At 60.4% G+C, this 114,603-nt stretch carries 101 protein-coding genes, 1 tRNA gene, 2 pseudogenes and 1 riboswitch (1 of these 105 only partly in view); of the genes and pseudogenes, 54 read left to right on the top strand and 50 right to left on the bottom strand.

Translation table 11 applies throughout. From position 1 onward, the window contains the following. From Q1A32_RS19450 to Q1A32_RS19350, 21 genes and pseudogenes are all read left to right on the top strand, one after another. Positions 1–605 carry the 3' portion of a lytic transglycosylase domain-containing protein gene (locus Q1A32_RS19450; protein WP_299657012.1) on the top strand. It extends 100 nt beyond the left edge of the window, so 605 of the gene's 705 nt are visible here — the last part of the coding sequence; its start codon lies beyond the left edge, outside the window; it ends in the stop codon at positions 603–605. A 454-nt stretch (positions 606–1,059) separates the two neighbouring features. Beyond that, entirely contained in the window at positions 1,060–2,610 is a 1,551-nt protein-coding gene (locus Q1A32_RS19445) for a DUF3363 domain-containing protein (protein ID WP_366141244.1), read from the top strand. 17 nt (positions 2,611–2,627) lie between these two features. Then, positions 2,628–4,619 (top strand): conjugal transfer protein TraG, encoded by a 1,992-nt coding sequence (locus tag Q1A32_RS19440; RefSeq protein ID WP_299657006.1) that lies wholly within the window; start codon positions 2,628–2,630, stop codon positions 4,617–4,619. Positions 4,620–4,628: 9 nt separating this feature from the next. Further along, positions 4,629–5,066: a CopG family transcriptional regulator gene (locus Q1A32_RS19435; RefSeq protein WP_299657001.1), complete on the top strand. Its 438-nt coding sequence runs from the start codon at positions 4,629–4,631 to the stop codon at positions 5,064–5,066. A gap of 126 nt (positions 5,067–5,192) precedes the next feature. After that, positions 5,193–7,943: a DEAD/DEAH box helicase family protein gene (locus Q1A32_RS19430; protein WP_299656997.1), complete on the top strand. Its 2,751-nt coding sequence runs from the start codon at positions 5,193–5,195 to the stop codon at positions 7,941–7,943. Next, entirely contained in the window at positions 7,940–9,496 is a 1,557-nt protein-coding gene (locus Q1A32_RS19425; RefSeq protein ID WP_299656994.1) for a restriction endonuclease subunit S, read from the top strand. Before Q1A32_RS19430 ends, Q1A32_RS19425 begins: the two co-directional genes overlap by 4 nt. Continuing rightward, positions 9,489–10,481, top strand: a complete 993-nt coding sequence (locus tag Q1A32_RS19420) for a DUF4917 family protein (protein ID WP_299656991.1) — start codon at positions 9,489–9,491, stop codon at positions 10,479–10,481. Before Q1A32_RS19425 ends, Q1A32_RS19420 begins: the two co-directional genes overlap by 8 nt. After that, complete coding sequence (locus Q1A32_RS19415; protein ID WP_299656988.1) at positions 10,462–10,926, top strand: hypothetical protein; 465 nt, start codon at positions 10,462–10,464, stop codon at positions 10,924–10,926. The genes Q1A32_RS19420 and Q1A32_RS19415 overlap by 20 nt, the downstream gene beginning before the upstream one ends. 1 nt (position 10,927) lies before the next feature. After that, complete coding sequence (locus tag Q1A32_RS19410; protein ID WP_299656985.1) at positions 10,928–12,778, top strand: DUF262 domain-containing protein; 1,851 nt, start codon at positions 10,928–10,930, stop codon at positions 12,776–12,778. Continuing rightward, positions 12,775–14,247 carry a class I SAM-dependent DNA methyltransferase gene (locus Q1A32_RS19405; RefSeq protein ID WP_299656982.1) on the top strand — a complete coding sequence of 491 codons (1,473 nt, stop codon included), beginning with the start codon at positions 12,775–12,777 and terminating at the stop codon, positions 14,245–14,247. Before Q1A32_RS19410 ends, Q1A32_RS19405 begins: the two co-directional genes overlap by 4 nt. A 180-nt stretch (positions 14,248–14,427) precedes the next feature. Beyond that, a complete protein-coding gene (gene trbB / locus Q1A32_RS19400; RefSeq protein WP_299656979.1) occupies positions 14,428–15,411 on the top strand; it encodes a P-type conjugative transfer ATPase TrbB in 984 nt (327 codons plus the stop codon). A gap of 71 nt (positions 15,412–15,482) precedes the next feature. Continuing rightward, positions 15,483–15,734, top strand: a pseudogene (locus tag Q1A32_RS19395) (TrbC/VirB2 family protein); the annotation flags it as partial. Next, positions 15,734–16,003, top strand: a complete 270-nt coding sequence (locus Q1A32_RS19390) for a VirB3 family type IV secretion system protein (protein WP_299656976.1) — start codon at positions 15,734–15,736, stop codon at positions 16,001–16,003. The pseudogene Q1A32_RS19395 and the gene Q1A32_RS19390, both read left to right, overlap by 1 nt. Before the next feature lie 4 nt (positions 16,004–16,007). Then, complete coding sequence (trbE, locus tag Q1A32_RS19385) at positions 16,008–18,488, top strand: conjugal transfer protein TrbE (protein ID WP_299656973.1); 2,481 nt, start codon at positions 16,008–16,010, stop codon at positions 18,486–18,488. Beyond that, positions 18,472–19,254: a P-type conjugative transfer protein TrbJ gene (gene trbJ, locus Q1A32_RS19380; RefSeq protein ID WP_299656970.1), complete on the top strand. Its 783-nt coding sequence runs from the start codon at positions 18,472–18,474 to the stop codon at positions 19,252–19,254. Before trbE ends, trbJ begins: the two co-directional genes overlap by 17 nt. A gap of 4 nt (positions 19,255–19,258) precedes the next feature. Then, on the top strand, positions 19,259–19,528 hold the full coding sequence (gene trbK-alt / locus Q1A32_RS19375) for a putative entry exclusion protein TrbK-alt (protein WP_299656967.1): 270 nt from the start codon (positions 19,259–19,261) through the stop codon (positions 19,526–19,528). A gap of 4 nt (positions 19,529–19,532) precedes the next feature. Then, positions 19,533–20,819, top strand: a complete 1,287-nt coding sequence (gene trbL, locus Q1A32_RS19370; protein WP_299656964.1) for a P-type conjugative transfer protein TrbL — start codon at positions 19,533–19,535, stop codon at positions 20,817–20,819. Then, the gene (gene trbF / locus Q1A32_RS19365; protein WP_299656961.1) at positions 20,819–21,502 is read left to right on the top strand and encodes a conjugal transfer protein TrbF; all 684 of its coding nucleotides are present in this window, start codon (positions 20,819–20,821) and stop codon (positions 21,500–21,502) included. The genes trbL and trbF overlap by 1 nt, the downstream gene beginning before the upstream one ends. Next, positions 21,499–22,479, top strand: a complete 981-nt coding sequence (gene trbG / locus Q1A32_RS19360) for a P-type conjugative transfer protein TrbG (RefSeq protein WP_299656958.1) — start codon at positions 21,499–21,501, stop codon at positions 22,477–22,479. The genes trbF and trbG overlap by 4 nt, the downstream gene beginning before the upstream one ends. Beyond that, positions 22,476–23,675: a TrbI/VirB10 family protein gene (locus Q1A32_RS19355; RefSeq protein ID WP_299656955.1), complete on the top strand. Its 1,200-nt coding sequence runs from the start codon at positions 22,476–22,478 to the stop codon at positions 23,673–23,675. The genes trbG and Q1A32_RS19355 overlap by 4 nt, the downstream gene beginning before the upstream one ends. After that, positions 23,672–23,944, top strand: a complete 273-nt coding sequence (locus Q1A32_RS19350; protein ID WP_149884418.1) for a DUF2274 domain-containing protein — start codon at positions 23,672–23,674, stop codon at positions 23,942–23,944. Before Q1A32_RS19355 ends, Q1A32_RS19350 begins: the two co-directional genes overlap by 4 nt. Positions 23,945–24,240: 296 nt before the next feature. On the opposite strand, the gene Q1A32_RS19345 is transcribed toward Q1A32_RS19350, so the two are convergent. The 3 genes from Q1A32_RS19345 to Q1A32_RS19335 are packed head-to-tail and all read right to left on the bottom strand — an operon-like array spanning position 24,241 to position 26,915. Beyond that, a complete protein-coding gene (locus Q1A32_RS19345) occupies positions 24,241–25,428 on the bottom strand; it encodes a HAMP domain-containing sensor histidine kinase (protein WP_299656949.1) in 1,188 nt (395 codons plus the stop codon). Next, positions 25,409–25,867 (bottom strand): response regulator, encoded by a 459-nt coding sequence (locus Q1A32_RS19340; RefSeq protein ID WP_299656946.1) that lies wholly within the window; start codon positions 25,865–25,867, stop codon positions 25,409–25,411. Before Q1A32_RS19340 ends, Q1A32_RS19345 begins: the two co-directional genes overlap by 20 nt. Before the next feature lies 1 nt (position 25,868). Beyond that, complete coding sequence (locus tag Q1A32_RS19335) at positions 25,869–26,915, bottom strand: ATP-binding protein (RefSeq protein WP_299656943.1); 1,047 nt, start codon at positions 26,913–26,915, stop codon at positions 25,869–25,871. Between the two features lie 66 nt (positions 26,916–26,981). Here Q1A32_RS19335 and Q1A32_RS19330 point away from each other — a divergent pair, with 66 nt between their 5' ends. Further along, positions 26,982–29,174, top strand: a complete 2,193-nt coding sequence (locus tag Q1A32_RS19330) for a beta-eliminating lyase-related protein (RefSeq protein ID WP_299656940.1) — start codon at positions 26,982–26,984, stop codon at positions 29,172–29,174. Between the two features lie 376 nt (positions 29,175–29,550). Here Q1A32_RS19330 and Q1A32_RS19325 read toward each other — a convergent pair whose 3' ends face one another. Both Q1A32_RS19325 and Q1A32_RS19320 read right to left on the bottom strand, forming a co-directional pair. Continuing rightward, positions 29,551–30,522, bottom strand: a complete 972-nt coding sequence (locus Q1A32_RS19325) for a phosphatase PAP2 family protein (protein WP_299656937.1) — start codon at positions 30,520–30,522, stop codon at positions 29,551–29,553. 16 nt (positions 30,523–30,538) lie between these two features. Continuing rightward, positions 30,539–32,140: a hypothetical protein gene (locus tag Q1A32_RS19320; protein ID WP_299656934.1), complete on the bottom strand. Its 1,602-nt coding sequence runs from the start codon at positions 32,138–32,140 to the stop codon at positions 30,539–30,541. A 289-nt stretch (positions 32,141–32,429) separates the two neighbouring features. On the opposite strand from Q1A32_RS19320, the gene Q1A32_RS19315 reads away from it, so the two are divergent. Then, positions 32,430–33,902, top strand: a complete 1,473-nt coding sequence (locus Q1A32_RS19315) for a hypothetical protein (protein ID WP_299656931.1) — start codon at positions 32,430–32,432, stop codon at positions 33,900–33,902. A 1,143-nt stretch (positions 33,903–35,045) separates the two neighbouring features. On the opposite strand, the gene Q1A32_RS19310 is transcribed toward Q1A32_RS19315, so the two are convergent. From Q1A32_RS19310 to Q1A32_RS19300, 3 genes are all read right to left on the bottom strand, one after another. Next, a complete protein-coding gene (locus tag Q1A32_RS19310) occupies positions 35,046–36,443 on the bottom strand; it encodes a TRAP transporter large permease (RefSeq protein WP_299656928.1) in 1,398 nt (465 codons plus the stop codon). Then, a complete protein-coding gene (locus tag Q1A32_RS19305; RefSeq protein ID WP_299613935.1) occupies positions 36,443–37,072 on the bottom strand; it encodes a TRAP transporter small permease subunit in 630 nt (209 codons plus the stop codon). Before Q1A32_RS19305 ends, Q1A32_RS19310 begins: the two co-directional genes overlap by 1 nt. A 62-nt stretch (positions 37,073–37,134) precedes the next feature. Beyond that, positions 37,135–38,151 carry a C4-dicarboxylate TRAP transporter substrate-binding protein gene (locus Q1A32_RS19300; RefSeq protein WP_299613934.1) on the bottom strand — a complete coding sequence of 339 codons (1,017 nt, stop codon included), beginning with the start codon at positions 38,149–38,151 and terminating at the stop codon, positions 37,135–37,137. Positions 38,152–38,467: 316 nt separating this feature from the next. Here Q1A32_RS19300 and acs point away from each other — a divergent pair, with 316 nt between their 5' ends. Both acs and Q1A32_RS19290 read left to right on the top strand, forming a co-directional pair. Then, the gene (acs, locus tag Q1A32_RS19295; RefSeq protein WP_299656925.1) at positions 38,468–40,420 is read left to right on the top strand and encodes an acetate--CoA ligase; all 1,953 of its coding nucleotides are present in this window, start codon (positions 38,468–38,470) and stop codon (positions 40,418–40,420) included. Positions 40,421–40,502: 82 nt separating this feature from the next. Continuing rightward, complete coding sequence (locus tag Q1A32_RS19290) at positions 40,503–41,510, top strand: AraC family transcriptional regulator (RefSeq protein ID WP_299656922.1); 1,008 nt, start codon at positions 40,503–40,505, stop codon at positions 41,508–41,510. Here Q1A32_RS19290 and Q1A32_RS19285 read toward each other — a convergent pair. The 4 genes from Q1A32_RS19285 to Q1A32_RS19270 form a co-directional block, all read right to left on the bottom strand. Then, positions 41,507–42,682 (bottom strand): FAD-dependent monooxygenase, encoded by a 1,176-nt coding sequence (locus Q1A32_RS19285; RefSeq protein WP_299656919.1) that lies wholly within the window; start codon positions 42,680–42,682, stop codon positions 41,507–41,509. The two genes, Q1A32_RS19290 and Q1A32_RS19285, sit on opposite strands and share 4 nt — an antisense overlap. Continuing rightward, positions 42,679–43,797, bottom strand: coding sequence for a CaiB/BaiF CoA-transferase family protein (locus tag Q1A32_RS19280; RefSeq protein ID WP_299656916.1), 1,119 nt, complete (start codon positions 43,795–43,797; stop codon positions 42,679–42,681). The genes Q1A32_RS19285 and Q1A32_RS19280 overlap by 4 nt, the downstream gene beginning before the upstream one ends. A gap of 172 nt (positions 43,798–43,969) precedes the next feature. Further along, positions 43,970–44,056, bottom strand: a tRNA-Leu gene (locus Q1A32_RS19275). A 122-nt stretch (positions 44,057–44,178) separates the two neighbouring features. Beyond that, positions 44,179–45,513, bottom strand: a complete 1,335-nt coding sequence (locus Q1A32_RS19270) for a peptidoglycan-binding domain-containing protein (protein WP_299656913.1) — start codon at positions 45,511–45,513, stop codon at positions 44,179–44,181. A 194-nt stretch (positions 45,514–45,707) separates the two neighbouring features. Here Q1A32_RS19270 and Q1A32_RS19265 point away from each other — a divergent pair, with 194 nt between their 5' ends. Together Q1A32_RS19265 and lipB are read left to right on the top strand one after the other, a co-directional pair. Next, positions 45,708–46,367 (top strand): DsbA family oxidoreductase, encoded by a 660-nt coding sequence (locus tag Q1A32_RS19265; protein WP_299656910.1) that lies wholly within the window; start codon positions 45,708–45,710, stop codon positions 46,365–46,367. 3 nt (positions 46,368–46,370) lie between these two features. Beyond that, positions 46,371–47,027 carry a lipoyl(octanoyl) transferase LipB gene (gene lipB / locus Q1A32_RS19260; RefSeq protein WP_299656907.1) on the top strand — a complete coding sequence of 219 codons (657 nt, stop codon included), beginning with the start codon at positions 46,371–46,373 and terminating at the stop codon, positions 47,025–47,027. 92 nt (positions 47,028–47,119) lie between these two features. On the opposite strand, the gene Q1A32_RS19255 is transcribed toward lipB, so the two are convergent. After that, positions 47,120–49,600: a Hint domain-containing protein gene (locus tag Q1A32_RS19255; RefSeq protein ID WP_299656904.1), complete on the bottom strand. Its 2,481-nt coding sequence runs from the start codon at positions 49,598–49,600 to the stop codon at positions 47,120–47,122. 377 nt (positions 49,601–49,977) lie between these two features. On the opposite strand from Q1A32_RS19255, the gene ctaD reads away from it, so the two are divergent. The 4 genes from ctaD to Q1A32_RS19235 all read left to right on the top strand — a co-directional run bounded on the left by ctaD (position 49,978) and on the right by Q1A32_RS19235 (position 53,909). Beyond that, a complete protein-coding gene (gene ctaD / locus Q1A32_RS19250; protein ID WP_299613914.1) occupies positions 49,978–51,651 on the top strand; it encodes a cytochrome c oxidase subunit I in 1,674 nt (557 codons plus the stop codon). A gap of 73 nt (positions 51,652–51,724) precedes the next feature. Continuing rightward, positions 51,725–52,309: a hypothetical protein gene (locus Q1A32_RS19245; protein ID WP_299656902.1), complete on the top strand. Its 585-nt coding sequence runs from the start codon at positions 51,725–51,727 to the stop codon at positions 52,307–52,309. 414 nt (positions 52,310–52,723) lie between these two features. Further along, positions 52,724–53,344 carry a peptidoglycan-binding domain-containing protein gene (locus tag Q1A32_RS19240; protein WP_299656899.1) on the top strand — a complete coding sequence of 207 codons (621 nt, stop codon included), beginning with the start codon at positions 52,724–52,726 and terminating at the stop codon, positions 53,342–53,344. A gap of 82 nt (positions 53,345–53,426) precedes the next feature. Continuing rightward, positions 53,427–53,909 carry a DUF2244 domain-containing protein gene (locus tag Q1A32_RS19235; RefSeq protein ID WP_299656896.1) on the top strand — a complete coding sequence of 161 codons (483 nt, stop codon included), beginning with the start codon at positions 53,427–53,429 and terminating at the stop codon, positions 53,907–53,909. Between the two features lie 119 nt (positions 53,910–54,028). Here Q1A32_RS19235 and Q1A32_RS19230 read toward each other — a convergent pair whose 3' ends face one another. Continuing rightward, complete coding sequence (locus Q1A32_RS19230) at positions 54,029–54,496, bottom strand: GatB/YqeY domain-containing protein (protein WP_299656893.1); 468 nt, start codon at positions 54,494–54,496, stop codon at positions 54,029–54,031. A 207-nt stretch (positions 54,497–54,703) separates the two neighbouring features. Here Q1A32_RS19230 and carA point away from each other — a divergent pair, with 207 nt between their 5' ends. Together carA and Q1A32_RS19220 are read left to right on the top strand one after the other, a co-directional pair. Further along, positions 54,704–55,852, top strand: coding sequence for a glutamine-hydrolyzing carbamoyl-phosphate synthase small subunit (gene carA, locus Q1A32_RS19225; protein ID WP_299656890.1), 1,149 nt, complete (start codon positions 54,704–54,706; stop codon positions 55,850–55,852). Between the two features lie 82 nt (positions 55,853–55,934). Then, positions 55,935–57,836, top strand: coding sequence for a glycosyltransferase (locus Q1A32_RS19220; protein WP_299656887.1), 1,902 nt, complete (start codon positions 55,935–55,937; stop codon positions 57,834–57,836). Here the strand turns inward: Q1A32_RS19220 and Q1A32_RS19215 are convergent. After that, a complete protein-coding gene (locus tag Q1A32_RS19215) occupies positions 57,833–58,504 on the bottom strand; it encodes a GntR family transcriptional regulator (protein WP_299613907.1) in 672 nt (223 codons plus the stop codon). The genes Q1A32_RS19220 and Q1A32_RS19215 overlap by 4 nt on opposite strands. Positions 58,505–58,590: 86 nt before the next feature. On the opposite strand from Q1A32_RS19215, the gene Q1A32_RS19210 reads away from it, so the two are divergent. Together Q1A32_RS19210 and Q1A32_RS19205 are read left to right on the top strand one after the other, a co-directional pair. Further along, positions 58,591–59,238, top strand: a complete 648-nt coding sequence (locus Q1A32_RS19210) for a pyrimidine 5'-nucleotidase (protein ID WP_299656884.1) — start codon at positions 58,591–58,593, stop codon at positions 59,236–59,238. Positions 59,239–59,300: 62 nt separating this feature from the next. Next, positions 59,301–60,506, top strand: a complete 1,206-nt coding sequence (locus Q1A32_RS19205) for a UbiH/UbiF family hydroxylase (protein ID WP_299656881.1) — start codon at positions 59,301–59,303, stop codon at positions 60,504–60,506. 19 nt (positions 60,507–60,525) lie between these two features. On the opposite strand, the gene Q1A32_RS19200 is transcribed toward Q1A32_RS19205, so the two are convergent. Continuing rightward, positions 60,526–61,653 (bottom strand): aminotransferase class V-fold PLP-dependent enzyme, encoded by a 1,128-nt coding sequence (locus Q1A32_RS19200; RefSeq protein WP_299656878.1) that lies wholly within the window; start codon positions 61,651–61,653, stop codon positions 60,526–60,528. Positions 61,654–62,007: 354 nt separating this feature from the next. Between Q1A32_RS19200 and Q1A32_RS19195 the strand changes: the two genes are divergently transcribed. Beyond that, positions 62,008–62,805, top strand: coding sequence for an AraC family transcriptional regulator (locus tag Q1A32_RS19195; protein ID WP_299656874.1), 798 nt, complete (start codon positions 62,008–62,010; stop codon positions 62,803–62,805). Here the strand turns inward: Q1A32_RS19195 and Q1A32_RS19190 are convergent. Together Q1A32_RS19190 and Q1A32_RS19185 are read right to left on the bottom strand one after the other, a co-directional pair. Then, positions 62,770–63,261, bottom strand: coding sequence for an Lrp/AsnC family transcriptional regulator (locus Q1A32_RS19190; protein WP_299656872.1), 492 nt, complete (start codon positions 63,259–63,261; stop codon positions 62,770–62,772). The genes Q1A32_RS19195 and Q1A32_RS19190 overlap by 36 nt on opposite strands. Then, the gene (locus Q1A32_RS19185; protein WP_299656869.1) at positions 63,258–63,713 is read right to left on the bottom strand and encodes an Lrp/AsnC family transcriptional regulator; all 456 of its coding nucleotides are present in this window, start codon (positions 63,711–63,713) and stop codon (positions 63,258–63,260) included. Before Q1A32_RS19185 ends, Q1A32_RS19190 begins: the two co-directional genes overlap by 4 nt. A 131-nt stretch (positions 63,714–63,844) precedes the next feature. Here Q1A32_RS19185 and ilvC point away from each other — a divergent pair, with 131 nt between their 5' ends. After that, on the top strand, positions 63,845–64,867 hold the full coding sequence (ilvC, locus tag Q1A32_RS19180; RefSeq protein WP_299613894.1) for a ketol-acid reductoisomerase: 1,023 nt from the start codon (positions 63,845–63,847) through the stop codon (positions 64,865–64,867). A 10-nt stretch (positions 64,868–64,877) separates the two neighbouring features. On the opposite strand, the gene Q1A32_RS19175 is transcribed toward ilvC, so the two are convergent. Continuing rightward, on the bottom strand, positions 64,878–65,561 hold the full coding sequence (locus Q1A32_RS19175; protein ID WP_299656866.1) for a helix-turn-helix transcriptional regulator: 684 nt from the start codon (positions 65,559–65,561) through the stop codon (positions 64,878–64,880). Between the two features lie 71 nt (positions 65,562–65,632). Between Q1A32_RS19175 and Q1A32_RS19170 the strand changes: the two genes are divergently transcribed. Genes Q1A32_RS19170 through Q1A32_RS19160 form a run of 3 tightly spaced genes read left to right on the top strand, consistent with a single transcriptional unit; the run spans position 65,633 to position 67,207 of the window. Next, entirely contained in the window at positions 65,633–65,956 is a 324-nt protein-coding gene (locus tag Q1A32_RS19170) for an NIPSNAP family protein (RefSeq protein WP_299656863.1), read from the top strand. Then, positions 65,953–66,300 (top strand): antibiotic biosynthesis monooxygenase, encoded by a 348-nt coding sequence (locus Q1A32_RS19165; protein ID WP_299656860.1) that lies wholly within the window; start codon positions 65,953–65,955, stop codon positions 66,298–66,300. Before Q1A32_RS19170 ends, Q1A32_RS19165 begins: the two co-directional genes overlap by 4 nt. Further along, the gene (locus Q1A32_RS19160; RefSeq protein WP_299656857.1) at positions 66,290–67,207 is read left to right on the top strand and encodes a DMT family transporter; all 918 of its coding nucleotides are present in this window, start codon (positions 66,290–66,292) and stop codon (positions 67,205–67,207) included. The genes Q1A32_RS19165 and Q1A32_RS19160 overlap by 11 nt, the downstream gene beginning before the upstream one ends. Before the next feature lie 49 nt (positions 67,208–67,256). On the opposite strand, the gene glmM is transcribed toward Q1A32_RS19160, so the two are convergent. From glmM to Q1A32_RS19110, 10 genes are all read right to left on the bottom strand, one after another. Then, entirely contained in the window at positions 67,257–68,603 is a 1,347-nt protein-coding gene (gene glmM, locus Q1A32_RS19155) for a phosphoglucosamine mutase (RefSeq protein ID WP_299656853.1), read from the bottom strand. 1 nt (position 68,604) lies between these two features. Further along, positions 68,605–69,582 carry a dihydropteroate synthase gene (folP, locus tag Q1A32_RS19150; RefSeq protein WP_299656850.1) on the bottom strand — a complete coding sequence of 326 codons (978 nt, stop codon included), beginning with the start codon at positions 69,580–69,582 and terminating at the stop codon, positions 68,605–68,607. Beyond that, positions 69,582–70,511 carry a dihydroneopterin aldolase gene (locus tag Q1A32_RS19145; RefSeq protein ID WP_299656847.1) on the bottom strand — a complete coding sequence of 310 codons (930 nt, stop codon included), beginning with the start codon at positions 70,509–70,511 and terminating at the stop codon, positions 69,582–69,584. Before Q1A32_RS19145 ends, folP begins: the two co-directional genes overlap by 1 nt. A gap of 94 nt (positions 70,512–70,605) precedes the next feature. Continuing rightward, positions 70,606–71,247, bottom strand: a complete 642-nt coding sequence (locus Q1A32_RS19140) for a cell wall hydrolase (RefSeq protein WP_299656845.1) — start codon at positions 71,245–71,247, stop codon at positions 70,606–70,608. Positions 71,248–71,401: 154 nt separating this feature from the next. Beyond that, positions 71,402–73,966 carry a putative PEP-binding protein gene (locus Q1A32_RS19135; RefSeq protein ID WP_299656842.1) on the bottom strand — a complete coding sequence of 855 codons (2,565 nt, stop codon included), beginning with the start codon at positions 73,964–73,966 and terminating at the stop codon, positions 71,402–71,404. Between the two features lie 391 nt (positions 73,967–74,357). Further along, positions 74,358–76,559, bottom strand: a complete 2,202-nt coding sequence (gene glyS / locus Q1A32_RS19130) for a glycine--tRNA ligase subunit beta (protein ID WP_299656839.1) — start codon at positions 76,557–76,559, stop codon at positions 74,358–74,360. 91 nt (positions 76,560–76,650) lie between these two features. Beyond that, positions 76,651–77,475 (bottom strand): DUF1206 domain-containing protein, encoded by an 825-nt coding sequence (locus tag Q1A32_RS19125; protein ID WP_299656836.1) that lies wholly within the window; start codon positions 77,473–77,475, stop codon positions 76,651–76,653. Between the two features lie 57 nt (positions 77,476–77,532). Further along, positions 77,533–78,051, bottom strand: a complete 519-nt coding sequence (locus tag Q1A32_RS19120) for a DUF6446 family protein (protein ID WP_299656833.1) — start codon at positions 78,049–78,051, stop codon at positions 77,533–77,535. Continuing rightward, entirely contained in the window at positions 78,048–78,410 is a 363-nt protein-coding gene (locus tag Q1A32_RS19115) for a glyoxalase superfamily protein (protein ID WP_299656830.1), read from the bottom strand. Before Q1A32_RS19115 ends, Q1A32_RS19120 begins: the two co-directional genes overlap by 4 nt. Continuing rightward, positions 78,407–79,348, bottom strand: coding sequence for a glycine--tRNA ligase subunit alpha (locus Q1A32_RS19110; protein ID WP_299656827.1), 942 nt, complete (start codon positions 79,346–79,348; stop codon positions 78,407–78,409). The genes Q1A32_RS19115 and Q1A32_RS19110 overlap by 4 nt, the downstream gene beginning before the upstream one ends. A gap of 176 nt (positions 79,349–79,524) precedes the next feature. Between Q1A32_RS19110 and Q1A32_RS19105 the strand changes: the two genes are divergently transcribed. Together Q1A32_RS19105 and Q1A32_RS19100 are read left to right on the top strand one after the other, a co-directional pair. Further along, the gene (locus Q1A32_RS19105) at positions 79,525–81,255 is read left to right on the top strand and encodes a serine protease (protein WP_299656824.1); all 1,731 of its coding nucleotides are present in this window, start codon (positions 79,525–79,527) and stop codon (positions 81,253–81,255) included. Positions 81,256–81,378: 123 nt separating this feature from the next. Beyond that, positions 81,379–81,651 carry a hypothetical protein gene (locus Q1A32_RS19100; RefSeq protein WP_299613867.1) on the top strand — a complete coding sequence of 91 codons (273 nt, stop codon included), beginning with the start codon at positions 81,379–81,381 and terminating at the stop codon, positions 81,649–81,651. Positions 81,652–81,736: 85 nt separating this feature from the next. Here Q1A32_RS19100 and Q1A32_RS19095 read toward each other — a convergent pair whose 3' ends face one another. From Q1A32_RS19095 to metZ, 5 genes are all read right to left on the bottom strand, one after another. Continuing rightward, positions 81,737–83,323, bottom strand: coding sequence for a 5-guanidino-2-oxopentanoate decarboxylase (locus Q1A32_RS19095; RefSeq protein ID WP_299656821.1), 1,587 nt, complete (start codon positions 83,321–83,323; stop codon positions 81,737–81,739). Then, positions 83,323–84,771, bottom strand: a complete 1,449-nt coding sequence (locus Q1A32_RS19090; RefSeq protein ID WP_299613864.1) for a TrkH family potassium uptake protein — start codon at positions 84,769–84,771, stop codon at positions 83,323–83,325. Before Q1A32_RS19090 ends, Q1A32_RS19095 begins: the two co-directional genes overlap by 1 nt. Positions 84,772–84,869: 98 nt before the next feature. After that, positions 84,870–85,097, bottom strand: a complete 228-nt coding sequence (locus Q1A32_RS19085) for a hypothetical protein (RefSeq protein ID WP_299656818.1) — start codon at positions 85,095–85,097, stop codon at positions 84,870–84,872. 140 nt (positions 85,098–85,237) lie between these two features. Continuing rightward, the gene (gene folE2, locus Q1A32_RS19080; RefSeq protein WP_299656815.1) at positions 85,238–86,341 is read right to left on the bottom strand and encodes a GTP cyclohydrolase FolE2; all 1,104 of its coding nucleotides are present in this window, start codon (positions 86,339–86,341) and stop codon (positions 85,238–85,240) included. Positions 86,342–86,493: 152 nt separating this feature from the next. Further along, entirely contained in the window at positions 86,494–87,681 is a 1,188-nt protein-coding gene (gene metZ, locus Q1A32_RS19075; protein ID WP_299656812.1) for an O-succinylhomoserine sulfhydrylase, read from the bottom strand. A gap of 71 nt (positions 87,682–87,752) precedes the next feature. Beyond that, a riboswitch (SAM riboswitch) is annotated at positions 87,753–87,830 on the bottom strand. Positions 87,831–87,944: 114 nt separating this feature from the next. Here metZ and Q1A32_RS19070 point away from each other — a divergent pair. Genes Q1A32_RS19070 through Q1A32_RS19060 form a run of 3 tightly spaced genes read left to right on the top strand, consistent with a single transcriptional unit; the run spans position 87,945 to position 90,338 of the window. Further along, positions 87,945–88,880: an alpha/beta hydrolase gene (locus tag Q1A32_RS19070; protein ID WP_299656809.1), complete on the top strand. Its 936-nt coding sequence runs from the start codon at positions 87,945–87,947 to the stop codon at positions 88,878–88,880. Positions 88,881–88,904: 24 nt separating this feature from the next. After that, positions 88,905–89,591 carry a glutathione S-transferase N-terminal domain-containing protein gene (locus tag Q1A32_RS19065; protein ID WP_299656806.1) on the top strand — a complete coding sequence of 229 codons (687 nt, stop codon included), beginning with the start codon at positions 88,905–88,907 and terminating at the stop codon, positions 89,589–89,591. A gap of 30 nt (positions 89,592–89,621) precedes the next feature. Then, positions 89,622–90,338, top strand: coding sequence for a cyclic nucleotide-binding domain-containing protein (locus tag Q1A32_RS19060; protein ID WP_299613855.1), 717 nt, complete (start codon positions 89,622–89,624; stop codon positions 90,336–90,338). Here Q1A32_RS19060 and Q1A32_RS19055 read toward each other — a convergent pair. The 4 genes from Q1A32_RS19055 to Q1A32_RS19040 all read right to left on the bottom strand — a co-directional run bounded on the left by Q1A32_RS19055 (position 90,335) and on the right by Q1A32_RS19040 (position 95,142). After that, entirely contained in the window at positions 90,335–90,949 is a 615-nt protein-coding gene (locus Q1A32_RS19055; RefSeq protein ID WP_299613853.1) for an inner membrane-spanning protein YciB, read from the bottom strand. The genes Q1A32_RS19060 and Q1A32_RS19055 overlap by 4 nt on opposite strands. Before the next feature lie 12 nt (positions 90,950–90,961). Further along, positions 90,962–91,864, bottom strand: a complete 903-nt coding sequence (locus tag Q1A32_RS19050) for an EamA family transporter (RefSeq protein ID WP_299656803.1) — start codon at positions 91,862–91,864, stop codon at positions 90,962–90,964. A 51-nt stretch (positions 91,865–91,915) separates the two neighbouring features. Next, positions 91,916–93,337: a signal recognition particle-docking protein FtsY gene (gene ftsY, locus Q1A32_RS19045; protein ID WP_299656800.1), complete on the bottom strand. Its 1,422-nt coding sequence runs from the start codon at positions 93,335–93,337 to the stop codon at positions 91,916–91,918. Positions 93,338–93,447: 110 nt separating this feature from the next. Next, the gene (locus Q1A32_RS19040) at positions 93,448–95,142 is read right to left on the bottom strand and encodes an NAD(P)H-dependent oxidoreductase subunit E (protein ID WP_299656797.1); all 1,695 of its coding nucleotides are present in this window, start codon (positions 95,140–95,142) and stop codon (positions 93,448–93,450) included. Between the two features lie 212 nt (positions 95,143–95,354). Between Q1A32_RS19040 and Q1A32_RS19035 the strand changes: the two genes are divergently transcribed. Both Q1A32_RS19035 and Q1A32_RS19030 read left to right on the top strand, forming a co-directional pair. Beyond that, the gene (locus Q1A32_RS19035; RefSeq protein ID WP_299656794.1) at positions 95,355–96,386 is read left to right on the top strand and encodes an alkane 1-monooxygenase; all 1,032 of its coding nucleotides are present in this window, start codon (positions 95,355–95,357) and stop codon (positions 96,384–96,386) included. 49 nt (positions 96,387–96,435) lie between these two features. Beyond that, positions 96,436–96,831: a hypothetical protein gene (locus tag Q1A32_RS19030; RefSeq protein ID WP_299656791.1), complete on the top strand. Its 396-nt coding sequence runs from the start codon at positions 96,436–96,438 to the stop codon at positions 96,829–96,831. A 194-nt stretch (positions 96,832–97,025) separates the two neighbouring features. Here the strand turns inward: Q1A32_RS19030 and xseA are convergent, their stop codons facing one another. After that, a complete protein-coding gene (gene xseA, locus Q1A32_RS19025) occupies positions 97,026–98,570 on the bottom strand; it encodes an exodeoxyribonuclease VII large subunit (RefSeq protein WP_299656788.1) in 1,545 nt (514 codons plus the stop codon). Positions 98,571–98,637: 67 nt separating this feature from the next. On the opposite strand from xseA, the gene purD reads away from it, so the two are divergent. Then, on the top strand, positions 98,638–99,909 hold the full coding sequence (gene purD, locus Q1A32_RS19020; RefSeq protein ID WP_299656785.1) for a phosphoribosylamine--glycine ligase: 1,272 nt from the start codon (positions 98,638–98,640) through the stop codon (positions 99,907–99,909). 251 nt (positions 99,910–100,160) lie between these two features. Here the strand turns inward: purD and Q1A32_RS19015 are convergent, their stop codons facing one another. From Q1A32_RS19015 to Q1A32_RS19005, 3 genes are read right to left on the bottom strand one after another with little or no spacing between them, the layout of a single operon-like run. Beyond that, positions 100,161–100,565 (bottom strand): hypothetical protein, encoded by a 405-nt coding sequence (locus Q1A32_RS19015; protein WP_299656783.1) that lies wholly within the window; start codon positions 100,563–100,565, stop codon positions 100,161–100,163. Continuing rightward, the gene (locus Q1A32_RS19010; RefSeq protein ID WP_299656781.1) at positions 100,556–101,320 is read right to left on the bottom strand and encodes a VCBS repeat-containing protein; all 765 of its coding nucleotides are present in this window, start codon (positions 101,318–101,320) and stop codon (positions 100,556–100,558) included. Before Q1A32_RS19010 ends, Q1A32_RS19015 begins: the two co-directional genes overlap by 10 nt. A gap of 2 nt (positions 101,321–101,322) precedes the next feature. Beyond that, the gene (locus Q1A32_RS19005) at positions 101,323–101,646 is read right to left on the bottom strand and encodes a 2Fe-2S iron-sulfur cluster-binding protein (RefSeq protein WP_299656779.1); all 324 of its coding nucleotides are present in this window, start codon (positions 101,644–101,646) and stop codon (positions 101,323–101,325) included. Positions 101,647–101,813: 167 nt separating this feature from the next. On the opposite strand from Q1A32_RS19005, the gene Q1A32_RS19000 reads away from it, so the two are divergent. Continuing rightward, a complete protein-coding gene (locus Q1A32_RS19000; protein ID WP_299656777.1) occupies positions 101,814–102,209 on the top strand; it encodes an OB-fold nucleic acid binding domain-containing protein in 396 nt (131 codons plus the stop codon). Between the two features lie 123 nt (positions 102,210–102,332). After that, positions 102,333–102,857 (top strand): peptidoglycan-binding domain-containing protein, encoded by a 525-nt coding sequence (locus tag Q1A32_RS18995; protein WP_299656775.1) that lies wholly within the window; start codon positions 102,333–102,335, stop codon positions 102,855–102,857. Between the two features lie 119 nt (positions 102,858–102,976). On the opposite strand, the gene Q1A32_RS18990 is transcribed toward Q1A32_RS18995, so the two are convergent. From Q1A32_RS18990 to Q1A32_RS18960, 7 genes are all read right to left on the bottom strand, one after another. Continuing rightward, positions 102,977–104,449 carry a Do family serine endopeptidase gene (locus Q1A32_RS18990; protein WP_299656773.1) on the bottom strand — a complete coding sequence of 491 codons (1,473 nt, stop codon included), beginning with the start codon at positions 104,447–104,449 and terminating at the stop codon, positions 102,977–102,979. A 172-nt stretch (positions 104,450–104,621) separates the two neighbouring features. After that, positions 104,622–104,816 carry a DUF2065 domain-containing protein gene (locus Q1A32_RS18985; protein WP_299613825.1) on the bottom strand — a complete coding sequence of 65 codons (195 nt, stop codon included), beginning with the start codon at positions 104,814–104,816 and terminating at the stop codon, positions 104,622–104,624. Next, the gene (gene hflC / locus Q1A32_RS18980; RefSeq protein ID WP_299656770.1) at positions 104,816–105,727 is read right to left on the bottom strand and encodes a protease modulator HflC; all 912 of its coding nucleotides are present in this window, start codon (positions 105,725–105,727) and stop codon (positions 104,816–104,818) included. Before hflC ends, Q1A32_RS18985 begins: the two co-directional genes overlap by 1 nt. Then, positions 105,727–106,902: an FtsH protease activity modulator HflK gene (gene hflK, locus Q1A32_RS18975; protein WP_299613821.1), complete on the bottom strand. Its 1,176-nt coding sequence runs from the start codon at positions 106,900–106,902 to the stop codon at positions 105,727–105,729. Before hflK ends, hflC begins: the two co-directional genes overlap by 1 nt. A 73-nt stretch (positions 106,903–106,975) precedes the next feature. After that, complete coding sequence (locus Q1A32_RS18970) at positions 106,976–108,454, bottom strand: FAD-dependent oxidoreductase (protein ID WP_299656767.1); 1,479 nt, start codon at positions 108,452–108,454, stop codon at positions 106,976–106,978. Positions 108,455–108,465: 11 nt separating this feature from the next. Further along, positions 108,466–109,254: a ribose-5-phosphate isomerase RpiA gene (gene rpiA, locus Q1A32_RS18965; RefSeq protein ID WP_299656764.1), complete on the bottom strand. Its 789-nt coding sequence runs from the start codon at positions 109,252–109,254 to the stop codon at positions 108,466–108,468. 105 nt (positions 109,255–109,359) lie between these two features. Next, positions 109,360–109,947 (bottom strand): hypothetical protein, encoded by a 588-nt coding sequence (locus Q1A32_RS18960; protein WP_299656761.1) that lies wholly within the window; start codon positions 109,945–109,947, stop codon positions 109,360–109,362. A 124-nt stretch (positions 109,948–110,071) separates the two neighbouring features. Here Q1A32_RS18960 and Q1A32_RS18955 point away from each other — a divergent pair, with 124 nt between their 5' ends. The 3 genes from Q1A32_RS18955 (at position 110,072) to Q1A32_RS18945 (ending at position 113,241) form a co-directional block, all read left to right on the top strand. Continuing rightward, positions 110,072–110,761, top strand: a complete 690-nt coding sequence (locus Q1A32_RS18955) for a glutathione S-transferase family protein (protein ID WP_299656758.1) — start codon at positions 110,072–110,074, stop codon at positions 110,759–110,761. Further along, the gene (locus Q1A32_RS18950; protein ID WP_299656756.1) at positions 110,762–112,135 is read left to right on the top strand and encodes an L-serine ammonia-lyase; all 1,374 of its coding nucleotides are present in this window, start codon (positions 110,762–110,764) and stop codon (positions 112,133–112,135) included. A 188-nt stretch (positions 112,136–112,323) separates the two neighbouring features. After that, positions 112,324–113,241: a DMT family transporter gene (locus tag Q1A32_RS18945; protein WP_299656753.1), complete on the top strand. Its 918-nt coding sequence runs from the start codon at positions 112,324–112,326 to the stop codon at positions 113,239–113,241. Here the strand turns inward: Q1A32_RS18945 and Q1A32_RS18940 are convergent. Beyond that, positions 113,159–113,878, bottom strand: coding sequence for a thiamine diphosphokinase (locus Q1A32_RS18940; protein ID WP_299656750.1), 720 nt, complete (start codon positions 113,876–113,878; stop codon positions 113,159–113,161). The genes Q1A32_RS18945 and Q1A32_RS18940 overlap by 83 nt on opposite strands. Before the next feature lie 138 nt (positions 113,879–114,016). Between Q1A32_RS18940 and Q1A32_RS18935 the strand changes: the two are divergent. Continuing rightward, positions 114,017–114,603, top strand: a pseudogene (locus tag Q1A32_RS18935) (hypothetical protein); the annotation flags it as partial.

Below are 114,603 nucleotides of genomic sequence, written 5' to 3'. Positions count from 1 at the left end.
TGATCGCTCAGGACCGCAGTGTTCCAGCATCTGAGCAGCAACCCATCGACATCCATATCGTTGACGCCGCGCGCAGGTTCGGCATCCCACAGCCGTGGATCCGTGCCGTCATTGAGGTTGAAAGTGCGGGCAATCCACGCGCTGTCAGCCACGCGGGCGCTATGGGGCTTATGCAGATCATGCCCGGCACTTGGGCCGAGTTGCGCGCAGCTTATGGGCTTGGCGAAGATCCCTTCGATCCACGCGACAACATCCTAGCCGGTACAGCCTATCTGCGACAGATGTACGACCGCTTCGGGTCGCCCGGCTTTCTCGCTGCCTACAATGCCGGGCCTACGCGCTACCAAGAGCACGTTGATACCGGGCGCGCCCTACCGCTTGAAACCCGCAATTACCTCGCCATCCTCGCGCCACTCATCGCCAATGGAACTGACGTCGCGCGGGCAGTCAGCCGCCCGCACAGGACACAGGACTGGCGCGACGCCCCGCTGTTCGCGGCAACGGCTGAGGCAGGTAACCCCCTCGGCGATGACACCCAAGGGATTGCGTCTGACACGTCTCGAAACGGCATCTTCGTGCCTCACAGCCGAGGGCAAACGCCATGATCCGCGAAATCGCACCATGGCGAGATCTGGAATACCCGGTCGCAGGAATGTGCCGGAGAGAGCCGACGCACAGGGTCTCAACAGAAAGAGCGCAAGATAAAAGAGGTGCCGCAAGCGGACCTCAAGCTGTTGTTTTTCTGCGAGGGTTTGCGCCGCACATCCAAACTGCGTGCCTCAGGACTTCACCTAGAGAGCTGATTTTAAGATATTATTTGTGCGGCATCTTGTTCTGCGAGCGTGCACGACCATGACCAGGCGCAACGACGACCTTCGTATCCGACCCGGGCGTATCCGCGACGGCGGCAGGACCTCGAAGCAAACGACACGCTTTGTCAGTGAGGTAATGCGCGCTGCCCGCAAGTCTGGTCACACAGGCTATCGTTTCGGAGCGAAGCAATCTCAATCGACTTCCAGTTCATTCGGACGTGGGCGCTTTCGGAGAGCAGCGCTGAACATGTCCCGCACATCTCGGCGCGTCGTAGTCAATGCCCGCATCGTGCGCCACCAGGGCAAGCGCTTTCGCTCCGCCCCCATGGCCAAGCACCTCGGCTACCTACAGCGAGACGGCGTCGGCCAAGACGCGCGCGACGCAGACATGTTCGGGTCTGAACGCGACGATCTCGACCGGGACGGGTTTGCGGCGCGCTGCGAAGGCGACCGGCATCATTTCCGGTTCATCGTCTCGCCGGAAGACGCGGGCGACCTCGAGGATCTGCGCGCCTTCACCCGGGATCTGATGACCCGTGCCGAACGGGACCTCGGGACCAGACTGGACTGGGTAGCTGTCGATCACTGGAACACCGACAATCCGCATGTACACATCCTGCTGCGCGGAAAGGCCGACGATGGGCGGGACCTTGTGATCTCGCGCGATTACATCAGCCAGGGGTTTCGGGCGCGCGCGGAGGAGCTCGTACAACTGGAACTGGGACCCCGCAGCGCGCGCGAGATTTCCCAAGCGCTGGAAACGCAGGTCACGGCAGAGCGCTGGACCGATCTCGACCGCGGCCTGCGATTCCTGGCGGACGACCATGCCGGCATCGCCGACCTGCGGCGCGGCACGCCGGAGCCCCGCGATCCGGAATTGCGTCGCTTGATGATCGGGCGTGCCCAGGCACTGGAGAGGCTTGGGCTGGCCGAACAAATCGCCCCTGCCGTCTGGGAGTTGAAACCGAATGCCGAGGACACTCTGCGCGAGCTTGGGATGCGCGGCGACATCATCAAACAGATGCACCGCGCCGTGGGCGCCGACCGCAACCGCGCAGCGGCTGATTTCGCCATCGAAGGCACGCCCACCGCACCGATCCTCGGGCGGCTCGTGAAACGCGGCTTTCATGACGATCACGCCGGGACCGGTTACGCGATCATCGATGGTGTGGACGGTCGCGTGCATCACCTGCGTTTCCGGGATCTCGATGCGACCGGCGACACGTCGCAAGGTGGCATTGTCGAAACCCGTCTATGGAAGGGCAAGACGGACGGGACACCGCAATTGTCTCTTGTCGGTCGTTCCGATCTGTCGCTGGCCGCCCAGATCGAGGCCGATGGCGCGACCTGGCTCGACCGCCTGCATCTTGCCCGTGACCGCGCACCGCTGAGCGGTGCTGGATTTGGCGCAGAGGTTCGCCAAGCCTTGGAGCGGCGCGCAGATCATCTTGTCGCCGCAGGCCTCGCCCGACGGCAAGGTCAGCGGGTCACCTTTGCCCGCGATCTGCTGGCCACTCTGCGCAACCGCGAACTAGACACCATCGCTAAAGATCTCAGCACACAAACCGGCCTCCCCCGTTACAAGCCGACCGAGGGAGAGCCAGTCGCAGGGACGTTTCGCCAACGCCTCGATCTCGCATCTGGCCGCTTCGCCATGATCGACGATGGTCTTGGCTTCTCGCTTGTCCCCTGGACCCCGCAACTCGAACGCCATCTCGGCCAGACTGTCACGGGCACGTTGACGCCCAGCGGCGGGATCGACTGGAGCCTCGGACGCAAGCGCGGGCTAAGCCTCTGAGCAGAAAGGACATCAACATGAGCCGTCAGGACACGTCATCGGCCACCAAGATCCTCTGGGGCCAGATCCTCATTGTCAGCATCGTGGCGCTGCTCTTCGTCTGGGCAGCGACGCAATGGGTCGCGTTTCGTCTGGGGTACCAACCCCAGCTTGGCGCGCCCTTCACCGCCCTGTTCGGCCTGCCGATCTATCGCCCGTGGCAGGTCTTCACCTGGTGGTATTGGTATGATGCCTACGCGCCCCGCGTCTTTATGGAAGGAGCTGCAATCGCCGGCGCAGGTGGGATAGCCGCGATTGCCGTCGCCATCTTGCTGTCCGTCTTGCGGGCGCGCGAGGCGAGCGACGTGACAACCTATGGCTCTGCCAGATGGGCAGGCCCCAAGGATATCACCGCCGCCGGGCTGTTCGCAGACGATGGGGTCGTGCTGGGCCGTCTCGACAAGCGCTACCTCAGGCATGATGGTCCGGAACACGTGCTTTGCTTCGCGCCCACCCGCTCCGGCAAGGGCGTCGGCCTGGTGATCCCAAGCCTGCTGACCTGGCCCGGCTCCGCGATTGTCCACGACATCAAGGGCGAGAACTGGCAGCTCACGTCCGGATGGCGGGCGCGGTTCGGGCGCGTCCTGCTATTCGATCCGACCAACGCAGCCAGCGCCGCCTACAATCCGCTGCTCGAGGTTCGTCGCGGGGAGCGCGAGGTGCGGGACGTGCAAAACATCGCAGACATCCTCGTCGATCCCGAAGGCCAGCTCGAGCGACGGAACCATTGGGAGAAGACCAGCCATTCCCTTCTGGTCGGCGCGATCCTTCATGTTCTCTATGCCGAGAAGAACAAGACCCTGGCAGGCGTCGCCGCCTTCCTGTCAGATCCTCGGCGTCCCATCGCTGCCACACTGACTGCAATGATGCAGACGGCCCATCTCGGAGATCGCCCGCATCCAGTTGTCGCTCAGGCCGCCCGCGAGCTGCTGAACAAATCCGAGAACGAACGCTCCGGCGTCCTGTCCACGGCAATGTCCTTTCTCAGCCTCTACCGTGACCCGGTCGTCGCTGCCGTCACCTCCCGCTGCGAATGGCGCATCGGCGATCTGGTTTCCGGCGAACAACCATACACGCTCTACCTCGTGGTGCCGCCATCGGACATTTCCCGCACAAAACCACTGGTCCGCTTGATCCTGAACCAAATCGGTCGTCGTCTGACCGAAGAACTGCACAACACCGACCGCAAGCACCGCCTGCTGTTCATGCTCGACGAGTTCCCTGCCCTCGGCCGTCTCGACTTCTTCGAAAGCCAATTGGCCTTCATGGCCGGCTACGGCCTCAAGGCGTTCCTGATCGCGCAGTCGCTGAACCAGATCGAAAAGGTCTATGGCCAGAACAATGCCATCCTCGACAACTGCCATGTCCGCGTCGCCTTCGCCACCAATGACGAGCGAACGGCGAAGCGCCTGTCCGACGCCCTCGGCACCACCACCGAACTGCGCGCGATGAAGAACTATGCCGGGCACCGCATGTCGCCCTGGCTCGGACATCTGATGGTCTCGCGCCAGGAAACCGCCCGCGCCCTGCTCACCCCCGGCGAGATCATGCAGCTCCCGCCCGACGACGAAATCGTCCTCGTATCAGGCGCGCCACCGATCCGAGCGCGGAAGGTGCGGTACTTCCGGGACGCGCAACTGAAGGAAAGGATACAGTTGCCTCCAGAAGAAGTGCGGCGCGTGCCTTCATCGGCCTTGACGGACGACTGGAGCAGCCTTCGGCCGATCTTACCGTCTCCTCAAACCAACAAGGAGAAATCCAGCGACGACACCAACGGCGGAATCCGCCGCGAACCCGAGGTCCCACATCATGAAGACGTCGCCCCCGAGCTCCCGTTCGCGCGCGAGGAGTTCGCAGATCTCGACGACGAAGCTGACGATGAGGCTCAACGCGCCCGCGCCATGCGAACGCAGTTCCGAACGGTCGCAAGACAGGCGGCGCTTGACCCCGACGACGGCATCGAGCTGTGAGGTGAACTCGTGAAGAAGGCCAAGATCACCGCCTATGTGGACGCCACGCTCTTCGATGAACTCGACGGACTGTCGGTGCGGCGGCGCGTTCCGAAGACACAGATCATCGAAGCGGCACTTGCGTCGTTCCTCTCCCCCGACGGCGCCGAGCAGAGCGAAGCCGCGATCGTCCGCCGGCTGGACCGCCTGACTCGGTCGCTTGAGAGGCTGGAACGTGACCAGGAAATCACTACCGAGGCACTGGCGCTGTTCGTCCGCTTCTGGCTGACGACGACGCCCCCGCTGCCCGATGACACCTACGCGGCCGCCAAGGCGAAGGGCAAGGAGCGGTATGGCGGCTTTATTCAAACGCTCTCGCGTCGATTGGCGAAGGGCTCAACGCTGACCAAAGAGATCATCCAAGATTCTCCGGCAGAACGAACAGGCTCAACCGACAGCATCGACTGAACGTCTTGCTCCGGCGCATCTCGGTCCAACAGCGGGAATTAGGCACCCTACCCGTACGCTCGCCAATTGCATTTTCGCTCACTGAGCACCATGATTGAAAAAGTATAGCAATTTCAGGCGTTATGCGTGTCACCTGATGTCAACCAAACCCCCGAGCAGCTCGCCCGGGACCGGATCGATGAACGCCTGCAGGCGTCCGGTTGGCTTGTGCAGGACAAGGACGCGCTTGATTTCAACGCCGGGCTTGGCGTGGCCGTGCGTGAGTACCAGACGGACATTGGTCCCGCTGACTACGTTCTCTTCGCCGACAGGCACGCGGTCGGCGTGGTCGAAGCCAAGCCCGACAACTGGGGTGTCCGCCTGACTTCGGTCGAGGAGCAATCCGAGGGTTACGCCAACGCCAAGCTGAAATGGGTCAACAACGCACAACCGCTCCCTTTCCTCTACGAGAGTACTGGCCAAGTGACGCGTTTCACCAACGCCCGCGACCCCAATCCTCGCTCGCGTGAGGTTTTCAACTTTCACCGCCCAGAAACCCTGAAATCATGGGCAGAAGCGCCAAAGAGCCTTCGCGCGGGTATCGCAGCCCTGCCGGACCTAAACCCAGACGGCCTGCGCGACTGCCAGATCAAAGCGATCACGAACCTCGAGACCTCACTCAAATCCGACAAGCCCCGAGCCCTCGTCCAGATGGCCACCGGCTCGGGCAAGACCTTCACGGCGATCACGCAGGTTTACCGCTTGCTGAAACACGCTGGCGCGCGACGCATCCTGTTCCTCGTCGATACCAAGAACCTCGGCGAGCAGGCAGAACAGGAGTTCATGGCCTTCATCCCGAACGACGACAACCGCAAGTTCACCGAACTCTACAATGTCCAGCGCCTCACCTCGCCCTCCATCGCGAACGACAGCCAGGTCGTCATCTCCACGATCCAGCGCATGTACGCCACACTCAAGGGCGAGGAACTGAACGAAGGCGCGGAGGACGAAAACCCCGCAGAGCAGAAATGGCGCCGCAAGGAACCCTTACCGGTCGTCTACAACGCCAAGCTGCCGCCGGAATATTTCGACGTAGTGGTCATCGATGAATGCCATCGCTCCATCTACAACCTCTGGCGCCAGGTCATCGAATACTTTGACGCCTACCTGATCGGCCTGACCGCCACGCCCGACAACCGCACCTACGGCTTCTTCCAGAAGAACGTCGTCAGCGAATACACCCATGAGAAGGCCGTTGCCGACAAGGTCAACGTGGGCAACGAAATCTACCTGATCGAGACCCAGATCACCCAAGGCGGCGAGACGCTCAAAGCCGAGCAGCTGATCGAGAAACGCGAACGGGAAACCCGGGCCCGACGTTGGGAGACGCAGGACGAGGACGAGGCCTATGCCGCCACCCAGCTCGACCGGTCTGTCGTGAACCCCGACCAGATCCGAACCGTCATCCGCACCTTCCACGACAAGTGGCCCGAGATCTTCCCCGGCCGCAAGGAACTGCCGAAAACGTTGATCTTCGCGAAGACCGACAGCCACGCCGACGACATCATCCAGACCGTCCGGCAGGAGTTCGGCGAGGGCAACGACTTCTGCCGCAAAATCACCAATGGCGCGAAGAACCCCAAATCCTCACTCTCCGCCTTCCGCAACGACTATTACCCGCGCATCGCCGTCACCGTGGACATGATCGCCACCGGCACCGACGTGAAACCGCTCGAATGCCTGATCTTCATGCGCGACGTGAAGTCGAAGAACTACTTCGAGCAGATGAAGGGCCGCGGCACCCGTGTCCTCAAACCCGACGACCTGAAAAAGGTCTCCCCGTCGGCCCAGGCCAAGACGCATTACGTCATCGTCGATGCCGTCGGCGTCACCAAGTCGCTCAAGACGGCCAGCCAGCCGCTCGACACCAAGCCCTCGATCCCCTTCAAAGACCTCGCCATGGGCCTTATGATGGGCGACCGGTCCGAGGAAACCGTCAGTTCGCTTGCCGCCCGTCTGTCGCGGCTCGACAACAAGCTTGGGGCCGAGGATCAGGAGAAGATCACGACCGAGGCCGGCACCTCCCTCACCGCCATCGTGCGCGACCTCTTCGACGCCATCGACCCAGACAAGGTGGAGGCCGACGCCAAGGCCGCCGGCCACCCCGAGCCCGACGATGCAGCTATGCAGGCCGCGCGCGAGGAACGGATCAAACACGCCGCCAACGTCTTCACCGGCCCGCTCATCAACCTGATGGATACGATCCGCCGCGACAACGAACAGACCATCGACCATGACAACCTCGACACGCTTCTGCGCGCCGAATGGGCGGGCGACGTGGCCGAGAACGCCAAACAGATCACGCAGGAGTTCGAGGCGTACCTGACCGAGAACCGGGATGAGATCGAGGCGCTGGCCATCTACTTCAACACCCCCGCCCGCCGGGCACAGGTCACCTACGCCATGGTCAAGGACGTGCTGAAGAAACTGACCGAGGATCGCCCGCGCCTCGCCCCGCTCACCGTCTGGCGCGCCTATGCGCATCTCGACGACTACAAGGGCAGCAACCCGGCCAGCGACCTGACTGCGCTGGTGGCGCTGATCCGCCGCGTCTCCGGGCTGGATGAAACCCTCACCCGCCATTCCGAACGGGTGCGGCGCAACTTCCAGAACTGGGTGCTGAACCGCCACTCGGGCGCGGGCGAGAAATTCACCGAGGAACAGATGGACTGGCTGCGCATGATCCGCGACCACCTCGCCACCTCCTTCACCATCGAGCGCGACGATCTGGAAATGGCTCCCTTCGACGGCAAGGGCGGGATGGGGCAGATGTATGCGCTGTTCGGCGACGGCATGGACGAGGTCATGACCGAGATGAATGAGGCGCTTTCGGCATGACGGAATTGCCTGCCACATGGGCTAACGCGAAGTTCTCAGATTTCGGAACATGGATCGGGGGTGGCACACCCTCCAAAGCCAACCCTCGTTTCTGGAATGGTCCCATTCCATGGGTTTCCCCAAAGGACATGAAAACGAAGGTCATTCGCAAGGCCATTGACGGCATCACAGAGGAAGCGGTCGAAAACTCTGCGGCGAAGCTGGTGCCTGCGGGATCGGTCCTGATCGTGACCCGCTCGGGAATCCTTGCGCACACTCTCCCCATTGCGGTCACCGCTGTTGAGAGCACGCTCAACCAAGACCTCAAGGCGCTCGCTCTCCCGGATGGCATTGGTTCGGAATATATCGCATGGGGAATGCGAGCTTTCGAGCAAAGCATCCTCGACAAGTGTCGAAAGGGCGGAACAACAGTTCACAGCATCGAGATGCCGCGCCTTGCATCATTCGAGTTGCCGATCGCCCCCACCAACGAACAACGTCGCATCGTGGAGAAGATCGAGGCGATGTTCGACGAGATCGACAAGGGGGTCGAGAGCCTGCACACGGCGCGCACCACCCTCGGCCTCTACCGACAGTCCCTGCTGAAATCGGCCTTCGAAGGCCGTCTCACCGCCGACTGGCGCGCCAAGAACGCAGACAAACTGAAAGACCCCAAAACCCTCCTCGCCCGCATCCAGCGCGAACGCGACACCCGCTACAAAACCGCCCTCGACGCCTGGCAAGATGCCCTCGCCACATGGCACGCCGGTGGCGAGAAGGGCAAGAAACCCGCGAAACCGAAGCGCTTAGCGGAAATTGATCCACCAACGGTTTCGGTCAAGGACGAGGGGTGGGCAGAGTTGCCGCTTGGAGCACTCATCGGTAAAGTGCAACAAGGCTGGAGCCCAAAGTGTGATGACGGTCGACCAATTGCGCCTGACGACTGGACAATTGTTACAACCACCGCGGTCCAACATCACAGGTATTCGGATAAGGAAATCAAGCTTCTACCAGCCCGCTTTGAACCCCGGCCAGAAATTGAAATAAAGGCTGGAGATTTCCTGATGACCCGAAAGGGACCGAGAGCACGAACCGGCGTGGTGTGTCTCGTGCCAGCGACACGTCACCGGATCATGCTTTGCGACACGGTTTACCGCTTTCGTTGCGACGAAACCGCCATCTTACCGCGTCTATTAGAGTTTGCTCTGAACTCTCCTCTGACGTTGCGCGAGATCGACGAATTGAAATCAGGAATTTCAGACAGCGGCATCTCCCTCAATCATGGAAAGATCAAATCTGTTTTGGTGAAGTTTCCATTGAACAAGGCTGAACAAGCCGAAATCGTCCGCATCCTCGACGAAAAACTCGAAGCCGCCGACGCGCTGGAAGCCGAGATTGACGCCGCCCTCGCCCGCGCCGACGCCCTCCGCCAATCCATCTTGAAAAAAGCCTTCTCCGGCCAGCTCGTCCCCCAGGACGCCAAGGACGAACCCGCCTCGGCCCTGCTCGAGCGGATCAAGGCCGACCGCGCCATGACTCCCAGGACCAAGAAACGGAAGACCGCCCATGCCTGACGTCATCAGCTTTCAGGATGCCATCAAGGCGACGGAGGGCGACGACAAGGCGCTCCTGATCGGCAACGGCTTCTCAGCACAGTACTTCAACTACGCCAACCTTCTGGCGGAGGCCCAGCTGGAAGAGGGCAGCCCGATCAAAGCGCTGTTTGACCAACTTGGCACTGTCGATTTCGAGGCCGTCATTCGCGCCATGGAAGATGCCGCCGTGGTAGAACGCGCATACGGCAACGACGGTCATGCAGATCAACTGATTGCGGATGCTCAAATTGTCCGAGAAGCCTTGGTTGCTGCGGTCAACGCGACCCACCCGGCGCATCGAGAAGACCTCGATTTTCAATACGAGAGTGCCGCCGCCTTCCTGAAGCATTTTGCAAAGGGTCAGGTCTTTACCCTGAACTATGACCTTTTGCTCTATTGGGTGAACCTCGAAAAAGGCCTTCTTACCGATGGGTTTGGCCTTGGTGAATATACCGAAGACGGCCGGTTCAAAGGTCCGTTTGTGGAAGGCGCCTATTGCCGAACCTTTAATCTACACGGTGGACTTCACCTTTTCCAGAACGAGATTGGCGAAGTCTACAAGGCGTTGAACGATGGCGATGGAGTCATTGCCAATATCACCCATGAAATAGCGAACAAGGGTCGCCTCCCTCTCTATGTCGCAGAAGGAACCTCGACGTCAAAACTGCGAAAGATCAACTCCGTCGAGTATCTCCGCCATTGCTACCGTACATTGCAGGAAACCACCGGCGCAGTCTTTGTGTTCGGACACAGCGCCGACCCAAACGATGCCCACATTTATCATGCGATTTTCGGCTCTAAGGCCAAGCACGTCTATTTCGGCGTCTTCCAGCCGGATGCAGAAAAGGTCACGGCGTTGGATGCAGAACTCGCAAAGTACAAGAAGCTCGGAGGGGATGACGTCAACTACACTTTCTTTGACTCGGAGACAGCACACGTCTGGGATGGACCGCCGGTTGAATAACTTTCAGAGAGAGGGATCGATCAGCAACGCCCACGTCGGGCGCGCTTTCGAATTGCGCGCGCAGCGTGTCTTGGCGGAACACGGGCTAGCACTGACGTTGAACCACAAGGTGCCCTGTGGTTTGGGAAGAGTTAGCAAGCGCCACGCCTTCGATCTTGGGTCAGAGACACCCAAGGTGATTGTGGAGTGCAAATCACAAACATGGACCGCCGGCGGCAACGTACCGAGCGCCAAGATGAAGAATTGGGCGGAAGCCATGTTTTATTTCCACATGGCACCTCCCGATTACCGGAAGATATTTTTCGTCGAGCAGAGCCTTCGGCCGGGGCGTGAAGAAACCCTACTGGGGTATTTTCGGCGGACCCAGGCGCACATGATCCCCCATGACGTGGAATTCTGGGAGATTGCGCGTGATAGCGACGAACTCGTAGTGCACAAGGATTGATATGAGTACATTCGACAGCACCAAACTCCCTCTGCCTCAAGTTCTGTCCGATGTGACGAGCGGCATGATCCAGCTCCCTGATTTTCAGCGCGGCTGGGTCTGGGACGATGAGCATGTCAAATCCCTGCTGGTAAGCATAGCCCGTTCCTTTCCCGTCGGCGCGGTCATGATGCTCGATACAGGCGGCGACGTGCGTTTTCAGGTCCGACCGGTCGAGAATGTTGATTTCAAGGGCCCGATACCAGAGCCTGAAAAGTTGATCCTCGACGGGCAACAGCGTCTGACGTCGCTGACTCAAGTGCTCTCGCTCGAAAAGCCCGTCAAGACGTTCAACGAAAAGGGCAAGGCGATAAGCCGCCATTATTACATCGATATCGCCATGGCACTAGAAGATGATCGGCTTGAAGAGGCATTCATCTCAGTCCCCGAAGACAAGAAGATCAAGACGAATTTCGACCGCGATGTGGTCCTCGATCTTTCGACACGCGAGTTGGAGATCAAGAATTTCCATTTTCCATGCTCGCAAATCCTGAGTTCGGATGCATGGGAAGAGGCTTTGCACGAATTCGCACCTGAGAAATTCGGTGACTTCATGGCGTTCCGAAAGAAAGTGCTGACCGCATTCCGAAGCTATCAGCTGCCCGCGATCACACTGGGCAAGGCCACATCGAAAGAAGCGGTTTGCCTGGTTTTCGAAAAGGTGAACACCGGCGGCGTGCCGCTATCGGTATTCGAGTTGATGACGGCGACCTTCGCTGCAGATGGTTTTAACCTACGGGATGATTGGTATGGGAGTACATTGCGAAATGTCGAAGGGCGCTACCAACGGCTGAGCGAAGAGCCGATCCTGAAGGGGACCGAAGCTGCAGACTTCCTGCAAGCAATCTCGATCCTGCAAAGTTCGGAAAGGCGTAAAGCCGATATCGAGGCGGGAAAGAAGGGCAAGATGATTTCTGCGGTAAGCGCCAAGCGCGTGACCGTGCTTTCGCTTACGCTTGAAGACTACGAAAAATGGGCCCCTCTCGTTGAAGAGGGCTTCAAGCTGGCCGCGAAGTTCATGCGCAAGGAATGTTTCTTTGACGGACGCGAGCTGCCGTACCGTACGCAGCTTGTGCCCCTCGCTGCCGTTCTGTCTCAGATCAAGGAGCGGTGGCTGGAACCGAAAGTCCATGATCGTCTCTCCCGTTGGTTCTGGTGCGGCGTCTTGGGTGAGCTGTATGGCGGGGCCGTCGAAACGCGGATCGCCAACGATTTTGAAGAGCTGATGCCTTGGCTCTTAAGTGATCTAGATGACGAGGCTTATGAACTGATTGACGGCCTTCCAAGGACAATCAGCGAAGCCGCATTCCAGGAAAGCCGCCTAGATACGCTTCGCTCTCGAAACAGCGCCGCCTACAAGGGACTGAATATCCTTGTCCTCAGGGAAGGTGCCCGCGACTTCTTCTGGAAAGCGACGATCAAGGAGCTGGATGACGAAGATATTGCACTGGATATTCATCACATATTTCCCAGGGCGTGGTGTGAAGACAATGGGATCAAGGCGAACACTTACAATGCCATCGTCAACAAGACCCCCATTTCCTACAAGGCAAACCGGATGATTGGGCGTAAAGCGCCATCCGAATACCTGACCGCTCTTCAAAAGCACAAACAGGTTACGCTAGACGATCCGGCAATGAACGCTCTCCTCGCATCGCACCGTATCCCTGCTGATCTGCTTCGTGCTGACGATTTCGATGCGTTCTATTCTGGTCGAAAAGCCGAACTTCTCAGGTTGGTCGAAAGAGCGATGGGCAAAGCTGCACAACTGGATCAAACAGGAGTTGTATCGAACGCAGGTGAGGAACAATGAACACCGTCCCTATTGTGTCCAAGGTCTGGAGCTTCTGCACCACGCTGCGCGACGACGGCGTCGGCTATGGCGACTACCTGGAGCAGCTCACCTACCTCATCTTCCTCAAGATGGCGGACGAATACGCCAAGCCCCCCTACAGCCGCGATGTGGGGATCCCGGCGGGGTATGACTGGACCAGTCTGACCTCGCGGCGGGGAGCGGAACTGGAAGCGCATTACGTTATGCTGTTGCGCAAGCTAGGCGAGCAAAAGGGTATGCTCGGCCAGATTTTCACCAAGGCGCAGAACAAGATCACCGATCCGGCCAAGCTGTTCCGCCTGATTGACATGGTGGACAGCACGAAATGGGTGATGCTGGGCGCCGACGTGAAGGGCGACATCTACGAAGGGCTGCTGGAACGCAACGCCGAGGATACGAAGTCAGGAGCGGGCCAGTATTTCACCCCGCGCGCCCTGATCCGAGCAATGGTTGACTGTGTCCGTCCCGAGCCAGGCAGAACAATTGCAGATCCGGCATGTGGGACAGGCGGTTTCTTCCTCGCCGCTCACGATTTCCTGACAGACCCGGACAACCATGCTCTCGACAAGGACCAGAAGTCTTTCCTCAAGCATTCGACTTTCTTCGGTAACGAGATCGTCGCCGGGACCCGGCGCCTTTGCCTGATGAATATGTTCCTGCACGGGATCGGAGAAATGACCGGGGACACTCTTGTGTCCCCCGCGGACGCACTGATCTCCCCACCATCGGAAACCTTCGACTACGTTCTTGCGAACCCGCCTTTCGGCAAAAAGAGTTCGATGAGCTTCACCAATGCGGAGGGCGAGCAGGAGACGGACGACCTGACCTACAACAGGCAGGATTTCTGGGCGACCACATCGAACAAACAGCTGAACTTCGTCCAACATATCCGGACCATGCTGAAAACAACCGGCCAAGCCGCCGTGGTCGTGCCTGACAATGTTCTGTTCGAAGGCGGCGCGGGAGAGACCATCCGGCGCAAACTGCTTCAAACGACCGATCTGCACACCATTCTTCGCCTGCCCACGGGCATCTTCTATGCGCAGGGCGTAAAAGCGAACGTGGTTTTCTTCGACAACCGCGCGGCCAGCCCCGATCCGCAGACCTCCAAGGTCTGGTACTACGATTACAGGACGAACGTGCATCATACCTTGAAGCAGAAGCCCCTGACGTACGTGCACCTCCAAGAATTTGTCTCGTGCTACAAACCCGAAAATCGATATGAACGCAGCCCGACCTGGAGCGAAGAAAGCCCAGATGGGCGCTGGCGCTCATTTGACCGGGAAGAATTACTGGCACGTGACAAGGCAAGCCTCGATCTTTTCTGGCTTCGTGATGCGTCAATGACTGATCACGAAAATCTTCCCGAGCCCGAAGTTCTGGCAGAAGAGATCATGGAGAACCTTCGATCCGCCCTCGCGAGCTTTGAAGCCGTGAGTGTGGATTAGGATTCGTATTCGTTCCGATGATCGCGGTTCAAGTCGCTCCGGAACGCCCTGGTTTGGAGGACTTGATTTCGCCGAAGCCCTTTCGTTCTAACCGATGACGCTACTACGCCTGCAGAGCTGTTGCCCGTAACCAAATAACGGTCTTCTTGATCGGTCCCGTGAACCATTACGGGGCCGATTATGACCGTTACGCCTTTCAAATCAGAAACGTCTTCCCGCGGCGCACGCATGTTGCGCACGGCCCTTGGGCCTGGCATCGCTGCATGGCTCGAAGATGCGGGCGTCGTCGAGGTGATGCTGAACCCTGACGGGCGGCTCTGGGTTGACCGTCTTGCCGATGGACTGAGCGACACAGGCGCGTTCCTGTCCCCTGCCGATGGCGAGCGCATCATCCGTCTTGTCTCGCATCACGTCGGTGCGGAGGTGCATCCCGCGGCCCCGCGTGTTTCGGCTGAATTGCCAGACACGGGCGAGCGCTTCGAGGGTTTGCTGCCACCAGTTGTTTCTGCACCCACATTTGCCATTCGCAAGCCCGCCGTCGCGGTGTTCACCCTCGACGACTACGTTTCCGGCAGAATTCTCTCGGCTGACGCCGCGGGTCACCTGCGCGAGGGGATCATCGGCCGGGCCAATATTCTTGTCGCGGGTGGGACCTCAACCGGCAAGACGACCCTCACCAATGCGCTGTTGGCGGAGATCGCCAAGACCTCGGACCGCGTGGTGCTGATCGAGGACACGCGCGAGCTGCAATGCCTGACCCCCAACCTCGTGGCTCTCCGCACCAAGGACGGGGTCGCGACCTTGTCCGATCTCGTGCGCGCGTCGCTGCGGCTGAGGCCTGATCGCATCCCCATCGGAGAGGTGCGCGGCCCCGAAGCGCTCGACCTGCTGAAAGCCTGGGGCACCGGCCATCCGGGCGGGATCGGCACGATCCACGCCGGGTCCGCCATCGGCGCGTTGCGGCGGCTCGAACAGCTGATCCAAGAGGCGGTGGTGACAGTTCCGCGCGCGCTGATCGCAGAAACCATCGATCTGATCGCTGTTCTGTCCGGACGGGGCGCCGAACGTCGCCTCTCTGAATTGGCGCGTGTCACCGGCCTGACCACCACGGGCGATTACGCCCTCACCCCTGTTTTCCCACCAATACAAGGAAGCCATCCATGACCCTTCTGCCATCATTTCGCACAGCCCTTGGCGCAACCGCCCTCGGCCTCCTCGCTTTTGCCCTGCCCGAGCCAGCGCTCGCCGCCGGGTCCGGCATGCCATGGGAAGCCCCCTTGCAAACCATCCTCGAGTCGATCGAAGGCCCGGTCGCCAAGATCGTCGCAGTGATCATCATCATCGTCACGGGCCTGACACTGGCCTTTGGCGACAGTTCAGGCGGGTTCCGGCGGCTGGTGCAGATTGTCTTCGGGCTGTCCATCGCCTTCGCGGCCTCGAGCTTCTTTCTGTCCTTCTTCTCCTTTGGCGGCGGAGCGCTCATCTGATGGAGAACCCCAACGACATTCCCGGCTATTTCGCGCCGGTGCACCGCGCCTTGATCGATCCGATCCTGCTGGCCGGTGCGCCGCGCACCATCGCCATTGCCAATGGCACCCTGGCGGCCGCCATCGGGCTCGGCTTGCGGCTCTGGCTCGTTGGCCTCGCATTCTGGCTAGTGGGCCACCTTCTCGCGGTCTGGGCCGCGAAGCGGGACGCACAGATCGCCGAGGTGGCGCGCAGACATCTGCGCTACCCCTCCTGGTTCGGAGTCTGAGCCGATGATGCGTCTGGCCGAATACCGCTCCAAATCCGCCCTACTGACCGACTTCCTGCCCTGGGCCGCGCTTGTCGCGCCCGGCGTCATCCTGAACAAGGACGGCAGCCTGCAACGCACCGCGCGGTTTCGGGGGCCTGATCTGGACTCCGCCACGCCCGCCGAACTGGTTGCAACATCGGCCCGGCTCAACAGCGCGCTGCGTCGGCTTGGGTCCGGCTGGGCCGTCTTCGTGGAAGCACAACGGATCCCGGCACAGGACTATCCCGTCTCCGAGTTTCCCGATCCGGTCTCGGCCCTTGTCGATGCCGAACGGCGCGCGCAGTTCGAAGAAGCGGGGGCACATTTCGAGAGCGCGTATTTCCTGACCCTGGTCTGGATGCCGCCCGCTGACGACGCGAGCCGCGCCGAAGGCTGGCTGCTTGAGAACGCACCGGATCGCAGCACCAAGCCTCAGGACCTGATCTCCGCCTTTGTCAGCCGCGCCGACCGGCTGACCGATCTGCTCGACAGGTTCATGCCGGAAATCGCCTGGCTCGCCGATGAAGAGACCCTGACCTATCTGCATTCAACCGTTTCGACCCGGCGCCAGCGCGTCCGCGTCCCGGAGGTCCCTATGCATCTGGACGCGGTGCTGACCGATGACCCTCTTGTGGGTGGGCTGACACCCCGCCTCGGGGCCGCACATCTCAAGACCCTGAGCATCATTGGGCTGCCAAGCGCTACCTGGCCCGGACTGCTCGACGAGTTGAACGGGCAAGGGTTCGAGTATCGCTGGTGCACGCGCGCGATCTGCCTCGACAAGACGGATGCCGCCCGGGTGTTCACCCGCATTCGGCGACAGTGGTTCGCCAAGCGCAAGTCGGTCGCCGCGATCCTGAAGGAGGTGATGACCAACGAGGCCTCGACCTTGCTCGACAGCGACGCGGCCAACAAGGCGGCAGATGCGGACGAGGCGCTGCAGGAACTCGGTGCCGATGTGGCGGGTGCGGCCTATGTCACCGCCACGATCACCGTCTGGGACGAAGACCCGCGGGCGGCCGAAGCGAAGCTCAAGGCGGTAGAGAAGATCGTGCAGGGGCGCGATTTTACCTGCATCCCGGAAACTCTGAACGCGCTCGAGGCCTGGCTCGGCTCCCTGCCCGGCCATCTCTACGCCAATGTCCGCCAACCTCCCATCTCGACGCTGAACCTCGCCCAAATGATCCCGATCTCGGCGGTCTGGGCGGGGCCGGACCGGAACGACCATCTGGACGGCCCGCCGCTGTTCCACGCCGAAACCGACGGCACGACCCCGTTTCGCTTCTCCACCCATGTGGGCGATGTCGGCCATACCTTGATCGTTGGCCCGACCGGGGCGGGCAAATCGGTTCTGCTGGCCCTCATGGCGCTGCAATTCCGCCGATACCCGGGCGCGCAGGTCTTCGCCTTCGACTTCGGCGGCTCGATCCGTTGCGCCACGCTCGCTATGGGCGGGGATTGGGAGAACCTGGGCGATGCACTGGCCGACGAGGACCCGGCGGTTCAACTGCAGCCACTGGCGCGGATCGAAGACGCGTCCGAACGCGCCTGGGCGCAGGACTGGCTCGCGGGAATCCTCGGACGGGAAGGCGCGACGATCGACCCAGGCGCGCGGGACCATCTCTGGTCGGCTTTGAGCTCGCTCGCCTCGGCCCCGCGCGAGGAGCGCACACTGACCGGCCTCTCGGTCCTGCTGCAATCGACCGAGTTGAAACGCGCGCTCAAGCCCTTCTGCCTCGGCGGGCCTTTCGGACGGCTTCTCGATGCTGAGGCCGAAGACCTGGGCAGCGCCGAGGTGCTCGCCTTTGAGACCGAAGGGTTGATCGGATCAGCGGCCGCCCCCGCCGTGCTGGCCTATCTCTTCCACCGGATCGAGGCGCGGCTCGACGGGCGGCCCACGATGATCCTGATCGACGAGGGCTGGCTGGCGCTGGACGATGCCAATTTCGGCGGGCAGCTGCGTGAATGGCTGAAGACGCTGAGAAAGAAGAACGCCTCCGTGATCTTCGCCACCCAATCGCTGGCCGATATCGACGGGTCCCTCATCGCGCCTGCCATCATCGAGAGCTGCCCCACGCGCGTCTTCCTGCCCAACGAGCGCGCCTTCGAACCCCAGATCGCCCGAATCTACCAGAATTTCGGGCTAAACGACCGCCAGATCGACATCGTCGCCCGCGCGACGCCGAAGCGCGACTACTACTGCCAGTCTCGCCGCGGAAACCGGCTCTTTTCCCTGGGCCTCGGCGAGGTGGCGCTGGCCTTCACCGCCGCCTCTTCCAAGGCCGATCAGGCCGCAATCAGCAATCTTATCGCCACCCATGGCCAGAATGACTTTGCCGCCGCCTGGCTGCGTCATCGCGGTCTTGATTGGGCCGTCGACCTGCTCGGGCCCGACATCGCACCAGCAGCTCCGACACCCCCTCACCCTGACCAAAAGGAGACAGAACATGACCCGCAATCCTGAGCGCCCTGCCCGGCCCCGCAAACTCGCCGCCGCATTGATGGCCAGCGCCCTCGTCCTAACACCGGTTCTATCGACACCGGCCCAGGCCTTCTTCTTCGGCGGTGGTGGCCGGATCGTCTACGATCCGCGGAACCACGCCGAAAACATCCTCTCGGCTGCCCGCGCGCTGGAGCAGATCAACAACCAGATCGCGCAGATCCAGAACCAGGCGCAAATGCTGATGAACGATGCGCTGAACCTCGCGAACCTGCCGCATTCGTCACTGGCGCAGCTGCAGGACGCCATCGGCGAGACGCAGCGCCTCTTGGCCGATGCCCAGAGCCTCGCCTTCGACGTGGCCACTATCGAACAGGCCTTCACGCAGGACTACGGTGCTGCCGCAGCGCAGGGCGATTTCGACGCGATGATAGCAGGCGCGCGCGAGCGGTGGGAGACCTCCGTCGCGGGCTTCGAAGACGCGTTGCGCGTGCAGGCCGGGGTCGTGGGCAATATCGACGGCGCGCGAACTCACATGGAAGCGCTCATCCGCGAAAGCCAAGGAGCCGTTGGGGCCCTGCAGGTCGCGCAGGCTGGCAACCAACTGCTCGCATTGCAATCGACACAGATCGCCGATCTGACGGCAGCCATCGCCGCGCAGAACCGTGCCGAAGCGCTGGAAGCCGCCCGCATCGCCTCCGCCGAGGCGCAGGGCCGCGAGAACCTCGCGCGGTTCCTCGATTACGGCGGCGGCTACTCCCCCGGCACAGTACGGCTGTTCGGGGAGTAAGCGTATGGCCCTCGACACCCCGCGAACTCTGCGCCTTGTCGCCTTCGGTATCGGCGGCCTTGCCGCCCTCGCCGCCGCCGTCGAACTGACACGCACGGTCCTGCCCACCGACACCGGGAATGTGGTCAGGGATGACGCCTTGCGCGGCATCCTCGCGCGTTGCCGTGACCTGACGCCCGAAGACTACGCAGCCGACACCGAATGCCGCGCCGCCTGGGAGGCGGCCCGGCAGCGCTTCTTCGATCTGGCGCCAGAGCCGGCCGGAACGGAGTGAGGCGATGGGCGGCGTCAGTGTCATCGACCGGTTTCTCGAGGTTTTCGCCTCCTACATCGATTCCGGCTTCGGCCTTCTCGGCGGCGACGTCGCCTTTCTCGCCACCACGCTGATCGTCATCGACATCACGCTGGCCGCCCTGTTCTGGGCCTGGGGCGCGGATGACGACATCATCGCCCGGCTGGTGAAAAAGACCCTCTTCGTCGGGGTCTTCGCCTATATCATCGGCAACTGGAACACGCTGGCCCGGATCGTTTTCGACAGTTTCGCGGGCCTTGGCCTGGTCGCCACCGGCGGCACGATCTCCGCTAGTGAACTGCTTCAGCCCGGCCGCATCGCGCAGGTGGGGCTCGAGGCCGGCCAGCCGATCCTTGCCTCCATCGCCGAACTCTCCGGGTTCGTCGCCGTCTTCGAGAACTTCATCCAGATCGGGATCCTGTTCTTCGCCTGGCTGGTGGTCCTGCTTTCGTTCTTCATCCTCGCGATCCAGCTCTTCGTCACCCTGATCGAATTCAAATTGGCCACGCTGGCGGGTTTCATCCTCGTGCCCTTCGGCCTCTTCAACAAGACCGCGTTCATGGCCGAACGCGTGCTGGGCCTCGTCATTTCCTCCGGCGTCAAGGTTCTGGTCCTGGCCGTGATCGTCGGCATCGGGTCGACCATCTTCAGCGAGTTCACCGCCGGGTTTGCGGGTGAACCCACAATCAACGACGCGATGTCCGTGGTCCTCGGCGCGCTGGCGCTTCTCGCACTCGGTATCTTCGGCCCCGGCATCGCCAATGGCATTGTCTCGGGCGGGCCACAGCTTGGCGCAGGCGCAGCTGTCGGCACCGGTATCGCCGTGGGCGGGGCCGCGGTCGCCGGTGTCGCCGGGACCCGGATGGCACTTGGCACCGGTGGCGCGGCCTTGCGTGGTGCCAGTGCGGTTGGCAGCGGAACCGCGACCGCTTACCAACTTGGTGCCGCGTCCCGCAGCACAGCGTTGGGCAAGTCCGTCGGTGGCGTGGCCGCTGTCGGCAAGACCGGTGCCGTCGCCGCGTTCAGCCCGCTCCGGCGCGCGATCTCGGACGGCGCGCAGTCCGGCGCCCGCGCAGCCTATGCCGCCACCGGCGGGCGCATTGCGGGTGGCGCCCTGCCCGCCCCGGCCAATGACGGCCCACCCGATTGGGCGCGCCGGATGAAGCGCCAGCAATCCCTTCAACACGGCCTCTCGACCGCCGCCCATGTCATCCGCTCCGGAGACCATGGCGGCGGCGGCACGGTCGTCAGCCTCTCCGAAAGGTCCTCCTGATGTTCCGACGCCCCAGTGTCCGCTATGGCACCACGCCCGAGCCTGTCACCCCCTACCAGAAGGCCGCCCAGGTCTGGGACGAGCGCATCGGCTCGGCCCGCGTCCAGGCCCGCAACTGGCGCCTTATGGCGCTCGGATGCCTCGCCCTGTCCGCCGGGCTCAGCGCGGCGCTCGCCTGGCAATCGACACGCAGCAGCGTCGTCCCCTACGTGGTCGAGGTCGACAATCTTGGTGCGGCACAGGCCGTCGCCCCGGCGCTGGCCGAGTATCGCCCGACCGATCCGCAGATCGCGTGGCATCTCGCCCGCTTCGTTGAGCATGTCCGGCAGGTCCCTGCCGATCCGATCGTGCTGCGCCAGAACTGGCTTCGTGCCTACGATTTCGCCACGGACCGCGGCGCTGTCGCGCTGAATGACCATGCCCGGGTGAACGATCCCTTCGCGCAGGTCGGCGACACGCAGGTCTCCGTCGAAGTCTCGAGCGTCATCCGCGCCTCGGATACGAGCTTCCGCGTCGCCTGGATCGAGCGGCGATACGAAAACGGTCAACTCGCCAGCACCGATCGCTGGACCGCCATCCTGACCGTCGTGATCCAACCGCCGCGCGATGCGGAGCGCCTGCGGGCCAACCCCCTCGGCGTCTATGTCCATGCCATCAACTGGTCGAGGGAGAATGCCCAATGACCCGACTTCGCCCCATCCCCGTTCTTCTCATCGCGGCCACGGCGCTGACCGCCTGCACGGGGCAACGCCCGCCCGAAATCGCCTACGATGATCACATCCCGGCACTCGCTCCGCCGCCGGCACCACCCCCGGCCGAGGGGCCGCCCCGCCCGGTTCACACGCCCCCCGCCTGGACGCCCTCCCGCGGCGGCGATCCGGAAGCGGATACGCCCGAGGCGCGCATCATCGCCGCAAATGCCGCCGCCCGGGTCGAACCCCGCCAGCAGGGCTATTACAACGCCATGCAGGTTTTTCCGTGGAGCGAAGGCGCGCTCTACCAGATCTATGCAGCACCCGGCCAGATCACGAATATCGCGCTCGAACCCGGCGAACGCCTGACCGGCCCCGGCCCGATCGCGGCGGGCGACACCGCGCGCTGGATCATCGGTGATACCACCAGCGGTGCGGGTCGCACCGAGCGCGTCCATATCCTCGTGAAACCCACCCGCCCCGACATCTCCACCAATCTCGTCGTCAACACCAACCGGCGCACCTATCACATCGAGTTGCACGCCGACGAAGAGACTTGGATGCCCAGCGTTGCATGGGCCTATCCAGAGGTGCGAACCACGCCCCGCACCCCAACAATTCGCCGCCCGGCGATCCCGCACGAGGCCGAACGGCACTACCGCTATGGCTTGCAGGGCGACGCCCCACCCTGGCGGCCGGTCTCGGTCTTCGACGATGGACGGCGTGTCTATGTCGTCTTTCCACCCGGTATCGCCCAGGGCGAAATGCCCCCGCTCTTCGTGATCGGCGCGGATGGGCGCAGCCAGATCGTCAACACCCGCGTGCGCGGCAATGTGCTGATCGTGGACAGGCTCTTCGGAGCCGCGGAATTGCGTCTCGGCGAAAGACAACAGCAGGTCGTGCGGATCGTACGGACGGATGGCGATCAGCGCCCGCCGCGCGCGCCCCAGCCGGAGGCGGAGCGATGACACAAACCCCTGATATGCCGGAGCCACCACGGACCGAGCAAGACATCGCCCAGGAACTCCGCCTCAGGCCCGATCCGCCCCGTGTCATGCGCCTGTCCCGCCGGGCCATCGCCCTTGCCACCGCAATCGGCGGTCTGGGTCTGGGCGCAATCCTGATCGTGGCCCTGCAGAACAACCGGCAGGAGGGCACCCAGACCGAGCTCTTTTCCACCGAACGCATTCAGGCGGCTGAAGGGCTGTCCACACTGCCTCGGGATTACGCAGATGTCCCGCGTCTCGGCCCACCCTTGCCCGGTGAGCTGGGCCGCGCCATCCTTGGGGCGCAAGATCGCGGCCAGCCGGTCCCGGCACCGCCCCTTTCCGGTCCTTTGGCCCCCACAGTCGATCCCGAGGAACAACGCCGCCTTCAGGAACTCGACGCCGCCAGGCTGAGCGCCCTTTTCGCCGAGGCGCAAACCGTGCAACGCGGCGGAGCACAGCCCACATCGACGCCCCCCGCGACCGGCGTGCTCTTCCCCTCCACATTGGGCAGCCCGACGGCAAGCGATCCGGTCTCAAACCGAGAGGCGTTCCTCACCCGACCCGGAAACACGGAAACCGTGAGTGCACAACGCATCACGGCACCGCCCAGCCCCTACATCCTGCAGGCCGGAACGGTGATCCCGGCCGCCCTGATCACCGGCCTGCACTCCGATCTACCGGGCCAGATCTCGGCCCAGGTGACGTCGAATGTCTTTGATAGCCCCTCAGGGCGGTACTTGCTGATCCCGCAAGGCGCTCGGCTTCTGGGAGAATACGACAGCCGCATCGCCTCCGGGCAAAGCCGTCTGCTTCTGGTCTGGACCCGCCTAATCCTTCCGGATGGTCGCTCCATTGTGCTGGAGCGCGCGCCCGGTACTGACGGAACAGGCGCGTCCGGCCTGCAGGACCGGGTCAACTATCATTGGGGTCGCGTCTTCCTTGCTGCTGGCCTCGCCACGATCCTGAACCTCGGCCTGGAAAGTGGCGCAGAAACCGAAGACGATGTCGCCCGCGCCATCCGCGAGGCCGCGCAGGACACGATCGGACGGACCGGGGACGAGATCGTCCGCCAGCAGCTCGCCGTCCCGCCGACACTGACCATACGCCCGGGCTTCCCGGTCCGCGTCATGGTCACCCGCGACCTGATCCTCGAGCCCTTGGGAGAAGTCCGATGACGAAACTGAAGCTTGGCCCGATCCATGACGACAAGCCGGTCAAGCTGACCGTCGAACTTCCCGCTGATGTACACCGTGACCTTTGCGACTACGCGGCTGTCCTCGGCCAACAGACCGGACAGGATCTTGAGCCCGCCCGCCTCGTCGCCCCCATGCTCGACCGCTTCATGGCCACGGACCGCGGGTTCGCTGCAGCGCGCAAGGCGGGATCGAGGGCCAACCGCAAGAAGCCAGACCCACCGAAGCCACTGGATTCCGATCAGGGCTAAGTATCTGTGAAATCGTAAGTCTCTTGGCGGATCGCATTGCACATGGATCGCACATAGGCACCCCCTACCTGCCTCAGGTTACTAGGGAGTCGGTCCGATCCTCCATTAGCGCACCAAGCGGAAGGGGTTAAGAAAGACCCGCATCAAATATCATACAATCATGCCAACCCCAAAACAGTGCACTCAAACAAAAACGACAAACGCTTAATCGAGATTTCCGCAATTTGATCTAAGATAAATGTCAGATGGCCCTTACATCAAATAAAACCATGTGAGTTGACTTTTCCGGACTTTGGTCAAGATACCAAGGGGGCCAACTCTCTATCTGCTCTCAAGGGAACAATAAAAGTAGCGCGGCATCCAATTCCTTCAGGACCTCTGTCAAGACGCAGACTACCCGACATATCGCGATTCCAGTGAAGCCTCGCTATTTTTGCAGCTTCCGCACAGCCAATCCCAAAACTAACACCTCTATCAGCCAAGTTTTCCCCCGAATAATTCGGCTTAAGGGCCATTTTCTCTTCGCCCGGACTTAGTCCAACCCCATTGTCCAAGACTTCTACCTTCAAATACTCCACGCCAGATCTGAAAACGCCAAGAGTGGCATTAAACTCAACCCATCCTTGCTCACCAAGATGGCTTATTGCCTTATTTGCATTCTCCAAGAGGTTCTCCAATGCAATCGACAATAGCTGCCGGTCAAAGCTGCCAATCTCGAGTTCTACGTCAATCGAAGGGCGCAAATTCTGCACCGTATTGATGCGTCCTAAGAATTCTTCAAGAAAGTTCGAAATCACTACATCTTCTGGCGTGATTTGATCTCGAGTATAAAACTGAAGCACACGCTCCAGCTTCGCCTCAAGATAATCATTCTCGCGAATTGCTTTGTCAATCGTGCCGACTTGAACAACGGAGAAAGGTGCGCCACTCTCCTCCTTGATCATCTTCAAATCATTTCTCCACTTGCGCAACTCTCGACGAAGGGTATGAGCAATCGCGTTGGAAAAGTTAAGGCGTGCCTCACTCTGAAATCGCAAGAAATTTTTGCTATATAGGCAAGCGTACTCCAATTGCTCTATCACTTGAACGGCCGCTGTATCTGTCAACTTCCTTTTTTGAAGAATGCCAAAACATCCAACCTCGGCTGCGCGCTTTTTGGTGAAGGGCCCAACACGATGCGACAATACGATAAAATTTGTACTCGGGCTCAGTATTTTGCCTAGGGTAACAAACGCAAAACCATCCCAAACAGTATCGTTGAAATCAGAAGCATCTTGGTCGTCGAGCTCTAGATCGACAATGCATAAGCTGATATTGTTCTTCTCTGCCAAGCGGGCGAGCGCTAAGGTTGGGCGAGCTTCGCTAATAAGCTGATATTTACTACTACCTGTTGACTCGAGAAACTCAGAGAACTCCAGAAGATCCGCAGCATCGTCGTCTACATGAAGTAGAAGAAAATCATCCTCAGGCAACGCGTTTCTCATGCAAATCAACCCAATAGACAAGTATATCTGAGAGCGATTGTACTAGTCGATCGCGGTTGATCGGTTTCTTCACATAAGAAGTCGCGCCGGCAGTGTACGCACGTTCCCTAGCGTGTTTATTCGAAGTCTTTGAGAAAACAACGATCGGGAAGTCTTCATACTCGCGTGACTTCCGGAGGGCTTCGACTGCTCTCACACCTTCCCAATCGTCCTCATCAATCTGTAAATCAACCACTGCTATGTACGCATCATCGACGCCACCAGACGACAGCCAACCATCAAACTCTTCTTGATTCACCATCAGGTGAGGAACAATACATTGAACGCGCGAATGGCTGGAGTTGCCGCGCTCCATAAGAGCCGCCTTAGCTTCTTCAACCAAGTCTTTCATTTCTGCATCGTCTTCATACACGACAACCATCAACTTTTTCTTTGGCAAGTCATGTCCTCCCTTGCATCATCTTCAACGGAAGATTCACTGTGATGCAGGTACCCACACCCTCGTGCGATGATGCATAGACAGCGCCATCGTACAGGTCAACAACGCGTTTGACTATCGCAAGCCCTATGCCCATGCCAGAAAACTCATCGCGGCTTGAAACTCCGCCTTTCTTTACTTTGGGCCTTGTTGATGCCTCTTGGTTTGGACGCAGCCCTCTTTTGAACGGCTTGAATATCGACTTAATTTTTTTTGGATCAATCCCAATTCCCATATCAACAAAGTGTATCGCAAACATACCATCAGGAACTCGACCCAAAGGCATGAAGTCGGGAATTGGCCACCGAACAGCTAAATCTTCGTCGTAGGATGGATCCTCTGCAGCGACGAAGATCATGCAAGTTTCACCCCGTCGATATTTCAACGAATTCTTAATCAAATTTGAGAACAACGAAAAGCAATGAGAATAATCAATTTTGAGCGTTGGAAGGTGATTCAACACCACCAAAGACGATTGTCGTTCCGAGTCCAACATGAATCGCCGCTGCTGAGAAAAAAAGTTGTTTAGGTTTGTATGCTCTGGATTTGCCACAGGTGTGAACTCAAGGAGCTCAATCATACCTTTTACGTAATGCTTGCTGCGTCGGCCAAAATACTCTATGTCGTCGCACGCTTCATCGCAAAGAGATATCACTTTCCTCACCCGAGGTCGCCTAGCACGACTCGGTCGTTGATAGTCAATTCTTTCTAACAACCTGGAAAACTCCTCCGCCAAGTCTATTACATCATCAAGTCTGGGGGCGATCAACTTGTCGAATACTCCGTCAATCTTGAAATGGTCGAACTCCTCATAGTTTGTATCCCAGAAAAGATTGAACTCGTTGTCAATTGCGTCAAGCAAGACAATCATTTTCTCGGGTCGGCGCGAGAATTTGATGGTCGCCTCAAACTCCCGTAAGACCCCGGACGGCCCGGAAGCATCTTGAAGTACCCTAGCGCGACGATCAAGAAACGTAATGGTCTGCCCGAAATCGTGAGGCAGTGCCATTCGAAGCAAGTCCTTGATTTGTTGTTCTTCGGCGGTAAGCATGGTTTCCGACAGCAGGAGAAGTTGATGAACAAAGTGTATGAGCCTACAATAGTAACTATAGACGACGATGAAGCAAGCGTTCGTCAGATCCTGACCTCTCTTGAGACCTCCCTATGGTGGCGCACCAACCCGCTGGAACTCGGCGACTCAGATGTCGTTATTCAGCCAACCGTCGAAGGGATCTTTCCAAACCAAAATGAAGGACTTAAGTCGTATCTCGACCGAGTTCGCGCGCGCATCTTTGGTGAAGCTACCGATTCGGCCGCCGCCTCAGAAGCCTATGATTCAAGCATCATCTTTTTGGTTGACTGGAAGTTTGAACTAAACTGGTCGGCCAATGACGGCCCAAAACCAGACGGAATTTCGCTGTGCAGAGAAATCAAAAAATATATTCCGCATGCGTTCTGTTGCCTAATCACAGCCCACAACAGCCTGGAGACAAATGAAACGGACTTTGATGCATTCGAGACGGCAATCGAAAAAGGCGACCTTGACCATCAAGGTGGGATTGATCTTTTGGCGAGGAAAATAACAGAACACCTCCAGATAAATGCACAGTCTCCGACATGGGATGGTCTGCTGAAGTATGCCAGCATGGACAAAGAAATTTTTCATGCTCTCGGCGTGGGGGATGGGCAAAATCGATCCATCACAAGCTCGGGATTCATAGAGAAATTTGGGCAAAACCTCTTTTCTGCGGAGGCTTCGCTAACGCTTGAGCCTCTCGACAGCTTGCTTGCTCCCAATGGCTGCATCGTAGAGTCACAAAACCTATTTGCGAAGGCATTCGGCGCTCGGAAGGCACGGTTTTGCACGAACGGAACTACTGGAGCGAATTCAATCCTTTGGTCCGCACTATTTGATGATGGAGATGTGGTAATTGTTGATAGAAACTGCCACATATCACACCACTACAGCGCAGCAATGCAGAACGCGATACCCCTCTACGTCAATCCTGAGGTCGCCGTTGATCCCGACGTTTTCGGGCCTGTTGCCCTTAGTAGCGTTCTTGATTTGCTCAAAACTGCCGCGAAAGATGGCTATGTCGAAAAAATCAAAGGATTGGTATTAACCAACTGCACATTTGATGGCTATGTCCTAAATGCCACGGAGTATGTTGAAGCAATCGATCAATTTCTTCGCGGTATTGGTCTATCAAATCTGGCAGATCAATTTGTGTATGTTTTTGATGAGGCGTGGTTTTCTTTCGCTCGGTTTGATCCGGGGTTAATTCGGTTTACTGGAATGTTTGCCGCAACGCATGCCCAACTTCCAGGCAATGTGAAACCTAGAGTATACGTCACTCAGTCGGTACACAAAACACTCACGGCGCTGAGGCAAGCTTCGGTTATTCTAGAAAGTGATCACTTTTTGGATGGAGATAATCAGGCTTCGGGACTTGAAACACAGCGATTTAAGCAAAGTTACCTTGCCCGCACAACAACTAGCCCAAGCGCGCCTATCGTTGCCTCATTCGACATTGCTAGAAGGCAAATGGCTCTTGAAGGAGGAACGCTGATACAAGATAGCGTGAAAGCTATCAACGACCTGAAAGGGCTTTTGTTTGGAAATAAATGGGGGTCTGTAAAACAATATTTCGACCCAACACCGCCACATGGAAGAGCCCGCGAGACTGAAGCCAATCTTGTTAAGGATCCAACAAAACTGACAATATTCCACAAGCTTAATGTCAGCTCTGCTGCAGCAAAAACGAGAATGTGGAATATCGGACGTGTTCAGGTTAACAAGTATGGCGAAGACTCTCTAATGTTTATGTTCATGCCGGGCTTCAAGAAGAGTAGAATTACTAGCCTTCTGAGCAAACTTAAGCTCATCGTAGCAGATTCCAATCCAGATGAGGTTTCAAGTGAGATAGACAGAATGTCTATTCCAAATCTACAGTTTTGCCTCGGCAAGGACCATAAACCACTAGAATACCCGAAGGGTGTCATAACTGAAGGCGGCTGGGCTATGAGAGACATGTTGTTCTCGAAAACTGGTCGGCTTGCCGTGCCGACGAAGAGCGAGGAATTGAATGACACTGACCAGTACGTTGTTGGCAGTTTCATCACACCCTACCCGCCTGGATTCCCAATCTTTTATCCCGGTCAAGTAGTGACTGGCGCCGAAATCAAGCAGGTTTTTTCTATTCCGGGCGAGGTGCATGGTCGCAGCGCTGAGGGAGAGATTTCCCTCTGGAAACTTAGTCTTAGATGATATCTTAAAGATTCGTAGTTGACACAGGCTGCTCTAGTCTCTGACACCTTCGTCGTTAATAGCCAAGAGCAGAGATTATGAACTCTTCCAGGACATTCTGGACCTGTTAGAAGGCCCGAATTTGCAGGCAGATGCGCCAGAAAAATTGGAGGCTTTCAGTGGAGCTTACAATGAGGAACGCCCACACAGCGAAATCGGGATGAAGTCCCAGCAGGACTGATGATATTGCAAGGCGCACCCAGCCCGCCTTTGTGATAAAAAGACGGCAGAATTAACCCTGACCGCAGACGCCTTGGGGGGCAGGTCAGATAGACTAGCAAAGTCGAGATACGGAAGGCTCAGCTCAGCGCTCAAAATTTTCAGTAGTTTGAGCTCGTCAGCTAATTACATCGTCCATGCTCAACTCAATTCGCAATAAGTTGCGTAAGGGCACAAGCGCCTCAAACTTTTCATATTGAACGTCGATTACTTCAAATACTTTACTTTTTTCAATGATGGCACGTCTAATGAAAGCAAGTGTCTGGCCACTATCACTGAATATATACTTGGCGAGCCTAAGCGAAATTATCCAAGAACCAATATTGTCCGATGGATAGTGGACACCAGCAAAAACCCGCCTATCTCCAAAATCGACTGCGTATTGAGCCAACTCTTCAAGCTGAACGGGTGAATAACTTACTGAACTAGACCTCCAGTATTCCTCGATTGCCGCACTGAAGAGTATTCCTTCAAGGCAGTGGCCACTACAAAAAGAAGAATGTCTGGCACTCAGCGCCGGGTAGTTTATGAAATCTTCCCGACCCAATATTAATGCAGCTTGGTGAGGTCGCACCCTCATGAACTCATTTTTGAACCAGAATAGTCCTGGAAGTTTTTTGCTACTGTAAGCGTCGTCTACCGCTGCGCGAGTTTTCTCAAACTGTTCTTGAGACAACCCTGACACGTAGTCTCTTAGGTTTATTGCTGCTGGTTGACTTGGTTTGTCTTCAACCAAGAATTGTTCAAGCTGAGTTGAACCAAATTCTGGGGAACTAATGACCGGGGCTTTGTCCCGAATGGTAGGAGCCGATCCTTGGAAGTTTTGGATAATTACGTCAAGTTCTGCTTTAATGATTTCCTCTGCCTCAACTATCGGAATCCCGTCCCAAGTCGGCCTCTGTCCTCCCCCACTTCTTCTAAGAAAAGGGCAAATCACATTGGAAAGATCTTTCCTTACTTGATCCCGCCAATCAAGAAACGCTTGCTTCCTATCGTCTTCGCTTAACTCAGGCATCCAATCACTCATCGGTTCTGAGCGGGACGCTAAACGTCGTATCGCAATTGAAAACAAACCGAATGGAGGCAACATAGCACAAGTCCTTGATTTAATTCATCGAATAAGTACGGCCAGTTCTAATGAATGCATTCCTAATTAGTTCGATACTATCCTTAGCTATGATCGGGTACGTCGGATTACTCAATGCATCCAATGAAAACTCCGGATCATACTTCCCAACCTCTCTCATCATTGATAACGAACCATCATAGTCACCGAGTGCAGCCATTGAACCAGTCAAGTGGCGCATAACAGGCAGTATTTTAGGAATCTTAGTCAGCACCCTCTTACCAACCTCAATTGCTTCTGCATGACGCCCAGTAGCCGCTGCGCACATCATGACCGAAGTATCGTAGTATGGCCGAAGCGAACTATGTCGACCCAAGCGGGATGCTTGGTGCGCAAATCTATATGCCGTCTCCGACTCGCCAGTGTACAAGGCATTCATCGCTGAGAAATCCCAAATTATTGGAAGCCCAGGAGCTAATTCGCGAGCTAGGTTGTGGTGTTCAGAAGCTTCGTGAAAATCCCGGAATACAAACCCGCAGACATGCCCAATTATGGCATGCACTACAGCATTTGTCGGAGCTGCATTCGTTGCAAGACTGCAAAGGCTTCGAGCCTTCTCAAAAAACGCGTTATCTAATCGCTCGTACCGTTCACCAACCCCAACCGCATATGAGAACGCACACCAAGCGGTAGCGACAGGGTGATTTCTTACCTTTGTGAGCTCCTCTAGATAGCGCCTTGCCGATTGTTGCCCCTCCAAAGAATGGCTCATGAGTTGATGCACAGCTTTGAAAATCGTTTCTGGTTGGCCAATTTGCTCGCTGGTTTCAAAGGCTGCAGTTTCAATCGCATCGGTAACTCCGGCCAAAATTTCAAACCTTGTCGCACTTCCGCTAGCAAGGTCGATTTCGGAAAAAGTCCGCCTTAGCATCGCCAGTACGCGATTTGTCCCAAATTCAACCACACGCACGCCTATTTCGACTAAGCCATGCCTGTACTGAAATTTCCAATGTATGAGTGCATCTCGCCGTAGCGATGGAGACGAAAGGCTTCGGCTTTGATCATCTTTCAAATTTCTTGCGTCAAATACGTCAACTAGGCCGCCGTTACATAGAAGATGAATGATATCTTCGATAAGATCATCTGAGTTAGTATCGTGGGTTACGGTTATACCGTTTACGACTGGGGGATTAACTACCACACAGGGCAATCTTGGCACTGAAACTGCAATATCTCGAACAGTCGCACCGACCCTAGCCATTGAAAGCCATTCTTCAAAACCCTGGTCTCTTACATCAGCTCCTTCAAAAAGCTCGAGACGGTTACTGTCTTCGTTGTTGATCCCCAAAATATAGTTTTGATTGAGCCAGATTGCGTCGGCATCAGCATCAATGAGTTGTTTTTCCTCTGGGAACGCCTTCCTGATCCGCCATAGTGCCTGCCGCAAGCTTGAGGATGCTTGCTTCTCCTGCCTGTCGCTCCAGAGATGTGCTTTGAGCCAATTCCGAGAACGCGCAAATCCAGGAGACATAGCAAGTAGAACGAGCAAGGCTCGCTCCTTTTGGCCATGCAGTAACACTTCATGGCCTTGTTCATCAGCGATCTTAAACAGACCAAAGATATTTATGTAATAGCCCGCCATCAAAGGGCCCCTATCAAATACAAGCCGCAGTATTCTCGACGCGACTACGTGTGTAAAGGTCGCAGTCCTAACGCCCTTGTTCCAACATCGGCTTCTCGGTGGGTCATCGCACGTTTTGCTGAACTACATTTTATGACTACCCCAAAAAAAACCACAATATATAGAGTCAGCTATCGAATTAACGCATCGTTAACACCCCAGAGACTCTCAAGTTACGAGGCACCTTCACTCTGAGCGTAGGTGGAGCTTTGAACTTCCATCCGAAAACGAATCAATCAGAGGGTGCAACATGTCACAGATTCAAGAAGTCGATGTCCTAAAGAACTGGAACTTATCAATTGATCACTTCTATTCAATCATTAAGTCGTCGCTAGGAGAGCTAGCGCCTAACGGCAAGTATCAAATTCAAGCTTCGGCCATTCCACTTGATGTATCGACTGAGTACGAGTGGTTTTCTCGAGGAATGATCAATCGTGCATTCAATGCTGCAATCGAACCTCAACCAACTAGTGATAGCCTTGGTAGCGGATTGCAACTTCGTTCAAAATTGTCAGATGAATACCGTTCATTTCTTTCAAAGGCACTTACGTTAGTTGAAACCAATGAGTTAGACGAGGAAATTCTGGAGCGAATCGACGAACTAGAGGTCGAAATTGAAAACCTAGGTGAAAAGGAAGAAAAAATCCAAGAGCGTCTTGGCGAAAAATGGGCAAGGTACGCTGAACTAAAGAAGATTGATCCGGGTGATTTAGCTGAGGAAACTCATTGGGTTCAGGGCCAACCAGAATCGTTTCGGCTAAAGGAAGTGCGAGAAAGACGGCTTCTCAAGTTGGCCCTTCAAGTAGGACTACGAGATCAAGAGTACGATGATGCTGATCACAAAGAGATATTGGAAGCGTATAAGAAGCTGATTAGCCCTGCCGCAACAATGCGCTATCCTCGCTTTGAAGACACTGCATATCCAGAAGAGCGCGACAAGTTTGGCGTTGTCTACTTTGCTTCGAAACCAGCACACGATTCCAACCTGTTCATAAATGAACATATGATGACACCTGCACTATCTATCCAGACAATTGCTAGTGCCGATTTTGGTCAACTCTCATCCGGTATCACAAGTGTTTCCGAAGCGTCGGAAAGCATCACCACGGATTGGAGCGCATCACTAAGCGTCGGATACGGGCCATTTAAATTTAAGTCACAGGTTTCTTCCCATGAACAGATTGAGGAAGAATTTGCCGCATCCAACGAGATGACCGTTAGCGTCGATGCCTTGATGGCCATACCTTACATAGCGGACACGTGGTTCACTCCTTCCATCTTTAAGAACTCACTCATCAAGCAAAACTTCAACTTGTTCGAACGCTGGCTTGGAGAGGACGGCACCTTAAAGATATTCCCCACGCATTTGGTTGTCTGTCGTGGATTGTCAGTCACATTTAAGAGCGAACAAGAATGGCAGTATGATTATGAAAAAGACTTCAAAGCCGGTGGATCTGCATCCGCTTCCGTCTTTGGGATAGGTTTCGGCGGAGGAGGTTCCTATCATAAGCACGTAGAACGCCAAAAGGTTGAAGCCCGAGGCCATGATCTTACTTTTTCTGATGGTCCCGACAACATTCGCATCATTGGTTATCATACCGTCATCAATGATGCCTTGGACGACATCTGGGATAGCAGAATCGAAGCGTTTGAGCGCGCAGATACCATGTCCGATCGGCATGTCGAAAGCCTCAAAGCGCGTGGAGTAATGGCCAATGACTGATTGGCGACACTCCGTTGCAGCCCTCACGTTTTTCGTGGGGGCATGCGATATCTACTTAGATGTTACCATTCAAACACCCACAGTCGAAGTTGTTGCAACTGAAGCGACTTTCAGTGAAAATCAAGGTGCGGCAGGTGGAGCAACCAACCAAACGAGAGAACTACGTCTTCCTATATGCGATCTCATGAGATGTGCTTCAGGGGATTGTGCTGCCGAGTTGTCAAACCAGTTGAGCGCGAGCACTTCAGAAACCTGGGAACTATTAGATGGAAGGCCAATTGAGGTTAGACAGTTTGTCCCGAATGGCTATTTCTTGACCATATCCACAACCGCCTCAGATAGGGCAATTTCGGAGAACTGGGCAAACTTGGCGTGCATTAGAGGTGATTTGAGTGCCGAAGGAGCATTGGCCAGTAGAACAAGGCAGTGCTTTCGTCACATGAGTAGGTGGGTTTTGGCATCAATTACTGACCCGGTTGAAATCCTAGGTTCTGAGCCAAGATATCGGGCAACTTGCCGCCGCCTTAGTTAGGGCACAGTAGGTTGAATCCTTGGTTGTGCCAGCGCATTTGGTCGACTTGCGTTTGTGACCGTCCATTTTTCTAGAACGGAAATACTGCTACAAATCTTCGTTACTTTTGTCCCGCATCTAAGGCATTGACCTCGAACGCAGCGACGGTCGACTTTGCACCGTAAATGAAACAGTTGTCTATCAAGGAGGGTCCCAAGGCCAACACGGATGGGCGTCACCCAGCCTCAAGCCGACCTTACACTCACTAAATCTTTGATCCGCGTGGCGCAGGACGAATGACCAAATGCCGTTGCAGGGTTAGCTAGGCTTCCAAGGCCTTCCGGTTTCAACGCCCTTCGATTTAATCAAGCTCACCCAACCGCCAAACACCCGACAGATCGCGCCAGAGGGCGATTTCACATTGCACATATGGTGCACACGACTTCGATTAACTATTTTAAATTAATAGTAAAACCGTCCAATCCATCATTGGGGCAACGGACAGGCGTGCAGCGCGGGTTATGTCGGCATGTGTGGCCATGGCGCGCGACATAAGCCGTGTGGTGGGTTTTGCCAAGCACAGAGGCGGTCAGCCCTCTCCTGCAGAACGCTTTGAACGGAGACGGGGTGAGTTACGCCAGTGACGGCAACCACAGAACGATCGCAGGGAAGGCAACAAGCAGAGCGATGGTGATGGCATCTGCGATGAAGAACGGGGTCACACCGCGGAACACATCCTGTACGCTCAGATCGTCGCGCACGCCTGCCACAACAAAACAGTTGAGGCCGATGGGCGGAGTGATCAGACAGAACTCGGCCATTTTGACCACCAATATCCCGAACCAGATGGCGCACATGGGGCCGGACATGCCAAAGGTGCTGTCCTCGGCGCTCACAAACTCGCCCCCGTTCAGCGCCATGACGGCCGGATAAACCACGGGCAGGGTCAATAGCAGCATACCGATGGCGTCCATGAACATGCCCAACACCGCATAGGCCAGCAGGATGCACACGAGGATCAGCATGGGCGACACGGTCAATGACGTGATCCAGTCCGAGAATGCGCCCGGCAGGTCGGCAAACCCGAGAAAGCGCACATAGATCAGAACGCCCCAGATGATGGTGAAGATCATCACCGTCAGCTTGGCGGTCTCGATCAACGCGTCCTTCAATTCGTTCAAGCGCATGCCGCGATAAAGCGCCATGAGAAAGACGATGAAGGCCCCCACGGCCCCGCCTTCGGTCGGGGTGCCCCACGCGTCTCCAAAGGGGTTGTAGACGAAGAAGATGATGATCACGACCACGGCCACGATGGGCAGCGCGGGCGGCAGGGCGAGAAAGCGTTCTTTCCACGTGAAGCCTGTCACAGGCGGGCCCACGGTCTTGAAGATGACCGCGATGCCGATGATCAGAACCGCGTAGACGATCGCTGAGAACGCACCGGGAATGAACCCGGCGAGCAGCAGCTTGCCCACGTCCTGTTCGACGATGATGGCGTAAATGACAAGGATGGCCGAGGGCGGGATCAGCGACGCCAACGTGCCACCTGCGGCCACCACGCCCGCCGCGAATTGCTTGTTATAGCCGATCTTGAGCATCTCGGGGATGGCGATGCGGGCGAAGACGGCAGCCGTGGCGACGGACGCCCCCGACACGGCGGCAAAGCCTGCGGTCGAGAAGACGGTCGAGACGGCCAGACCGCCTGGCACCCATGCGATCCACTTCTTGGCGGCATCGAACAGCGCCGTGGTCAGCTTGGCATAGTAGGCGAGATAGCCGATCAGGATGAATGTCGGGATCAGCGACAGCGCATGGGCCGACACTTTGGAATGGGGCACCTGCCCTGCAACCTTAACGCTGATTTCCAGCGCCTTTCCAAAGCGTCCTGGATCATAGTTGAAGCCGTTCCAGCGCAGCCAGACAAGACCCACGAACCCTGCCAGACCGGCGGCAAAGGCCACGCGCATCCCCAGAAAGACAAGGCACAGCATGCCGCCCGTGGTCCACAGGCCAATCGTGATCGGATCCATCAGTCTGCTCCGTCCAGGGCTTCGGCTTCGGCGCGGGCCTGGGCTGCCACCGATTGGATCAGCGGCACCGCCACCGGGCTTTCAAGGTTGAGCCAGAAGGCGCGCGCATAGCCCACGGCCTGCAACACCAGCCGCGCGCACAGGACGGCAAAGGCGACCGGTACAATCAGCTTGGACGGCCAGATGGGCAACGACACGTCAATCGAACTGTCGCGGCTGCAAAAGGGTCGTGCGCAGTCAAAGGAGCGGTCGAAATGCGCCCACGCGCCCCACACAAGGGCGATCATCAGCACAAGCATCAAAAGCACCATCACTAGTTCGACGAACCACAAGAGCCGCCCACGCATCGCGCCCACGATGATGTCCATGCGGATATGGCCGCCGTTCCGCTGGACATAGGACACGCCCATAATCGCGATCAACGGCATCAGTGCTTCGATGTAGTCGACATATCCCAGCAGCGGTTTTTCAAAGAATTCGCGGGCCGACACCGAATAGGCGGCAAGGAACATCAGGGAAAACGCGGCAATGCCGCTGAGCAGGGCCATGACTTTTTCGATGGGCACAAGTCCCCGGTCCAAACGGCTCAGAAGGCTCGAATCTTCGAGCACCGTGGATGCACCTGCCATGCCTGCCCCCTGTTTTTATAGCGTGTACGGGGCAGACCAAACGGCCTGCCCCGCCAATCGGCTTAGCTGCCGCCTTTGGCGTCGGCCAGTGTCTTCACGACCAGATCATACAGCTCCTGACCGGGCAGGCCCTGGCCTTCCATGTCGGCGATCCACTGGTCGCGGATCGGGTCAGCGGCCTTGGACCGGAACTCTGCGATCACGGCGTCGTCGATTTCGACCTTCTGCACGCCCTTTTCTTCCAGCACGCTGTCCCAGCGCTCCAGCAGTTCGGCGTAGTTGGCAAGGTAGTGGTCCAACGCCTCAGGCACCGAGCTGTCGAGGGCCGCCTTGTGTTCGTCCGACAGGCTGTCATAGGCGTCGATGTTCACCACCACAGGGCAGTTCACGGTGCCGGGGTTCAGGTTGGCGGTCCACCAGTCGGCCTGGTTGATTGTGCCGAAGGACAGGTGCGCGTGCTGGGCAAAGGCCACCGTGTCCACAACACCTGATTCCATTGCCTGATAGGCTTCGGTTGCCGTCACCGACGTGGGCACACCGCCCACGGCCGAAAACGCATTGCCGATGCCGCCGGTAGCCCGAACGCGCATGCCTTCGAAATCGGCCAGATCGTCACGCGGATCGCCGGTGCCCACAAGATTGTATTGCGGCATGGGCGAGGTCATCAGCAGCTTGGCGTTCCACTGCGCCATCTCTTCAGCGGCAGCGGGGTGGGCATAGACGGCCGAGGAGACGGCCACTTCTTGTTCGAGGTTTTCGACCCCCAGGAACGGCAGTTCCAGCACGGTGATCACGCGGTTCTTGTCGCGGTGATAGCCTGCGCAGAACTGCGCCATCTCGAAGGCTCCGATGGAAATCCCGTCAAGGTTTTCGCGGTTCTTGGACAGCCCGCCATAGCTGATGTTCATGGTGAACTCGCCATTGGTCTTTTCGCTGACCAGTTCGGCGAGTTTTTCGACATGTTCGGTAAAGGCGCGGCGCTTGCCCCAGACCGACACGTTCCATTCGGTGGCTGCGGCTTCGAGCGCAAAGGTGCACGACACGGCGGCAACGATGCCGCCTACTGCGATCTTGTTCATGATGTTTCTCCCTTGATGCGAGACGTGGTGGCCCGCTTGATGGGGAAGCTAGCGTGGTGATGCGGGTCTGCCAAGGGGATGTCGATCCAGACCGCGCCCAGCCTTGCCCACTGCCACAGCCATGCCCGCAGAACAGCCACACTCGGCTCAGATCAATTCTCACCGGTTTGCCGCGCCCAGCTTGTTCACTTCTTTGTCGCTTTGCGTATGATCACCGCCAAAGCGGAGGAGGACCGCACGACGCGTATCACAGCCATGGAGGATGGCAGATACGTCACGCCCCTCTTTGACACGACACCACGACCCGGGAGGAACCATGTCCGTCACCAAAACCCACGCGCCCAATCCTTATCTGGCGGCAAACGCCCATGTGGATGCCGCGAAATACGATCAGATGTATGCCGCATCTATCGCTGATCCAGTCGCCTTCTGGGGCGAGCATGGCAAGCGCATTGACTGGATCAAACCCTACAGCCAGGTCAAGGACGTGTCCTATGACTTTGGCAATGTGAACATCAACTGGTACGCCGATGGCACTCTGAACGTGGCCGCAAACTGCATTGATCGGCACCTTGCCACACGGGGCAACCAGACGGCGATCATCTGGGAACCTGACAGCCCTGAGGACGATGCCAAGCACATCACCTATACCGAACTGCATGCCGAGACGTGCAAGATGGCCAACGTGCTCAAGGGATTGGGCGTGGGCAAGGGCGATAGGGTGGTGATCTACATGCCGATGATCCCTGAGGCCGCCTATGCCATGCTGGCGTGCGCGCGCATCGGCGCCATCCACTCCATCGTGTTTGCGGGATTCTCGCCTGATGCGCTGGCGGCGCGTGTGTCGGGCTGTGACGCGAAGGTTGTCATTACGTCCGACGGTGCCCCGCGCGGGGGCCGCGTGACCAACCTCAAGGACAACGTGAACCAGGCGCTGATCAACGTGATGCACGACACGCACTGCCTTGTGGTCCAGCGCACCGGCCAGCAGATTGCCTGGCGCGACGGGCTGGATCACTGGCTGCACGAAGAGACGGCCAAGGTCGATGCCGACTGCCCGCCCGAAGAAATGGGGGCCGAAGACCCGCTTTTCATCCTTTATACCTCAGGCTCGACCGGTCAGCCCAAGGGCGTGGTGCACAGCACGGGCGGCTATATCGTCTATGCAGCACTCACCCACGAGATCACATTCGACTACAAGGACGGCGATATCTACTGGTGTACGGCGGATGTGGGCTGGGTCACGGGCCACAGCTATATCGTCTATGGCCCGCTGGCCAACGGCGCCACGACGCTCATGTTCGAAGGCGTGCCCACCTACCCCGACGCCTCGCGCTTTTGGCAGGTCTGCGAAAAGCACAAGGTGGCGCAATTCTACACAGCGCCCACCGCCATCCGCGCGCTTATGGGCCAGGGCAACGACTATGTCACCAAATGCGACCTGTCCTCTCTCAAGCTGTTGGGAACGGTCGGCGAACCCATCAACCCCGAAGCGTGGAACTGGTACAATGACGTGGTCGGCGGTGGGCGCTGCCCCATCGTCGACACATGGTGGCAAACCGAAACCGGCGGCCACCTGATGACCCCCCTGCCCGGTGCCCACGCCACCAAACCGGGTGCCGCCATGAAACCGTTCTTCGGCATCAAACCCCTTGTCCTGGAACCTGCGAGCGGAGAGATCATCGAAGGCAACGGGGTCGAAGGCGTGCTGGTCATCGCCGACAGCTGGCCGGGCCAGATGCGCACGGTCTGGGGCGACCACGAACGGTTCGAGAAAACCTATTTCTCCGACTACAAGGGCTACTACTTCACCGGCGACGGCTGCCGCCGCGACGAAGACGGCGATTACTGGATCACGGGTCGCGTCGATGACGTCATCAACGTGTCGGGCCACCGCATGGGCACGGCCGAGGTGGAAAGCGCACTGGTGGCCCATGCCAAAGTCGCCGAGGCCGCAGTGGTCGGCTATCCGCACGACATCAAGGGCCAGGGCATCTACTGCTATGTCACGTTGATGAGCGGTGAAGAGCCTACGGAAGAATTGCGCACTGAACTGCGCACCTGGGTGCGTCAGGAAATCGGTCCCATCGCCTCACCCGATCTGATCCAATGGGCCCCCGGCCTGCCCAAAACCCGCTCGGGCAAGATCATGCGCCGCATCCTGCGCAAGATCGCCGAGGATGATTTCGGCGCACTCGGCGACACCTCGACCCTTGCCGATCCGTCCGTGGTCGACGATCTGATCGAAAACCGGATGAACAAGGGCTAGGCCACCAGCAAACCCCGCCATTGCACTTGCAAACCGCGCCAAACCTCTGGCGCGGTTTCTGCATTCGCGGCACAGTGCGTCCATGACCGCGTCCCACGACACCCACTACAAGATTGCCCGCACGACCGAACAACTCTGCGGCCTTCTGCACGTGGAGCCCGTCGCCGTCATGCGACGAATGCGCTTTCCACCGGACTTCCTGCAAAATGAAGGGCGCGGCGTCACCGCCCGTCACTACTTCGCGGGATGGAATGCCATCCTTGCCGAAGCCGATCGCGACGACACCCCGTTGTTTCTGGGCCGTGCCTATGCCCGCGGCCCGTTCAACCCGGCCTTCTTCGCCTTCACCTGCAGCCCCACTGTGGCCATCGGCCTTGAACGTCTGTCCCTGTTCAAACCGCTGACGGGCCCTCTGTTTCTCGGCCTCAAGCGCGGACCGGATCGATCGCTTGAGATCACCAAGACCTCGAACCAGCCCGCGCTGCCCCTGCCCGCCAGCTTCGCCGCGACCGAACTCACCTTCCTGATGGAAGCCATACGCGCCTGCACGGGCCGCCATATCGTGCCATTGTCGGCGCGGCTTCCCGAACGCCTGCCGTGCCATGACGCACTCGAAGCGTTTCTTGGCATCGCCATCGACACCGGTGGCACCACCCGCATGGACCTCCGACCCGAAGATGCCGAGCGCAAACTGCTCTCTGCCGACCCGGCCCAATGGGCGCAACTCGAACCGGGCTTCAAGCGGCAGATACAAGCGCAGACAGCACAACAGGCTGTCGCCGCCCGCCTGCGCACCACATTGGCCGAGATGCTGCCCGCCGGCGAGGCCAGCATCGACGCCGCCGCCCGCCGCATGCGGCTTAGCACCCGCAGCCTGCAACGGCGCCTGCGCGACGAGGGCACCACCTTTCAAAAGGTGCTCGACAGCACCCGCACGGACCTTGCCCGCACCTACCTGACCTCGACCGAGCTGAACGTGGCCGAAATCAGCTACCTGCTGGCCTACCGCGATCCAAATTCGTTCTACCGGGCCTTCAGCACGTGGACAGGCCAGACCCCTCAATCGGTGCGCGAGGGGGCCCGGCCCTAACCCGTTCGGGTCACATCGTGACGGTACACCCAGTCCTGCCGGGCATGGATCAGGCCCGGCGCAATGCGGGCCCCCAGCGCCATCGGCCCGTAAAACCCGATCCGGCCCAGGCCCGACGCCTTGTGAAACATCCGCGCATTCGCCGCTGACCCGGCCTGTATCCGCGACACACGGTCGATGCGCAGGTCGAAATAGCGCTGCAATGCCCCTGCCACATCAGCCGCCCCGTCCAACACGGCGGCCAGAGTCCACGCATCCTCCAGCGCCTGCACCGCGCCTTGGGCCATGGACGGCAACATTGGATGCGCCGCATCGCCCAGAAGTGTCACGCGCCCCTCATGCCAGCGCGGCAACGGCGCGCGGTCAAACAGGGCCCATCGGTTCAATACAGGGGCCTTCGAAATCAAACCCGCGATGATGGGGTCCCACCCGGCAAAGGCGGCCATGGCATCGTCCCTGCTGCCCTCAATCCGCCACCCCTCGGGCGACGGGTTCGGTTCCTCCACCATGCCGACGAAATTCGCCAGTCGGCCGGCCCGCAACCGCGTGGTCACCGCATGGCGCTTGTCGCCCGCCCAGACACAGGCCGTGGGCGGCGGCGGCGCAGGCAATTCCGTCAAAGGCACCACGGCCCGCCACGCCACATTGCCGGTATAGCGCGGCGCATCAGGCCCCAGCATCTGCTGGCGGATCACGGAATGCAGCCCATCTGCCCCCACGACCAGATCACCGGCCACGCGCGTTTCATCCTCAAACAAGACGGCTCCGTCCGGCGCATATCCCGATACAGCCCGGCCTGTCTGTACAGCCTCAGGCGCCAATTCCGACAACCGCGCGGCAAGCGCATTGACCAGATCAGCCCGATGCACATGCAGATACGGCGCACCCCAGCGCTGACGCGCATATCCCTTCATCGGCAAGCGGAAAACGCGGGTGCCCGAGACACCCAAACGCATCTCGATTGCCTCAGGCTCGAACATTGTGTCTGCCAGATACGGCGACACCCCCAGCGCATCCAATACGCGCCATCCGTTGGGTGAAATCTGCAATCCCGCGCCCACCTCGGTCAACGCCGAGGCCTGCTCAAACACGGTCACATCCCAACCGCGCAAGCGCAAAGCAATGGCAGCAGACAGTCCGCCAATCCCGCCGCCGACGATCAGCGCTTTCATGTCAAAACGCCTTCGGCCTTCAGCGCCGCCACCCGCGCGGCATCATAGCCTAGTTCCAAAAGCACAGCCTGCGCATCCGCCCCCGGTGCAGCAGGAGGCACAGGCACGCGCGGCACGCTGTCACTGAAGCGCGGCGCAGGTGCGGCCTGCCAGACCTCTCCCGGTGCCACATAGGTGCCACGCGCAGCCAAATGCGGATCGGACCGCGCTTCTTTTATTGTCAGGACTGGGGCCACGCACGCGTCAGTGCCCGCGAACACTTTCGCCCAAGCATCCCGCGACTTGCCGACAAAAACCTCCTCAAAGCGCGCCGTCAACATAGGCCATCCCGCGCGATCATTTTGATCCGGCAATTCTGCCCCCTCCAGACCCAACCCCGCCAACAAGGCTGCATAAAACTGTGGCTCCAGCGCCCCCACTGCGACATCGCGATCATCGGCACAGCGGTAACACCGATAAAACGGCGCCCCTCCGTCCAGCCAGTTTTGCCCCGGCCTGTCGGTCCAGAACCCGGACGCCATGAACCCATGCAACAGCCCCATCATCGCGGGCACGCCATCAACCATGGCCGCGTCGACGACCTGCCCCTTGCCCGTCCGGCCCCTCGCAATCAGGGCAGAGAGCACGCCAAAGACCAGAAACATTGACCCACCGCCATAATCGGCCACAAGGTTCAAGGGTGGGCGCGGCGGTCCATCGGGCGTGGCAAGCAAGCTCAAAACACCGGTCTGCGCCAGATAGGTCAGGTCATGCCCCGCAGTCTGGGCCAGCGGTCCCTCCTGCCCCCATCCTGTCATACGCCCAAAAATAAGAGTGTCGGACACATCGGCAGGCCCAAGGCCCAAACGCTCCATCACGCCGGGTCGAAACCCTTCGATCAGGATATCAGCCTGCGCCAGCAGATCCTGCGCAATTTCCAATCCCTCGGAAGACTTCAGGTTCAACGCCACCGATCGCTTGCCGCGTCGGTTCACGTCATACGGATCGGCTGGGCCAGAGACACGGTCGATAACCACCACATCGGCCCCCATATCGGCCAAGAGTTGCCCTGCCAGAGGCGCAGGTCCCAACCCAGCGAATTCGATGACCTTCACACCATATAGCGGTCCGTCCATCCCGTGCGTCTCCCGTTCCATCGGCACCATGCAAGCACAGGCCAACCGGCAGCGAAACCGCAAAAGCGGCAGCATAATGCGTGAAGTAAGGACGGAATCTTAGGGAAGCGGGGTGAACGAAAGGCTTTGAGCCACGTCTGCCTCAAGTCACCAAAGGCAATGGGCAAAAAGTTGGTGCGGCCGGCGAGACTCGAACTCGCACGAGTGTTACCTCACAGCGACCTCAACGCTGCGCGTCTACCAATTCCGCCACGGCCGCACGCCTTGACTTGGTAGGCGGTCTTTAGCCGCGAACGCGCGCGTTGCCAAGGGCGAAAACCCAAAGAAAAAACCGGGGCCCGTTTTTGGCCCCGGTTTCCTCATTTCACATTGTGATGTGTGTCAGTCGCTGGCCAAACCAAAGGTCGGCAAGGACGCAGGTTGCACGGTCGGTTGTGTGGGTGCGACAAGTCCGGAATTTGACGTGCCCAGCTGTAAAGATGCCTGACGCAGCAATTCCACACGCTCCGGCTGACCGGGGGCGAAGACGGCAGGCGCGCCCGCATCGACAGCTTTCAGACCTTCGGCATACCAGACCCGGGCAGAGTCGACGCGCGGTGCGGTGCCGAACCCTTGGGCAAGGTGGTGGCCCATGATCTCACCATAGACATGATCACCCATGGCAAACAGCATCAGGGCTGACCCAAGTGCGACATCCATGTTGTCCGTCCGGTATCCCACGCCCATGCAAATCTGGGCTGTGCCCTTGAGTTGAGCGGGCGACATTCCGGTGGTCAGGATGAAACCGGCGACGTCCTGAACCACCTCAGGCTGGGACTTGAGGGCCAGAGCGGCGACGTAGGGTTGCATGGCCGGACCAAACTGTTCGCATTGCGCGGCAATCTGATCAGGCGTGAACCCCTGCACCTTGGAAATCATCTCTTCACTGCTGGCAATGGCATAGGTCCGGGCCAGGCAGAACTGTTCGTTCAGCGCAACTTTAGGATCGGTCATGGCCGCAGCGGTGGTGAAGCCGCCATTCGTGTTGGTCAGCAGCGACACGGTGTTGCAATGCGATGCAAGGGATGCGGTTGCGCCACCGCCAAGGAAGTTGGGCAGACCTTGCGCTTCCGGCTCGGCCTTTGCCACTGCGACAGGCGCTTCAGCATCGGGGGCGGCAGCAACAACCGTCGTGGTTGTCGTTGTGCCAACGGTCGGTGCTACGGGTTGAGGCGCCACAACGATTGTTGTGGCGGGCGCTTGCTGCGGAAAGGCCGGCTGCGTCGGTTGCCCGGCCAGTTCGGCCCGGTAGGATTTGAGCAGGCCGCGGGTGCCATCAGGTGTGGATGCGATCTGCTGGTTGACGGCGTATCCGCCCGCCTGTGCACGGTTGTAGGAACTGATCAGCAGGTTTTGCTCAAACGGGGTCAACTGACCGGTCGACGGATAACCGAGATAAGCCTGGTACGCCGACACAGCATTGCGCGATCTGCGCCCGAGTTGGCCATCGACTGTCCCGGCATTGAAGCCGAAGTAATTCAGTGAGGCCTGGATTTCGCGGCCTTCCTGCGTCGACGGCAGACGCGGCTTGTAGGTTTTGCGCGTATAGGTGCGCTGCGTCGCTTTTCTGCGTTGGTTCTGCTTCGTGGCTGCATGACCGACAATGCCGCCGATAATTGCACCGGCAACGAAATCACCAGCGTCCGCTGTTGCACGCGATGCGGGAACAATGGCCATCGATAAAATGACACAAGACGTTGCAATGGACTTTGTAAACATAATGGACCTCCAGATATGCGCACATGTTATCAAGTCGCGGCCCGTTGGGGAGTCATTATTTCCCTACCTTGGCTGGAAAACAGGCAAGTGCTTGAAACTTTGCGGTCGCGGGGTGATGTAACATGCACATCCGCATGTCAGGACACGTGAAAATGGCCGAATCCCCAGAAAATGTCATCGATGTCGACATCGTCTCGGACGTCATGTGCCCTTGGTGCATCGTCGGATTTCGCCAATTGGAGCAAGCACTGGGTGTGACAGGCATGGGCGCACGGGTGCGTTGGCACCCGTTTGAGTTGAACCCGGCCATGCCAACCGAAGGGCAGAACCTGGCAGAACACATAGCGGAAAAATACGGCTCTTCCCCCGAACAGTCGGCGCAGAACCGGGCGCATCTGCAAGCGCTGGGGCGAAGCCTTGGCATCGATTTCGTGTTTTCGCCCGACAGCCGCATCGTCAACAGTTTTGACGCGCATCAACTCTTGGACTTCGCATTGGCGCAAGGGTTGCAGCACCCGCTGAAAATGGCGCTGTTCCGTGCCCATTTCACCGAAGCGCGCGATGTTTCGGACCGGGCAGTGTTGCTTGATGTAGCGGAGGGCGTCGGCCTCAACCGGGCGGACGCCGAAGAGGTCCTGGCCAGCGGTGCCCTTGCCGCCACGGTACGGGAGAAACAGGCGTTCTGGACTTCGCGCGGCATCTCGGGCGTGCCGTCCATGGTTTTTGGCGGCAAATACTTGGTCACGGGGGCGCAAGGGGCTGAAAATTGCGCGCAGATACTGCGCAAACTGGCCGAGGAAGAGGCGGCCTGAGCCATGGTCGAATGGATCACGACACCGGGGCTGACCGACTACCGCGAGGCTGAGGCCTGGATGGAAGAGCGCGCCACGGCGATTGCGGCAGGAAAGGCCGACGAATGCATCTGGCTGCTGGAACACCCGCCGCTCTACACGGCGGGCACGTCGGCAAAGGCAGATGATCTGACAGACCCCGATCGCTTCCCGGTGTTCCAGACGCGCCGTGGTGGGCAATACACTTACCATGGACCGGGTCAGCGCGTGGCCTATACGCTGCTCAATGTTGGCAAGCGCGGACATGATGTGCGGGCCTTCGTACAGGATCTGGAAGCATGGGTGATCGCCACGCTGGATACCTTTAACGTAAAGGGCGAGATCCGCGAGGGTCGCGTTGGCGTCTGGGTCGAACGGCCTGAAAAGCCGCCCGCTGGGGGCGGTGACGTGGCCGAGGACAAGATCGCAGCCATCGGCATCCGTTTGCGCAAATGGATCAGCTTCCACGGGCTCAGTATCAATGTCGAACCGGATCTGTCGCATTTTGGCGGCATCGTGCCCTGCGGTATTGCAGACCATGGGGTGACATCGCTGGTAGACCTTGGGTTGCCTGTGACGATGGATGACGTCGATCTCGCTTTGCGTCAGACGTTTGAAACGGTCTTTCACCCACCCACTTGATCCAACAGACGCCTGACGGCGGCATCATTGCTCAAGGGGCTCCGCCCCCGCCTTTCAGGCTCCCCCGTGGTATTTCCAGTCAGAAGAAGGCATCAGCCAAGCATACCTGCGAGCGCTTTGGCCTCATATCCTTTCATGACGGGACGCACGCATCGGCTGGCGCACATCAAAAGCTCCGGGAACAGGCGCGCGATCTCGGCGGCGACGGCCCCCTCTTCACTGTCCTCGAACTCGGCCGCGTCCACCGCCTCACGGGTCAGGTGGAAGGTTTCAGTGGCCGCCCCTTCGGCAAAGATGACCTCGTGCCGATCCATCAAGATGTGGTAGTATGTCACCTGCCTGCACGGGGTTCGGTAAATCCTGTCCCCCCGAACAAGGTTCGCTGCACTCACCAGCACCTCATCGGCACCAAAGAGCATTTGCGCCCGCCAATCCGAGATCAGCATCCGGTGCGCGGGCGACACGATCAGATCACGTCTGTTGTCGAGCGCACCGGCCGAAATGCGGATCGGTGCAAGATCACCTGATCCATCCACCTTGCGCCGCAGGACCGCCCGCACCGGACGATCCCCGTTGTCCCACGTGCGCAATCGCATGCCGCGCCGCAGGTTCTCCACTGGCACCGGACCGTCGACTGTTTCGATCAACGCACCAGCGGTAAAACAGGCCACGTTTGTATTGTCGAAGGTCAGGTCGGTTCCGGTCACGCCGGTCATGCCGATCGACCCGCCCAATGCCGTGTTGTCGCCGAAGTCGCCCGCGGACTGGTCCAGCACCCCGTTGTCCGCGAAGTCGTCACGCAACTCGTGGATGTGGGTGTAGTAGGCGCTTAGGTCAATGAAGTCGTTGTTGGTCTGATCGCCGTCACCAATCGATCCGCTGTTGCCGGCGTTGAAATCGGTGATGACATCGTTGCCGTCACCTGCGTTGAACACATAGACGTCGTCGCCTGCCCCGCCGGTCAGCGTGTCGTTGCCCGTGCCCCCTGTCAGCGTGTCGTTGGCCGTGTCCACCCGTGCGACACTGACATTGTCGATCGCAAAGCTTTCATTGCTGAGGCTCGAATTCAACGTGCTGCCAAAGCCAAGATCAAGCGTCACGGGCGGCGTGTCGATCGTGATCACGACGTTCATGATCGTGTCTTGCGAGTTCGATACCGATGCGTCGTTGGTGTAACCAAGTTCACCCGTTGCCGCGTTGGTGAAATCCAGCGTGTAGGTGGCCCCGTCCGCGCCCACAAAGCTCTGGCTCGCCGGAGAGGACGTGTCCCCCGCGAGATGACTGAAGCGCACCTCTTCCCCGTTCAGCGTGATAATGAAATCTTCGCCATCCCAGCTGTCCAGAAGCAGCGCGTCAAATTCGACCTGCACTTGCTGGGCATCTTCACCCAACTCGAATGTACGCTGGGTGGCAATCGTACCATCGCCTGCACCAAAGCGACCGAGTGATGTGCCAAGGTCCGGGTCCGTCTCGGTCGTGTTGTTGGTCCAACCGTCAGCCCCGTTTTCGAAATCATCGGAATAGAGCGTGGTTGTATCTGACCCGTCATCGCCGACCAGGCTGTCGGCACCGGCGCCGCCCGTCAGGCTGTCAGATCCCTGTTCGCCTTCCAGAGTGTCGTTGTCGTCGCCGCCCTCAAGCGTGTCGTCCCCTGTCCCGCCGGTCAGGCTGTCGCTGCCTTGGCCGCCCGTGACCTCATCACTGCCGGATCCACCATCAAGCGTATCGGCCCCTCCATCCCCTTCGACCAGATCGTCGCCGCGTCCGCCATCGACACTGTCATTGTCCGCGCCGCCCGAAAGGCTGTCATTGCCGCCATCGCCGGTAATCGTGTCGTCGCCCGCACCGCCATCGATGACATCGTCGCCCTCCACACCCGCAGGCGTGCCGGTGACCGAATACTCCGGCCCCGGCGGTGTGCCGATCATGGGTGAGGTCAGAAGGTTCTGTGTGGCATTCCCCGTATCCGGTCCGTTGATCGTCGCCGACAGCGTGTCACCGCCTCGGTTTTCCCAGTAACGGATCTGAATTGTATAAGTCTCGTTCTGGTCGAGGGTGACATCGCCGAACCGAGTTGTGTTGGCTTGGTGAAAGTCGTTGTTCAGATAGTCGAGCGTGCCGCCGGTCTGGTTGGCAAACTGCAGTGGATTGCCATTGGAATCAAAGATTTGAATGGTCGATCCGTCATCCGAAGATGTGGTCAAGCGGTAGGTCCCACCGCTCGTGACATTCAGTGTGCTGGTGTAGATGACCCCGAAATCCTCAGGGTTACCGGTGGTGCCGCGCACCGTGTTCGTCAATCCGCCCTCATTGAAGTCGGAGACGTAGCCCGATGCCGTGCGCACACCATTTTCGATGTTAAACGCCTGCCCGGCTGACGAGCTGAAATCGAAATCAAAGGTTTCGAAGTGCCACGCGCCCTCAACCGGTCCGTCACCGCTGAGTACGTCCGCACCAGCGCCACCAGTAATGGTGTCGTCGCCAAGGGCACCGGTCAGCGTGTCTGCGCCGGTCGTGCCGGAAATGACCTGGTCGCCCTCGGTCCCGGGGTTCGTATTGTCGTTGGTTGCCATATCCTGCACTCGCTCGTCTGCGCTTTGATGCGCTTGAAGGGTAGGAATGGCCTTGGAATCGGGCTTATCGAGGGATGAACAAAGTCTTAAAGGTCCCGTTCATGTGTTCTTAATAAGGCACAAAGGGGGTTCCGGAAACGATACCCGACGGCCCTTTGGCAATTGTCGCCGATCACGAAACGCGCGTGACGCGACACCATAGTTCGAAATCCGGACTCACGCACATCATGCAAGATGTTTCACACGCGACAATTCATCCCGGCTTATACGTGCATCTTCCATTGATGCGGGCACGCCAAAACTCTAGAACCACTCAAGAATCCGTGCGCGGAACGGGAACCCCGCGTATGAAGAAACCAACAGCCAGGAGGCACCGCATGGCAGACGCAGCCATTCACGGGCACGAGCACGAAGACGAACGGGGGTTTTTCACCCGTTGGTTCATGTCCACCAACCACAAAGATATCGGTATTCTGTACCTGATCGTATCGGCCTTTGTCGGCTTCATCTCGGTCGCATTCACAGTGTACATGCGCCTCGAACTGATGGATCCGGGCGTCCAGTACATGTGTATGGAAGGCGCACGCCTGTTCGCAGCCGAGGCTGGAACATGCACACCCAACGGGCACCTTTGGAATGTTTTGATCACCGGTCACGGCATTCTCATGATGTTCTTCGTGGTGATCCCCGCCCTCTTCGGTGGATTTGGCAACTATTTCATGCCCTTGCAGATCGGCGCGCCGGACATGGCGTTCCCCCGCATGAACAACCTGTCCTTCTGGCTTTATGTGGCTGGGACAACGTTGGCGGTCTGCTCGGTCCTCGCACCGGGGGGGAATGGCCAGTTGGGGTCCGGCGTGGGCTGGGTTCTGTACCCGCCGCTGTCGACCAATGAGCAGGGCATGTCGATGGATCTGGCGATCTTCGCGGTCCACGTCTCGGGCGCGTCGTCGATCTTGGGTGCAATCAACATGATCACCACCTTCCTGAACATGCGTGCCCCAGGCATGACGCTCTTCAAGGTGCCGCTCTTCTCATGGTCGATCTTCGTCACATCGTGGCTGATCCTGCTGTCCCTGCCAGTTCTGGCGGGCGCGATCACCATGTTGCTGATGGACCGCAACTTCGGCTTCACCTTCTTTGATCCGGCCGGTGGCGGTGACCCCGTGCTTTACCAGCACATCCTGTGGTTCTTTGGCCACCCGGAGGTCTACATCATCATCCTGCCCGGCTTTGGCATCATCAGCCACGTGATCGCCACGTTCTCGCGCAAGCCTGTCTTCGGCTACCTGCCGATGGTCTGGGCGATCATCGCGATCGGTGCCCTGGGCTTCGTCGTGTGGGCGCACCACATGTACACGGTCGGCATGTCGCTGAACCAACAGGCCTACTTCATGCTGGCCACGATGGTGATCGCGGTGCCGACAGGGGTGAAAGTTTTCAGCTGGATCGCCACCATGTGGGGCGGCTCGGTTGAGCTGAAGACACCTATGCTCTGGGCCTTCGGCTTCCTGTTCCTGTTCACCGTCGGTGGCGTGACAGGCATCGTGCTGAGCCAGGCGGCTGTGGACCGCTACTACCACGACACATACTACGTGGTGGCTCACTTCCACTACGTGATGTCGCTGGGCGCAGTCTTCGCTATCTTCGCCGGGGTCTACTTCTACTTCCCCAAAATGACGGGTCGCATGTATCCCGAATGGGCAGGCAAGCTGCACTTCTGGGCGATGTTCATCGGGGCCAACCTGACCTTCTTCCCCCAGCACTTCTTGGGTCGTCAGGGCATGCCACGCCGCTACATCGACTACCCTGAACAGTTCGCCTACTGGAACCAGTGGTCGTCCTGGGGAGCGTTCCTGAGCTTTGCCTCGTTCCTGTTCTTCTTCGGCGTCATCGCCTATTCCCTGCGCGCAGGCGCACGGGTGACAGAGAACAACCCATGGAATGAATACGCGGATACGCTGGAATGGACCCTGCCCAGCCCACCGCCAGAGCACACGTTCGAAATCCTACCCAAGCAAGAAGACTGGGACAAACAGCACTCGCACTAAGCGTGGGCTGACGTGAAAAGGCAAAGGGCTCCGGTGGCGACCGGTGCCCTTTTTTAATGGTAGATCTGAATTGATGTTTCTTCCGCCGACGCTGGACGCTGTTTCCGTCATCTGTCTTTTACTCTTGGGCATGATCAGCTTGCGGCTGTATCGCAATGGTGTCTCCGCGGCACTCCACGCAGCAAGCCTCGTGGCACTCAGTCTGGTGTCCATTGGCGTGTCCATCGTTTACGCCACGGTCACACACTTCATGTCAGACCCGCACACATTGTCAGAGGCCATAGCCGCGCTCAGCGGACGGCCCCCTCAGCTCGTTCTATCACTCATTGGCGTTCCACTATTCGTTCTGGCGTGCCTCGGACCTTGGCAGGCGCTTACAGGCAACTGGCATGGTGCGCTGTCACGCGGACGCCTCTATTGCGTGCATTGGGTCGTGGTGATCGGATGGTTGGCAATTGCCCTGCTCGAACCCACGAACGTTTTCGCATTGCAGCCGAACCTGTCAGAGCGCTCACCAGAAGAGGCAACAAGCCAGATTGATCAATTCCGCCGTGCCAGAGATATCTATAGATTTCTTATTCTGGGGTATGCGGCGCTGGTTGCGGCCATATTCCTCGCACCGTTTGTCCAATGGGCGACACACCGTAGCCTGCAGTGACTTCGGAGCATACCGTACAGGTGACTTGCCGACAAACTGCGCCTGCAACCCACTTCGCGAACATCCTGGCGCTCATCTCGGTGCTCCAGCCAATCGCCTTCACACTCTGCGCACTTGTTTCCCGACGCCCCGCTTCTTCTAACTGAAAACTCCAAGGCGCGAGTGGCAAAGCCGCCTAAATGCCGCCTCAAACGGCGCCTGTTATGCAATATCAAGCGCCCCAATCCGGCCAATCACCGCGCACGCACGCGCCCAAACGCGCAGATCACCGCCCACGCATGCGCGAGGGGCACAGACAACCTTCCACCCCATGCCCTCTGCCCCATATGCCTATCCACACTGCTGCCCGCGGACCGCGCTGCCCGAACACCGCACCCGCTTCCCGCAGGACACAGACGAAAAAAGGAGCATGTCATGCTGTCCAAAACACTCATATCTGCCGCAATCGCGGCCTCGCTGGCCCTTGTGCCTGCCACCCAAGCTGCGGCTGACAAAAAAGACTTCATCGCCGGGGCCATCCTCGGAGGCATAGGCGGCGCGATCATCAACAACGAAGTGCGCAAGAACAAGCAGCGCCAGGCGGCTCGTCAACGCGCCGTGGCCCCGCGGACGACCTACGCCGCCAAGCCCCGGACGTACCGCGCGCCAGCCAAGAAAACCTACCGTCCCTCGATCCCGGCTACGACAGAAGGGCGCGAGATCCAATCGTCGCTCAACTACTTCGGGTTCGACGCAGGGTCGATCGACGGCAGGGTCGGCTCAAAGACCCGTGACGCCATCTCAGACTATCAGCGCTATATGGGCTATCAGGGCACAGGGCAGCTGACGACGTTCCAGCAACATTTGCTGACGTCGTCCTACCTGCGTGCTGAAGCGGGCGGCAACCAGACCTTCCAGGACATCGCGTCGCATCCCGATGGGACACGTGGCCTCCTGAAACTCTACCGCGAAGAGCTCGCTTCGGGTGGGAGCCAGCAGCGCACGTTGCGGCCTGAACCTTCGGTCGCCCCCTCGGCTGCCTATACCGACTTGTAAGTTCAATTTCGGGGCGGCCAACCCGCCGCCCCGCGACATCCTGCCCTTCGACTTCAGGCGCCTGCGACGTATACTCTCGACCATGCCCTACCGCTGGACGACAGAACCAAACGCACAGGTGCAAGAGATGCACCTCTGGCCGCACAACTCGCTGCCACAAAAGGGCATGGCTGCGTTTGTACTGGCGACGTTCACCCTGATCCTGATCCCCGCCCTGCCCCTGCTGGGGACCGTTGTGCTGTGGGGCCTCTTGCCCTTTGTCTTGGGGGCTGTCTGGGCGATGTACTACGCCCTGCGCCGCAACCGCCGCGCCCGCCAGATCATCGAGGTGCTAACTGTTGATCCAGACGAAACCCACCTGACCCGCACCGATGCCAACGGGCAGGTTCAGGAATGGGACTGCAATCGCTACTGGACGCAAGTCACCAAATACGATGACGAGGGCCCTGTGCCCAACTACATCACGCTCAAAGGCAAGGGGCGCGAGGTCGAGATTGGAGCATTTCTGAGCGAGGAAGAACGCATCGCTCTCTACGATGATTTGCTGCGCGCGCTGCGGTGTTAACTGGTGTTAGTCGCCCAATTCAGGACTGGTTGGCGAATACCCAGTTTGGGCCAGTGAGCACGCAGCCGACATCGAAAAATGTGTAAATTAACACGCCTTAAGGCACCGTGTGTAAACCGTCAGGACGGCGCGCACAGCCTTTCCTTGACCATCGGACCCACCGCGCCGAAATCCATCTGACCGGTATACTTCGACTTCAGCACCCCCATCACCTTGCCCATGTCGCGTATGCTGTCGGCACCCACTTCGGCAATGGCGGCATCCACCGCTTGGGCAGAGGCATCCGCGTCCAGTTTCTGCGGCAAATACTCTTCGATGACAGTGATCTCGAACAGCTCCCGCTCGGCCAGATCAAGGCGCCCGCCCTCTTCATAGGTCTTGGCGCTCTCGCGGCGTTGCTTGGCCATTTTGCCAAGGATCGCAAGGACTTCGTCCTCGCCTACCCCGTCATCCTGACCTGCCGCACGGGCGTCGATATCCTTGTCCTTTATCGCGGCATTGATCAGCCGCAACGTCGACAATCGGTCTGCATCCTTGTCTCTCATGGCCTGCTTGAGCGCGGCCGAAATCTTGGTGCGCAAATCCATTATGATGTCCATCCCCATGGGCACGTGTTGAGCACCTAAACTAAGTCATACGTCAGGTTGTGGCAAGGAAATGAAAGGCCATTAAGTCATTGATTTTGATATGGAAATGAAATTGCCTTCGGCCCTTGACCCCACCCGCTACCCACATTAGTTTCCGCCCAATTTGCCTGCACCCCGCTGTTTCTGCCCGCATCTGGAAGGTTTGCCATGACCCCTGCCACACCCACCGCCTGCCTTGCACTTGCCGATGGCACACTGTTCTACGGCCAAGGGTTCGGGGCAACGGGCGAAACCCAGGCAGAGCTGTGTTTCAACACTGCCATGACGGGCTACCAAGAGATCATGACCGACCCGTCCTACGCCGGTCAGATCGTCACCTTCACCTTCCCCCACATCGGCAATGTCGGCGTGAATCCTGAAGATGACGAGACCGGCGATCCCGTGGCCTCCGGCATGGTCGTGAAATGGATGCCCACCGATCCATCCAACTGGCGTGCAGCACAGGACTTGTCGGGCTGGCTGGCGGCGCGCGGGCGCATTGCCATAGGTGGTGTCGACACCCGCCGCCTGACCCGCGCCATTCGGCAAGCAGGCGCACCACATGTGGCACTTTCACACAACCCGGATGGTGAATTTGACATTGAAGCACTGGTGGCCTCGGCCCGCGATTTCGCCGGTCTCGAAGGTATGGACCTTGCCAAAGACGTAACCTGCGCCCAGTCCTACCGCTGGAATGAAATGCGGTGGGCGTGGCCCGAAGGATACACGCCCCAGACCGATCCCAAGTTCAAGGTGGTTGCCGTCGATTACGGTGCCAAGCGCAACATCCTGCGCTGCCTTGCCTCTGCCGGCTGCGACGTGACCGTCCTGCCCGCCACCGCCACCGCGGATGATGTGATGGCCCACGAACCCGATGGTGTGTTCCTGTCGAATGGCCCGGGCGACCCCGCTGCCACTGGTGAATACGCGGTGCCCATGATCAAGGATGTACTGGAGAAGGACCTGCCAGTTTTCGGCATTTGTCTCGGGCACCAAATGCTGGCTCTCGCCCTCGGCGCAAAGACGGTCAAGATGAACCACGGCCACCATGGCGCCAACCATCCCGTCAAGGATCTGGATACCGGCAAGGTCGAAATTACCTCGATGAACCATGGCTTCGCCGTGGATGCCCAGACCTTGCCTGACGGCGTCGTGGAAACCCATACCTCGCTTTTCGACGGGTCCAACTGTGGCATCCGCGTCCAAGGCAAACCCATCTATTCGGTGCAGTATCACCCCGAAGCAAGCCCCGGCCCGCAGGACAGCTACTACCTGTTTGAACGGTTTGCGGAGGCGATGGCTGCCCGCTCAGGTTGAATACCTAGGTCAACACAACAGCCTTAACCGGTTGTTAACTATGGATTGTCATTGGTGAAGGTTCCTGAGCCCGGGACCCGCAATGAGCGATCCACTATTACGCCTGTCTTCTCCACAGCCGGTCATCCGGCAGCGTCGGCCCGCCGTCCCCGTTGGGCGCCAATTGGTCAATGCCGGGCTGATCAGCCAAACCACATTGCTGGACGCACTGACGCAACAACGCAGTCTGGACGCGCCTTTGGGCGAAATCCTGGTGGCCGAAGGGCATGTCGACCCGGACGATGTTCTTGCTGCCCTCGCCCTGCAACACGAAGCGGATCGCGTTGATCTGTCCATCAATCCACCGAATTCTTTAATGGCCGAGGCCATTCCGGCGCAAATATGCCAGCGCTTCGGCATTGTGCCCTGGCGTTGGATCGGCGATGCGCTCTTGGTCGCAACCGCGCGCCCGGATCAGATGAACATGCTGCGGCAAGCGCTGGACCGCGCCCCATGGGAGGTGCTTCCGGTCATTGCACCCATTGCTCAGATCCATGAACAGATCACCGCCCTGCATGGCGACGACCTTGCGCACCAAGCAGCTTTCAAAGTGCCCGAAGACATCAGTTGCCGCACCTGGGGACCTAAACCCGGCCAGAGGCGCGGCATCACGGCGACGGTTGTGGCTTGCGTCTTACTGCTTTGCCTGATTGTCACACCGGCGTGGTTTGTCACTATTCTGTTCGCGTGGGGCATTCTGACACTGATGATGTCGGCGGGCCTGAAGCTGTTGGCAGTCCTTGCACGGCTGGTGCACAGCATGCCTGCCCACCCCAAACCGAAGCGAAGATGGCTGCCCGAACGCCTTCCACGCGTGTCTGTCATGGTCCCGCTGTTCAAGGAAGAACGGATTGCCGAAGCGTTGATCAAACGACTGTCGCGGTTGAGTTACCCCAAAGCGCTGCTTGACGTCGTGCTGGTGCTTGAGGCGAAAGATACGGTGACCCGCGCGACGTTGGCCCGAACGGAATTGCCACGCTGGATGCGCGTGATCGAAGTGCCGGATGACGGCACGATCACAACGAAACCACGCGCCCTGAACTATGCTCTGGATTTTTGTCAGGGCGACATCATCGGTGTCTGGGATGCCGAAGACGCGCCGGAAATCGACCAGATCGAAACTGTGGTAGCGCATTTTTCGGCAGCAGACCCAGAGGTTGTTTGCCTTCAGGGGATGCTCGACTACTACAACTCGCGCCACAACTGGTTGGCGCGGTGCTTTACCATTGAATACGCAAGCTGGTGGCGTCTGCAATTGCCTGGTGTGTCGCAGTTGGGTTTGGTTCTGCCACTAGGCGGCACAACCCTGTTCTTTCGTCGAAGCGTGCTGGAAGAACTGGGCGGATGGGACGCGCACAACGTCACCGAAGACGCTGATCTCGGCTTGCGGTTGGCACGGCGCGGGTATCGAACCGAACTGATCCCGACCGTCACATATGAAGAAGCAAACTGCCGTGCATGGCCGTGGGTCAAACAACGGTCACGGTGGCTCAAAGGCTTCTTCATCACCTATTGCGTGCATATGCGGAAGCCCACTGAATTGCTGCGCGACCTTGGTTTTCTGAAGTTCATGGGCGTTCAGGCCATGTTTCTGGCAACCGTGTCGCAATTCGCGGCCCTCCCCCTGCTCTGGACATTCTGGCTGCCTGCGTTCGGGTTGCCGCATCCGGTCGTTACAACGTTGGGCGAAGCGGTCGTCTGGCCCTTGGCCACGCTTTTTGTCGCCGCCGAGTTGTTGAACATTCTGATCGGCATGCTGGCTGTGTCTGGACGCGCGCATCGCCATCTCATGCCTTGGGTTCTGACACTGCCGCTCTATTTCCCGCTTGGCGCGCTGGCGAGTTACAAGGCGATCTACGAGTTGGTCTTCGCACCATTTTATTGGGACAAGACCCAGCATGGCACGGCAAGCGGTGACATCGTGGCGCCATTGGGCCCGGACTAGGCTTCGTCCCGCCGCTTTTCTGCGTCCTGCTTCAGGCGAGTCATGAACGCGACAGAGATATGGTCGCGCAACGCCTGCCCTGCCTCGGCTTCATCTTTTGCCTCGATGGCACGGACGATGCGATCATGTTCGTCTTGCGCTATGCGGGTCCGACCCTGCGCCGACAAGGATGTGGTGGCCATCAGCGCCATGGTCCGGTGCACCAGATCCAGTTGCTGAACAAGGTAGCGGTTGTGCGAGGCCAGATGGATCTGCGTATGGAACCGTCGGTTTGCGCGCGCCAGGGCGGGCGGATCATTGATCAGTTCGTTGTCGGCCTCGACCATGTCCCGCAGGATGCGCACTTCTTCCGCCGTCGCGTGCTGCGCTGCCAGTGACGCGGCCAACCCTTCAAGTTCGCGGCGTACCACATAGAGTTCCGACATCTGGTTGTGGTCCAGAGATGCCACAATCAGGCTGCGCCCGTCGCGCGACAACAGCGACTGTGTTTCAAGTCTTTGCAGTGCTTCGCGCACAGGTGTGCGGGATACGCCAAACCGCTCTGCCAACTCACTTTCCACAAGCCGGTCGCCGGGCCGGTAGGTCCCGATGTCGATCGCTTCCAAAATCATCGAATAGGCGTCGGTGTTGCTGGGGCGTGGGGCGCGCATGGCATCCTCGCAAGTCATTGAATTTCCTCACCGTAGAGCGGGCACCCGCATCCGCGCAACCCCAAGTGCTTGCGCCGGTTGCCCGTCCCCCCTATCCAAGCATCATGCCAGCTGCCGATTTCACACATGTGCGTACTTGGGTCTTTGACCTGGACAATACGCTTTACCCGCCAAGCGTCCGCCTGTTCGACCAGATCGAAGTGCGCATAACTGCCTACGTGATGGACGCACTGAGCGTCTCCAAGGCCGAAGCCGACCGCCTGCGGGTGCACTACTGGCACACACACGGCACGACGCTCGCGGGATTGATGCGGGAACATCAGGTCGATCCCCTGCCCTTTCTCGAAGATGTGCATGACATTTCGTTTGATCAGCTGACCCCTGATCCCGACCTCAAGGCCCATATCACCGCGCTGCCGGGACGCAAGATCGTCTACACAAACGGCTGCGCGCCCTATGCCGAACAGGTTGTGGCCGCACGAGGGCTGTCGGGGCTTTTTGATGCCGTCTATGGCGTCGAACACGCGGACTTTCACCCAAAGCCCGACCGGGCGGCCTTTGATCGCGTGTTCGCACGCGATGGGTTGCGCCCTGATGAGGGTGCCATGTTCGAAGATGACGCGCGAAATCTGGCCGTGCCCCATGCGCTTGGCATGCGGACCGTGCACGTGGCCCCTGCGCGAGGTGACGGCGATCACATCCACCACCACACCGATGATCTGACGGGCTTTCTGTCCAAGCTGGCCGGGTAGGACAGGATGCCGCCTTGGCCTCTGGTACGCGCGGCATACTTTGGACGTGACGGAGGCGTGATATGACCCAGACCTGTGACATCCTGATTTCCGGCGGCGGCATTGCTGGACTGACTGCTGCGGCGGCCTTTGGCAGCGCAGGCTTCAGCGTCCTGTGCGTCGATCCCGCGCCGCCTGTCACCGACAGCGCGTCCTCAGGCTCGGACATGCGCACAACAGCGATGCTGCAACCCGCCCGCGACTTGCTGGAGCGCGCAGGGGTCTGGGACGCTTTGGCCCCGTATGGTGCCGCCTTGGAGGTCATGCGTATCGCGGACGCCGCAACCGAGACGGGCGCCGCCCGCGAGATCAAGTCCTTCCGAGCGTCCGATGTATCGGACCTGCCGTTTGGCTGGAACTTTCCAAACTGGCGGCTGCGACGAGAATTGGTCGCCCAACTGGACGCCTTGCCCAATGTTGATTTTCGTCCCGGCACCGGCACCACCCGATTTCTGGGCCGCACCGCTGAAGCCCGCGTGGGCCTGAGCGACGCAACATCCGTCAGAACCAAACTGGTGGTGGCCGCGGACGGGCGTAATTCACCGATGCGTCAGGCTGCGGGGATCGGTGTCAACACACGGCGCTACGGGCAAAAGGCGCTGGCCTTTGCCGTCACCCACCCCATCCCGCACGAGAACGTGTCAACCGAAGTGCATCGCACCGGTGGCCCTTTCACGTTGGTGCCACTGCCGGATCGCGACGGCATGCCATGCTCTGCCGTTGTGTGGATGGACGAAGGCCCAAAGTCGGCAGCGCGCATGGAATTGGACGAACCGGCGTTCGAGGCAGAGATGTCCGAGCGCAGCTGCCATATGCTCGGCCCCCTCACGCTTGAGTCACGCCGGACCATCTGGCCCATCATCAGCCAGGTCGCGGAGCGTTTGACAGGCACGCGCATCGCCCTGATTGCAGAGGCAGCGCATGTGGTGCCCCCGATCGGCGCGCAAGGACTGAACATGTCATTGGCTGACACGGTGACCCTGCTTGAGCTTGCCGAGGCGCGACCAGAGGGTTTGGGCGACGCGGCGATGCTGGCGGCCTATCACAAGGCCCGGTTCAACGACATCAAGATGCGCGTGACGGGTATCGACCTGCTGAACCGAGCGAGCCAGGCGACATCCCCTCTGGCAAGGGACGCCCGCGCCTTTGGGCTGAACGCCCTGCATCAGATCACGCCGGTCCGCAAAACGCTTATGGAGCTGGGCCTGGGCGTCAAACGCGCAGGCTGAGCGTGCAAGGACTTCGGCGCTACAGCACCTGATCAACGACGCGCTTCAGACGCGCAACGGTCCCATCCACATCATAAAGCTTGTCGAGGCCAAAGAGCCCAATGCGGAACGTCCGAAAATCCGCAGGTTCGTTGCATTGCAGCGGGACACCGGCGGCAATCTGCATACCTTCGGCGGCAAAACGTTTGCCGGTCTGAACCTCCGGATCAGCCGTGTAGCTGACAACCACGCCCGGCGCACCAAAGCCCTCGGCGGCAACAGATGTAATGCCCTTGTTGGCCAGCATCCCGCGCACTGCATTCCCCAAAGCCCACTGCGCATCCTTCAACTTGCCAAAACCATACGCTTGCGTCTCTTTCATCGTATCGCGGAAGTCGCGCAGCGCATCCGTGGGCATGGTCGCATGATACGCGTGACCTCCGCCTTCATAGGCCTGCATGATCTGGTGCCATTTCTTGAGGTCGATGGCGAAGCTATCTGACGTCGTCTCTTCCAGCCGCGCCACGGCCCGCTCGGACAGCATGACCAACCCCGCACAGGGTGACGCGCTCCACCCTTTCTGGGGTGCAGATATCAGTACATCGACGCCAAGCGCGCGCATATCAACCCAGGCACAGCCCGAGGCAATGCAATCGAGTACCATAAGTGCGCCAACCTCATGGGCTGCCGAGGTCATCGCCGTCACATAGTCATCAGGAAGGATCACGCCCGCGCTGGTCTCCACATGCGGGGCAAAGACAACATCGGGCTTCTGTTCCCGAATGGTCGCGACCACCTCGTCAATTGGCGCAGGCGCAAAGGGCGAGGGAGATGCATTGCCGGTCTGCCGCGCCTTTAGAACGGTGATGTTTGCCGTCAGACCTCCGGTTTCGAAGATCTGGGACCAGCGGTAGGAAAACCACCCGTTGCGGACGACCAGCACATCCGAGCCGCGTCCAAACTGGCGGGCCACGGCTTCCATCCCGAAGGTGCCGCCACCCGGCACCACGACAACGGCATCAGCGGAATAAACCTCTTTCAACATCGACGAGATGTCGTTCATGACACCCTGAAACGCGGCGCTCATATGGTTGAGAGAACGGTCTGTAAAGACGACCGAGAATTCTTCGAGGCCTTGGGGATCAACGGTGTCGAGCAATGCGGGCATGTCATGTCCTTTCATAAGTTCCCGGTACATATCGCCCGATGGCGATCTCGGCAAAGCCTACTTCGGTATACCGCGCACGCGTGCTTGGCCGGAAAGCCGCACAAACCGGCACCTTTATCAAAATACTGCACCGGTCAGTGCACAAATTCATAAAACTGCACCACCTTGCAAGACAGGTGCCGCCATCTATGTCAGCGTTATCGCCAATTGATTATGACACACACAACCATCTCTCAGGGCCCGCCCCCAACCGAACCACGACACACGCGGTCTCTTGATCGCCTTTTGGGCGATCAGCTTGTCCGAAGCGAAAAGATCAACGGCTTTGTTGGCCGTCGTTTACGGGCCAACAGAATGATTCAACACACCGATGGAATGATCCATGTGCCGGGCATGGTCGATCATACCCTATTGTATCACATCAATGGCGGTGTCGTTCATCGGTACGAGGGGCGTCGGCAAACGGGGCTGAGCGATAAGTTGCGCACCTCGTCCCTCCAGCCAGCCTATCAGGACAACGGATGGGACATGCCCGATAATGTGGACGTGCTGCATCTTTGCATTGATGACAAGGATCTTAGACACTTCGCGACCTCCGAATTTGGATTCGATGTGGGCCGGTTGGAAATGCGCGACCACATGTGTGTCAATGACAAGTTCATGCACCACCTTGCCCCGCTGGTCCTGCAGGAACTGCAGTCCGATCTGCCGCAAACCCACCTGATGCTCGACGGGTTCGATTCCGTCGTCGCCGGCCACATGTTGCGGGCGTATTCGAACATGTCCGACATCGTGGTCGCAACCGAGGCACGCGAAAGCAAACATCGCGACAAGGAATTGGTCAAAGCAATCCGCGACCTGGTGTTGGACAAGCTTGAAGAAAACATGACTGCCAACGAAATCGGCCAAATCCTTAATGTCAGCCCCTTCCGGCTGATGCGGCTCTTCAAGAACGAGATGGGCATCAGCCTTCACCAATTCGTACTGCAAAACCGGGTGGCCTATGTCCGCGATCAGCTCAAGCATTCCGATACGCCCCTCGTTGATTTAGCCTATGACGCTGGCTTCTCGAGCCAGCCGCACATGAACGCCAGCTACACCAAGATCATGGGTATCTCACCGGGGCGGCACCGCAAGCAGCTCAGAAATTGACCCCAGCGGGCCGGGCCTGCGCTCTTCGCTGAGCAGGACGTTCGCCTCGACCTCGCCCGCGCCGGGCAGCGTCATGATGCGCCGCCGCAGGACCCGCTCGAAATCCGGCAAGTCACGGGCCACCACGCGCAAGCGATAATCATAGAGGCCCAGCACATGCTCCACTGTCTGCACCTCCGGGATCGCGGACACGGCCCGTTCGAAGTCATCAAGGCTCACCCGCCCCTTCGTCGCGAGCTTAACGCCCAGAAAGACAGTCACACCAAATCCCAGTTTTTCCGCATCAAGAACAAGCCTTTGTCCCCGGATCACACCCGCGTCGCGCAATCGCTTGATCCGCCGCCACGCCGCAGGTTGGGACAATCCACAGGCCCGGCCAATGGCCCCCGCCCCCTGCCCGGCATCCTGTGCCAGCAGCCGCAGGATCGCAAAATCGGTGTCATCCAGATCGGTCACAGCGGCAGCGCCTCATCACTTTTGATCCGCGCCACATGCATCAACGCCTCGATATCCGCGATATGCGGCAGGGTCAGGATACAGCTGCGGTAAAGATGCTGGTAATGGGACATGTCCCGGGCAATCACCGACAGGCGTACATCAACGCGACCCAGAAAGGTCTGGATCTCGATCACCTCAGGCACCTCACGCGCCGCTTCGATGAAATCATCAAATGCACGCCCCTGTGTTTTGTCCAACGTCACTCGCAACGACACCTCGACGGCATATCCCAAGGCGGCCCAATCAATGGCAGCCTGTACGCCTTTCACCAAGCCGGCATCGCGCAATTTGGCCTGCCGCCGCGCCAATTGCCCAGGACTGACACGCGCGCGCTCCGCCAACTCTGCCGGGGCAAGGCTTGGGTCCGCCTGCCACTGACGCAGAATGCGCCGATCTACATCATCGAGCATGATTTCAACATAAATTTAGTATTACAAGCATGATCCACTCTTCATCTTGCCAAATAAACTCAAAAGCCAACCCTGACCAGAGGCAATACCGCCCGTATAACGCGCCCAGACATTCCAACGGAGGGAACACCATGCGCGTTTACTACGACCGCGATTGCGACATTAACCTGATCAAGGACATGAACGTGGCCATCCTTGGCTACGGCTCCCAAGGCCACGCCCACGCGCTGAACCTGCGCGACAGCGGTGCCAAGAACGTCGTTGTCGCCCTGCGCGAAGGCTCTGCCTCCATCGCCAAAGCCGAAGGCGAAGGCCTGAAAACCATGGGTATCGCCGAAGCGGCCGCATGGGCCGACCTGATCATGTTCACCATGCCCGATGAACTGCAGGCCGAAACCTACAAGAAATACGTGCACGACAACATCCGCGAAGGTGCCGCCATCGCGTTCGCCCACGGCCTGAACGTCCACTTCGGCCTGATCGAACCCAAGCCCGGCATCGACGTCGTGATGATGGCGCCCAAAGGCCCCGGCCACACCGTGCGCGGTGAATATGTCAAAGGCGGCGGCGTGCCCTGCCTTGTGGCCGTCGACAATGACGCATCCGGCAAGGCGCTGGAAATCGGCCTGTCCTACTGCTCCGCCATAGGCGGTGGTCGCTCGGGCATCATCGAGACCAACTTCCGCGAAGAATGCGAAACTGACCTCTTCGGTGAACAGGCCGTGCTCTGTGGTGGCCTTGTCGAACTGATCCGCATGGGGTTTGAGACACTGGTCGAGGCGGGCTACGCCCCCGAGATGGCCTATTTCGAGTGCTTGCACGAAGTGAAGCTGATCGTGGACCTGATCTACGAAGGCGGCATTGCCAATATGAACTACTCGATCTCGAACACGGCTGAGTATGGCGAATACGTCTCCGGACCGCGCGTGCTGCCCTATGACGAGACGAAGGCTCGGATGAAAGCGATCCTGACGGACATCCAAACCGGTAAGTTCGTGCGCGACTTCATGACCGAAAACGCCGTCGGCCAGCCCTTCTTCAAAGGCACACGTCGCATCAACGACGAACACCAGATCGAAGCCACAGGCGAGACCCTGCGCGGCATGATGCCATGGATTTCGGCTGGCAAAATGGTCGATAAATCAAAGAACTAAATTCGGTTCTTCATGTTTCGGGAAAGGCCGCTGCAAAGGCGACCTTTCCTTTTTCAGACAATAGGATCGCGCGGCTGCCCGCATCCCGGTGCATCCAGCCCTGATCCTCCATCCGGGTCAGCATGGCGCGCCCCAATGCCCCCGCCAGATGATTGCGCCGCTCCGACCAGTCCAGACAGGTCCGGCACATGAGCGTCCGCCCCTTTTCCAGTCCCTCCAGGTCAATCCCAAAGCCTGACGCAAAGTCACGCCCCGCCGATGTCAGCGTGACATCCTCGCCGAACTCGGCCAGAAGGTCGCGCCCGATCAGGCTGCGATACATCTGCACGCCCATGCGCCCGGCCAAATGATTATAGCAAACCCGCGCCACCTGCATCTGCGCATCGCGCGGCCCCGTGCGCACCCGTGTGGCACCCCGGCGTGCGGCCAACCCCATCAGGGCCTCCAGCACACCCGCCACCTCGGCATCTGCCAAATGGAAATACTTGTGCCGCCCGGACTTGCGCGGCGTGATCAAATCCGCCTCCGTCAATTTCGACAAATGCCCGCTGGCCGTGGACAGGCCCACGCCCGCCTCCTCCGCCAGTTCCGACGCCGTCAACGCGCGCCCATCCATCAGCGCCGTCAGGATGTTCGACCGCGCCGGATCACCGATCAGCGCCGCAATCTGCGAGATATCCGGACCTTCCTTCATAGTTCGACCGTAGCCGAAGCATTACCGCAAGTCAAAATGCTACCCACGGCCCGTCAACGAAAGGACCCGACATGCTGACCTGCATCATGCAATATCAAATCGACCCAACGAAACGCGCAGCCTTTGCAGAATATGGGCAACGTTGGGGCCAGTGCATCCCCCGCTGCGGTGCCGATCTCGTGGGATATTTTGCACCTCACGAGGGGTCTGCCTCGCTCGCCTACGGCATCTATCACATTGAAAACCTTGCCGCTTATGAAGCGTACCGCGCCCGCCTCACGGCTGACCCACTGGGACGTGAGAATTACCTGTTTGCACAATCCGAGAAATTCATTCTCAAGGAAGACAGGACATGGCTCACCAATGTATCCGCACCAAATGGAGGCGCCACATGATCGCTGTTATCTTCGAGGTTTGGCCCAAGGACGGGCACCGCACGCCCTATCTCAACCGGGCCGCGACGCTCAAGGAACACCTCAGCGACATCCCCGGCTTCATCTCGGTCGAACGCTACGAGAGCCTGATGGAGCCCGGCAAACTCCTGTCCCTGTCCTTTTGGGAGGACGAGGCAGCCTTGGAGCATTGGCGCAAACTGCCCGAGCACCGCGATGCGCAATCCTCGGGCCGTGACATCCACTTCGACAACTACCGCCTGCGTGTGGCGGGCGTGATCCGCGACTACGGCATGACGGTCCGTGATCAGGCCCCCGCCGACAGCAAGGCCCTGCATGACCGATAGCCCCCGGATCACAGCCAAAAGCTGGCTGATGGTTGCCATACTTGGGTTTACATGGGGCGGCACGTTCCTTGTGACAGAGGTTGCACTGACCGGCATCACGCCCTTCTGGCTGGCCGCCGGGCGCATCTGCTTTGCCGCCATCCTGATGGTGGCGATCTGGGGTACGTTGGGTGCACGGCTTTTCGACGGCAAGGCAAGCTCTGGCACCTGGACGTCACTCGCGGCAATCGGCGCATTCAGTTCGGCCATTCCGTTCATGCTGCTTGCCTGGGGCCAGCAATACGTCACGTCCGGTTTTGCCGGTGTGTCCATGGCCTCCGTTGCGCTGATCGTCCTGCCACTGGCGCATTTCTTCGTACCGGGGGAGCGGATGACATGGCGACGCACTCTCGGCTTCATCATCGGCTTTGTCGGCGTCTGTATCCTGATCGGCGGTCAGGCGTTTGAGGCCAGCGGAGCGCAATTGGAAACCGCCGGGCGCATCGCCTGCATCTGCGCGGCAAGCTGTTATGGCATCTCATCCGTCTTGATGCGCCGCCTGCCGCCCGTGGACCCTATCGGACTGTCCACCGTTCTGCTGCTGATCGCAGCCTGCATCGTACTGCCTGCCGCATGGATCGTCGAAGGACCACCACCGCTTCCCGACACGCAAACTCTTGTGGTCATTGGATTTCTCGGCCTCATCCCCACAGCCGCCGCCAACATGTTGCGTGTGCTGGTCATCCGCAGTGCCGGCCCCGTTTTCATGTCGATCACCAATTATCAGGTGCCTGTCTGGTCCGTTCTCATGGGGGCGGTACTGCTGAACGAGCCGCTCCCCTCCAGTCTGCTTCTGGCCATGGCACTGATCCTGACGGGTGTCGGCCTCAGCCAATACGGCGCGCTGCGCAGGTTGTTCGCGCGCTGATCCAAGATTTCATCTTGCCAGAAAACTCCCCCCGGAGGGTCGGTCCGCCTCAATGCGCGACGGCTGCCTCAACCGCCTGCACAACATGTTCGACGCTGGCGTTCAAAACCGCTTCGTCCTCGCTTTCCGCCATAACCCGGATCAAAGGTTCGGTGCCCGACTTGCGGATCAACAAACGGCCATTGCCATTCAGCTGCCCCTCAGCCTCTGAAATCGCGGTCTGCACTGACGCCATTTCCAACGGAGTCTGTCCGGCGGCAAAACGAACATTCTTCAGCAATTGCGGCACCGGATCAAAGACGTGCAGGACTTCGCTCGCCCGCTTGCCCGACTGCACCAACTCGGCCAAAAACTGCAAACCGGCCATCAATCCATCGCCTGTCGTGGCATAGTCGGTCATCACGATGTGGCCCGACTGCTCCCCACCAAGGTTGAAGTCGCCCTGCCGCATCCGTTCAACGACATATCGGTCGCCCACGGCCGTCCGTTCCAGCGTCACGCCATGCCCTTGCAGGAACCGCTCAAGCCCAAGGTTCGACATGACTGTCGCCACCAAGGCGTTGTTCTTCAACCGTCCCTCAGACGCCCAGCGGGCGGCCATAAGGCCCATAAATTGGTCCCCGTTGCCGACGCGGCCTTCTTCGTCCAGCAGGATCACGCGGTCCGCATCGCCATCCAGACAGATGCCCACATCAGCACCGTGGGCCACAACCGCCTCAGCAGCGGTTTGCGGATAGGTCGACCCACAGCCCTCGTTGATGTTGTGTCCGTTCGGCGACACGCCCACGGGGATCACGGTTGCGCCCAGTTCCCACAGCGCTTCAGGCGCCACGCGGTAGGACGCGCCATTCGCGCAATCAATCACTACCTTCAGACCATCGAGGCGCATGGCACGCGGAAACGACGATTTCACGCGCTCGACATAGCGGTACCTGCCGTCATAGACGTGCTTGGCGCGCCCGATTGTCCCCGCGGGGACAGGGTCAACCCCCTGAGACACAAGGTTTTCTATTTCCGCTTCCGCCGCATCGCTCAGCTTGAACCCATCAGGGCCAAAGAACTTGATGCCGTTGTCATGCGCCGGATTGTGACTGGCGGAAATCATCACCCCAAGGTCCGCACGCATGGACCGCGTGAGCAGACCCACCGCAGGTGTCGGCACCGGGCCCAGCAACAGCACGTTCATGCCCGTGCTGGTGAGCCCTGCCGTCAGCGCATTTTCGAACATGTAGCCCGACAGACGCGTGTCCTTGCCGATGACGACGCGGTGCACGCTGTCACCGTCCCTGCGAAAGTACCGCCCCACTGCTGCGCCGATGCGCAGCGCCATCTCGGCTGTCATGGGGGCGAGGTTTGCAGTGCCCCGGACGCCGTCCGTCCCAAAGAGTTTTGTCATGTCAGCGATGTGCCACAGAGGCCCGCCACAGCGCAATGGCCTGCGCATGATCGGCAACGTCATGCGCACGGACGATCTGAACACCTTGGGCAATGGCGGCAAGGGCAACTGCAACCGATCCGGGCGCGCGCGCTGACGCCTCAGGCGCATTGCCAAGAGTACCAATGAAACGCTTGCGCGACGCGCCCAGCAAGATGGACACACCAAGGCTGTGAAACAGGCTGATACGGTTCAGAAGGGAAAGGTTGTGCGCTCGCGTCTTGCCAAAGCCGATTCCGGGGTCGGCAATGATGTTATGCTTTTCAAAGCCAAGGGCCTGCAACGTCTGGATCCGCTTTGCCAAGAAGTCATACACATCAAGAAGTACATCGTCATAGGTCGGGTTGTTCTGCATGGTTTGCGGATCACCTTGCGCATGCATGACACACACCGGCACGCCTCGATCCGCACATAAGCGGGCGAGATCAGGATCATAGGTGAACCCGGAGACATCATTGACGATGCTGGCACCAGCATCCAGCGCCGCCTCAGCAACCGCAGCTTTGCGTGTATCGATGGAGATTGGCGTTGTCACACCTGCTGCGCGCAACGCTTGGATCACAGGGGCCGTGCGCGCGATTTCCTCCTCCACAGGAACCACATGCGCACCGGGGCGCGTGCTTTCGCCGCCGATGTCGAGGATGTCCGCGCCCTGTTCGATCAACGCCTGTCCATGTGCCACCGCGTCATTTTGGGCGTTGTGCTGGCCGCCGTCTGAAAAACTGTCAGGCGTTGTGTTCAGAATACCCATGATCTGTGGCGCAGGCCAAGCTCGCGCAAACGGCGCGCGTTCCTCATGCGTGAGGTCGGCGGCGGCAATGAAGTGCGGCGTATCGGTCCGTGACAGCTCCTCGGCATGCGTGAACCAACAACCGCCACAAATGATGGCATCCGCAGGGCGTGCCGGTCCAACCTGCATCAGGGGCCGGATGTAGCGCATCAGAGCTTGGCCTGATCCACGGGGATCGCGCGCAGGGCAACCGGCGCGTCGGTGGGGCCGTCATCCCCAATGACCAGCATTTCGCGCACCTCGAAAGTTGCCGCGAACCACGAGGCAAGTGCCACCGCATCTGCCCCCTTGGCTGACGGACCGTCGACGGCATCCAACACGATCTTGGACGGAGCCCAGACACAGGCCTGACCATTACGCATTGCCCAATCAAGCTCGGTCCGCGTGTCCACCACCTTGCAGCGCGCATCACGGGCAGCCAGCACCCATGCGTTTTGTTCGATGGCCAACAAGTCGATGCGGCGTTGCGCCAACGGGTGACTGGCCTCGGGGGCATCGATGTTCGCAGGCCCCACGCAAAAGATCAGCGGGCGACCCATCGCCTCAAGCTGATCAATCCAACCGCTCAGGTTGTCCGACGCGATGGCATCATTGGACAGATACACCAGCTCGGGATGCATCACGTCCTCTTCCATGTCCTCTGCGGCAACGGGCCGGGTCGTGCCACGGCTGCGCACGATCTCGACGCCAAGCGCGCCGGGGCCGCGGTCCAGCTTTTCGATGCGGACAAAGACGCGCATGGCCTGCGGTTCAATCAGGATACGGTCGGCAACGCGCTCGGACAGCGTTTCCAGAAGGTTCAGACGTTCGGCGGCCAATTCGTAGGTGATGGCTTCCGTCACTTTGTCATACGACAGGATGCGGTCCACGTCATCGTCGATGGGCCCGGTCAGCGGGCGCACCTCGACCACGATGTTAAAGCAGATGCGTTGGGTGACACCGCGTTCCGCCTGAAAGGCGCCGATCTCGACCTCGACGATATGGTCGCGGACCGAGATGCGGTCGAGCGGAGCGGAGGTTGCTGTCGCTTCGGACCGTTCGGACGGGTGGGAAAACGCAAGACGGATTTCAGACGCCATGGGACTTTGGCCTTTGCAGAAGAACTCGCGCCCTTCTACCCAAGCTGTCCCCGCGGGGACAGGGGCAAAGACGCCGCCCCTGTGTCTGAAAACGTCAGTTCGACGCGGTGCGGAAGGTATGCCGATAAAAGACGTGCACGCCGATGGCGGCAGTCTTTGTGTACACGCGGCTCCAGCGTGGGCGCACGGCGGTGGTGTGATAGTGCGTCGCCCCCTTGGTCAGATCGGGCGCGCGCCCGTCCAGCACCGTACGGGCCACTTTGCTCACCCGATCAAATGCGCGAGGTTCGTGGATCGTTTCCGGATTGCCGTCGCAAGTATAGGTGAATTGACACTGGTACTTCCGGCCTGTGCCCTGATTGATAACGCCACACACGTTGTCGGGAAAACGCGCACTGCGCACCCGGTTCATGATGACCTCAGCCACGGCGAACTGACCTTTTACGGTCTCGCCACGCGCCTCGAAATACAGCGCTTCGCTCAGGCACTTCCAATGGGCGCCCCCCTTGGCCTTGGGTTGCGAGTCGAGCCAACTGCGCGAGAAAGAGACATTGGTCTTGGCACTGGGTTCGGACAGCAGCGAGTCCAGTCGAGCCTGAGAGACCCCACGCAGACCGCGCGTTTCGGCCTTGCGCAACGCATCACCCGTGACCGCCTGATCGCCCGGATCGGCGGCTACACTTTGTGCCCCCGTCAGCATGCAGAACGCCAACAGCGCTTTTACCAAATGTCGCATAGATCACCCCAGTATCGTTTCCGATCAGCGGCATTTAGGGAAAATTAGTCACTTCGTCCAGTTTTTGGGCGATTTGGTCGCACATGGCCGCTATGCACAGGCGAGATACGGCTTGTGCAGACCCCTTAGATACGGTGGCGTCCGGACCACAAAACTACTCGATCTTGTGGCCGATAGCCAGTTGAGCGGAAGCCAGCCGAGCCACCGGAACCCGGAACGGAGAGCACGAAACGTAGTCAAAACCGGCGTTGCGACAGAACGCAATTGATTCGGGGTTGCCCCCGTGTTCGCCACACAAAGACAAGACCACGTCGGGTTGCGTGGCCCGTCCGCGTTCCGACCCCAGCTGCAGCAATTCGCCCACACCGTCGATATCGAGCGAGTGGAACGGGTCTTCGACGAACACTTCTTGCCGGACATAATCCGACATGAACCGGCCCGCATCGTCGCGCGACAGCCCATAGGTCATCTGAGTCAGGTCATTGGTCCCGAAGGACAGAAAGCTGCAATGCTGCGCGATGTCCCCTGCCCGCAACGCGGCGCGCGGTGTCTCGACCATAACGCCTAGGCGGTAGGTGAAGTCCGCCGCTGTTTCCGACGTGACGGCTGCGGCCACCGCATCCACGCGGCTGCGCACCAACTCTACTTCACGCTTGGCGCTGACGAGCGGGATCATGATCTCGGGCACAACTGGATCGCCGTCCCGGCTTGCCTGGACCGTGGCTTCGAAAATCGCACGGGCCTGCATTTCGTAGATCTCGGGCATGGTCACACCCAGACGCACACCGCGCAGGCCCAGCATGGGGTTGTATTCCACCATCGCCTCGATCCGCCGGGTCACGTCGGACAAAGGCAGATCGAGCGCGTCGGCCAATTCGCGTTGGCCGTTGCGGTCGGTGGGCAGGAATTCGTGCAAGGGCGGATCAAACAGGCGGATGCAGACCGGCTTGCCCTGCATGATACTGAAGAGCTGCATGAAATCGGCGCGCTGCATGGGCAACAACCGTTCAAGCACGGCGCGGCGGTCGTCACTGGTGGCCGCAAAGATCATCTCGCGCATCACCGTGAGGCGGCCGGGTTCGAAGAACATGTGCTCGGTACGGCACAGGCCGATGCCCTGGGCGTTGAAGTTGCGGGCGGTTTGCGCGTCTGCCGGCGTGTCTGCGTTGGCGCGGATGTCGATGTCGCGTTCGCCGTCGGCCCATTCCATAAGGTCAGTGAAGGCGTCATCAAGGGCTGCTTCCTGCATCGCAGGTGCTCCCAGAAGGATGGTGCCGTTGGTGCCATCGACCGTGACCACCTCGCCAGCGGTGACGACACGGCCATCTTGAGTGGCGAGTTGTCCTTTCCGCGTCTGGAAGCGCAGGTCGCTGACACCCACCACGCACGGCAGGCCAATGCCGCGCCCAATCACCGCGGCGTGGCTGGTGATGCCACCCCGCTCCGTGATGACGGCCTTGGCCGCATGCATACCGCGGATGTCCTCGGGCGAGGTTTCACGGCGCACGAGGATGCAGTCCTCGTGCCGTGCCGCACTTGCCTGCGCTTCGTTGGCGGAGAACACGAGCCGTCCGGTGGCGGCACCTGGACTGGCGGCGATGCCTGTGCCGAGGATGTCCCGCTTGGCGTGCCGGTCCACCTGTCGGTGCAGCAATTCATTGAGGGTGCGCGGTTCGACCCGCATCAGTGCCTCTTGCCGCGGGATGATCCCGTCGCGGGCCAATTGCACGGCAATCCGCACAGTTGCGCGAGACGAGCGTGCAACGCGGACGCCATCAAGGATGTGCAAGTGCCCGTTTTCAATGGTGAATTCGACCTGCATCTCTTCGCGCAGCTTGGCGCGCATGAGGTGAGCGTGATCCACCAGTTGGGCGAAGGCATCCGGCACCAGTTCTTCCAGCGACGGGCCGCGCGGATCGCGGGTGATATAGAGGCTTTTGGCATCACTGCGCAGGGCATCGCGGCCTTGGCTTTGGCGCAAGTAGCGGCCTGTGATTTGTGGCATGCCGGTTTTGGACGATACCAGTTGCAGGACGCCCGACCCGCTTTCGCCTTGGCCCACGCCAAAGGCCATTTGCTGCACAATGAGCCCAAGACCTGCGTCCAAAGGCGCGCCCTTGGCCTGTCGCAGCAGGCGGGCGGATGTGCCTTCCCATGCGCGGGCCATGGATTTCAGAACCCCAGCAAGCTGTTCGCCGCGCGTGGCCGGGAAGGGAAATTCTGTTTCGGTTTCATAGGCTTCAAGGGTTTCCTGCAACCCTTCCGGGCCTTCGCCAGTGACATCGTCGAACATGTCAGGATCCAGCCGGTCGACATGGATGGCGTAGCTTTGGACGAACCGGGTATACAGGGCCGCGGCGGCATCTGTCCCGAGCGTGGCGCAAAGCGCCTCGTACCGTGTGTCGTTCATACCGATGTTGAGGATGGCGGACGGGCCACCCCAATCCGGATCCTCGGATGAGGGACGCACGCACAGAAGCACTTCCTTTGGAAACTGGTCGAGAATCGCTGGAATATCAGGGAGATGGCCCTTGGCGATGTCGTGCACTGCGTCAAAGGACAGCGCCACCGTCGGCGGCACAGGCAGCTCCAGACGGGCCAGTCGCTGCAGGCATTTCGCCCGCCCACCATGGGTTTCGGTGGTGATGGGGGCGGTGGGCGTCACCAGCGTGGTTTTTGGATTATTCTGCACTGCGGCGTTCCTTTCGTCGGGCACCATAGACGCTAAGCATGGTGTGACAAGAGGGTGACGCGTCGCAGCGTGAGGTCACGCAAAACAGGGTGTCACCATGGGTACACCCCCCGTGCACCCCCTGTACACCGGGCGCGGGCGCAGAAAGACCGAATTGCGCAACGGGTTTGAGATGTTGAAAGGGGGGCCAGCCCCCCTGCCCCCCCGAAGTTTATCTGGCAAGATGAAAGGGATGTGTCGGAGTTCTGTCTGCCGGCATTCCGCCGGCGTCATTGGCGGGACATCGAAGCGGTTTTCCGGGGCTCCGCCCGTTCGCAAGCGAAACCCTCCACTGGAGGGTTTCCGGGGAGCTTGCCGTGCCGGGGCTCCGCCCGTTCGCAAGCGAAACCCTCCACTGGAGGGTTTCCGGGGAGCTTGCTCACCCCTCCAGCTTGGTGAGGTCGGCGACGGACAGGCACAGCGTGCGGATGCGGCTGAGCAGGTTGAGGCGGTTGCGGCGCACCGTTTGGTTGTCGGCATTGATTTGAACCGCTTCAAAAAACGCATCGATTGGGGTGCGCAGGGTGGCCATGGCGTGCATGGCCGATGCGAAGTCCTGCGCTTCCATGGCGGGGGCAATTTTGGCCTCGGCTGCGTCCAGTGCTTCGAAGAGGGCGGTTTCCTGCGGTTCCTCGGCAAATTTGACGTCAGCGCCGTAGGAGTATTCGACGCCATCAGCTTCTTCGGCCTGCGTGAGGATGTTGTTGGCGCGTTTGAAGCCCTGGATCAGGTTTTCGCCGTCGTCTGTTTTGAGCGTTCCGGAGAGGGCTTTGGCGCGTTTGACGAGCAGGGTGAGGTCGTCGTTGCCTTCCATCGCGATACAGGCGTCGATGATGTCGTGGCGGATGCCTTGATCGCGGAGGTAGACTTTGAGGCGGTCGTGGAAGAAGGCGAGGAGGTCGAGGGACGCTTCATCTACGTTAAACATAGCCGCACCTGCTGCTCTCACGGCTTCGTCCATTTCCTCAGAATCTCGATCACGCGCGTCAGCATGCTCTCTTCGCAACCGCGACGCTTCCGCTTTTATCCGATCTTTAGCCTCACTTGCTCCAAATTTTTTTCCGTGCTCAAAAACAGTATCGGAAATCTTGAGCGTCAGATCATTCTCCAACACCAGTCGGATTGTGCCTAAAGCCGCGCGGCGCAGCGCAAACGGGTCCTTCGAGCCGGTCGGCTTCTCATCAATCACCCAGAACCCGGTCAGCGTATCCAGCTTGTCCGCCAGCGCCACGGCAACCGACATCGGCGACGTCGGCACGTCATCCGACGGACCCAGCGGTGAGTAGTGCTCCTCGCACGCCTCGGGCAAGCCATCGTCGTGACCTGCGGCTTGGGCGTAGTATTTGCCCATGTTCCCCTGCAGTTCGGGGAATTCATAGACCATTTCAGAGGCAAGGTCGGCTTTGACGATGCGGGCGGCCTCGGCGGCGAGGTCCGGTTTCGCGCCGACCACTGGGGCGAGTTCGCGGGCGAGGGCTTCGATCCGAGCGACGCGTTCGGCTTGAGACCCGAGTTTGTTGTGGAAGGTGACGTCGGCCAAAGGCTTGGCCATGCCCTCAAGGCCCACATCACGCACGGTGCGCAAGTCATTCTCCCAGAAGAACTTTGCGTCCGCCAGCCGTGCGCTCAGCACCTTTTCGTTGCCTGCGAGGATCGTGGCCCCGTTGTCTGCCGTTTCGCGGTTGGCGACAGTGATGAAGCGTTCGATGCGGCCTGTCTTGGGGTTCTTCACGGAGAAGAACTTCTGGTGCTCTTTCATCGAGGTTTGCAGCACCTCGGGTGGCAGGTCGAGAAAGTCGTCACCGATCTTGCCCATCAGGACCACGGGCCATTCGACGAGGCCCGCGACTTCCGAGAGCAATCCCTTGTCCTCGACCACTTCCAAACCGCTGGCGAAGGCCGCGTTGGTGGCGTCGTGCCAGATTGCTTCGGCCCGTTCGGAGGCGTCCAACACCACGTGGGCGCGCTTGAGCTTGGTGCCATAATCCTCGAACGAGGTTACAGAAAACCGGCCCGGGGCCATGAAACGGTGGCCTTCGGTCGTGTCGCCAAAGGTAATGCCATCGACCTCGCCCGGTACAACTTGCGCGCCTGCCTCATCCGTCAGGATGCAGAGGATGGAGTGCAGCGGGCGCACCCATTTCAAGCTGCCTGCCCCCCAGCGCATGGATTTGGGCCATGGGAAGGTGCGGATGATGTGTGTCAGTACTTCGGCAATGATCTCGGCCGCCGGGCGACCCGGTTTTTCGATCACGGCAAAGAGGATGTTGCCCTTTGGGGTTTCGCGGGTTTCGACCTGATCGCGGGTGAGGCCCGCGCCACGCAGGAACCCCTCGATCGCCTTTTCGGGGGCGTCGGCCTTGGGGCCTTTGCGTTCTTCGCGGGTGGTGGGGCTTTGATCCAGCAGCCCTTCGACCGTCAGCGTCAGGCGGCGCGGTGTGGTGAACGCAGCGGCAGAGGCATAGGTCAGCCCCGCGTCGACCAGACCATTTGTGACCAGCTTTTGCAGGTCTTCGCCTGCGCGTTTCTGCATCCGGGCGGGGATTTCTTCGGAGAAGAGTTCGATCAGGAGGTCTGGCACAGTCGTCACCTTTGATTGCTCGCCGCAGGGGCGAGGCGCAGTTCGCGGCAGGGATAGCCGCGTGTGCGCCAAGGGTCCAGACCGTGCCCGGTCAGGCGGTCGCTTTTTCTGCGAGTGTTTTCACGTCTTGGCCGGTGACGCGTGGTACGACGCGATAGGCGGCTTCGACAAAGTTGTAGATGGCAAAGGAGATGAGACCGAGGCCCGCGCCTGCCAGTACGAAGCGGCCCCACGCCACGCCGCGCAGGGTGTCGAGCGCCTGACCGATGCCACCAGCTTGATCCGGGCTCGCGTTCAGTGCTGCAAATCCGAGCGAGACGCCCACCAGCACGATGATCGCCCCATGCACCACCAGCCCGAAGGTGAGGACGGGATCGACCTTGCGCGTGAATGTTGCCGTGCGCAGGTGCTCTTTGTAGTCCCCGGTCAGCCCTTTCTTTGCGTAATACGCGCCTGCCCCGATAAAGAGTATCGCCGCAAGACCGACAAGCGCACGGCCCATGGGCATCTGCATGACCTGTGCGGTCCAATCCTCGGCCCCGCCGCCGCTGCCGCCGCCCAGAGCAAGGCCCGCGACCGACAGCCCGATGGCACCGTGGATCAGCCCCGTGGTGGCTTGCCCTGTCCGCGCGAATGCGCCCTTGGCGTCGGTTCCGTGGTCTTCGGGGTCCAGGGTGGCAGCCGTCAGCCGCCAGATCATGTAGGCCCAGAGCCCGATCGCAATGGCCCAGAGCGCCGTCAGCCCCATTGGTTCGTTTTGCAGCGTGGCCAGTGCCCCCGACGTGCCTTGCGCCTGTCCTTGGCCAAAAGCCGCGAAGACCGCCAAGGTGCCCACGATTACGTAGATCACACCGCGCGCGCCGTAGCCCGCCCGCATGATCCATTTCAGTCCTTCGTGGGTCTTGCCATCGGCCATGGGATTGGTCCTTTACAACAGCGGTTGCAGGACCAACCCGTCAACGGGTCGATTGGTTCATTCCGTTTCCGGACGGCGCGGGCATTCTTCGCCCACAATCGTGCCGTCATAGGCTTTTTCGCCGCAATCGTTCAGCTCGTGCCAGATGTAGCCGCGCCCGTCTTCGGTGATGGCGACGATGCGGTCGACGCCGAAGTCGACGTTTTTCTGGCTGAGGAAGGGGAGTGCCGTGCCTGCGTTCAACTCTGCCGCGATGGCGTCTGCGTCGAAGCAGTCGAACCAGCCCGGTGCGTTGCGGGGGGTGGCGACCTCAAGCCCGACATAGGTTTCGGTGAGCAGCGCCAGTGACATATCGGTGGTAAAGCACGCGCGGTAGCGGATGGGTGAGCTGTCGGCGTCGATGGCTTCGAAATTGGCGAAGGGGATCGGTTCGGGTGCGTCCGAGACGACCGAGACAAGCTGGACTTCGGCCACCTCGACCTCTTCGTAGAAGCCGTAGATTTGCAGGTAGTACAGGGCTGCGCCCGCGATGATGCCGCTTAGCACGATGATGATTCCAATGATTTTGCCGCTCATCCCGCGTCCTGTCCGAAACACAGCACATTGCCGTCGGGGTCGGTCACCTCGATCTCGCGCATGCCGTAAAAAGTGACTTCCGGGCCCTTGAAGGGCTGCTTGCAGGTGTCGAGATGCGCGATCATTGCGTCCATGTCCGGCACGTAGAAATAGGCGCGCCAGTTGTCCCATGCCTCGCCCGGGCCATCCCAGCTGTGCAGGAAAATCTGTGCGTCGCCTGCCCGGAAGATGCCGAAGCCCGTGACCGGATCGCCCGCCTCGTTCACCACGGAGTCAAAGCGCAGCACGTCCATGTAGAACGCCTTAGCCCGCTGGTAATCGGACACGCGCAGGACCGGGGTGGCATTGACGTAGCTCACGCCGCGTCCTCGGGTTGCCAGCCGCCAGCGCGGGTTTGCACAAACGCATCGGCGCATTGTCTTGCCAGTGCGCGGACGCGGCCGATATAGGCCTGCCGTTCGGTGACAGAGATCACGCCGCGCGCATCCAGCAGGTTGAAGATGTGGGACGCCTTAATGCACTGATCATAAGCGGGGTGCGCCATGATGATACGTTTGCCGGTCTTGGGGTCGTCGTGTGCTTGGTTCAGGATCTTTTCGCACTCGGCTTCCGCCTCTTCGAAGTGACGCAACAGGACCTCGGTGTTGGCCACATCGAAGTTCCAGCGGGCGTATTCCTCTTCCGTCTGTTTGAAGATGTCGCCGTAGCTGAGCGGGATCGCGGTGTTTGGGTCGTTGAACGGCATGTCCATGACGTGATCGACGCCGAGAATATACATGGCGAGGCGTTCAAGCCCGTAGGTCAATTCACCCGAAACGGGGTGGCAATCATGGCCGCCCACCTGCTGGAAATAGGTGAATTGCGACACTTCCATGCCGTCGCACCACACCTCCCAGCCAAGGCCCCAAGCGCCGAGTGTCGGGCTTTCCCAGTCGTCTTCGACAAAACGGATATCGTGCAGGTCCATGTCGATGCCAATGGCGCGGAGCGAGCCGAGGTAGAGGTCCTGCAGGTCGGGCGGGCTGGGTTTGATTAGCACCTGATACTGGTAGTAGTGCTGGAGCCGGTTGGGGTTCTCGCCATAGCGCCCGTCCGTCGGGCGGCGCGACGGCTGCACATAGGCCGCCGCCCATGGCTGGGTGCCAAGCGACCGCAGCGTGGTGGCCGGGTGGAACGTCCCTGCCCCGACTTCCATGTCGTAGGGCTGCAGAACGGCACAGCCCTTCCCCGCCCAGTAGCTTTGCAGACGCAGTATGATTTCCTGAAAGGATCGTGGCGTGGAAACGGTATCGGACATCGGGGCTGCCATCGTTGGAATTGCGTGCCTTACCTACGGCCCGCCCCCGAAATGGTCAATTGCGCGTGGGATGGCTTTTTTGCGGGTATTCCACCATTTCCTTTGCGGCGGATTCCTGCTTATTCTGCGCCGCAGGATAAGTATGGCACCAAGACCAACCAAGGGGATATGGGCGGATGTGTAAGCGTATTGTGCTGGCGTGGGTTATGCTGGTTGCGACGGTCTGTATGGGCGCCGCGCAAGAGGGGCCGGTTTGGATCCAGATCGAGGCTCAACCCAGCTTGAACGCCGCCACGGAACGCGCCCGCGAATACGCGTCTGACCTGCCCGATGTGAACGGGTTCTCTTTGGGTGGAGGCTGGTATGGCGTTGCCCTTGGTCCCTATGCCCGGTCCGATGCGGAACAGGTGCTTCGTGTCTACCGCTCCGAAGGCGTGATCCCGCGCGACAGTTACATCGCGCTGAGTTCCGCATTTCGTCAGCAGTTCTGGCCCATAGGGGCGAATGTCTTGAACCGCGGTGTGGTCGAGGCTCCGGTCGAGGCAACACCACAGGCCCCGACCCCGGTGGTCGAGGCCCCTGCCCCGGCCGATGAAACCCCTGCACAAGCACAGCGCAGCGAGCGCCAGTTGACCCGTGCCGAACGCGAACAGTTGCAGATCGCCTTGCAATGGGCTGGCACCTATCAGGGCGGCATTGATGGCGCGTTTGGCCGTGGCACACGCAATGCCATGGCGCAGTGGCAGGATGGCAAGGGCTTTGAGACGACAGGTATTCTGACGACGCAACAGCGCGCGGTCCTGCTGAAGGACTATAACGCGGTGCTGGATGGGTTGGGCCTTGAGCTGGTGCGCGATGAGACGGCAGGCATCGAAATCCAGATGCCCACAGGTGTTGTGGCCTTCGAAAAGTACGAATACCCCTTTGCCCATTACACTGCGACCGGAGAGATCGACGCGACCGTTCTTCTGATCAGCCAGGCCGGGGACCAGACCACTCTGTTCGGCCTTTATGACATCATGCAAACGCTCGACATTGTGCCCCTGGACGGGCCGCGTGAACGCAAGAACAGCTCTTTCGTTCTGGTGGGTGAGGATTCCAGCCGCGTGTCCGAGACACGGGTTGCGCTGGAAGATGGGCAGATCAAGGGCTTTACCGTGGTCTGGCCAGCAGGCGACGAAGACCGCCGCACGCGGTTGATGGACGAAATGGAAAAGAGCTTTGTCCGCACATCCAGTGTGATCCCCGAGAGTGCGGGCACGCAAGAGCAGGCGATTGACCTTGTCGCAGGGCTTGAAGTGCGCAAGCCGCGTCTGTCGCGGTCCGGGTTCTTTGTGGACAGCCGGGGCACGGTCCTGACCACCACCGAAGCGGTGAACAGCTGTACCCGTGTCACGCTCGACAGCGAGACGGAGGCCGAGGTTTCGGTGCTGGATGAGGCGCGCGGCGTGGCCGTTCTGAAGCCGACATCGGCACTCGCCCCACTGGCCGTTGCCCGCTTTGCCGATGCACAACCGCGCCTGCAATCCGAGGTGGCCGCTGCCGGGTTCAGCTTTGAAGGGGTGCTGGATGCGCCCTCCATGACCTTCGGAACGCTGAGCGATGTGCGCGGCCTGAACGGCGAGACGGATCTCGCTCGATTGGCGATGAACACGCTGCCCGGTGATGCCGGTGGTCCGGTTCTGGATGCCGGTGGCGGTGTTCTGGGCATGTTGCTGCCTGAGGATCGGACCGGCCGCGCCTTGCCGGACGGTGTACGCTTTGCCCTTGATCGCGAGGTGCTGCAGGAGGTGTTGGCACAGGCCGGCATGGCTGCTGCCGCCACCAACAGCGCGACGCCCATCGATCCCTTTGATTTGTCGTCGGCGGCCACCGGCATGACTGTTCTGGTCAGCTGCTGGGACTGATTGGTTTTCGTTTAAATTCAACACACTTCGAGATGCCCTATTAGCCAAGTGTTAACGGCGAAAGGTGCACGTTAACGACAAGGCGTGGGAGCGCTGAACCCTTGTCAGTGATCGGAGTGAGATATGTTCAAATTCATTATCAAGACCGCTGTTGCGGCAGCATTTGTTGTTGTGCCAGCTGTGGAGGCAACGGCCAGCACCGCCGTGGTCAAACCATCAGCCTCGTATCAGGGCCAGTGGTGGACCCATCCTTTGGGATGCGAATACAGCCGCGCGGGCCGTCCGGGTGAAACGATGTGGTTCCTGATCGTGAACACCCGCAAGAAGGGCTGCCCAGCTTACATTGCAGGCAAGACCTGGGGTGGGGTCTATCGCGCTGAAGGATCGAAGATGTGATCCAAAGGACGCCTTGCGGCGACGCGATTTTTTGGTGATTGGGGCGCTGCCCCAAACCCCGGGATATTTTCAGCCGGAAGAAAGATCAGTCTGGTGTTGAGATGTCTGGCGTGAGGTAGATCAAGGTTGGGCCGTCTGCGTTGAATGCCGCGCGGACGGCTTCCTGCATTTCTGTCAGTGATTTGGGCGCGGCGGCATAGGCCCCAAAAGCTTCGGCCAATTTGCAGAAGTCGGGGTTGTGGGCGATGACCGCATTTGGGGCGATCTGGGCGCGGATCATGCTGTCTTCGATCTCGCCCAGCTTGCCGTTGTCCCACAGGATGATCGGGATCGGCAGGCTCAGTTCGACCGCCACGCCCAGTTCCTGCATCGTGTAATGGAAGCCGTAGTCGCCGATGATGGCCATCGTGGGTTTGCCCTTGCGTGCAACGGCACCGCCGATGGCGGCCGGGGTGGCGTAGCCCAGCGTGCCGAAGCCGGTGGGGTGGTGCCAGTGGCCAGGGCCGTCCATGTCCCAGACTTCCTTGGCCGTATAGGCGAGTTGGGTCATGTCGGAATAGATCATGGTGTCGGTTGGAACGGCGTCGCGCAGGGAGTCGCAGACCGGGATAAGGCCGGGGCGTTCCGCGTCAACTTCGGCACGCCAATAAGCGCGTTGCGCGGCTATATCCTTCGCATTCCACCGAGTCTTTGGCGTATGCCCTTCGAGCATGTCCACAAGACTGGTGAGCACATCATCAGCGCGCGCCTGAATGCAGATATCGGCTCGCTGATTGTCGCTGAGCACAACTGGATCGATATCTATCCGAATGAGTGTTCCGTTGTGGCCCAAGTCTTTCCGCCATAGGTCCACCTCGGCCAATTCCGTGCCAATGGCGATGACCACATCCGCCTGAGCGAGGACCTCGGCGCTGCTGGGTCTGGCAAGAGATGCTCCGAAATTCAGCGAGTGTCCCACCATCAGACCGCGCGCAGCAAAGGTCGTGAATGTGGCCGCACCGGCAGCTTCCGCGACAGCAGGTGCAAGGCCCGTCTGGACCCCACCACCGAAGACAAACAGGGGCGATTGCGCGTCCTGAAGATGCGCCATGACGACTTCGGCTGCTGCGTCGCCCTTGGTGCGATATGGCTCTGTCTCAGCTTCCGAAGCATATTCAGGGGCGGTGGCCTGCAGCACTCCGATCGGAACCTGAATGTGCTTCGGGCGTGGACGCTTTGCTTCGAACTCCATCAATGCCCGATCAATGAGCGCATAGGCGGCCTCCGCCGTCCGCGCTTCCTCCGACCAGTCGCACACGGTCTCGGCCGCCGCACGCTGGTCCTTCATCTGGTGCAGTTGCCCCTTGGTCGCCGCCGTCTCATCAAGGCAACTCGAAATCACCAGCATCGGCACCGAATCCGAATAGGCCTGTCCCATCGGTGTCATGATGTTGCACAGCCCCGGCCCGGTGATCACATAGGCCACACCCGGTTTGCCTGTTGCCCGCGCATAGCCATCGGCCATGAAGCCCGCGCCTTGTTCATGCCGGGCCAAGACATGGGTGATCCCCGCCTCTTCGATGCCGCGGTACATTTCCTGATTGTGCACGCCCGGAATGCCAAAGATCACGTCGACCCCACGGTCCTTGAGCATGTGCGAGATTTGCGCACCAAGGGGGCGTGTTTGAGACATCAGGCTCTCCAGAACTGGATGGTGAAGATCACGTAGACGGCCATCAACTCCAGCCGTCCGATCAACATGGCGGCTGCCAGCAGCCATTTGGCGGTGTCGTTGAGGCCCGCAAAGTTGCCCGTTGGTCCGATTTCGGACCCAAAGCCCGGGCCAATATTCGCGAGTGCCGTGGCCGCGCCCGACAGCGCCGTCACGAAGTCGAGGCCGGTCATCGCAAGCGCCACCGACAGCACACCCAACGTCACCACGAAGAACATGAAAAAGGACATGACAGAATTCAGCACGTCCTCGCCCACTGGTCGGCCCGCATACCGCGGTGTGAAGATGCCGTGCGGGCTGCGGGTTTTCTGCAACTGCGCCTTGATCGACGCAAAGAGCAATTGGTAGCGGAACACCTTGATCGAACAGGCAGTTGAGCCGGCGCACCCTCCGATGAGACCGGTAAAGAACAGCACGGCCACGGCAAAGCTGCCCCATTGGCCGTAATCGGCGTTGGCATAGCCTGTGCCCGTCATCAGCGACACGGAGTTGAACAAGGCGGTGCGCATGACCTCTTCGCTCAGGACGGTTTCCTGCCGTACGTTCCAGCCCGCAATCACAAGTACGATGGTAAACGCGGTGATCAGGAAGACGTGTATCTGTCGGTCGTAAATCAGCGGCTGGGCTGTCCCCGCGCTCAGTTGAACGAAGCGCACAAACGGCAGCGCCGCAAGGATCATGAACAGGGTCGCCACATAGGACGGAGCCGCCCCGTAAGCCGCAAAGGACGCATCATAATTCGCGAACCCGCCCGTGGCGATTGTCGTCATCGCGTGCACCGTGGCGTCGAACGCGCCCATACCTGCCAAAATGTAAGACAGCGCGCAAATCAATGTGAGGGCCACGTAGATCACCGAGATGCGGCTTGCGATCTCGGTCGCGCGGGGCAAGATTTTGCCAAAGGTATCAAAGGCTTCGGTGCGGAAGATCTGCATACCGCCCACGCGCAATTCGGGCAGGAACACCATCGCCACAACGATGATGCCGATGCCGCCCAGCCATTGCAGGATGCCCCGCCAAAGCAAGAGCCCCTTCGGCAACGCATCGAGGCCCGACAGAACGGTGGACCCCGTGGTTGTGAGCCCGGACATCGCCTCGAAAAACGCGTCGACAAAGCGGGCTTCCGTGGCGCCGATCACAAAGGGCAATGCGCCAAAGATCGGGAGCGCCAGCCAGACGCCCGTTGTCAGAAGAAACGTCTGCTGGATTGTCAGCCCTTCCTTGACGCCGTTCTGGCAGCTGAGGGCGATCATCCCGCCTGTCAGAACCGTGATCAGGGCGCATTCCGCAAAGACCGGCCAATGGCCCCGCCCCTCCGCCAGATCGACCAGCATGGGCAGGATCATGGCCAGACCAAGCACGGCCACGAGAAGGCCAATCACATATCCAACAGGGCGCAGGTCGATCATCGCGCTCAGCGTTGGCGGGCCGCGCGGGCGGTGTCAAGCAAGTGGCACCACGCCGCGAGGTCAACACGCAAACGGCCCCATACGGGGCCGGCGTCAATTCACAGGTGCATCAGGTCCCGGAACACGTAGGCTGCGATGTCTTCGCGGCGCAGGTTCATGGCGGCCAGCTCTGCGTCGGACTTCGCTTGCAGGGCCTCGATCCGGCGGAACCGGCTTTCGGCGGCCGCCGACATTGCTGCGGAATGACCCAAGGCGGCAAAGAACGCGGTGACGCGATCCAGAATGGTGCTCAGCATGGATGTATTGGGGTGGGAAACGTAAGCCATTGGACTACCTCGTAATTCTAGTGTCCTCCCGTTGACATGTAGTTAAGTGCTGAGGCGCGGAACTACCAATGCCGATACTGCATGGCCGGTTTGCAGTTACATCCAGTGTAAGGCGGGGGTGTCCTCCGCCCGGCCCAAGATCAGCCTGTGTGAAACAGCGTCTGGAACATGCGGGGGTCGATGCTGTCCGTGGCAAAGGTGTCACCTTCGGTCAGGACTGACACAGCGTCGTGGCTGTGGAGGCTTTCCTGATGGCTGGCCACCACGCGGAAATCACCGATACGCACGTCCGCCAGCAGTTGTTCACTGAACAGGCGCGCCGCATCCTCGACAAAGATCGGGTTAGCCGCGTTCAATTCAGCAAAGGCCTGTTCGTCCTCGCGTTTCACCATCACTTGCGTTTCGGTTGGCACGGCGCTGCGGCAGGCGTCAATCAGGTCCTCAAACCACAGCGTGTCCGCGTCATCCTCAAGCGCCACGGACACCCGCGCGACCGAGCGTTGCGAATGCGGTGTCGCCAATTGTCCACGGGTGGCACGCGCATGCTCGCTCAGTTCCAGCGAACAGGGGCAGGTCGAGGAATAGACATAGTCCAGATGCACGATGCGCTTGCGCACACCCGCCTGTTCGACCAGTTCCAGCGCGATGTCGTAGTATTGGTAGCCCGACAGCCCCGAGCGCAGGCTGTCCACGCGCACGGGCATGGAGAACCGCATTTGAATGCGGGCGTCGAAGCTTTCCAGATCGGACATGTAATCGTCGAGTGCGGCCTCAATCACGCCAAAGGAGAACGTCCGTTCGGCATGCTTGTAGAAGGACCGCATAATGCGGGACATGTTGATGCCCTTCTTGTCCGCCTCAAGGCTGACGGTGCCGGTCACGGATGTTTCCAGCGTCAGGGGGGCACCATCGCGGCTTTCAATCCGCAAGGGCAGACGGAAGTTCGAGATGCCCACATGCTGGATGCGCGTTTTTGCCCCACGGATCAGGCTGGAGGGCCCGTTCTGCAGGTCCGGCAGCGTGTCCTTGTATCCGGCATCCACGGTGAACCCTTCCGGGTAGTCGCGGGAAAAGGCCGGGTACTCGACCCCATCGCTGCCCGGCACAAGCCGCGCGACCGATGGGTCAAGTTCGATGATGTCTGTTGTCGTGGCGTTTGTGGCCCAGCGGCGGAGAAGGTCCAGCGCTGCTTCGGCTTCGTCACGTTCGGGTATTGCGGTGATGTCGGGCGTATGAATGTTCATAAAGTAGCCCCCCTTTCTATCTGCGTGTCCAAGGTAGGTAAGCCACCCCGCACACATTTCCAATATTGCTAACAGTTACGTGTGACCCTGCAACATGGATGATAAATAGATCGGGAAACGGGCGCCTTTCGGCAGCCCGCCAAAATCTTGCATTATTGTGCTTTTTTCAGCGCTTGCAGGATGTCATCCACCAGATCGTCGCCATGCTCGATCCCCACCGACATGCGCACGAGGCCCGGTGTGATCCCAAGGATATCCTTCTGCTCCTGCGGCAAACGCTGGTGCGTCGTTGTGGCCGGATGCGTCAGGATCGACTTGGCATCCCCCAGATTGTTCGAGATCACCGGGATCGTCAGCGCATTGAGGAACTTGAACGCCGCCTCTTGCCCGCCTTTGAGGTCAAGCGACAACACCGTGCCCCCGTTGCCGCCCATCTGGCGCGTGATCAGATCGTGCTGCGCGTGGCTGGTGTGTCCGGGATAGATCACCCGTGCCAACGCGTCGTGCCCCTGCAACGCCTGTGCCAGCTGAAGGGCCGAGGCCGCCTGCGCCCGGACCCGCAATTCCAGTGTTTCCAAGCCCTTCAGCATCACCCACGCCGTGAAGGGCGACATGGAGCCGCCTGTGTGCTTCATGTAGGGCTCAACCGTTTTGCGAATGAACGCTTCGGTGCCCATGATCACACCGCCCAGCGTGCGCCCCTGCCCGTCCACATGTTTGGTCGTGGAATAGATGACAACGTCAGCCCCTTCCGCGATGGCATTGGAAAAGACCGGCGTGGCAAAGACATTGTCCACAAGCACGGTCGCCCCCACCGCATGGGCCAGTTTGGAAACGCCCGCAATGTCCACCACTTCCAACGTCGGGTTCGAGATGCTTTCAAAGAAAACCGCCTTCGTGCCCGGTGTGATCGCTCGCTCCCATGCTGCCAGATCGGTGCCGTCGACAAATTCGACCTCGACCCCGTAGCGGGTCAGCACCTCTTCCAGAACATACAGGCACGAGCCGAACAGCGCGCGGGCCGACACAACCCGGTCGCCCGCCTTCAGCATCGCCGTCAAAGCGCCCGACACCGCCGCCATGCCGGATGCGGTGGCAAACGCATCCTCGGCCCCTTCCAGCATCGCCATGCGTTCTTCGAACATCCGCACCGTGGGGTTGCCATAGCGGGCATAGATGAACTCATCCTCGCCCGCCTTCTCGAACCGCTGGGCGGCGGCCTCGGCGCTGTCATAGACAAAGCCTTGGGTCAGAAAGATGGCTTCGCTGACTTCACCATATTGGCTGCGGCGCACACCTCCATGGACGGCACGGGTGCGGGCATTCCACTTCTCGGACATTTTCAAACTCCATCGCGGGCCTGAAAGGGGTCAGGCCACAAAAAACCCCCAGACGCGGGTCAAGCGAAAGGGGGGCTTTCATCCTGACCTTTTAGCGGAATTGTTTAACGTGGCCCGCAATCCGGTAACAAATCGCCACGGGGAACGAATTACGCCCGCAGCATCACAGCGTCAACACCGTCACGGTGGTGTAACCTAAAATTCATCCCTGCCCCCTATGGCTGTACCATAGCAGCGCCACAACATGTGGTGGGAGGTGCGGCATGCCCATCCTGAGACTGAATGCAGGCCCCGACGGGCTGGTCTTGCATGGCTCACCTGCCCCGGCTCTACCGACGTTGCGCCGCGCAGCGAAAGGCTCTGGCCCGATCATCATCCTGATCCACGGCTTCAAATACGATCCGAATGTACCAACCTATTGTCCTCACAACAGAATTTTTGGAAAAGGCACCGCTGAGGCGCGCACGCAGACCCAATGGCTCCGCCCGCTTGGCTTTGCCAGCCGGCACGCGGGCGAAGGGTTGGCGATTGCATTTGGATGGGGCGCACGCGGCAATCTTTGGAATGCGCAACTTTCCGCGCGGGCGGCAGGCGTGGCGTTGGCGCAAGCGATCAGGGACATTCGAGCGGTTGCCCCTTTCCGCCCGATCCATGCCATCACCCACTCAATGGGGTCGGAAGTCATCTTTGAGGCGCTGCGCCATCTGCCCGCCCGCGCGCTCCACCGTGTCTTCACGATCACGGGGGCCAGCTATGCCAGTGTCGCGACAGCCGCGATGGAGACGCCTGCAGGACGGTCCGCCCAGCTTATGAACATCATCAGCCGCGAAAACGATGTATTTGACCTGATGTTCGAACGTCTGATGGCTCCGGCCGTCCCGATGGACCGCGCAATGGGATCCGGCGTGCACCTGTCCAATGCGGTGAACATCCAGCTTGATTGCCCCAAGACGTTGGCCGCCCTGGCCCGGTTTGGCGGTCATGTGAGCGGCCCGGAACGACGTGTGTGCCACTGGTCCGGTTACACCCGTCCCGGTGCGCTTCGGTTCTATGCGCGCGCGCTGCGCTCTGCCGATGACATAACACTCGAGGCGCTCAAGGCTGCATTGCCAGCCATGCCGACACCACGTTGGTCACGCATCTTTGCTGTGCCCCAAATGCCGTCCTACTTGCCCGCGCGTCAGAAAACCGCAACATGATCTCCGGATTGCCCGGAGGACTGCATGATCGATCTGTATTACTGGCCCACGCCAAACGGCTGGAAGGCCTCTATCGCGTTGGAAGAGTTTGGCCTGCCCTACAACGTGCATCTGATCAACATCGGCAACGGTGATCAGTTCGCGCCCGAGTTCCTCAAGATATCCCCCAACAACCGCATGCCTGCCATCACCGATCCCGACGGACCGGACCGCGCGCCGATCTCGATCTTTGAAAGCGGGGCGATCCTGCAATACCTCGCCCGCAAGACCGGTCAGTTCGGAGGAACGTCCGAACGGGACCGTATTGCCGTGGACCAATGGCTCATGTGGCAGATGGGCGGGGTTGGGCCGATGGCAGGACAATGCCACCATTTCCTGAAATACGCGCCGCAGATGGGCCACGATATTGCTTATGCAAAGGATCGGTACCGGAATGAAACGGCGCGCCTGTATGGCGTGCTGGACCGGCAATTGGCGGACAACGAATATGTGGCTGGCGACTATTCCATCGCAGACATGGCCATCTGGCCGTGGGCATCCTTGTGGGAAGGACAGGAACAGACCTTGGACGACAAACCGCATTTGGCCCGTTGGCTGGACACTGTCGGCAGCCGTCCGGCGGTCCAGCGCGGCCACGCTTTGCATCTTGATTTGCGCACGGCCAAGCAAGACAAGTCTGCCCAAGACACATTATTCAAACAAAAGAACTGACCGAAACGGCAACGGCAGGAGACCCGAAACATGTTCATGGTCAGCGATTACGTGGCGCCGGAGGCGGTTATTCTGTCGGCGGGCGCCGTCTTTACAGTCGGCTATCTGATCACCAACCAGATTGTCCTGCGCGTGATGATCCTGCTGGGGACGTGCCTTTATACCTATTACTACTTCACCGCAGCCGACACGCCATTGTGGGAGGCCATCTATACCTCGATGGTCATGGGCACCGCCAACCTGATCGGGCTGGCCAGCCTGCTCTGGCATCGATCCAGCCTTGCGGTGCCTGTTGCACATCGCGACATTTACCCGCTGTTCGAAGGGCTACCGCCCGGTGACTTCCGCGATCTGGTCAAACGGGCAACGCGCCATGTGCTGGAAGAACGCACGCAGGTCACAACCGAAGGTGTGCAGCCGGAAAAGCTGTACTACGTGATTTCCGGCCCCATCCACATTACCAAACGGGGCGAGCGGTTCACCATGCCACCCAATCTGTTCGTGGGCGAAGTTGCCTATGCCACCCAGCAGACAAGTGCCGCGACCACGCGTTTGGATGCAGGCAGCGAAGTGCTGGAATGGGACGTGGCCGAGTTGCGCAAGCGGGCGCAGAAGAATTCGCGCTTTGCGCTGGCGATCGAGGCGATGATCACCAAGGATCTGGCGTTGAAAGTTGCCTTTGCCGTGGCGCCCCATTCCGGGGATTGGAACGAAGACGCTGCGAATGCGCGGAGCAAGCGGGCCTAGGCCTGCTCCTCATCATCTTCCGAGATCATGTGGTCCTGCAGGGCCGCAAACTGGAAAAAGATGAATGCCACCATGGCGATGGGAAAGCCGAAGGTTTCGATCTTGACCCATGTGTCTGTAGACATGGTGCGCCAGATCACTTCGTTCGCGACGGCCAGCACGGCGAACATAGCACAGAGCCTTCGGGTCAGGATCATCCAGCCCTCATGCGCCATGGGCACCGCATCAGACAGGACAAAGGCCAGCCAGCTTTGCTTGCGCAAGAGGCCAATCCCCAGCAGCAGCGCGAAAAGGCCGTAAACGATGCTGGTCTTCATTTTGAAGAACCGTTCGTCGTTGAACCACGCGGTGAGCGCGCCGAAGAAGATGACCATGAACGCGGTGAAGATCTGCATCCGGCTGAGCTTGCCCGTGAGCGCCCACAGGACCGCCATCGCAATCAGCAGGATCGGCACGAAGATCAGCGTGGCGACGATGAAGCCGGAGTAATCGGTGCCCGCCCACGTGTAGGTGTTGTCGCGGATGCGCAGGTAGATCAGGAAAAAGACCAGTGGCGGGCCCAGTTCAAGGACCTGTTTCATCAGCGGATTGATCTCGCGCGCGTCTGCCATGCTGTGCCCTTTTTATCCGCCCATCTCGACGATCACAGCCCCGGCGGCGATCAGCGCCATCAGGGCAATTCTGCGCGGTCCTACCGTTTCTTTCAGCACCAGCCAACCGATGATTGCGGCAAATACGGTCGAAGTTTCGCGCAAGACCGCCGCCTCGCCCACCTTGTCGAGCCGCGTGGCCATCATGATGGAGCCGAAACTGAGGAAGGCAATGATGCCACCGATCACACCTCTGAGCATCAGGGGCGGCAGAGCGGGTGGATTCTCCATCCGGCGCCAGCGCATGTAGGCGATGGGTGGCATGAAGATACCGTCGATCATGAAGAACCACGCAAGGAAGGTGAACGGGTTTTCCGTGGCCCGGATTCCGTAGGCGTCATAGGTGGTATAGAGCGCCACGAACAGGCCGGTGATCACGGCGAGCGCCAGGGCCATAGGCAGTGTGTCGCGGTTGGTTTGCAGGTTCCGCAGGTTGTAGAGGGCGAGGCCGTAGATGCCTGCGAGCAAGACCCCGACGCCCATCCACTGGATGATCGTGAAGGTTTCTGAGAACAGGAAATACGCGCCGATCACGGTGAAGAGCGGACCCGTGCCCCGGACCACCGGGTAGACGACGGTGAAATCGCCCTTCGTGTAGGCCCAGGCTTGCAGCACTTTGTAGCCCACGTGGATCACGAAAACGACGCCGAAAATGGGCCACATATGGGGCTCGGGCCAGGGGACCACGAAGAGGGCAAAGGGAGCGGCCATGAGGCCGTAGGAGGCGTCGATCGCGCCGCGGGTCAGCCAGGGATCGTGGCGGCCTTTCTGGAGGGCACCGAAAACGGCGTGGAGAAAGGCGGCCAGAATCGCGAGGTAGAGGGCCACGGTATGGCCCGTTTCCGTGCCTTCGATGCTGGCCAGCCATTCGGTCATTCAGGGGGTGTCCCAGCGTGGGACATTTTGCAAGCCATTGATTTTGCTAACTTACGAACCTTCCAAATTCGTTAACGCCGCCGCGAACTCCTCTGGATCGAAGGGGGACAGATCGTCGATTTGCTCCCCCACACCGATGGCGTGGATGGGCAGACCGAACTTGTCGGCGAGGGCCACCAGCACGCCGCCCTTGGCCGTGCCGTCAAGCTTGGTCATCACGAGGCCGGAGACGTCCGACACCTCCTGGAACACCTTGACCTGATTAAGCGCATTTTGTCCGGTGGTCGCGTCCAGCACCAGAAGCGTGTTGTGCGGTGCGCTGTCGTCGATCTTGCGGATGACGCGGACGATCTTGGCCAACTCCTCCATCAGATCACCACGGTTTTGCAGACGGCCCGCGGTGTCGATCATCAAGAGATCTGCCCCTTCGGCCCGCGCCTTGGTCAGCGCATCGAAGGCAAGGCTGGCGGGGTCTGTGCCTTCGGGGGCGGTCAGCACCGGCACCCCTGCCCGGTCGCCCCAGACCTGCAACTGTTCCACGGCGGCGGCGCGGAACGTGTCGCCTGCGGCGATCACCACGGATTTGCCTGCGGCGCGGAACTGGCTGGCGAGCTTGCCGATGGTCGTGGTCTTGCCCGATCCGTTCACGCCCACGACCAGCACCACTTGGGGCTTTTGGGGATAGAGCGGCAGGGGCTTGGCCACAGGGTCCATGATGCGGGCGATTTCCTGCGCCATGAGTTCCTTGATTTCCTGCACCGACAGCTTTTTGCCCATGCGCCCTTCGGCCATGTTGGCAGTAACGCGCAGGGCCGTGTCGACGCCCATGTCGGCGGCGATCAGCAGCTCCTCCAGCTGTTCCAGCATGTCGTCGTCGAGCGTCCGGCGCATGACGGGTGCGGCGGTGCTGCGGCCCAACAGGCGGCCCAGAAGGCCGCGCTTGGGTTGCTCGGGCTCGGGGGCCGCCTCCAACAAAGCGCTTGGCGGGATGGCCGCGGGCATGGGGGCCGGTTCGGGATCGACGGCCTGCGGGATTTCTTGAGCGGCCGCTGCGGGTGTGTCCATTTCGACATCCACCGCTGGCGGTATGCTTTCAGGCTCAGGCTCAGGCTCAGGCTCAGGCTCAGGCTCAGGCTCAGGCTCAGGCTCAGGCTCAGGCTCAGGCTCAGGAACGATGATCGGTTCCGGGTCGGGCGCAACCGGCGTTTCGACCGGGGTTTCCTCGGGCATCGGTGCCGGGATCGGGTCCGAGATCATCGGCGCTTCGACCGGGGTGGGCTCTGGCATCGGGTCCGGCATGCTGGGCATTTCGACCGGGGTCGGCTCCGGAAGAGGCTCAGGCGTGGGCACGATTTCCGGGTCGGGGGCTGCGGCCTCTTGCACACCGCCATCTTCGACAATCGCCTCCAGCCCCTCGTCAATTTTGGACGAGGATTTGAACAGCCGATCCTTGAGTTTCTTGAAAAATGCCATGATGCCCCGAGACTTGATCTGCCCCCTGACCTAATACGCGCGCCCGGCCATGAAAAGGCAGGACTGCGCGGATCATCGATTGGATTGGGGCGCGGTCGGCGCGCGCGGCCTTAAATCTCGTCCCCGAAATGCTTCATCACCAGCTTGATCGGATTTGGCGCGGCCTGCCCCAGACCGCAGATCGACGCGTCGGTCATGGCGGTGCACAGCTCGTCCAGCAGGGGTTGATCCCATGTGTCCGCCTGCATCAGCTTGACCGCTTTTTCGCAGCCCACGCGGCAGGGCGTGCACTGGCCGCAGCTTTCATCTTCAAAGAATTTCAGCATGTTGAGGGCGGCGTCGCGGGCGCGGTCCTGATCCGACAGGATGACGACCGCCGCAGACCCGATGAAGGTGCCGTGGGGTTGCAGCGTGTCGAAGTCGAGCGGGATGTCGTGCATCATGGCAGGCAAGAGACCGGAGGACGGGCCGCCCGGCTGGTAGGCTTTGAAGGTGTGGCCGTCGGCCATGCCGCCGGATGCTGCAATGATGTCGGTGATCGTGGACCCTGCGGGCAGAAGGTGGACACCGGGGTTTTTGACGCGGCCCGAGACGGAGTAGCTGCGCAGGCCTGTGCGCCCGTTTTTCTCGGTGCTGTTCAGGACTTGCGCCCCTTCGCGGCAGATGCGTGCGATCCAGTGCAGGGTTTCGACGTTGTGGACCAGTGTGGGCTGGTTGAAGATGCCGACCTGCGCCACGTAGGGGGGCCGGTGGCGCGGCAGGCCGCGCTTGCCTTCGATGCTTTCGATCATCGCGGATTCTTCGCCGCAGATATAGGCGCCCGCGCCCCGGCGCAGGTCGATGTAGCCTTGGGGGACGAGGTTTGCGTCTTCGAGTGCCTTGATTTCTTTTGCTAATATTTCGAGGACCGCCGGGTATTCGTCGCGCATGTAGATGAAGCATGTGTCGGCTTCGACCGCCCATGCGGCGATGAGCATGCCTTCAAGGAACAGGTGTGGCGTGCGTTCGAGGTAGTAGCGGTCTTTGAATGTCCCCGGTTCGCCCTCGTCCCCGTTTACCGCTAGATAGCGGGGGCCTGCATTGGCCCGCACGAAGCCCCATTTGGTGCCTGATGGGAAGCCAGCGCCGCCCAGGCCCCGGAGGCCGCTGTCCTTGATTTTGGCTTGGACGTCTTCCCAGTTGCCATTGTCGCGGAGGGTGAGGAGTGCATCGTAACCCCCTGCTTTTTTGTATTTTTCGAGGGCTTCATAGTCGGGGACGTGCGCATGGGTGTCGCCTGCGGCGATGGCGGCGTGGACTTTTTCCGGCGTGGCGTTGTCGATGTGGTTGTGGCCAAGTTCCAGCACGGGGGCCGTGTCGCAGCGGCCCATGCAGGGGGCGCGCAGGACGCGGACTTCGCTCGGGTCGAGCCCGTCTTCGAGGGCGGATTTGAGCTGTTGCGCGCCGGCCAGTTCGCAGCTGAGCGAGTCGCAGACGCGGATGGTGAGCGCGGGGGGTGGGGTTTCGGTTTCCTTTACCACGTCGAAATGGGCGTAGAAGGTGGCGACCTCGTAAACCTCGGCCATGGAGAGCCGCATTTCTTCGGCCAGCGCGCGCAGGTGGGCGGCCGACAGGTGGCCGTATTTGTCCTGAATCAGGTGCAGGAATTCGATCAGCAGGTCGCGGCGGCGGGGTTGGTCGCCAAGGAGGCTGCGCACCTCGTCCCAGGCTTGATCCTCGAGCGCGCGGCCCTTGGGACGGACGCGCCCCTTGCCCTTGCCCGATTTCCAGACACCCTTGCCCTTGGTGGATTGATCCAGCGCCATTGCGTGCACTCCTGCCCCTGCTTTGGGCGGAGCGTATCAGGGCGGCTGCGCGCCAATCAGCCCAAAAGCGACGCACGGGCGCTGAAATGACGCGCCTATCGTCACCATGCTGTCGTCAATCGGTCACGCTTTGGCAGCAAATCGGTGCTAACTGCGTTCGTTCCTGCGGTGTGATACCGTGCGCCGACCAAAACCGGAGTGATTCTGCGCTTATGCCTGCGCTTTTGCCCTTTGCCATTGCGAGCTTTCTGCCGGGTGTTTGTCTGGCGGCGGCGTGTCTGTGGGGTGGACCGTGGCCTGTTGTGGCCGTGTTGGCGATCACGGTGGTGGTGTTCTTTCTGGACAAACTGCCGGTGCGCCGCGGTGTCACGGATGCGACGGGGCATCGGTTGTCGGAGGCCTTGGGGGTCGCGCATTTCGGTCTGCTGATCCTGGCGGTGTGGGCAATGGGGCGCGATCTGCCTTTGCTCGACAAGGGGTTCATCGTGGTGGCGGCGGGTCTGTATTTCGGCCAGATCTCGAACTCGAACGCGCATGAGTTGATCCACAGGGCCGATCGGTGGGCATTTCGTCTTGGGGCGGCGTGTTACAGTTCGATCCTGTTTGGCCATCACACCAGTGCGCACCGGTTGGTGCATCACATCCATGCGGCCACCCCCAAGGACCCTGCCACCGCGCGCCGTGGCGAAGGGTTCTGGGCCTATTTGCCGCGCACATGGGTGGGCAGTTTTCGCGCAGGGTTGCGGGCAGAGCGGCACCGCCATGGCGGTGCGGCCCTTCCGCGCCCATACCAAGCCTACGTTCTGGGCGCGGTTCTGAGCATCGCCGCAGCCTACGCCCTTGCCGGTCGTGCGGGTGTTGTGGGGCTGGTCCTGATCTGTGCCTACGCGCAAATCCAGCTGATGTTGTCGGATTACGTGCAACATTACGGGCTGAGCCGGGCCGTGTTGCCGGATGGCAGGCCCGAGCCCATGGGTCCTGCCCATTCATGGAACGCACCGCACTGGTATTCGAGCGCCATGATGCTGAACGCACCGCGGCATTCTGCACATCATGCGCGCCCGGCCACATCTTTTCCGCAGCTTGACCTTGATGCCGGCACCATGCCGATGCTGCCGCACGCGTTGCCGGTCATGGCGGTGATTGCGCTGGTCCCGCCCATGTGGCGCAGGATCATGGACAAGCCTGTTGATCGGTGGACGGATCCAACGGCGCAGGGCGGAATGACGCCCGCGCCTGCGTGACGCGCCACAACGGCTGGAACCTCTGGTTCAGCTCTGGCACAGTGCGCGCATGATCCATCGCGCGCTTTTGACATCCCTGTGCCTGCTGGCCACTTCGGCCGCCGCTGACCCCATGACCGCAGCCGAATTCGAGGCCTATGTCACTGGAAAAACACTGTATTACGGCCGATCCGGAGAGGCGTATGGCGCCGAAATCTACCATGAAAACCGGCGCGTGACGTGGTCCTTCCTGGATGGGGAATGCAAGGAAGGCCGCTGGTATGACGAAGGGCCATTGATCTGCTTCGTCTACGAAGACCGCCCCGACCCGCAATGCTGGACCTTCGAGCGCGGTGCGGGAGGCCTGATTGCCACGTTTGAAAACAATCCCGACAGCACCGAACTGTACGAGGCGCAGGATGTCGGCGAAGAAATGATCTGCCTCGGGCCCAAGATCGGCGTTTGACCCGGGCGGCGGACGGCACGTCCGCCTTACGATATCCACCTGCCTACGATTATTTCCGTAAGGCGCATCTTGATGTGCCTGGAGCGCTGATTTGTGTTGGACCCAAGATAGGATGTGCGGCGGGCGGACGACACGTCCGCCTTACGCGGTCCACCTGCCCGCAGTGATAATCGTAAGGCGCATCCTGATGCGCCCTAGAACAACGATCCCTGTTCGGGCGGCTTGCCAGCACCTTTCTTGCCGGTTGCCTTGCCGCCACCCAGCTTCAGGCGGCCATCGACAAATTCGATCTCGAGCCCGCTGGCATGTTCGGCATCCGCCTTTGTCGTCAGCACTTCGCCGCCGCCGCGCACGACGGCATAGCCGCGTGCCAGTGTCGCCTTGTAGCTGAGCGTTTCGCGCAGCCTGTCCATCGCGTCGAGCTTGCGGTGCAGGGTTTGCAACTGCCGCTGTCCCGCCGCCTGCATCCGTGTTGTCACGTCCGCCAGCCGTTCGGATTTACGCGTTGTGTCCTGCGCGATGCGCGCGGGTGTCAGCCGGGCGGCGCGCGTCTCGAACCGTTCGCGCTTGGCCGCCGCGACGCGGGCCAATGCGGGTTCCAGCCGCATGGACAAGGCGCGGAGGCGGCGTTTTTCTGCATCAATACTGCGCTGTAATGTGGCGGGGCGCAGGCTGCCCGACACTTCGGAGAGCTTCACCTTGCGCCTTTGCACCCCGGCAATGAGGGCGGGGCCAAGCTGCCCTCCGGTGACGTCGAGCCGCTGGCGTGGCACCTCGACCAATGCGTCCGCACGCGGCAGGGCCCGCGCCAGATCGCGCAGGCGCTGTTCGCGCCGCTGCATGCCGCCGCTGACAGACCCGGTCATGCGCGCGCCTGCCTGTTCCACCCAGGCCAGCAATTCGTGCCGGACAGGCACCGCCATTTCGGCGGCTGCCGTGGGCGTCGGTGCGCGCCGGTCGGACACGAAGTCGATCAGCGTGGTGTCCGTCTCGTGCCCCACGGCAGAGATCACCGGGATGTCCGACGCCGCCGCAGCCCGCGCCACCACCTCTTCGTTGAAGCCCCACAGATCCTCGACCGAACCGCCGCCGCGTGCCACGATCAGCAGGTCGGGTCGCGGCATGGCCCCGCCCGGGGACAGGGCATTGAAGCCCTGAATGGCGCGCACCACTTCGGGCGCGCAATTGGCCCCCTGGACAGCGACGGGCCAGACCAGCACTTTGCGCGGGAAGCGATCGCGGAGCCTGTGCAGGATGTCACGGATGACAGCCCCCTGCATCGACGTCACAACCCCGATCACATCCGGCAGGTAGGGCAAGGGCCGCTTGCGCGCGTCATCGAACAGCCCTTCTGCCGCCAGTGCCTTTTTGCGCTTTTCCAGCAGCGCCATGAGCGCGCCCTGCCCGGCGATGGCAATGCGTTCGGCATTGAGCGAAAACTTGGACTGGAAGCCCGAGGCCGTCATGCGCCCTTCGGCCACGACCTCCATCCCCTCTTCGGGCATGGTGCCAAGGCCCGGCACCTGCCCCTTCCACGTCATGCAGGACAGGACGTTCCGGTCATCCTTGAGGTCAAAATAGAGGTGGCCGGAGCGTGCCAGCACCACGCGCCCCACTTCGCCCTTGATCCGGACCCAGCCCAGTTCGCCCTCGATCAGCTTGCGGACTTTGCCCGCGATTTCCGAGACCGAGAATTCGGGTGTGTTTGATCCGGGAACGGGATCGTCGAGCAGGTCCATGAGGCATCCTTGTGCAGCGCGTCTGCCCAGCTTAGAACGCAGCCCAGCGAAGGCCAAGGAGCAAGCGATGAACATTCTGATCTTGGGCGGTGGTGGCCGTGAACACAGCTTGGCCTGGGCGGTGTTGCAGAACCCGAAATGTGACCGTCTGGTCGTGGCCCCCGGCAATGCAGGCATCGCGGCCATTGCGGAATGTGCGACACTCGACATCGAGGATGGCGGCACGGTCGTGACCTTTGTCGAGGAAGAGTGCATCGACTTTGTGATCGTGGGCCCCGAAGCGCCGCTGGCTGCGGGTGTGGCGGACCGGTTGCGCGATGCGGGTGTGCTGGTGTTTGGCCCCAGTCAGGCGGCGGCGCAGTTGGAAGCCTCCAAGGCGTTTACCAAGCAAGTGTGCGACGCGGCAGGTGCGCCGACGGCCGCCTATGGGCATTTCACGGATGCGGCAGCCGCGCGGGCCTATGTGTCGGATCGGGGTGCTCCCATCGTGGTCAAGGCCGATGGTCTGGCTGCGGGCAAGGGCGTGATCATTGCCGAGACCGTGGAACAGGCCCACGCCGCCATTGACGACATGTTCGGCGGTGCCTTTGGCGGTGCGGGTGCCGAGGTCGTCATCGAGGAGTTCATGCAGGGTGAAGAGGCCTCTTTCTTTGTGCTGTGCGACGGTACGGACGTGTTGCCCATCGGCACGGCGCAGGATCACAAGCGCGTCGGCGAAGGCGACACCGGCCCCAATACGGGCGGCATGGGGGCCTATTCCCCCGCGCCTGTTCTGACCGATGCGATTGCCGAGCGGGCGTTGTCCGAGATCATTCGTCCCACCATGGCCGAGATGGCGGCCCGCGGCATGCCGTATCAGGGTGTGCTTTATGCCGGTCTGATGATCGAAGACGGTGCACCCCGTCTTGTCGAGTACAACGTGCGCTTTGGCGATCCGGAATGTCAGGTGCTGATGATGCGGTTGGGCGCGCAGGCGTTTGACCTGATGCATGCGGCGGCCGAAGGGCGGCTGGGTCAGGCGCAGGTCAACTGGGCCGATGATCATGCAATCACCGTTGTGATGGCGGCCGATGGCTATCCGGGCAGCTATGACAAGGGTGCCGAGATTGGCGGGCTTGACGCGATGCCGGAGACCAGCAGCCAAATGGTGTTTCACGCAGGCACCACCGCCCGGGATGGCAAGATCACCGCATCCGGCGGGCGGGTTCTGAATGTCACGGCGCGCGGGTCATCATTGGCGGAGGCGGCGCGGGCGGCCTATGACATGGTGGATGCCATTGACTTTCCGAGCGGGTTTTGCCGCCGTGACATCGGATGGCGGGCCTTGGACAAGGGGTAAGGGGTGACCGTCCCTTTTCCTCTGGTCCAGGACGGTGCCCGCCAGAGGCTTCTGCCTTCTCGCCTAGGCGGACCGGTCAAACCCATGACATGGTGGATGCCATCGACTTTCCGAGCGGATTTTGCCGCCGTGACATTGGATGGCGGGCCTTGGACAAAGGGTAAGGCGCGACCGTCCCTCTTTTCCTGGTCCAGGACGGTGCCAGCCAGAGGCTTCTGCCCTCTCGCCTGAGCGCAACCGTCAAACCCATCTCAGGAGATCGGGACCTGGGTACAGGCCACCGGGTCGTCGCTGATGTCGACGACTTCCTGCACTTCCCCCAAGTCATCGACAGACGCCACGAACAATCGGGCGTCCCGCAGGAACGGGACCCAGCAGTGCCGGACGCCCGGTGCGTCATCGTCGTAGTCAAAGCAGATCTGGCCCTCGTCCACCGTCACGGCACCGTAGGCGCAGGTGCCGTTGGCCCGGGCCCAGACCGTGCGGTCGCGCGACAGGAACTGTTCTGTTCCCACGGGCTGACGGTCCGGGAAGGTCGCAAACGCGGCCGTCCGGTTCGCAACGATATCGAGGAACTGCTCCGGCGACAGGCGGTCCTGGGCGATTGCGGGTGCCGCACAGAGCAGCAACAGAACGGCGAGGCGGATCACTGGCACGCCATTGCACGGGCAAATGCGGGCCGTGTTGTATCCGGTCCGATCGCGGCGCGCTCGAAATGTGCCCCGTCCCAGTGCACGGCCACAAGGCCGGACCAGTTCGCCGTGGCAAGGATCATCTCGGGACGGCCAGTGCAGGTGCGTATGCCGCCCGCGATGTCGACCTCTCCGATGCGGTGATTGGTCAGACCGGGCAGATCGGCCACGGGCGTCAGCGTGCCTGCATCGTAACGCCAGAGGCGCAGGGTCTTGGCCAGATGGGGACGGTCGATATAGGCGATCTCGACCTTGCCATCCCCGTCCAGATCGGCAGCCCCCAGGGGGGCGAGCCAGCGGTTGCGGGCGCCGATGTGCGGCGTTTCGGTGATCTTGCCATCCGGGCCGTAGACGGCAAAGGCGCCGCCCGCCTGTGTGTCTGTCTCGACCACGAGAACCTCGGGCGTGCCATCCCCGTCCAGATCGGCAAGCCGCGGCGCCACATCTTCGAAGACGTGGTCACGGGGCAGCACAAACCGGCGTATTGCGCCGTCCTGCATGATCAGCTCAAGCGTGCCCCATTCGATCGCGTCCCCGAGAATGCCGTGCGCGTAGCGATCTGTCGGGTCGGCGTAGCGCGCCGATGCGATCACATCCGCCAAGGCGGGAGCCGCGGTCGCCAACAGGGCCGGCACCGCCAGCCACAGGCGCAACGCTTGCAGAACGCCGCGTGCGGAACGCGGCAAGGCGCGCAACAGCGGACGCGGCGCCTTGGCCATAGTCAGATCTGCTTTTCGGGCATCTGCACAACCAGGCCATCCAGCGCGTCGGTCACTTTCAACTGGCAGGTCAGGCGCGAGCGCGTCTCGTCGGGCTCGTAGGCGAAGTCGAGCATGTCGGTTTCCATGTCGTCCTTGCCGGGCAGCTTTTCCACCCAGTCGGCGTTCACATAAACGTGGCATGTCGAACAGGCGCAGGCGCCGCCGCAATCGGCCTCGATGCCCGGAATGTTGTTGTCGCGCGCGCCTTCCATGACGGTCAGGCCGTTGGCCACGTCCACCACATGTTCGGTGCCGCCATGTTCGATATAGGTGATCTTGGCCATAACCGGCCCCCCTTTGTCCTTGGTTCCGCATATCTCTACCGGGCAGGACATAAGGCTGCCAGCCCCTTTTGCGACCCTCGGCTTTTCCACTTGCGACACCGGTCATATGTTCTATCTTTGTTCTTATGTTGGTATTCCCCTCGTCCGCCAGTGATCAAGGCCCGGCCATGGCCCAAAGGTGGCCCCGCCCCCCTTCCTGCCTGCGTGCGTCCGAACTGGACCTGCCGCCGCTCAATGCACGTATTGCCGTGGCGGGGCTTGTGATCCTGCGCCAGCGGCCCGGGACCGCCAAGGGCGTGATCTTTGTCACGCTCGAGGATGAGACGGGCGTTGTGAACATCATTGTCTGGCGGCATATCTACGAGACGTTCCGCCGTGCCGTGGTGGCGGGGCGGATGCTGAAAGTGACAGGCCGCCTGCAGCGGGCCCACAGCGTCACCCATGTTCTGGCCGAAGAGATCGAGGATATTTCCCACCTGCTTGACCAGTTGCTGGCCGAAGGCACGGGGCGGCGTGTGGGGGCAGAGGCCCGCACCGACACATGGGACAGCCGCAAGGGGTGAGCTGCGTCCCGGAAACGCTCCGGGGGAGCGTTTCAGCAGCGAACGGGCGGAGCCCAGGCGGGACTAGGCAGCGGTCAAACACCCGGTTATGTTGCATGCAAAAGCCCAGTCAGAGGCCCGAGCATGACAATCAAAGCCTACGCACCCGGTCTGGCCGCAGTCTTGGCACTTGCCGCCTGCGCCGAGACCGACGCCGTGACATCGGCATCGAATATCGATCCGATCTCGCTTGCCACTGCGCCTGCTGGCGCGGCCCCCGGCACGTGTTGGAGCAAGACCGTCACCCCGGCCGTGGTCGAGACGGTCAGCCGCAAGATACAAGTGCAGCCCGCACAGGTCAGCACCGACGGGCGTGTGCAGGCCCCGCCGATCTACAAGACCGAAACCCGGCAGGAGGTTGTGCAGCCCCGACGCGAGAGCTGGTACGAGATCATTTGTGATGCCGACGTTACCCCGGACTTCGTCTCTTCGGTCCAGCGGGCGCTTGAAGCGCGCGGTTTTTACCAAGGCCCGATCACGGGTCAGTTGGACATGCGCACCCGCGCAGCCATCAGCCGTTTCCAGCAATCGGAGGGCGGCGACGGCAAGGTCCTGTCCATTGAGACGGCGCGCAAACTGGGGCTGATCACTGTGATCCAACCCACCTGACCTGTCGGGCGCACCAAAGGTGCGCCTTACGATGTCAGCCCATCACCCAGACAACCGAACACGAAAAAAGGCGCCCCAAAGGGCGCCTTACATGTTTGATTTCAGGATGTGTTGCCTGACTACTCAGCCAGGCTGAGCGCCACGAAGCGCGGATCGCCCGCACGCCGCACCAGAAGCAGCAGCGACTTGCGCCCGGCCTCTTCGACATCTGCCAGCCGCGTTTCGAACTCGGCAATGCTGCTGACCTTCTGCTGGCCCGCTTCGGTGATGATGTCACCTGCCCGCAGCCCCTTTTCGAAGGCTTCAGTGGTTTCATCCACTTCGATGACTGCCAGACCTTCCTGATCCGCATCCGCGCCCAGTTGCTCGCGCAGCTCGTCCGTCAGCGTGCTGAGGGTCAGACCCAGGATATCCTTGGTTTCCGCCTCTGCCGGTTCGTCGTCGGCCGGGGCTGCCGCGGGCACGGCGCCTTCGGCTTCTTCCCGGCGGCCCAGCGTGATCCGCAGGGTCACGGTTTCACCGTCGCGGAACACGACAACGCGCACCGTTTCGCCCACGGGGCTGTTGCCGACCTGACGCACGAGGCCACGTGTGTCAGCCACATCGACGCCTGCAAAGCTCAGGATCACGTCACCGTCCTGCATGCCGCCTTCCATGGCCGGGCCTTCGGGCACCGATGTCACGAGGGCACCAGCCGTGTTCTCAAGGCCAATGGCTTCGGCGATGTCGTCCGTCACGTCCTGAATGCGCACACCCAGCCAGCCACGGCGCGTCTCGCCGAATTCCTGCAGCTGGTCGACCACGCGCGTCACGACATTCGACGCCATGGAAAAGCCGATGCCGATCGAGCCGCCATTGGGCGACAGGATCGCCGTGTTCACGCCGATCACCTGTCCGTCCATGTTGAAGAGCGGACCGCCCGAGTTGCCCCGGTTGATGGCCGCATCCGTCTGGATATAGTCGTCATAGGTCCCTGACAACGCGCGGTTGCGGGCCGATACGATCCCGGCCGAGACCGAAAAGCCCTGCCCCAGCGGGTTGCCCATCGCAATCACCCAGTCCCCCACACGGGCCGTGTCGCTGTTGCCAAAGGGCACATGCGGCAGCGGTCCTTCCGCTTCGACCTTGAGAAGGGCGATGTCGGTGTTGGGGTCGGTGCCCACGAGTGTCGCGGTCAGTTCGTCGCCGTTGAAAAACTCGATATTGATCTCGTCTGCACCTTCGATGACGTGGTTGTTAGTGACAATGAACCCATCCTCGGAGATCACGAAACCCGAGCCCAGTGCCGAGGACCGGCGGGGGCGGTCGCCCTGCCCGTTGCGGTCCTGGAACTCACGGAAGAAATCTTCGAAAGGGGAGCCTTCGGGCACGATGCCCTGCGGGCCGGTCCGCCCTTCGATCACTGTCGAGGTGGTGATGTTCACCACCGATGGGCTGATCTGTTCCGCCAGGGGGGCGAGGCTTTCGGGGCGCGCCTGCGCCATCAACGCCTGCGCCAGCACAAAGGCCAGCGCCAATGCGCCCAGCCAGAGGGCGCGCATGTAGGGCGTGGGGGAAAGCTGTCGGGTGACGGCGATTGCCTGTCGCTGCATCAGGGTACTCCTGCATTCTCTTTTCGACCGTTTTGGTCATCTTGCACACGGGGTTGCGCAACTGCGCACAGGGTGCATGTAGGGTTGCATCCTTGCAACATCAAAGATGGATCATCGTGTTCAGGTTTCAACAGACCGTGATCATTGCGTGAACGGACCTAGGGGAAAGGTGTTACAAACCGATGAAAAACGCCAGCCAGATGCAGATGAGCCCACTCACCAGCACCAGCGCGCCGAATTGACGGCGTACATTCAGGGGCAGCGTGCGCAGAACTTCGAGCACCCGTTCGATAAGCGAAGGGGCCAGCACATAGGCCAGCCCCTCTACAAGCATCACAAGTCCGAGGGCCAGAAAGACCCAGGCCATTATTGACCCGAAGCAGCGGCGGCGGCAGCCGCGGCGTTCGCGGCAGCACCGGTGGGCGACTTCAGATAGTTGAAGAACTCGGAGTCCGGTGACAGGACCATGGTCGAGTTCGAGCCCCGCAGAGACCGCTGGTACGCGGTGAGTGACCGGTAGAATTCAAAGAATTCCGGGTCCGCACCAAAGGCTTCGGCAAAGATACCGTTGCGTCGGGCGTCGGCCTCACCGCGGATGATCTCGGCCTGACGTTCGGCGTCGGATGTCAGCTCGACCACTGTCCGGTCCGCCTGGGCCCGTACACGCTGGGCCGCCTCATTACCACGGGCGCGTTCGTCGGTGGCTTCACGCTCACGTTCCGCACGCATCCGTTCAAAGGTGGCATCCAGGTTTTCCGCAGGCAGGTCGGTCCGCTTCAGGCGCACGTCGACCACTTCGATGCCCAGCGCGCGGGCTTCGGCAATCGCACCGTTGCGGATGCGCAGCATCAGGGCGGCACGGTCGGAGCTCAGGATGTCGTTGGACGACACCGAACCCAGCACTTCGCGCAGCTCGTTCCGCAGAATACCGTCGATCCGGCGTTCAGCCGCGCCTTCGCCGCCCGTACCAACGGCTTGCCGGAACTGGTTCACATCCGTGATCCGGTAGCGGGCAAAGGCGTCGACAACCAGACGACGGTCATCCAGCGGCGTCACTTCGAGCGGTTCGACATCACGGCTCAGGATACGGTCATCATAGCGCACGACCTCTTGGATCAGCGGGATCTTGAACGCCAATCCCGGCTCTTCCTTGATGTCCACGACACGACCGAATTGCAGAACCAGCGCCTTTTCACGCTCGTCCACGATGAAGAGTGACGACAGGCCGATGGCCCCAATCACAACCACGATGGGCAGAAGAAATGCAGATTTACGCATCAGTTCGACTCCGCTGTGTTACGGCGCAACTCGTTGAGCGGCAGATAGGGCACAACGCCCTGCCCTCCGGCCCCTTGGTTTTCATCCAGAATGATCTTGTCCACGCGGCCAAGCACCTCTTCCATGGTTTCCAGATACAGACGTTTGCGGGTCACATCCGGCGCCTTGGCATATTCCTCCAGAACAGCGGAGAAGCGGCTGGCTTCACCCTGTGCCTGGTTGACCTGCTGGGCGCGATACCCTTCGGCTTCTTCCAGAAGCTGGGCCGCCTGACCACGTGCTTCGGCGAGCACCCGGTTGGCATACGCATCCGCCACGTTTTGCAGACGGTCGCGTTCCTGTTCGGCCGCCTGAACGTCGCGGAATGCGTCGATCACGGACGCCGGCGGGTCGGCTTTGTCGAAGTTGACGCGGATGATGTTCACACCGCTGTTGTAGCTGTCGAGCGTGCTTTGGATCAGGTCCTGCAGCCGTTCGGCAATGGCACCACGGTCCCTGTTCAGGATCGGCGCCAGATCGGATTGCGCGATGATCTCACGCATGGCCGACTCGGACACCGCCCGGATGGTTGGGCGTGGGTCGCGCAGGTTGAACAGGAACTTGTCCGGTTCCGTGATGTTCCAGACCACCTGAAAGTCGATGTCCACGATGTTTTCGTCGCCTGTCAGCATCAGGCCTGCGTCACCGCCACGACCGCCCACACCGATCTCTTCGGTCTGTTCGCGGGTGACCGGGATCACTTCGGCTGTCACGACGGGCCACGGGGCAAAGTTCAGCCCCGGATTGCCCACGGACGAAAACTCGCCCAGGAACAGCTCAACCGACTGTTCTTCGGGCCGGACCGTGTAAAAGCTGGCCATCCCCCAAAGGACAATCGCAGCCACCGCGGCAAGTCCCAGCGTGCCACGTGTCAGGAACGGGCCACCGCCGCCACCTGATCCGCGCCCGCCACCGGTGCCGCCACCGCCGCGACCGCCCATCAGGACGCGCAGTTGTTCCTGGCCCTTTTTGACCAATTCGTCGATTTCGGGGATCTGCGGACCCTCATCACCGGGGCCGCGTCCGCCATTGCCGCGACCACCGCCGCCGCGCGAGCCATTGCTGCGACCATCATCGTCGCCACCGCCGCCCGAGTTTCCGCCACCCCCCCAGGGGCCGCCTGTATTGCCAGCCATGTGGTATTGTTCTCCTCTTGCCGTGCAGCCTGTGCCGCACCTTGTGCATAACCTGTGTTTTTTACCTAGAAATTCAAGCAGTCCGCATTGGGGTTCGCATGGTCACGATCTCTTCTGACATGGTGGGGTGTACGGCCACCGTTCTGTCGAAATCTTCCTTGGTGGCCCCCATTTTGATCGCAACGCCCGCAAGCTGGATCATCTCGCCCGCATCCGGTGCGACGATGTGACAACCCAGTACCTTGCGCGTCTCCTTGGACACAACCAGCTTCATCAGCACCCGGTCGGGTTTGCCGGCGAAGGCTGTCTTCATCGGGCGGAATGACGTGCAGAACACCTCGATCTCTTCGCGGTCGCGCGCGTCTTCCTCGCTGAGGCCAACGGTGCCCATTTCGGGTTGGGTGAAGATGGCCGAGGGGATCAGGTCGTGATCCACGGCGGTCGGGTTGTCCTTGAATGCCGTCTCCACAAAGGCCATGCCCTCGCGGATGGCGACAGGCGTCAGGTTGACCCGATTGGTCACGTCGCCAATGGCATAGACGCTGTCGGCAGCCGTTTTCGAGTATTCATCCACCACGATCTCGCCCCGGCGGCCAATCTCGATCCCGAGGTCTTCGAGGCCCATGTCATCCGTGTTCGGATCCCGGCCCGTGGCAAAGAGCACCATGTCGAAGACACGCTCGCGCCCGTTGGTCGCCTTGACCCAGATCGGGCCGCCCCGCCCGGCGCTGGCCTCATCCGCGGTGCCATCATTGGCCATGACGTTTTCCTGCTGGACGCTTGCGCCCATCGCGGCATCCGATCCGGTTGGACCTGACTCCGTATGGTCGTCAGAGGCCAGCCCCATCTGCACGATATTGGTGCCGGTGTGCAGGTCGATCCCCCGGTCCCGCATCGCTTCGGCAATCAGGCCGCGCGCCTCGTCATCAAAGCCACGCAGGATCTGCGCGCCGCGATAGTATTGCGTCACCTCGACCCCCAGCCCGTGCAGGATGCAGGCAAATTCGCAGGCGATATAGCCGCCCCCGATGATCAGGATCGACTTCGGCAAGGTTTCAAGGTGAAAGATGTCGTCGCTGACGATGCCCAGATGCGCGTTTGGCATGTCGGGGCGCACGGGCCGTCCGCCGGTGGCGACGAGGATGGTCTTGGCGGTTTTGGTCTGGCCGTCCGACAGTTCGACCGTGTGCTTGTCCTTGAGCTTGGCGCGGGCATCAAAGGTGTCGACGCCGGAGTTCTTCAGAAGGCTCCGATACACGCCTTCGAGCCGGTCCAGTTCGTTGTTCAGGTGGCTTCGGAAGTTCTGCCAGTCGAAGGTGCCGGATGTCATGTTCCAGCCATAGGCGTTGCCCACCTCGGCCACGTCGCTGAATTCGCTGGCAAAGACCATGAGTTTCTTGGGCACGCAGCCCCGGATCACGCAGGTGCCGCCATAGCGATCTTCTTCGGCCAGGGCCACTTTGGCGCCCGCCTCGCCTGCCGCGACCCGTGCGGCGCGCACACCACCTGAGCCGCCTCCGATCACGAAGAGGTCATAGTCATAATCCGCCATGGCGCTTGTCCTTAGTCTGCAAGATCGGTGAACAGGTTGTCGCTTTCGAGAAAGTCGAGCCGGTCCTGTTCCACCGTTCCTTCGTTGATGTCGCGCACTTCGACCCGGCCATCGCCGTAGCCAATCACGACCGCATCACAAATATCGATAAAGAGACCATTTTCAACCACGCCCGGCATCTGGTTGATCACCAGGCTCAGTTGGCGTGGGTTGCCGATGCGTTGCAAATGCAGATCGAGGATGTGGTTGCCTTCGTCCGTGATGAAGGGCCGTTCCCCGTTCATCCGCAGGGTGGACTGACGGCCCAGAACGTCCATGGAAATCAGGGTTTCCTCGACCAGCGCCTGCGTTGTCTGCCAGCCGAAGGGTATCACTTCGATGGGCAATGGGAAGGCGCCCAGATGTTCGACCTCTTTGCCGATGTCGGCGATCACCACCATTTGATCGGACGCGGTCGCCACGATCTTTTCCTGCAGCAGCGCGCCGCCGCCGCCCTTGATCAGGTTGAGGTCGCCGTCGAACTCGTCCGCACCGTCGATGGTCACGTCGAGCCACTTGGCCTCATCGAGGCTGATCACCTCGATCCCCACTTCGCGGGCCAGATCAGCGGTGCGGGTCGATGTCGGTACGCCCTTGAACCGCAAGCCCCCTTCGCGGACCTGTTCGCCCAGGCAGCGCACAAGCCAGGCCGCCGTTGATCCGGTGCCAAGCCCCACCCGCATTCCATCTTCGACATAGTCGGCCGCGCGCTTGGCTGCGACGAACTTGGCCTTGTCGATGGGCGACAATTCTCCGGACATGTATGCGACTCCCCTCGTGGTGCTGGGCTTATACGCAGCCGTGACGCGTCTTGCGACCCCCCAAGGACGCAATTTGCTGCATATTCCAGACGGTCTTGACGCGGATCAGGCAGGGGCACCCAAAAGGGTCATCGCATCGAGGACTTCGTCCAGCACGACACGACCATCCCCGTCCATGTCAAAGGTCATCATGGCCCGCATCGCGGCAGCCGCCTCTGCACTGAGGCCGGTGCGCGCGGTGGCGCTGGCATGGCGGCGCAGCTCGGCCCAGCTGGCGGTGCCGTCCCGGTCCGTATCTGCCGCGCGGTGCCAGACCAGAAGCCGCCCGCGCATTGTCGCGGATGCAGCGCCCAGCAAGACATCCAGTTCGGCGCGCGTGACGGCAAGATCGTCGTTCAGGTCCGCCTCAAGCAAGCGCCGCATCTCTCTTGCACGCAGCCGCGCGTGTTCGGCAGCAATGGCGGTTTCGATATTCGCCTTGGACAGCCCCTGCGGGCCACCATAGCCAAGGATCAGTCCGGCGGCTTCCTCGACAAACGCGTTGGGCCGTGCGCGCATCCTGTTCAATGTGGCCCCGGGCGTGCGCGCGATCAGCGCATCAACCAGCGCCTGCCCCGGCCCGTCCTGCGCAAGAGCGGCCCGCCACGGCATCAAACACGCCACCAAAGACATCATCAACAAGATCCAGCGCATGAGGTGTCCTCCTGCCCTCAGCCAACCGCAAGATGGTAAATGGCAGGTTAAGCGTGGTCCATTCTCTGACCTTTTGGTCGTTTTGAGACATCGGATCGTTCGGGCGTCGGTCTACATATCGGTCATGAGTTACATCTTGCATTATGCCCCCGACAACGCGTCCCTGATCGTGCGGCTTGCACTGGACAGCATCGGCGCGCCCTATGAGACCGTTCTGGTCGACCGGGCGCGGCAGGAACAGCGCGGGGCCGCATACCGGCAGCTCAATCCCAACGGGCTGATCCCCACACTTGAAACCAATGACGGTGCCATCTTTGAAACGGGTGCGATCCTGCTGTGGCTGGTGGACACGCATCGCGCCCTTGGCCCTGCGCATGATCAGCCGGGGCGCGGCGACTTCCTGAAATGGCTGTTCTTTTGCGCCAATACTTTGCACCCGCACATGCAAATGCTGTTCTACCCGCAGAAACTCGTGGGTGGGGACACACGTGACCAACAGCGGGTGATCGACGGCACGCAGCGCGCCATTCTGCAAGATCTCGACACGCTCGAGGCTGCAGCGGGCACCGTCTTTGGCACAGACACACCCACCGTTATCGACATGTATCTGGCTTGCCTGCTGCGCTGGTCCGCGATTTACGGCCCCGACGACCGCGCCTGGTTTCGACTTGCCAAGTGGCCGCAGCTTGCCCAAATCTGCATCCGGATGGACGCCCTGCCTGCCACTGTACGTGCACAAAGCGCCGAAGGGCTTGGCCCCACCCCGTATTCCGCGCCACAACGCGCCAATCCACCCGAAGGATCTGCCCTCTAGATGTTCCTGTCTGTTTTCGAGATGTTCAAAGTGGGCATTGGCCCGTCATCTTCACACACCATGGGCCCGATGGTGGCTGCGGCGCGGTTCCTCGACATGATGCGGGCCTCGCCCTTTCACTTTGCCGGTGTGCGGGTGTCACTGCATGGCTCGCTCGCCTTTACCGGCGTTGGGCACGCCACTGACCGCGCGACGATCCTTGGCCTTGCCGGGTTTGTCCCGGACACTTATGACCATGACAAGGCCGAAGCGGTACTGGCAGACCTTGCGGCCACCCAAAAGCTGCATCCCGAGGACCTGCCACCGCTGCACTTCGATCCGAAGGTTGATCTGGTCTTTGACTACGACACCCAGCTGGCCGGGCATGCAAACGGCATGGTCCTGATGGCCACGGACGCCCAGGGCGACGTCACCCTGCGGCAGGTATTCTATTCCATTGGCGGCGGTTTCGTGATGACCGAGGAAGAGCTGGCCGCAGGCAAGGCCACGGATGAAGGCGCCCCCGTGCCCTACCCGTTCAAATCAGCCGCCGAGATGCTTGAGATGGCGGACGCCTCGGGCAAGACCATTGCGGATATGAAACGCGCCAACGAAGTGTCGCGCAACGGCGATCCTCATCTGAAGTCGGGCACAAGACGGCTGTGGCAGGTGATGACCGACTGCATTGACCGGGGCCTGACCACCGATGGCACCTTGCCCGGTGGCCTACAGGTCAAGCGCCGCGCCAAGGGTATCTATGACAAGCTGATGGAAGAACGCGGCATGAACCTGACGGCACCGCACACGATCAACGATTGGATGAGCGTGTACGCGATGGCCGTGAACGAAGAAAACGCGGCAGGCGGTCAGGTGGTGACCGCCCCCACCAACGGTGCCGCCGGCGTGTTGCCGGCAACGCTGCGCTATTACCTCGACCATGTTCCCGGCGCGTCCGAGGCCCATGTCGAAGACTTCCTTCTGACCGCAGCGGCCATTGGTGGGCTGGTCAAGTACAATGCCTCCATCTCGGGGGCCGAAGCCGGGTGCCAGGCCGAAGTGGGCAGTGCTTCCGCCATGGCCGCGGCAGGTCTGTGCGCGGTGATGGGGGGAACGCCCGGCCAGATAGAGAACGCCGCCGAGATTGCGCTCGAACACCATCTGGGCATGACCTGCGATCCGGTGCGCGGCCTCGTGCAGGTGCCATGCATCGAGCGCAATGGCTTGGGTGCGATCAAAGCGGTCAGCGCCGCCAGCCTTGCCCTGCGCGGCGACGGCACGCACCTTGTCCCGCTTGATGCCTGTATCGAGACGATGCGGCAGACGGGCGTCGACATGAGCGAGAAATACAAGGAGACGTCGCTGGGTGGGTTGGCGGTGAACGTGCCCAACTGCTGAGATGTCACCTGCGCCACATCTGAACAGTGGCGGCACCTCTTTGGGTGCGGTGGGTGGGTGAATTTGCGCAGCAAAGAGTGCACCCGCTGCACAATCGTTAACCACAATCACAACCATGACGCGAAGTAGCGTCACGCGCGCACGAAAGCAGTGGTTGATCTCCGGTCACGGAAAAGTAGCTTGGCGGGATGGCACAAGACCGTCCTCTTCTCGGCATCCTGTTGATGCTGGGCTTTTGCATCGTGGCCCCTGTAGGGGACGCGGTGGCCAAGGTGCTTGGTCAATCCGTACCGCTGAGCCAATTGGTCCTTGTCCGTTTCGCGGTCCAGGCCGTGATCCTGATACCGATTGTCTGGGCGGGACGGCGGCTCTGGAAGATGCACGGACGGGTCTTATGGTTAACGCTGTTACGCACCGTGCTGCACATCCTTGGCATCGGCGCAATGTTCACGGCCCTGCAATACCTGCCACTCGCGGACGCAGTCGCCATCGCCTTTGTCATGCCGTTCATCATGCTGCTCTTGGGCAAATACGTGCTGGGCGAAGAAGTCGGCAGCCGTCGCCTGATGGCCTGCATCGTGGGCTTCGTGGGCACGCTGATGGTTGTGCAACCCAGCTTTATTGAAGTGGGTTGGCCTGCCCTGTTGCCTTTGTTCGTTGCGGTCAACTTCTCGGTCTTCATGCTGGTCACGCGGCAGATCGCCAAGCAGACAGACCCCATCGGGTTGCAAGCAGTCAGTGGCGTGATGGCCGTCCTCATCATGGGTCCGCTGGTCCTGATCTTTCAGGGTCAGGACATTCCGGGCCTTGAACTGATCACGCCAAATGCGGTGGAATGGACCCTTCTGTTAACCATCGGCTTGCTGGGCACATCTGCGCATCTGCTCATGACGTGGTCGCTGCGCTACGCACCTTCGGCCACGCTGGCGCCGATGCAATACCTCGAAATTCCCTTTGCCACCGTCATCGGGTTTCTTGTCTTCAAGGACTTGCCGAATGGCGTGGCCGCCGTGGGCATCTGCATCACGGTCGCGGCGGGTCTCTACGTTGTTCTGCGCGAGCGGGCCATCGCCCGTGGGGTGACGCAAGCACCAGCGCCTGCGTAAGCGCCGTCAGGCAATGGCGCGGTGCAATCACGATCATGTCCGGGCCTGACATGGTTAACGTGACCGGTCCCGTCGCTTCGTTTGACGTCCCGATCGTGGTGACCGGATCAAATGCCAACCCATCGATGCACCACCTCAGGCCGGTTGATGTGCCCTCGACAGCGGCCAGCGGAAACAGGGACACCACATCTCCCCGGCGCGTCCGGAGGTGTACTTCCGGCGGACACAGCGTGACGATTTCCTCCGCTCCCACCAAGACACACGGCCGGTGTGCATGGCGCGCCAGCGCGTGCAGGCAGGCAAGTTGGTGATCCAACCGCCCGCCCAGAAATCCCGCGGCCAAAACCACGGGTGCATCGATATGGCGCAGGGCCTTGTCGAAGTCGGTGCTGTCTTGTTCAGCAACCCGGTGGTGTCGTTCTGCAGGGATCTGCGCCAAAATGTCTGCTGAAATTGAATCAAAATCGCCAATCACGGCATCCAGTTCAATCCCCGCCTCCGTCGCGAGACGGGCGCCGCCATCTGCCGCAACACACTGTCCAGAAAGGCTTTGCACCTCCTCCACATCGGCCAGGGATGCCGCACCGGCACCGTAAAGTGCGACGGGTTTTGAGCTGTGAACAATCGGGGAAGTCATCGGGGATTAATGCAATTTTCGGAAACAGATCACAATGTCGCCTTGAAATGATACCGTTAATGGCACAGATTCGGGCCGCTTTGGTCCGGTATTGCCCCTTAGGACAACCTTTGCATATCAGCAGAGGACGAGCATCCGATGATGAATAATAATAAGATACTGACAGTTTCCTACGGCACCTTCTCGTGCACGTTGGAAGGATTTGATGACAGCTTCGGGACAATGAAGGCGATTGCGGAGTATTTTCGCGATCTTGCTTCCGATGACAGGTATTTCGGGGCAGAGCCCCCGCAACCAGATGCCGAGATGTTGGCCCGCATCGCCGAGCGCGAGATTTCGCGCCGTGTGGAGGCGCGCGAACAAGAAGGCCGGATCGTGTTGAGCGCCGAGGCGCAACAGCCCGACGCGGGCGCGGCATCGCCCGCAGCACTGGCAGCCGCAACGGCCGCTCCGGCTGTGGCGCGTGCCAAGACGGACGACACGCCGGCAGATGCAGCAGCACAAGGTGATACCGAGCGTGCCGCTGCCGACAGCGTGCCAGCGGAAGACACCGCCGTGGACACGTCCACCGATGAGCCCGTGGCCGACGCGGTATCCGAGGAAGTGGCCGAAGAGGTCGTTGAAGCAGCTTCGGACGCGCCTGCGGTCGCCGAAGCCGAAGCCGAAGCCGAAGCCGAAGCCGAAGCCGAAGCCGAAGCCGAAGCCGAAGCCGAAGCCGAAGCCGA

The organism is uncultured Tateyamaria sp., assembly GCF_947503415.1.
Classification (GTDB): Bacteria; Pseudomonadota; Alphaproteobacteria; order Rhodobacterales; family Rhodobacteraceae; genus Tateyamaria.
This window is presented reverse-complemented; position numbering and strand designations above follow the sequence as displayed.

What these genes read in the sequence shown, in the direction of transcription:
- Q1A32_RS18950 (WP_299656756.1), top strand. Translation starts at nt 110,762, where the DNA reads ATGTTCCTGTCTGTTTTCGAGATGTTCAAAGTGGGCATTGGCCCGTCA.
- glmM (WP_299656853.1), bottom strand. Translation starts at nt 68,603, where the DNA reads ATGACAAAACTCTTTGGGACGGACGGCGTCCGGGGCACTGCAAACCTC.
- Q1A32_RS19310 (WP_299656928.1), bottom strand. Translation starts at nt 36,443, where the DNA reads ATGGATCCGATCACGATTGGCCTGTGGACCACGGGCGGCATGCTGTGC.
- Q1A32_RS18995 (WP_299656775.1), top strand. Translation starts at nt 102,333, where the DNA reads ATGACAATCAAAGCCTACGCACCCGGTCTGGCCGCAGTCTTGGCACTT.
- Q1A32_RS19070 (WP_299656809.1), top strand. Translation starts at nt 87,945, where the DNA reads ATGCCCATCCTGAGACTGAATGCAGGCCCCGACGGGCTGGTCTTGCAT.
- Q1A32_RS18970 (WP_299656767.1), bottom strand. Translation starts at nt 108,454, where the DNA reads ATGGCGGATTATGACTATGACCTCTTCGTGATCGGAGGCGGCTCAGGT.
- trbL (WP_299656964.1), top strand. Translation starts at nt 19,533, where the DNA reads ATGGGCGGCGTCAGTGTCATCGACCGGTTTCTCGAGGTTTTCGCCTCC.
- Q1A32_RS19195 (WP_299656874.1), top strand. Translation starts at nt 62,008, where the DNA reads ATGATTCAACACACCGATGGAATGATCCATGTGCCGGGCATGGTCGAT.
- trbK-alt (WP_299656967.1), top strand. Translation starts at nt 19,259, where the DNA reads ATGGCCCTCGACACCCCGCGAACTCTGCGCCTTGTCGCCTTCGGTATC.
- purD (WP_299656785.1), top strand. Translation starts at nt 98,638, where the DNA reads ATGAACATTCTGATCTTGGGCGGTGGTGGCCGTGAACACAGCTTGGCC.
- Q1A32_RS19085 (WP_299656818.1), bottom strand. Translation starts at nt 85,097, where the DNA reads ATGGCTTACGTTTCCCACCCCAATACATCCATGCTGAGCACCATTCTG.
- Q1A32_RS19285 (WP_299656919.1), bottom strand. Translation starts at nt 42,682, where the DNA reads ATGAAAGCGCTGATCGTCGGCGGCGGGATTGGCGGACTGTCTGCTGCC.
- folE2 (WP_299656815.1), bottom strand. Translation starts at nt 86,341, where the DNA reads ATGAACATTCATACGCCCGACATCACCGCAATACCCGAACGTGACGAA.
- ctaD (WP_299613914.1), top strand. Translation starts at nt 49,978, where the DNA reads ATGGCAGACGCAGCCATTCACGGGCACGAGCACGAAGACGAACGGGGG.
- Q1A32_RS19235 (WP_299656896.1), top strand. Translation starts at nt 53,427, where the DNA reads ATGCCCTACCGCTGGACGACAGAACCAAACGCACAGGTGCAAGAGATG.
- Q1A32_RS19215 (WP_299613907.1), bottom strand. Translation starts at nt 58,504, where the DNA reads ATGACTTGCGAGGATGCCATGCGCGCCCCACGCCCCAGCAACACCGAC.
- Q1A32_RS19300 (WP_299613934.1), bottom strand. Translation starts at nt 38,151, where the DNA reads ATGAACAAGATCGCAGTAGGCGGCATCGTTGCCGCCGTGTCGTGCACC.
- Q1A32_RS19335 (WP_299656943.1), bottom strand. Translation starts at nt 26,915, where the DNA reads ATGGCACTGCCTCACGATTTCGGGCAGACCATTACGTTTCTTGATCGT.
- Q1A32_RS18990 (WP_299656773.1), bottom strand. Translation starts at nt 104,449, where the DNA reads ATGCAGCGACAGGCAATCGCCGTCACCCGACAGCTTTCCCCCACGCCC.
- Q1A32_RS19270 (WP_299656913.1), bottom strand. Translation starts at nt 45,513, where the DNA reads ATGGCCATTGTTCCCGCATCGCGTGCAACAGCGGACGCTGGTGATTTC.
- Q1A32_RS19145 (WP_299656847.1), bottom strand. Translation starts at nt 70,511, where the DNA reads ATGGCGTCTGAAATCCGTCTTGCGTTTTCCCACCCGTCCGAACGGTCC.
- Q1A32_RS19185 (WP_299656869.1), bottom strand. Translation starts at nt 63,713, where the DNA reads ATGCTCGATGATGTAGATCGGCGCATTCTGCGTCAGTGGCAGGCGGAC.
- Q1A32_RS19010 (WP_299656781.1), bottom strand. Translation starts at nt 101,320, where the DNA reads ATGGCCAAGGCGCCGCGTCCGCTGTTGCGCGCCTTGCCGCGTTCCGCA.
- trbF (WP_299656961.1), top strand. Translation starts at nt 20,819, where the DNA reads ATGTTCCGACGCCCCAGTGTCCGCTATGGCACCACGCCCGAGCCTGTC.
- carA (WP_299656890.1), top strand. Translation starts at nt 54,704, where the DNA reads ATGACCCCTGCCACACCCACCGCCTGCCTTGCACTTGCCGATGGCACA.
- Q1A32_RS19290 (WP_299656922.1), top strand. Translation starts at nt 40,503, where the DNA reads ATGACCGCGTCCCACGACACCCACTACAAGATTGCCCGCACGACCGAA.
- trbJ (WP_299656970.1), top strand. Translation starts at nt 18,472, where the DNA reads ATGACCCGCAATCCTGAGCGCCCTGCCCGGCCCCGCAAACTCGCCGCC.
- Q1A32_RS19110 (WP_299656827.1), bottom strand. Translation starts at nt 79,348, where the DNA reads ATGTCCGATACCGTTTCCACGCCACGATCCTTTCAGGAAATCATACTG.
- Q1A32_RS19065 (WP_299656806.1), top strand. Translation starts at nt 88,905, where the DNA reads ATGATCGATCTGTATTACTGGCCCACGCCAAACGGCTGGAAGGCCTCT.
- Q1A32_RS19030 (WP_299656791.1), top strand. Translation starts at nt 96,436, where the DNA reads ATGATCCATCGCGCGCTTTTGACATCCCTGTGCCTGCTGGCCACTTCG.
- Q1A32_RS19445 (WP_366141244.1), top strand. Translation starts at nt 1,060, where the DNA reads ATGTCCCGCACATCTCGGCGCGTCGTAGTCAATGCCCGCATCGTGCGC.
- Q1A32_RS19355 (WP_299656955.1), top strand. Translation starts at nt 22,476, where the DNA reads ATGACACAAACCCCTGATATGCCGGAGCCACCACGGACCGAGCAAGAC.
- Q1A32_RS19050 (WP_299656803.1), bottom strand. Translation starts at nt 91,864, where the DNA reads ATGACCGAATGGCTGGCCAGCATCGAAGGCACGGAAACGGGCCATACC.
- hflC (WP_299656770.1), bottom strand. Translation starts at nt 105,727, where the DNA reads ATGCGTAAATCTGCATTTCTTCTGCCCATCGTGGTTGTGATTGGGGCC.
- Q1A32_RS19060 (WP_299613855.1), top strand. Translation starts at nt 89,622, where the DNA reads ATGTTCATGGTCAGCGATTACGTGGCGCCGGAGGCGGTTATTCTGTCG.
- Q1A32_RS19095 (WP_299656821.1), bottom strand. Translation starts at nt 83,323, where the DNA reads ATGTCTCAAACACGCCCCCTTGGTGCGCAAATCTCGCACATGCTCAAG.
- Q1A32_RS19170 (WP_299656863.1), top strand. Translation starts at nt 65,633, where the DNA reads ATGCTGACCTGCATCATGCAATATCAAATCGACCCAACGAAACGCGCA.
- hflK (WP_299613821.1), bottom strand. Translation starts at nt 106,902, where the DNA reads ATGGCTGGCAATACAGGCGGCCCCTGGGGGGGTGGCGGAAACTCGGGC.
- Q1A32_RS19160 (WP_299656857.1), top strand. Translation starts at nt 66,290, where the DNA reads ATGACCGATAGCCCCCGGATCACAGCCAAAAGCTGGCTGATGGTTGCC.
- Q1A32_RS19125 (WP_299656836.1), bottom strand. Translation starts at nt 77,475, where the DNA reads ATGGCCGATGGCAAGACCCACGAAGGACTGAAATGGATCATGCGGGCG.
- Q1A32_RS19200 (WP_299656878.1), bottom strand. Translation starts at nt 61,653, where the DNA reads ATGCCCGCATTGCTCGACACCGTTGATCCCCAAGGCCTCGAAGAATTC.
- Q1A32_RS19440 (WP_299657006.1), top strand. Translation starts at nt 2,628, where the DNA reads ATGAGCCGTCAGGACACGTCATCGGCCACCAAGATCCTCTGGGGCCAG.
- Q1A32_RS19320 (WP_299656934.1), bottom strand. Translation starts at nt 32,140, where the DNA reads ATGGCGGGCTATTACATAAATATCTTTGGTCTGTTTAAGATCGCTGAT.
- Q1A32_RS18945 (WP_299656753.1), top strand. Translation starts at nt 112,324, where the DNA reads ATGGCACAAGACCGTCCTCTTCTCGGCATCCTGTTGATGCTGGGCTTT.
- folP (WP_299656850.1), bottom strand. Translation starts at nt 69,582, where the DNA reads ATGCGCTACATCCGGCCCCTGATGCAGGTTGGACCGGCACGCCCTGCG.
- Q1A32_RS19305 (WP_299613935.1), bottom strand. Translation starts at nt 37,072, where the DNA reads ATGGCAGGTGCATCCACGGTGCTCGAAGATTCGAGCCTTCTGAGCCGT.
- Q1A32_RS19230 (WP_299656893.1), bottom strand. Translation starts at nt 54,496, where the DNA reads ATGGATTTGCGCACCAAGATTTCGGCCGCGCTCAAGCAGGCCATGAGA.
- Q1A32_RS19325 (WP_299656937.1), bottom strand. Translation starts at nt 30,522, where the DNA reads ATGTTGCCTCCATTCGGTTTGTTTTCAATTGCGATACGACGTTTAGCG.
- Q1A32_RS19105 (WP_299656824.1), top strand. Translation starts at nt 79,525, where the DNA reads ATGTGTAAGCGTATTGTGCTGGCGTGGGTTATGCTGGTTGCGACGGTC.
- Q1A32_RS19055 (WP_299613853.1), bottom strand. Translation starts at nt 90,949, where the DNA reads ATGGCAGACGCGCGCGAGATCAATCCGCTGATGAAACAGGTCCTTGAA.
- Q1A32_RS18955 (WP_299656758.1), top strand. Translation starts at nt 110,072, where the DNA reads ATGAGTTACATCTTGCATTATGCCCCCGACAACGCGTCCCTGATCGTG.
- Q1A32_RS19000 (WP_299656777.1), top strand. Translation starts at nt 101,814, where the DNA reads ATGGCCCAAAGGTGGCCCCGCCCCCCTTCCTGCCTGCGTGCGTCCGAA.
- Q1A32_RS19350 (WP_149884418.1), top strand. Translation starts at nt 23,672, where the DNA reads ATGACGAAACTGAAGCTTGGCCCGATCCATGACGACAAGCCGGTCAAG.
- Q1A32_RS19205 (WP_299656881.1), top strand. Translation starts at nt 59,301, where the DNA reads ATGACCCAGACCTGTGACATCCTGATTTCCGGCGGCGGCATTGCTGGA.
- Q1A32_RS19330 (WP_299656940.1), top strand. Translation starts at nt 26,982, where the DNA reads ATGAACAAAGTGTATGAGCCTACAATAGTAACTATAGACGACGATGAA.
- metZ (WP_299656812.1), bottom strand. Translation starts at nt 87,681, where the DNA reads ATGTCCGAGAAGTGGAATGCCCGCACCCGTGCCGTCCATGGAGGTGTG.
- Q1A32_RS19210 (WP_299656884.1), top strand. Translation starts at nt 58,591, where the DNA reads ATGCCAGCTGCCGATTTCACACATGTGCGTACTTGGGTCTTTGACCTG.
- trbG (WP_299656958.1), top strand. Translation starts at nt 21,499, where the DNA reads ATGACCCGACTTCGCCCCATCCCCGTTCTTCTCATCGCGGCCACGGCG.
- Q1A32_RS19420 (WP_299656991.1), top strand. Translation starts at nt 9,489, where the DNA reads ATGCCTGACGTCATCAGCTTTCAGGATGCCATCAAGGCGACGGAGGGC.
- Q1A32_RS19135 (WP_299656842.1), bottom strand. Translation starts at nt 73,966, where the DNA reads ATGGTGCCCGACGAAAGGAACGCCGCAGTGCAGAATAATCCAAAAACC.
- Q1A32_RS19005 (WP_299656779.1), bottom strand. Translation starts at nt 101,646, where the DNA reads ATGGCCAAGATCACCTATATCGAACATGGCGGCACCGAACATGTGGTG.
- Q1A32_RS19415 (WP_299656988.1), top strand. Translation starts at nt 10,462, where the DNA reads ATGGACCGCCGGTTGAATAACTTTCAGAGAGAGGGATCGATCAGCAAC.
- rpiA (WP_299656764.1), bottom strand. Translation starts at nt 109,254, where the DNA reads ATGTCCGGAGAATTGTCGCCCATCGACAAGGCCAAGTTCGTCGCAGCC.
- Q1A32_RS19035 (WP_299656794.1), top strand. Translation starts at nt 95,355, where the DNA reads ATGCCTGCGCTTTTGCCCTTTGCCATTGCGAGCTTTCTGCCGGGTGTT.
- Q1A32_RS19240 (WP_299656899.1), top strand. Translation starts at nt 52,724, where the DNA reads ATGCTGTCCAAAACACTCATATCTGCCGCAATCGCGGCCTCGCTGGCC.
- trbE (WP_299656973.1), top strand. Translation starts at nt 16,008, where the DNA reads ATGATGCGTCTGGCCGAATACCGCTCCAAATCCGCCCTACTGACCGAC.
- Q1A32_RS19040 (WP_299656797.1), bottom strand. Translation starts at nt 95,142, where the DNA reads ATGGCGCTGGATCAATCCACCAAGGGCAAGGGTGTCTGGAAATCGGGC.
- trbB (WP_299656979.1), top strand. Translation starts at nt 14,428, where the DNA reads ATGACCGTTACGCCTTTCAAATCAGAAACGTCTTCCCGCGGCGCACGC.
- Q1A32_RS19425 (WP_299656994.1), top strand. Translation starts at nt 7,940, where the DNA reads ATGACGGAATTGCCTGCCACATGGGCTAACGCGAAGTTCTCAGATTTC.
- Q1A32_RS18985 (WP_299613825.1), bottom strand. Translation starts at nt 104,816, where the DNA reads ATGGCCTGGGTCTTTCTGGCCCTCGGACTTGTGATGCTTGTAGAGGGG.
- Q1A32_RS19265 (WP_299656910.1), top strand. Translation starts at nt 45,708, where the DNA reads ATGGCCGAATCCCCAGAAAATGTCATCGATGTCGACATCGTCTCGGAC.
- Q1A32_RS19315 (WP_299656931.1), top strand. Translation starts at nt 32,430, where the DNA reads ATGTCACAGATTCAAGAAGTCGATGTCCTAAAGAACTGGAACTTATCA.
- Q1A32_RS19165 (WP_299656860.1), top strand. Translation starts at nt 65,953, where the DNA reads ATGATCGCTGTTATCTTCGAGGTTTGGCCCAAGGACGGGCACCGCACG.
- Q1A32_RS19175 (WP_299656866.1), bottom strand. Translation starts at nt 65,561, where the DNA reads ATGAAGGAAGGTCCGGATATCTCGCAGATTGCGGCGCTGATCGGTGAT.
- Q1A32_RS18940 (WP_299656750.1), bottom strand. Translation starts at nt 113,878, where the DNA reads ATGACTTCCCCGATTGTTCACAGCTCAAAACCCGTCGCACTTTACGGT.
- Q1A32_RS19140 (WP_299656845.1), bottom strand. Translation starts at nt 71,247, where the DNA reads ATGCGACATTTGGTAAAAGCGCTGTTGGCGTTCTGCATGCTGACGGGG.
- Q1A32_RS19390 (WP_299656976.1), top strand. Translation starts at nt 15,734, where the DNA reads ATGGAGAACCCCAACGACATTCCCGGCTATTTCGCGCCGGTGCACCGC.
- acs (WP_299656925.1), top strand. Translation starts at nt 38,468, where the DNA reads ATGTCCGTCACCAAAACCCACGCGCCCAATCCTTATCTGGCGGCAAAC.
- Q1A32_RS19280 (WP_299656916.1), bottom strand. Translation starts at nt 43,797, where the DNA reads ATGGACGGACCGCTATATGGTGTGAAGGTCATCGAATTCGCTGGGTTG.
- Q1A32_RS19245 (WP_299656902.1), top strand. Translation starts at nt 51,725, where the DNA reads ATGTTTCTTCCGCCGACGCTGGACGCTGTTTCCGTCATCTGTCTTTTA.
- Q1A32_RS19255 (WP_299656904.1), bottom strand. Translation starts at nt 49,600, where the DNA reads ATGGCAACCAACGACAATACGAACCCCGGGACCGAGGGCGACCAGGTC.
- Q1A32_RS19100 (WP_299613867.1), top strand. Translation starts at nt 81,379, where the DNA reads ATGTTCAAATTCATTATCAAGACCGCTGTTGCGGCAGCATTTGTTGTT.
- xseA (WP_299656788.1), bottom strand. Translation starts at nt 98,570, where the DNA reads ATGGACCTGCTCGACGATCCCGTTCCCGGATCAAACACACCCGAATTC.
- Q1A32_RS19220 (WP_299656887.1), top strand. Translation starts at nt 55,935, where the DNA reads ATGAGCGATCCACTATTACGCCTGTCTTCTCCACAGCCGGTCATCCGG.
- Q1A32_RS18960 (WP_299656761.1), bottom strand. Translation starts at nt 109,947, where the DNA reads ATGCGCTGGATCTTGTTGATGATGTCTTTGGTGGCGTGTTTGATGCCG.
- Q1A32_RS19120 (WP_299656833.1), bottom strand. Translation starts at nt 78,051, where the DNA reads ATGAGCGGCAAAATCATTGGAATCATCATCGTGCTAAGCGGCATCATC.
- ilvC (WP_299613894.1), top strand. Translation starts at nt 63,845, where the DNA reads ATGCGCGTTTACTACGACCGCGATTGCGACATTAACCTGATCAAGGAC.
- Q1A32_RS19405 (WP_299656982.1), top strand. Translation starts at nt 12,775, where the DNA reads ATGAACACCGTCCCTATTGTGTCCAAGGTCTGGAGCTTCTGCACCACG.
- ftsY (WP_299656800.1), bottom strand. Translation starts at nt 93,337, where the DNA reads ATGGCATTTTTCAAGAAACTCAAGGATCGGCTGTTCAAATCCTCGTCC.
- lipB (WP_299656907.1), top strand. Translation starts at nt 46,371, where the DNA reads ATGGTCGAATGGATCACGACACCGGGGCTGACCGACTACCGCGAGGCT.
- Q1A32_RS19090 (WP_299613864.1), bottom strand. Translation starts at nt 84,771, where the DNA reads ATGATCGACCTGCGCCCTGTTGGATATGTGATTGGCCTTCTCGTGGCC.
- Q1A32_RS19410 (WP_299656985.1), top strand. Translation starts at nt 10,928, where the DNA reads ATGAGTACATTCGACAGCACCAAACTCCCTCTGCCTCAAGTTCTGTCC.
- Q1A32_RS19345 (WP_299656949.1), bottom strand. Translation starts at nt 25,428, where the DNA reads ATGAGAAACGCGTTGCCTGAGGATGATTTTCTTCTACTTCATGTAGAC.